General features: G+C 65.3%; 107 protein-coding genes and 2 pseudogenes (2 of these 109 only partly in view). 63 read left to right on the top strand and 46 right to left on the bottom strand.

All coding sequences use genetic code 11. The annotated features are described in order from the left end of the window. The 3 genes in view from AC10V3_RS29320 to AC10V3_RS29310 are tightly spaced (at most 33 nt apart) and all read right to left on the bottom strand, a layout consistent with a single transcriptional unit that may run on beyond the window. Positions 1-380: the 5' portion of an RraA family protein gene (locus AC10V3_RS29320; protein WP_022538875.1), read on the bottom strand. It extends 322 nt beyond the left edge of the window; only the first 380 of its 702 coding nucleotides appear in the window; the start codon lies at positions 378-380; the stop codon falls past the left edge of the window. Positions 381-390: 10 nt separating this feature from the next. Next, positions 391-1,383 carry a Bug family tripartite tricarboxylate transporter substrate binding protein gene (locus tag AC10V3_RS29315; RefSeq protein ID WP_022538874.1) on the bottom strand — a complete coding sequence of 331 codons (993 nt, stop codon included), beginning with the start codon at positions 1,381-1,383 and terminating at the stop codon, positions 391-393. 33 nt (positions 1,384-1,416) lie between these two features. Beyond that, positions 1,417-2,622 (bottom strand): pyridoxal phosphate-dependent aminotransferase, encoded by a 1,206-nt coding sequence (locus AC10V3_RS29310; RefSeq protein ID WP_490923837.1) that lies wholly within the window; start codon positions 2,620-2,622, stop codon positions 1,417-1,419. A gap of 155 nt (positions 2,623-2,777) precedes the next feature. On the opposite strand from AC10V3_RS29310, the gene AC10V3_RS29305 reads away from it, so the two are divergent. From AC10V3_RS29305 to AC10V3_RS29295, 3 genes are all read left to right on the top strand, one after another. Then, positions 2,778-3,698, top strand: a complete 921-nt coding sequence (locus AC10V3_RS29305) for a LysR family transcriptional regulator (protein ID WP_022538872.1) — start codon at positions 2,778-2,780, stop codon at positions 3,696-3,698. Between the two features lie 196 nt (positions 3,699-3,894). Continuing rightward, positions 3,895-4,899 (top strand): tripartite tricarboxylate transporter substrate-binding protein, encoded by a 1,005-nt coding sequence (locus tag AC10V3_RS29300; protein ID WP_022538871.1) that lies wholly within the window; start codon positions 3,895-3,897, stop codon positions 4,897-4,899. A 201-nt stretch (positions 4,900-5,100) separates the two neighbouring features. Next, complete coding sequence (locus AC10V3_RS29295; protein ID WP_349608193.1) at positions 5,101-6,141, top strand: Bug family tripartite tricarboxylate transporter substrate binding protein; 1,041 nt, start codon at positions 5,101-5,103, stop codon at positions 6,139-6,141. A gap of 21 nt (positions 6,142-6,162) precedes the next feature. Here the strand turns inward: AC10V3_RS29295 and AC10V3_RS29290 are convergent, their stop codons facing one another. Beyond that, positions 6,163-7,092 (bottom strand): LysR family transcriptional regulator, encoded by a 930-nt coding sequence (locus AC10V3_RS29290; protein WP_022538869.1) that lies wholly within the window; start codon positions 7,090-7,092, stop codon positions 6,163-6,165. Between the two features lie 135 nt (positions 7,093-7,227). On the opposite strand from AC10V3_RS29290, the gene AC10V3_RS29285 reads away from it, so the two are divergent. From AC10V3_RS29285 to AC10V3_RS29245, 9 genes are all read left to right on the top strand, one after another. Further along, the gene (locus tag AC10V3_RS29285; RefSeq protein WP_022538868.1) at positions 7,228-7,761 is read left to right on the top strand and encodes a thiamine pyrophosphate-binding protein; all 534 of its coding nucleotides are present in this window, start codon (positions 7,228-7,230) and stop codon (positions 7,759-7,761) included. A 4-nt stretch (positions 7,762-7,765) separates the two neighbouring features. After that, the gene (locus AC10V3_RS29280; RefSeq protein ID WP_022538867.1) at positions 7,766-8,371 is read left to right on the top strand and encodes a thiamine pyrophosphate-dependent enzyme; all 606 of its coding nucleotides are present in this window, start codon (positions 7,766-7,768) and stop codon (positions 8,369-8,371) included. 32 nt (positions 8,372-8,403) lie between these two features. Then, positions 8,404-9,873, top strand: a complete 1,470-nt coding sequence (locus AC10V3_RS29275) for an aldehyde dehydrogenase (RefSeq protein WP_022538866.1) — start codon at positions 8,404-8,406, stop codon at positions 9,871-9,873. Positions 9,874-9,923: 50 nt separating this feature from the next. Continuing rightward, the gene (locus AC10V3_RS29270; RefSeq protein ID WP_490923836.1) at positions 9,924-10,814 is read left to right on the top strand and encodes an amino acid ABC transporter substrate-binding protein; all 891 of its coding nucleotides are present in this window, start codon (positions 9,924-9,926) and stop codon (positions 10,812-10,814) included. An 87-nt stretch (positions 10,815-10,901) separates the two neighbouring features. Further along, positions 10,902-11,612 (top strand): amino acid ABC transporter permease, encoded by a 711-nt coding sequence (locus AC10V3_RS29265; RefSeq protein WP_022538864.1) that lies wholly within the window; start codon positions 10,902-10,904, stop codon positions 11,610-11,612. Then, positions 11,609-12,277 (top strand): amino acid ABC transporter permease, encoded by a 669-nt coding sequence (locus AC10V3_RS29260; RefSeq protein WP_022538863.1) that lies wholly within the window; start codon positions 11,609-11,611, stop codon positions 12,275-12,277. Before AC10V3_RS29265 ends, AC10V3_RS29260 begins: the two co-directional genes overlap by 4 nt. An 11-nt stretch (positions 12,278-12,288) precedes the next feature. Further along, positions 12,289-13,023: an amino acid ABC transporter ATP-binding protein gene (locus tag AC10V3_RS29255; RefSeq protein WP_022538862.1), complete on the top strand. Its 735-nt coding sequence runs from the start codon at positions 12,289-12,291 to the stop codon at positions 13,021-13,023. 110 nt (positions 13,024-13,133) lie between these two features. Beyond that, positions 13,134-14,114 carry a threonine ammonia-lyase gene (locus AC10V3_RS29250; protein WP_022538861.1) on the top strand — a complete coding sequence of 327 codons (981 nt, stop codon included), beginning with the start codon at positions 13,134-13,136 and terminating at the stop codon, positions 14,112-14,114. An 87-nt stretch (positions 14,115-14,201) separates the two neighbouring features. Continuing rightward, a complete protein-coding gene (locus tag AC10V3_RS29245) occupies positions 14,202-14,663 on the top strand; it encodes a RidA family protein (protein WP_022538860.1) in 462 nt (153 codons plus the stop codon). Here the strand turns inward: AC10V3_RS29245 and AC10V3_RS29240 are convergent. Further along, entirely contained in the window at positions 14,653-15,576 is a 924-nt protein-coding gene (locus tag AC10V3_RS29240; protein ID WP_022538859.1) for a LysR family transcriptional regulator, read from the bottom strand. The two genes, AC10V3_RS29245 and AC10V3_RS29240, sit on opposite strands and share 11 nt — an antisense overlap. 236 nt (positions 15,577-15,812) lie before the next feature. On the opposite strand from AC10V3_RS29240, the gene AC10V3_RS29235 reads away from it, so the two are divergent. The 3 genes and pseudogenes from AC10V3_RS29235 (at position 15,813) to AC10V3_RS29225 (ending at position 21,396) form a co-directional block, all read left to right on the top strand. Next, the gene (locus tag AC10V3_RS29235; protein WP_022538858.1) at positions 15,813-16,991 is read left to right on the top strand and encodes a CaiB/BaiF CoA transferase family protein; all 1,179 of its coding nucleotides are present in this window, start codon (positions 15,813-15,815) and stop codon (positions 16,989-16,991) included. Between the two features lie 95 nt (positions 16,992-17,086). Then, positions 17,087-17,905, top strand: a complete 819-nt coding sequence (locus AC10V3_RS29230) for an HpcH/HpaI aldolase/citrate lyase family protein (RefSeq protein WP_022538857.1) — start codon at positions 17,087-17,089, stop codon at positions 17,903-17,905. 44 nt (positions 17,906-17,949) lie between these two features. Continuing rightward, positions 17,950-21,396 (top strand): annotated as a pseudogene (locus AC10V3_RS29225) (pyruvate carboxylase). A 13-nt stretch (positions 21,397-21,409) separates the two neighbouring features. On the opposite strand, the gene AC10V3_RS29220 reads toward AC10V3_RS29225, so the two are convergent. Next, positions 21,410-22,015: a helix-turn-helix transcriptional regulator gene (locus tag AC10V3_RS29220; protein ID WP_022538855.1), complete on the bottom strand. Its 606-nt coding sequence runs from the start codon at positions 22,013-22,015 to the stop codon at positions 21,410-21,412. A gap of 207 nt (positions 22,016-22,222) precedes the next feature. On the opposite strand from AC10V3_RS29220, the gene AC10V3_RS29215 reads away from it, so the two are divergent. Together AC10V3_RS29215 and AC10V3_RS29210 are read left to right on the top strand one after the other, a co-directional pair. Next, positions 22,223-23,071: an HTD2 family dehydratase gene (locus tag AC10V3_RS29215; RefSeq protein ID WP_022538854.1), complete on the top strand. Its 849-nt coding sequence runs from the start codon at positions 22,223-22,225 to the stop codon at positions 23,069-23,071. Between the two features lie 28 nt (positions 23,072-23,099). Continuing rightward, positions 23,100-24,260 carry an acyl-CoA dehydrogenase family protein gene (locus AC10V3_RS29210; protein ID WP_022538853.1) on the top strand — a complete coding sequence of 387 codons (1,161 nt, stop codon included), beginning with the start codon at positions 23,100-23,102 and terminating at the stop codon, positions 24,258-24,260. A gap of 69 nt (positions 24,261-24,329) precedes the next feature. On the opposite strand, the gene AC10V3_RS29205 is transcribed toward AC10V3_RS29210, so the two are convergent. Next, on the bottom strand, positions 24,330-24,923 hold the full coding sequence (locus AC10V3_RS29205; RefSeq protein WP_349608200.1) for a TetR/AcrR family transcriptional regulator: 594 nt from the start codon (positions 24,921-24,923) through the stop codon (positions 24,330-24,332). 174 nt (positions 24,924-25,097) lie between these two features. Here AC10V3_RS29205 and AC10V3_RS29200 point away from each other — a divergent pair, with 174 nt between their 5' ends. From AC10V3_RS29200 to AC10V3_RS29120, 17 genes are all read left to right on the top strand, one after another. Further along, complete coding sequence (locus AC10V3_RS29200; protein WP_022538851.1) at positions 25,098-25,919, top strand: alpha/beta fold hydrolase; 822 nt, start codon at positions 25,098-25,100, stop codon at positions 25,917-25,919. Positions 25,920-25,923: 4 nt separating this feature from the next. After that, entirely contained in the window at positions 25,924-26,220 is a 297-nt protein-coding gene (locus AC10V3_RS29195; protein ID WP_022538850.1) for a hypothetical protein, read from the top strand. A gap of 10 nt (positions 26,221-26,230) precedes the next feature. Further along, a complete protein-coding gene (locus tag AC10V3_RS29190) occupies positions 26,231-27,070 on the top strand; it encodes a DODA-type extradiol aromatic ring-opening family dioxygenase (protein WP_022538849.1) in 840 nt (279 codons plus the stop codon). Positions 27,071-27,092: 22 nt separating this feature from the next. Continuing rightward, positions 27,093-27,437 carry a non-heme iron oxygenase ferredoxin subunit gene (locus AC10V3_RS29185; protein ID WP_022538848.1) on the top strand — a complete coding sequence of 115 codons (345 nt, stop codon included), beginning with the start codon at positions 27,093-27,095 and terminating at the stop codon, positions 27,435-27,437. Positions 27,438-27,449: 12 nt separating this feature from the next. Next, positions 27,450-28,853, top strand: coding sequence for an aromatic ring-hydroxylating dioxygenase subunit alpha (locus tag AC10V3_RS29180; protein ID WP_022538847.1), 1,404 nt, complete (start codon positions 27,450-27,452; stop codon positions 28,851-28,853). After that, positions 28,850-29,401 carry a 3-phenylpropionate/cinnamic acid dioxygenase subunit beta gene (locus tag AC10V3_RS29175; protein WP_490923835.1) on the top strand — a complete coding sequence of 184 codons (552 nt, stop codon included), beginning with the start codon at positions 28,850-28,852 and terminating at the stop codon, positions 29,399-29,401. Before AC10V3_RS29180 ends, AC10V3_RS29175 begins: the two co-directional genes overlap by 4 nt. A 2-nt stretch (positions 29,402-29,403) precedes the next feature. Further along, on the top strand, positions 29,404-30,219 hold the full coding sequence (gene hcaB / locus AC10V3_RS29170) for a 3-(cis-5,6-dihydroxycyclohexa-1,3-dien-1-yl)propanoate dehydrogenase (protein ID WP_041681802.1): 816 nt from the start codon (positions 29,404-29,406) through the stop codon (positions 30,217-30,219). A gap of 14 nt (positions 30,220-30,233) precedes the next feature. After that, positions 30,234-31,250, top strand: a complete 1,017-nt coding sequence (locus AC10V3_RS29165) for an NAD(P)H-dependent flavin oxidoreductase (protein WP_022538844.1) — start codon at positions 30,234-30,236, stop codon at positions 31,248-31,250. Positions 31,251-31,332: 82 nt separating this feature from the next. Continuing rightward, positions 31,333-32,112: a 2-keto-4-pentenoate hydratase gene (locus AC10V3_RS29160; protein WP_022538843.1), complete on the top strand. Its 780-nt coding sequence runs from the start codon at positions 31,333-31,335 to the stop codon at positions 32,110-32,112. A 54-nt stretch (positions 32,113-32,166) separates the two neighbouring features. Next, entirely contained in the window at positions 32,167-33,330 is a 1,164-nt protein-coding gene (locus tag AC10V3_RS29155) for an ABC transporter substrate-binding protein (protein WP_022538842.1), read from the top strand. Beyond that, complete coding sequence (locus AC10V3_RS29150) at positions 33,327-35,180, top strand: feruloyl-CoA synthase (protein ID WP_022538841.1); 1,854 nt, start codon at positions 33,327-33,329, stop codon at positions 35,178-35,180. The genes AC10V3_RS29155 and AC10V3_RS29150 overlap by 4 nt, the downstream gene beginning before the upstream one ends. 33 nt (positions 35,181-35,213) lie before the next feature. Continuing rightward, positions 35,214-36,167 (top strand): acetaldehyde dehydrogenase (acetylating), encoded by a 954-nt coding sequence (locus AC10V3_RS29145; RefSeq protein ID WP_022538840.1) that lies wholly within the window; start codon positions 35,214-35,216, stop codon positions 36,165-36,167. A 21-nt stretch (positions 36,168-36,188) separates the two neighbouring features. Further along, positions 36,189-37,211, top strand: a complete 1,023-nt coding sequence (gene dmpG / locus AC10V3_RS29140) for a 4-hydroxy-2-oxovalerate aldolase (RefSeq protein WP_022538839.1) — start codon at positions 36,189-36,191, stop codon at positions 37,209-37,211. A 4-nt stretch (positions 37,212-37,215) separates the two neighbouring features. Next, the gene (locus AC10V3_RS29135; protein WP_022538838.1) at positions 37,216-38,286 is read left to right on the top strand and encodes an FAD-binding oxidoreductase; all 1,071 of its coding nucleotides are present in this window, start codon (positions 37,216-37,218) and stop codon (positions 38,284-38,286) included. A 123-nt stretch (positions 38,287-38,409) separates the two neighbouring features. Next, positions 38,410-39,459 carry a branched-chain amino acid ABC transporter permease gene (locus AC10V3_RS29130; protein WP_490923834.1) on the top strand — a complete coding sequence of 350 codons (1,050 nt, stop codon included), beginning with the start codon at positions 38,410-38,412 and terminating at the stop codon, positions 39,457-39,459. Between the two features lie 105 nt (positions 39,460-39,564). Beyond that, complete coding sequence (locus AC10V3_RS29125; RefSeq protein WP_374063729.1) at positions 39,565-41,304, top strand: branched-chain amino acid ABC transporter ATP-binding protein/permease; 1,740 nt, start codon at positions 39,565-39,567, stop codon at positions 41,302-41,304. Between the two features lie 9 nt (positions 41,305-41,313). Further along, complete coding sequence (locus AC10V3_RS29120; protein ID WP_022538835.1) at positions 41,314-42,057, top strand: ABC transporter ATP-binding protein; 744 nt, start codon at positions 41,314-41,316, stop codon at positions 42,055-42,057. An 81-nt stretch (positions 42,058-42,138) separates the two neighbouring features. On the opposite strand, the gene AC10V3_RS29115 is transcribed toward AC10V3_RS29120, so the two are convergent. Beyond that, a complete protein-coding gene (locus AC10V3_RS29115) occupies positions 42,139-43,044 on the bottom strand; it encodes a PDR/VanB family oxidoreductase (RefSeq protein ID WP_490923833.1) in 906 nt (301 codons plus the stop codon). Positions 43,045-43,090: 46 nt separating this feature from the next. Next, positions 43,091-44,146 (bottom strand): aromatic ring-hydroxylating dioxygenase subunit alpha, encoded by a 1,056-nt coding sequence (locus AC10V3_RS29110; protein WP_454753207.1) that lies wholly within the window; start codon positions 44,144-44,146, stop codon positions 43,091-43,093. Positions 44,147-44,246: 100 nt separating this feature from the next. Between AC10V3_RS29110 and AC10V3_RS29105 the strand changes: the two genes are divergently transcribed. After that, entirely contained in the window at positions 44,247-45,251 is a 1,005-nt protein-coding gene (locus AC10V3_RS29105) for a LysR family transcriptional regulator (protein ID WP_022538832.1), read from the top strand. A gap of 12 nt (positions 45,252-45,263) precedes the next feature. Here AC10V3_RS29105 and AC10V3_RS29100 read toward each other — a convergent pair whose 3' ends face one another. From AC10V3_RS29100 to AC10V3_RS29085, 4 genes are all read right to left on the bottom strand, one after another. Further along, a complete protein-coding gene (locus AC10V3_RS29100) occupies positions 45,264-46,268 on the bottom strand; it encodes a Bug family tripartite tricarboxylate transporter substrate binding protein (protein WP_022538831.1) in 1,005 nt (334 codons plus the stop codon). A 69-nt stretch (positions 46,269-46,337) separates the two neighbouring features. Next, on the bottom strand, positions 46,338-47,408 hold the full coding sequence (locus AC10V3_RS29095; RefSeq protein WP_022538830.1) for a hydroxyacid dehydrogenase: 1,071 nt from the start codon (positions 47,406-47,408) through the stop codon (positions 46,338-46,340). Continuing rightward, positions 47,405-48,082, bottom strand: a complete 678-nt coding sequence (locus tag AC10V3_RS29090) for an RraA family protein (protein ID WP_022538829.1) — start codon at positions 48,080-48,082, stop codon at positions 47,405-47,407. Before AC10V3_RS29090 ends, AC10V3_RS29095 begins: the two co-directional genes overlap by 4 nt. After that, entirely contained in the window at positions 48,079-49,251 is a 1,173-nt protein-coding gene (locus AC10V3_RS29085) for an alpha-hydroxy acid oxidase (protein WP_022538828.1), read from the bottom strand. The genes AC10V3_RS29090 and AC10V3_RS29085 overlap by 4 nt, the downstream gene beginning before the upstream one ends. Positions 49,252-49,498: 247 nt before the next feature. Here AC10V3_RS29085 and AC10V3_RS29080 point away from each other — a divergent pair, with 247 nt between their 5' ends. After that, positions 49,499-50,401 (top strand): LysR family transcriptional regulator, encoded by a 903-nt coding sequence (locus AC10V3_RS29080; protein ID WP_022538827.1) that lies wholly within the window; start codon positions 49,499-49,501, stop codon positions 50,399-50,401. A gap of 248 nt (positions 50,402-50,649) precedes the next feature. Next, positions 50,650-52,041 carry an IS4 family transposase gene (locus AC10V3_RS29075; protein WP_022535542.1) on the top strand — a complete coding sequence of 464 codons (1,392 nt, stop codon included), beginning with the start codon at positions 50,650-50,652 and terminating at the stop codon, positions 52,039-52,041. Positions 52,042-52,137: 96 nt separating this feature from the next. Here the strand turns inward: AC10V3_RS29075 and AC10V3_RS29070 are convergent, their stop codons facing one another. The 11 genes from AC10V3_RS29070 to AC10V3_RS29020 form a co-directional block, all read right to left on the bottom strand. Then, positions 52,138-52,557, bottom strand: a complete 420-nt coding sequence (locus AC10V3_RS29070) for a hypothetical protein (RefSeq protein WP_022538826.1) — start codon at positions 52,555-52,557, stop codon at positions 52,138-52,140. 1 nt (position 52,558) lies between these two features. Next, positions 52,559-53,917: an acetyl-CoA carboxylase biotin carboxylase subunit gene (gene accC, locus AC10V3_RS29065; RefSeq protein ID WP_022538825.1), complete on the bottom strand. Its 1,359-nt coding sequence runs from the start codon at positions 53,915-53,917 to the stop codon at positions 52,559-52,561. Between the two features lie 93 nt (positions 53,918-54,010). Then, complete coding sequence (locus tag AC10V3_RS29060) at positions 54,011-55,045, bottom strand: IS630 family transposase (RefSeq protein ID WP_022535114.1); 1,035 nt, start codon at positions 55,043-55,045, stop codon at positions 54,011-54,013. A gap of 3 nt (positions 55,046-55,048) precedes the next feature. Beyond that, positions 55,049-55,480 (bottom strand): acetyl-CoA carboxylase biotin carboxyl carrier protein, encoded by a 432-nt coding sequence (locus AC10V3_RS29055; protein ID WP_490923832.1) that lies wholly within the window; start codon positions 55,478-55,480, stop codon positions 55,049-55,051. A gap of 7 nt (positions 55,481-55,487) precedes the next feature. Then, positions 55,488-56,267 carry a LamB/YcsF family protein gene (locus tag AC10V3_RS29050; protein ID WP_041681799.1) on the bottom strand — a complete coding sequence of 260 codons (780 nt, stop codon included), beginning with the start codon at positions 56,265-56,267 and terminating at the stop codon, positions 55,488-55,490. A 44-nt stretch (positions 56,268-56,311) separates the two neighbouring features. Continuing rightward, a complete protein-coding gene (locus AC10V3_RS29045; RefSeq protein WP_022538822.1) occupies positions 56,312-57,289 on the bottom strand; it encodes a 5-oxoprolinase subunit C family protein in 978 nt (325 codons plus the stop codon). Beyond that, the gene (gene pxpB, locus AC10V3_RS29040) at positions 57,286-58,008 is read right to left on the bottom strand and encodes a 5-oxoprolinase subunit PxpB (RefSeq protein ID WP_454753201.1); all 723 of its coding nucleotides are present in this window, start codon (positions 58,006-58,008) and stop codon (positions 57,286-57,288) included. Before pxpB ends, AC10V3_RS29045 begins: the two co-directional genes overlap by 4 nt. Before the next feature lie 29 nt (positions 58,009-58,037). Next, positions 58,038-59,009, bottom strand: coding sequence for a Bug family tripartite tricarboxylate transporter substrate binding protein (locus AC10V3_RS29035; RefSeq protein ID WP_454753200.1), 972 nt, complete (start codon positions 59,007-59,009; stop codon positions 58,038-58,040). Positions 59,010-59,196: 187 nt separating this feature from the next. Further along, positions 59,197-60,021, bottom strand: a complete 825-nt coding sequence (locus AC10V3_RS29030) for an alpha/beta fold hydrolase (RefSeq protein ID WP_490923831.1) — start codon at positions 60,019-60,021, stop codon at positions 59,197-59,199. Between the two features lie 50 nt (positions 60,022-60,071). After that, positions 60,072-61,319, bottom strand: a complete 1,248-nt coding sequence (locus AC10V3_RS29025) for a pyridoxal phosphate-dependent aminotransferase (RefSeq protein WP_022538818.1) — start codon at positions 61,317-61,319, stop codon at positions 60,072-60,074. After that, a complete protein-coding gene (locus AC10V3_RS29020; protein WP_022538817.1) occupies positions 61,316-61,984 on the bottom strand; it encodes an RraA family protein in 669 nt (222 codons plus the stop codon). The genes AC10V3_RS29025 and AC10V3_RS29020 overlap by 4 nt, the downstream gene beginning before the upstream one ends. 103 nt (positions 61,985-62,087) lie before the next feature. Here AC10V3_RS29020 and AC10V3_RS29015 point away from each other — a divergent pair, with 103 nt between their 5' ends. Beyond that, positions 62,088-63,029: a LysR family transcriptional regulator gene (locus AC10V3_RS29015; RefSeq protein WP_022538816.1), complete on the top strand. Its 942-nt coding sequence runs from the start codon at positions 62,088-62,090 to the stop codon at positions 63,027-63,029. A 34-nt stretch (positions 63,030-63,063) separates the two neighbouring features. Here AC10V3_RS29015 and AC10V3_RS29010 read toward each other — a convergent pair whose 3' ends face one another. From AC10V3_RS29010 to AC10V3_RS28990, 5 genes are all read right to left on the bottom strand, one after another. Beyond that, a complete protein-coding gene (locus AC10V3_RS29010; protein ID WP_349606701.1) occupies positions 63,064-64,500 on the bottom strand; it encodes a sensor domain-containing diguanylate cyclase in 1,437 nt (478 codons plus the stop codon). Between the two features lie 226 nt (positions 64,501-64,726). Continuing rightward, positions 64,727-65,704, bottom strand: a complete 978-nt coding sequence (locus AC10V3_RS29005; protein WP_022538814.1) for a Bug family tripartite tricarboxylate transporter substrate binding protein — start codon at positions 65,702-65,704, stop codon at positions 64,727-64,729. Between the two features lie 95 nt (positions 65,705-65,799). Beyond that, positions 65,800-66,186, bottom strand: a complete 387-nt coding sequence (locus AC10V3_RS29000; RefSeq protein ID WP_022538813.1) for a VOC family protein — start codon at positions 66,184-66,186, stop codon at positions 65,800-65,802. Positions 66,187-66,208: 22 nt separating this feature from the next. Further along, complete coding sequence (locus AC10V3_RS28995; RefSeq protein ID WP_022538812.1) at positions 66,209-67,171, bottom strand: hydroxymethylglutaryl-CoA lyase; 963 nt, start codon at positions 67,169-67,171, stop codon at positions 66,209-66,211. A 13-nt stretch (positions 67,172-67,184) separates the two neighbouring features. Then, positions 67,185-68,387, bottom strand: a complete 1,203-nt coding sequence (locus tag AC10V3_RS28990; protein WP_041682104.1) for a CaiB/BaiF CoA transferase family protein — start codon at positions 68,385-68,387, stop codon at positions 67,185-67,187. Between the two features lie 224 nt (positions 68,388-68,611). Between AC10V3_RS28990 and AC10V3_RS28985 the strand changes: the two genes are divergently transcribed. After that, positions 68,612-69,514, top strand: a complete 903-nt coding sequence (locus AC10V3_RS28985) for a LysR family transcriptional regulator (protein WP_022538810.1) — start codon at positions 68,612-68,614, stop codon at positions 69,512-69,514. A gap of 18 nt (positions 69,515-69,532) precedes the next feature. Here AC10V3_RS28985 and AC10V3_RS28980 read toward each other — a convergent pair whose 3' ends face one another. Next, positions 69,533-70,426 carry a LysR family transcriptional regulator gene (locus tag AC10V3_RS28980; protein WP_022538809.1) on the bottom strand — a complete coding sequence of 298 codons (894 nt, stop codon included), beginning with the start codon at positions 70,424-70,426 and terminating at the stop codon, positions 69,533-69,535. 87 nt (positions 70,427-70,513) lie between these two features. Here AC10V3_RS28980 and AC10V3_RS28975 point away from each other — a divergent pair, with 87 nt between their 5' ends. The 4 genes from AC10V3_RS28975 (at position 70,514) to AC10V3_RS28960 (ending at position 74,288) form a co-directional block, all read left to right on the top strand. Then, entirely contained in the window at positions 70,514-71,182 is a 669-nt protein-coding gene (locus AC10V3_RS28975; RefSeq protein WP_022538808.1) for an RraA family protein, read from the top strand. Positions 71,183-71,246: 64 nt separating this feature from the next. Continuing rightward, positions 71,247-72,263 carry a Bug family tripartite tricarboxylate transporter substrate binding protein gene (locus AC10V3_RS28970; RefSeq protein ID WP_490923830.1) on the top strand — a complete coding sequence of 339 codons (1,017 nt, stop codon included), beginning with the start codon at positions 71,247-71,249 and terminating at the stop codon, positions 72,261-72,263. A gap of 53 nt (positions 72,264-72,316) precedes the next feature. Then, a complete protein-coding gene (locus tag AC10V3_RS28965; RefSeq protein ID WP_022538806.1) occupies positions 72,317-72,964 on the top strand; it encodes a 4-carboxy-4-hydroxy-2-oxoadipate aldolase/oxaloacetate decarboxylase in 648 nt (215 codons plus the stop codon). A gap of 352 nt (positions 72,965-73,316) precedes the next feature. Continuing rightward, positions 73,317-74,288, top strand: coding sequence for a Bug family tripartite tricarboxylate transporter substrate binding protein (locus AC10V3_RS28960; protein WP_022538805.1), 972 nt, complete (start codon positions 73,317-73,319; stop codon positions 74,286-74,288). On the opposite strand, the pseudogene AC10V3_RS28955 reads toward AC10V3_RS28960, so the two are convergent. Continuing rightward, positions 74,180-74,502: pseudogene (locus AC10V3_RS28955) on the bottom strand (hypothetical protein); the annotation flags it as partial. The gene AC10V3_RS28960 and the pseudogene AC10V3_RS28955 overlap by 109 nt on opposite strands. Before the next feature lie 364 nt (positions 74,503-74,866). Here AC10V3_RS28955 and AC10V3_RS28950 point away from each other — a divergent pair. After that, complete coding sequence (locus AC10V3_RS28950) at positions 74,867-75,583, top strand: PA4824 family protein (protein ID WP_041681797.1); 717 nt, start codon at positions 74,867-74,869, stop codon at positions 75,581-75,583. A 33-nt stretch (positions 75,584-75,616) separates the two neighbouring features. Here AC10V3_RS28950 and AC10V3_RS28945 read toward each other — a convergent pair whose 3' ends face one another. From AC10V3_RS28945 to AC10V3_RS28910, 8 genes are all read right to left on the bottom strand, one after another. Continuing rightward, positions 75,617-75,991 (bottom strand): HVO_A0114 family putative DNA-binding protein, encoded by a 375-nt coding sequence (locus tag AC10V3_RS28945; protein WP_374063720.1) that lies wholly within the window; start codon positions 75,989-75,991, stop codon positions 75,617-75,619. Positions 75,992-76,130: 139 nt separating this feature from the next. Then, positions 76,131-77,048 carry a carbohydrate kinase family protein gene (locus AC10V3_RS28940; protein ID WP_022538802.1) on the bottom strand — a complete coding sequence of 306 codons (918 nt, stop codon included), beginning with the start codon at positions 77,046-77,048 and terminating at the stop codon, positions 76,131-76,133. A gap of 38 nt (positions 77,049-77,086) precedes the next feature. After that, positions 77,087-78,727 (bottom strand): glucose-6-phosphate isomerase, encoded by a 1,641-nt coding sequence (gene pgi, locus AC10V3_RS28935; protein ID WP_022538801.1) that lies wholly within the window; start codon positions 78,725-78,727, stop codon positions 77,087-77,089. 24 nt (positions 78,728-78,751) lie between these two features. After that, positions 78,752-80,248 carry a glucose-6-phosphate dehydrogenase gene (zwf, locus tag AC10V3_RS28930; protein WP_022538800.1) on the bottom strand — a complete coding sequence of 499 codons (1,497 nt, stop codon included), beginning with the start codon at positions 80,246-80,248 and terminating at the stop codon, positions 78,752-78,754. Positions 80,249-80,287: 39 nt separating this feature from the next. Continuing rightward, positions 80,288-81,220 carry an ABC transporter substrate-binding protein gene (locus tag AC10V3_RS28925; protein ID WP_041682100.1) on the bottom strand — a complete coding sequence of 311 codons (933 nt, stop codon included), beginning with the start codon at positions 81,218-81,220 and terminating at the stop codon, positions 80,288-80,290. A 70-nt stretch (positions 81,221-81,290) separates the two neighbouring features. Then, positions 81,291-82,322, bottom strand: a complete 1,032-nt coding sequence (locus tag AC10V3_RS28920; protein WP_022538798.1) for an ABC transporter permease subunit — start codon at positions 82,320-82,322, stop codon at positions 81,291-81,293. A gap of 159 nt (positions 82,323-82,481) precedes the next feature. Beyond that, positions 82,482-84,044, bottom strand: a complete 1,563-nt coding sequence (locus tag AC10V3_RS28915) for a sugar ABC transporter ATP-binding protein (RefSeq protein ID WP_041681796.1) — start codon at positions 84,042-84,044, stop codon at positions 82,482-82,484. Between the two features lie 13 nt (positions 84,045-84,057). Continuing rightward, positions 84,058-85,326, bottom strand: a complete 1,269-nt coding sequence (locus AC10V3_RS28910) for an ROK family protein (protein ID WP_022538796.1) — start codon at positions 85,324-85,326, stop codon at positions 84,058-84,060. A 220-nt stretch (positions 85,327-85,546) separates the two neighbouring features. On the opposite strand from AC10V3_RS28910, the gene AC10V3_RS28905 reads away from it, so the two are divergent. Continuing rightward, positions 85,547-85,891, top strand: coding sequence for a hypothetical protein (locus AC10V3_RS28905; RefSeq protein ID WP_022538795.1), 345 nt, complete (start codon positions 85,547-85,549; stop codon positions 85,889-85,891). 40 nt (positions 85,892-85,931) lie between these two features. Here the strand turns inward: AC10V3_RS28905 and AC10V3_RS28900 are convergent, their stop codons facing one another. The 3 genes from AC10V3_RS28900 to blaOXA all read right to left on the bottom strand — a co-directional run bounded on the left by AC10V3_RS28900 (position 85,932) and on the right by blaOXA (position 87,905). Then, positions 85,932-86,261, bottom strand: coding sequence for a hypothetical protein (locus tag AC10V3_RS28900; RefSeq protein WP_022538794.1), 330 nt, complete (start codon positions 86,259-86,261; stop codon positions 85,932-85,934). Between the two features lie 46 nt (positions 86,262-86,307). Further along, complete coding sequence (locus AC10V3_RS28895) at positions 86,308-86,859, bottom strand: DUF3455 domain-containing protein (RefSeq protein WP_022538793.1); 552 nt, start codon at positions 86,857-86,859, stop codon at positions 86,308-86,310. Between the two features lie 206 nt (positions 86,860-87,065). After that, positions 87,066-87,905 (bottom strand): OXA-1206 family carbapenem-hydrolyzing class D beta-lactamase, encoded by an 840-nt coding sequence (gene blaOXA / locus AC10V3_RS28890; RefSeq protein WP_490923829.1) that lies wholly within the window; start codon positions 87,903-87,905, stop codon positions 87,066-87,068. A 143-nt stretch (positions 87,906-88,048) separates the two neighbouring features. Between blaOXA and AC10V3_RS28885 the strand changes: the two genes are divergently transcribed. Then, positions 88,049-89,713 (top strand): hypothetical protein, encoded by a 1,665-nt coding sequence (locus tag AC10V3_RS28885; RefSeq protein ID WP_022538791.1) that lies wholly within the window; start codon positions 88,049-88,051, stop codon positions 89,711-89,713. Positions 89,714-89,895: 182 nt separating this feature from the next. Here the strand turns inward: AC10V3_RS28885 and AC10V3_RS28880 are convergent, their stop codons facing one another. Next, positions 89,896-90,201, bottom strand: coding sequence for a TFIIB-type zinc ribbon-containing protein (locus AC10V3_RS28880; protein WP_022538790.1), 306 nt, complete (start codon positions 90,199-90,201; stop codon positions 89,896-89,898). Positions 90,202-90,369: 168 nt separating this feature from the next. Here AC10V3_RS28880 and AC10V3_RS28875 point away from each other — a divergent pair, with 168 nt between their 5' ends. The 3 genes from AC10V3_RS28875 to AC10V3_RS28865 all read left to right on the top strand — a co-directional run bounded on the left by AC10V3_RS28875 (position 90,370) and on the right by AC10V3_RS28865 (position 92,021). After that, entirely contained in the window at positions 90,370-90,951 is a 582-nt protein-coding gene (locus AC10V3_RS28875; protein WP_022538789.1) for a M23 family metallopeptidase, read from the top strand. 91 nt (positions 90,952-91,042) lie between these two features. Next, the gene (locus tag AC10V3_RS28870) at positions 91,043-91,564 is read left to right on the top strand and encodes a hypothetical protein (protein ID WP_349606710.1); all 522 of its coding nucleotides are present in this window, start codon (positions 91,043-91,045) and stop codon (positions 91,562-91,564) included. Positions 91,565-91,604: 40 nt separating this feature from the next. Continuing rightward, a complete protein-coding gene (locus tag AC10V3_RS28865; protein WP_490923828.1) occupies positions 91,605-92,021 on the top strand; it encodes a fimbrial protein in 417 nt (138 codons plus the stop codon). Between the two features lie 151 nt (positions 92,022-92,172). On the opposite strand, the gene AC10V3_RS28860 is transcribed toward AC10V3_RS28865, so the two are convergent. Together AC10V3_RS28860 and AC10V3_RS28855 are read right to left on the bottom strand one after the other, a co-directional pair. Further along, positions 92,173-93,198, bottom strand: a complete 1,026-nt coding sequence (locus tag AC10V3_RS28860) for an alpha/beta fold hydrolase (protein ID WP_022538788.1) — start codon at positions 93,196-93,198, stop codon at positions 92,173-92,175. Positions 93,199-93,253: 55 nt separating this feature from the next. After that, positions 93,254-93,793, bottom strand: a complete 540-nt coding sequence (locus AC10V3_RS28855; protein ID WP_022538787.1) for a thioredoxin family protein — start codon at positions 93,791-93,793, stop codon at positions 93,254-93,256. A 245-nt stretch (positions 93,794-94,038) separates the two neighbouring features. Here AC10V3_RS28855 and AC10V3_RS28850 point away from each other — a divergent pair, with 245 nt between their 5' ends. The 5 genes from AC10V3_RS28850 (at position 94,039) to AC10V3_RS28830 (ending at position 98,850) form a co-directional block, all read left to right on the top strand. Continuing rightward, the gene (locus AC10V3_RS28850) at positions 94,039-94,779 is read left to right on the top strand and encodes a response regulator (protein WP_022538786.1); all 741 of its coding nucleotides are present in this window, start codon (positions 94,039-94,041) and stop codon (positions 94,777-94,779) included. 53 nt (positions 94,780-94,832) lie between these two features. Continuing rightward, positions 94,833-96,092: a sensor histidine kinase gene (locus AC10V3_RS28845; protein WP_051370022.1), complete on the top strand. Its 1,260-nt coding sequence runs from the start codon at positions 94,833-94,835 to the stop codon at positions 96,090-96,092. Positions 96,093-96,441: 349 nt separating this feature from the next. Continuing rightward, positions 96,442-96,804 carry a hypothetical protein gene (locus AC10V3_RS28840; protein WP_022538784.1) on the top strand — a complete coding sequence of 121 codons (363 nt, stop codon included), beginning with the start codon at positions 96,442-96,444 and terminating at the stop codon, positions 96,802-96,804. 71 nt (positions 96,805-96,875) lie between these two features. Then, positions 96,876-97,292: an organic hydroperoxide resistance protein gene (locus AC10V3_RS28835; RefSeq protein ID WP_022538783.1), complete on the top strand. Its 417-nt coding sequence runs from the start codon at positions 96,876-96,878 to the stop codon at positions 97,290-97,292. Between the two features lie 433 nt (positions 97,293-97,725). Further along, entirely contained in the window at positions 97,726-98,850 is a 1,125-nt protein-coding gene (locus AC10V3_RS28830; RefSeq protein ID WP_022538782.1) for a GNAT family N-acetyltransferase, read from the top strand. A gap of 117 nt (positions 98,851-98,967) precedes the next feature. Here AC10V3_RS28830 and AC10V3_RS28825 read toward each other — a convergent pair whose 3' ends face one another. Beyond that, positions 98,968-101,202: a polysaccharide biosynthesis tyrosine autokinase gene (locus AC10V3_RS28825; protein WP_022538781.1), complete on the bottom strand. Its 2,235-nt coding sequence runs from the start codon at positions 101,200-101,202 to the stop codon at positions 98,968-98,970. 528 nt (positions 101,203-101,730) lie between these two features. Between AC10V3_RS28825 and wbpA the strand changes: the two genes are divergently transcribed. From wbpA to AC10V3_RS28780, 9 genes are all read left to right on the top strand, one after another. Then, entirely contained in the window at positions 101,731-103,047 is a 1,317-nt protein-coding gene (wbpA, locus tag AC10V3_RS28820; protein ID WP_022538780.1) for a UDP-N-acetyl-D-glucosamine 6-dehydrogenase, read from the top strand. 18 nt (positions 103,048-103,065) lie between these two features. Then, positions 103,066-104,016, top strand: coding sequence for a UDP-N-acetyl-2-amino-2-deoxy-D-glucuronate oxidase (gene wbpB, locus AC10V3_RS28815; protein ID WP_022538779.1), 951 nt, complete (start codon positions 103,066-103,068; stop codon positions 104,014-104,016). A gap of 7 nt (positions 104,017-104,023) precedes the next feature. Then, positions 104,024-104,605 carry a UDP-2-acetamido-3-amino-2,3-dideoxy-D-glucuronate N-acetyltransferase gene (wbpD, locus tag AC10V3_RS28810; protein ID WP_022538778.1) on the top strand — a complete coding sequence of 194 codons (582 nt, stop codon included), beginning with the start codon at positions 104,024-104,026 and terminating at the stop codon, positions 104,603-104,605. A gap of 45 nt (positions 104,606-104,650) precedes the next feature. Continuing rightward, complete coding sequence (locus AC10V3_RS28805) at positions 104,651-105,766, top strand: DegT/DnrJ/EryC1/StrS family aminotransferase (protein ID WP_022538777.1); 1,116 nt, start codon at positions 104,651-104,653, stop codon at positions 105,764-105,766. Beyond that, positions 105,763-107,223 (top strand): lipopolysaccharide biosynthesis protein, encoded by a 1,461-nt coding sequence (locus AC10V3_RS28800; RefSeq protein WP_022538776.1) that lies wholly within the window; start codon positions 105,763-105,765, stop codon positions 107,221-107,223. Before AC10V3_RS28805 ends, AC10V3_RS28800 begins: the two co-directional genes overlap by 4 nt. Before the next feature lie 30 nt (positions 107,224-107,253). After that, positions 107,254-108,360, top strand: coding sequence for a glycosyltransferase family 4 protein (locus tag AC10V3_RS28795; protein ID WP_022538775.1), 1,107 nt, complete (start codon positions 107,254-107,256; stop codon positions 108,358-108,360). Positions 108,361-108,580: 220 nt separating this feature from the next. Beyond that, positions 108,581-109,840 (top strand): O-antigen ligase family protein, encoded by a 1,260-nt coding sequence (locus AC10V3_RS28790; protein WP_490923827.1) that lies wholly within the window; start codon positions 108,581-108,583, stop codon positions 109,838-109,840. 164 nt (positions 109,841-110,004) lie between these two features. Then, the gene (locus AC10V3_RS28785; protein WP_022538773.1) at positions 110,005-110,961 is read left to right on the top strand and encodes a GNAT family protein; all 957 of its coding nucleotides are present in this window, start codon (positions 110,005-110,007) and stop codon (positions 110,959-110,961) included. A gap of 52 nt (positions 110,962-111,013) precedes the next feature. Further along, positions 111,014-112,038, top strand: the 5' portion of a protein-coding gene (locus tag AC10V3_RS28780) for a hypothetical protein (protein ID WP_490923826.1). The gene runs 529 nt beyond the window's last position; only the first 1,025 of its 1,554 coding nucleotides appear in the window; its start codon is at positions 111,014-111,016; the stop codon falls past the right edge of the window.

Here is a 112,038-nt window from a genome sequence, read left to right as displayed (position 1 = left end):
ATCTCTTCGGCATCGCGGGCCGCGGCATCCAGGACGACGGCAGCCACGCCGATCGCCTTGCATTGGTTTGCCATGATGGCACCCATCAATGCGCAGGACTGGTCGCCCTTGCCGTCCACCACGATGACATCGCCCGGCCGGGAGATAGCCATTGCGGCATGAATCATCAGATTGTCACCGGGCCGCACTTCGACCGTGAGCGCCGGGCCGCAGAACCGGCTGCCGCTGTCCAGCGGCGCGATGCGGCCATGCATGCCACCTCTGCGGCCGGCAACATCGGCGAGGATCGATGACGCGAACCGGGAAGCCTGCGCGACCAGCTCAGGCGAGACCCGCTCAAAGTCACGCTGGATATCGTTAGCTTTGTCTTTCGTTTCCATGCCTGACCTCTCAGTTCAGCGTAACGTTGGCTTCCTTGATGACCCCCGACCACTTGCGCTTGTCGGTGATCAGGAACTCCCGGAACTTCTCTGAAGAACTGGCTACCACCTCCATGCCGTCCTGGCTCAGCCGCTGTGCAATATCCGGCTGGTGCAGGACTTGCTGGATCTCGCGTTGCAGGCGGGCGATCACGTTGGAGGGCGTGCCTTTCGCAGCGCACAGGCCTGTCCATGCCACCGGGTCGAAGCCGGGGACACCCGCCTCAGCGAACGTGGGGACATCAGGCAGCGATTTCAGCCGCTGCGTCGCGGCCACTCCAAGGACCCGCAGCTTGCCGGATTTTGCATAGGGCAGGGAACTGATCGGCTGGTCGAAAATCAGCGAAACCTGGCCGCCGAGCAGGTCTGTCATGGCTTGCCCGGTGCCCTTGTATGGGACGTGGACGATGTTGATGCCCGCGCGCAGCTTCAGCATTTCCCCCGCGAGATGGCCTGCGGTGCCATTGCCCGACGAAGCGAAGTTCACTTTCCCGGGGTTTGCCTTGGCATACGCGACCAGCTCCTTGACGTTGTGCACGGGAAGGGACGCATTGACCAGGGCGATGTAAGGCGTATTGGCGATCAGGGAGACGGGGATGATGTCCGTCTGCGGGTCATAGGCCATCTTCTGCAGGAAGGGCTGGATCGACAGCATCCCCGTCGTGCAGATCATCAGGGTATGGCCATCCGCCGGCGCTTTCAGCATGGTGTCGGCGGCAATGTTGCCGCCTGCGCCTGGCCGGTTGTCGATCAGGACTTGCTTGCCCAGCGCCTCGGCCAGCCTGGGGGCGATCAACCGGGCCACGATATCGTTCGACCCGCCCGGAGAAAAGCCCACAAGGATTCGAACCGGTTTGGACGGATATGGCTCTTCGGAATGCGCGGCAGTGGCAAGCAGCGACAGGCTTGCCGCTACGATTCGCAGGGCGCTCGGGGAGCGCAGACGCTTCAGCAGTGAGTTCATGGCGGGGGCGGAAAGTGGGATTTGTGGAAGGACTTATCGGATCAGTGCTGCAGCGGCCGCGTCGATTCGACGCGCGCCTTCGGCCAGCTGGTCCATGCTGGTGGCGAACGACAGTCGGAAGTGGGAATCGACGCCATAGGCGGAGCCCTGCAGGACTGCGAGGTTCTGCGATTCCAGCACCCAGGAAACCCAGTCGTCGCTGTTGCGGATCACTCGCCCGTCCGGCGTGCGCGAGCCGAAAAGCCCTTCGCACGAGGCAAAGACATAGAACGCGCCTGCAGGCGCTTCACAGGCGATGCCGTCGATCTTGCCCAAGGCCTCGATCACCGCATCCCGGCGCGCCCGGAAGATGTCCCGGTTGGCGGAGATAAAGTCCTGGGGCCCTTCGAGGGCTGCGACGGCGGCGGCCTGGGCAACGGCGTTCGCGCCGGATGTGCTCTGGGATTGCAGCTTGACCATTGCCTTGACCAGTGCGGCGGGGCCACCGGCGTACCCGATCCGCCAGCCCGTCATTGCATAGGCTTTGGACACGCCGTTGATGGTGAGCGTGCGATCCTTCAGCACGGGCGCGGCCTGCGCCATCGTGACAAAGCCGGAATCGTCATACATCAGGTGCTCGTAGATGTCGTCCGTCATGACCCAGACATGGGGATGGCGCTCCAGCACGGCGGCGAGCGCGACCAACTCTTCGCGGGAATATGCGGCACCGCTCGGATTGTTCGGTGAATTCAGGATCAGCCAGCGGGTCCGCGGTGAGATGGCGCGTTCGAGCTCCTCCGGCGTCAGCTTGAAGCCGTTCTCCGCCTTGCAGGGCGCGAACACCGGGACGCCGCCTGCGAACAGCGTGATATCCGGATACGAAACCCAGTACGGTGCGGGAACAATGACCTCGTCGCCTTGCTGCACGGTGCAGAGGATCGCGTTGAAAATCACTTGCTTGGCGCCGGTGCTGATGATGATCTCATTGGCGCTGTAGCTCAGCCCGTTCTCACGCCTGAACTTGCGCGCGACAGCCTCGCGCAGATCGGCAGTGCCGCCGACGTCGGTATAGCGTGTCTTGCCTGCGACCATTGCTTCCCACGCGGCTTCCCGGATATGAAGCGGTGTTTCGAAATCGGGTTCCCCCGCCGTCAGGCCAATGACGTCGCGGCCGGCGGCACGAAGCTCGCGCACGCGTTGCCCTGCCATGGAGCTCGGGGAAGGCTTGATTCTGTTGAGGCGGTCGGTGAGATGAAGCATGGATACTCGCGTTGGGCTGAACTTGCGAAAAAGTATCTGCTATCGGTTTCTGTCCAACAAACGAGGAATTGGATGGCTGAGGTATTCCTTTTTTTCGTGGGTTGCGCCATCCAGGTGCGAGAATAGGGAAGGTTGATTCAGCCCCATCCACCATCATGAATGTGACGTTCAAGCAGCTCGAGGCGTTCTACTTCAGCGTAACGCTCGCCTCGTTCAGCGCTGCAGCCACCAAGCTCCATACCACGCAGTCCGCGATGTCAAAGCGGATCAACGAACTCGAACAGGCGCTGGGCGTGCAGCTTGTCCACCGCATGCCAAAAGGCCTGGTACCAACCCACGCGGGTTCGCGACTGTTGATCCTTGCGCAGGACGCGATGCGCCTCAGGGAGCGGATCGCGGCCGAAGTGGGGCAGGCGGACGAGGTCGCGGGGACGTACCGCATCGGCGTCACCGAGCTGATTGCCCTGACCTGGCTGACGGAACTGATACGGGAACTCAAGCGCAGGTATCCGGCGCTGCAGGTAGAGCCGGTCGTGGACGCCGGCATGAACCTGTTCGATGACCTGGAGGCCAACAAGATCGATCTGGCCATCCTGCCCGGGACGTTCTGGGGCGATGCCTACAAGACCGTCGAGGTGGGGCGCGTGGAGGACTTGTGGATGGCAAGCCCGCGGCTGGCATTGCCGGACAGGCCACTGAAGCCGGAGGAGTTTGCCGACTATCCCGTCCTGGAACAGTCGGTCGGCTCCGCCAAAAATACCTACTACGGCCCATGGCGCCGCGAACATGGATTCCGGTTCAGGAAGGTCTTTTCGACCAACAGCCTGACCGTGCTCAGGGAACTGACCATCGAAGGCCTTGGCATCAGCCAGCTGGCTCTCGACTACTTCGCCCCGGATATTGAAAGGGGCCTGCTGCGCGTCGTGCGCAGCGAGCCGATGCCCCCGCCGCTGGTGTACTCCGCGGTGTTCCGCAACGACGCCTTTACCCGCGCACTCGATGTGATCGCAGAGGTCAGCCAGCGTGTCTGCGATTTCCGGCGTGGTCCACACGATCTCGCGGCTGCCGCAAGCTAAGCCGTGCCGGCGGCTCCGCGGGCTGGACTCGCGCGAACCTGGGCCTCGCGGCGCAGCCCTGCGTTCGGCCGGGCCGTATGACCCATTCGATAAATCCGGATTCCCTCCGGTGCAGTTATGCCGCACTCTAGTCTCCGTTTGATAAACCGACCGGTGCGACACAGCAAGCACGCGCCGGCGACATGGAGACGGATATATGCGCGTTCAAGCGGGTAAGGCCATGCTGGCCGGTATGAAGTGGATCACGGGCGGGGCGCTCGGATTGGCGTTTTCCGCGGGGGCGCTGGCAGCGGATGCTTATCCGTCGAAGCCGATTACGCTGGTGGTGCCGTTCTCGGCCGGCGGCCCGACCGACGTGGTGTCCAGGGCACTGGGGCAGGCCATGTCGAAGGAGCTGGGGCAGAGCGTTGTAGTGGAAAACAAACTCGGCGCCGGCGGCACGGTGGCGGCCGCATTTGTGGCGCGGGCGCAGCCTGACGGCTACACGATCCTGATCCACCACAACGGGATGGCGACGGCGCCGGCGCTGTACAAGAAGCTGTCCTACAGCCCGCTGAAGGATTTCGAGTACATCGGGCAGGTGGCGGATGTGCCGATGACGCTGCTGGGCCGCAAGGACCTGCCGCCGGCAAACGCGGCGGAGCTGATCAAGTACGTGTCGCAGAACAAGGAGAAGGTCTCGCTGGCCAATGCCGGCCTCGGCGCGGTTTCGCAGCTATGCGGCCTGCTGTTCGAGGAGGCAGTCAAAGTCAAGATGACCTCCGTTCCCTACCAGGGCACCGGCCCCGCGCTGACGGCCTTGCTGGGCGGGCAGGTGGACCTGTTGTGCGACCAGACCACCTCGACGCTGTCGCATATCAACGCCAACCGCGTCAAGCTGTATGGCGTGACGACACCGAGCCGCATCAAGGCGCTGCCCAATGCGCCGACGCTGCAGGAAGGGGGCCTGAAGGGCTTCTCGATGAAGGTCTGGCACGGGATCTATGCGCCCAAGGGCACGCCGCCCGCGGTCACCGCCAGACTGACCAAGGCGCTGCAGCAGGCATTGAAGGATCCTGCCGTCGCCAAGCGGCTTGACGACCTGGGTGCCGAGGTCGTGCCGGTAGACAAGCAGACGCCGGAAGGACTGCGGACCTGGCTCAAGGCGGAAAGCGACAAGTGGCAGCCGTTGCTGAAGACCATGAAGGTGGAAGCCGACTGACGTCCTGCTGCCGGTAGCGCGGCAGCGCTTCCCTTCCGTTGGACCTTGAATGTACGCCGCGCGGCGATGGCTGCGCGGCGTACTTGCGTTTACGCGGCGATTTCGTCGGCGCGGCGCTTCGGGTTAACACCGCAGTAGTAGCCCCAGGCATGCCACCCCTTGATAGCAGCAGCGGAATTTTCTATTTCACCGTCGCCACGGTTGCTCGCTACCATCGTTTTAAAGGGTGCCGACGCGCAATGCGCCACCCAACCAAAATATCTACCTGGAAGAGACATGAAACGCTTGCTGGCTCAAGTGGGGATCGGTGCGCTCATTTCGTTCAGCGCGCACGCCCAGGCTGCTTATCCTGACCATCCCGTCCGAATGGTCGTCGGCTTCGCCGCCGGCGGCAGCACCGACGTGGTGGCGCGCATCGTGGCGAACAAGCTCGGCGCCTTGCTCGGGCAGTCGGTCGTGGTGGAAAACAAGGCAGGGGCCGGCGGCACCATTGCGACCGATGTGGTCGCCAAGAGCCCGGCGGATGGCTACACGCTGTTGTTCGGCACCAGTTCCCACGCCATCAACGCCACGCTTTACAAGAAGCTGCCGTATGACCCCGTCAATGCGCTGGTGCCGGTATCCGTGGTGGCGGGGGTGCCGATGGTGCTGGCGGTCAATCCTTCGGTGAAGGCGAATACGGCCAAGGAACTGGTCGAGGACATCAAGAAAAATCCTGGCAAGTACAGTTACGGTTCCGCAGGGAAGGGTAGCGCCGTCCATATGGCGGTCGAGTTGCTGCAGTTCCAGGAGCACCTGAAGCTCACCCATGTTCCGTTCCGTGGCGCCAGCCAGGCGATCCAGTCGGTGATTTCCGGCGACGTCCAGTTCATTACCGATGCAGTGTCGACAGCTGCGCCCATGATTCAGTCCGGTCGCCTGAAGGCGCTCGCGGTCACGACTGCCACGCGTTCCAGCGTGCTGCCAGACGTGCCGACGATGAAGGAAGCGGGCTACGCGAACTATGAAACGTCGCTGTGGAATATGGTGATGGTGCCAAAGGGCACACCGGCCCCGGTCATTGAAAAGCTGAGCGCTGCCTTGCAGACGGCTGTCAAGGACCCTGAGGTGCGTCAGCGCATGGAAAAGATCGGCGTGCAGCCCATCGTCGATTCCACCCCGGACAAGGCGGCCAAATTTGTCCAGGCCGAGACGCGCCGGTGGGCCGAGGTCATCAAGGCCGCCAACATCGAGCTTGACTGACTCACCGACGCCGTCGCCGCGTCAGGCGCTGACCCACGTTGCCCCCGGCCATGCCCCGTCGACCACCAGCCGCTTCATCAGCGCGACCAGCTCCGCGGAAACGAAGCCGGCCGCCGGTGTAAGCCGCCGCGTGGCGGCGTGCGCCAGCACGATGCGGCGCGAGAGGTTGGGCGAGACGATCGGCGCGCCGGCAAGGATGCCGTCCTCCATCTCCTCGGACACCGCGGAACTCGGCAGCACGGTGTGGCCGAAGCCCTTTGCCACCAGGTTCTTCTGCACGGCCAGGGAGTTGGTCTCGACGGCGATCGTGGGGCTGAAGCCGGCGACCGCGCAGGCATGCTCGACCACGCTGCGCAGCCCGTGCGGGGCGTTGGGCAGGATCAGCGGCAGGTCGCGGAAGCGCTCGACGGTTTGTTCCTCGCCTGGCGCAAGGGTGCCGGCCGGCCCCACCAGGTAGAGCTGTTCATCGAGCAGTGCTTCGACCTGCAGGCCGGGAGAGCTCTTGGTGTCGTAGAGCAGGGCGACCTGGACATCGCCGGCCTCGAGCCATTGCAGCAGGTTTCCTGCGTAGCCCACGTTGATGCGCACCACCAGTTGCGGATGCCTGGCTTTCACCGTGGCAACCAGCTCCGCCGCCAATAACTCACAAGTGCTGGGGAGAAGCCCAATGACGGCCGTGCCAGTAATCGCGCCCCTTGCCGGAGTGATCTCCGCCTTGGCGCGGTCGAGCTCCTGCATCGCCCTGCGGCCGTATTCGACCAGGGTGCGGCCGGCCTCGGTCAGGACCATGCCATGGCGCTCGCGCTCGAACAGTTCCACGCCGAGCTCCTCCTCGAGCAGGCGCACGTGCCTGGAAACCGCCGGCTGCACGATGCGCAGGAGCTCGGCCGCCTTGGTGGCGCTCCCGGTCTCGGCGATCGCTAACAGGGCGCGAAGCTGCTTGATGTCCATATTTGTAGAGGCCCCTGGCCGGCATTCAACTTCGTGATTGCAGGCATCAATTAATTGTATTTCAGCCTGCTAGCTAGTCAACTCTATGATAGCAAACGTTGTCCCCTTCGTTGTCCCCCTTCCTAACTTGCGACTATGACGACAAACAACTCTGAGCCCCTTGCCTGGCAAGAGGACATCTTCCAGGTCTTCAAACAGAACGGCGTGCGCCAGGTGGCCTACGTGCCCGACGCCGGACACTCCCATGTCATCCGACGCGCCAAGGCGGATCCCGAAATCCGCGACGTGGTGCTGACCACCGAAGAAGAAGGCGTGGGCGTCGTCAGCGGCGCCTGGCTCGGCGGGGACCGCGCCGTGCTGCTGATGCAGAGCAGCGGCGTCGGCAACTGCGTGAACATGTTCTCGCTGCTGGAGAGCTGCCAGTTCCCGTTCTTCACCCTGGTGACCATGCGCGGCGAGTACGCCGAGTTCAATCCCTGGCAGAACCCGATGGGCCAGGCCACCCAGCGCGCGCTGGAGCTGATGGGCATCACGGTCTATCGCGTGAACTCCCCGGACGAAGCCGCCGAGCTGGTCGACGCCGGCCTGGTTTCCGCCTTCGACGCTGGCAACCGCGTTGCCGTTCTCCTGTCCCAGAGCCTTATCGGCCGCAAAAAGTGGATGCGCTGATCCTATGACTACCTCTACCTCCAAGGCCGCCAAGCCCGGCATCGACCGCCGCAAGTTCGTTGCCGAACTGCTGACGCAATTTCCTGACGCGCTCGTGGTATCGGGCCTCGGTTCTCCTTCGTACGACGTGTTTGCTGCCGGCGACCGACCCGGCAACTTCTACCTGTGGGGCGCGATGGGCGGCTCGACTTCGCTGGCGCTCGGCCTTGCCATCGCCCGGCCCGAGAAGACCGTGATTGCCATCACCGGCGACGGCGAGCAGCTGATGGGCATCGGCAGCCTGGCGACGGCCGCGGCGCAACAGCAGAAGAACCTGAACATCGTGATTCTCGATAACGGCCACTTCGGTGAGACCGGCATGCAGCAGAGCCACACCAGCCTGGGTACCAACCTGGCTCAGGTGGCGAAGGCTGTCGGCGTGCCGACGACGCTCGAAATTTCCGATATCGATGAGCTGGGCAAGCTCGCACAAGCCATCAGGAAGGCCGACAGCATGACCGTTGCGCAGGTCTACATCTCGACCGACGAGCCGCAGCGGGCGCTGCCGCCGCGCGATGGCACCTTCGTCAAGAACCGTTTCCGCGAGCATCTCGGCTTCGCGCCGTTCTAGTCTGCCAACCCGAACCCGGAAAGCCCTGCGCCATGAAGCAGTATCAAATGTTCATCGACGGCACCTTCGTCAATGCGAGCGACGGTCGCTGGTTTGAAACCCAGAACCCCTACACCGGCAAGACCTGGGCCGAAGTGGCCCGCGGCACCGAAGCGGATGTCGACCGCGCAGTGCAGGCGGCCGACGCGGCGTTCCGCTCCGGCCCGTGGTCGGAGATGACGGCAACGCAGCGTGGCGCGCTGCTGCGCAAACTCGGCGACCTGATTGCCAGGGACGCCGAGCGGCTGGCCGAGTTCGAGGTGCAGGACAACGGCAAGCTGCTGGCGGAAATGGGCGCACAGCTCAAGTACCTGCCGCAGTGGTTCTATTACTTCGGGGGGCTGGCCGACAAGATTGAAGGCACGGTCATTCCCCTGGACAAGAAGGGCTACTTCAACTACACCCGGCGCGAGCCGCTGGGCGTGGTGGCGGCCATCACGCCGTGGAACTCGCCGCTGATGCTGCTGGCGTGGAAGATCGCGCCGGCTCTCGCGGCGGGATGTTCCGTGGTGGTGAAGCCGTCGGAGTTCACCTCCGTGTCGGCGCTTGAGCTTGCGCTGCTGTTCGAGGAAGCAGGCTTTCCCGCGGGCGTATTCAACGTCGTGACCGGGTTTGGCGCAGAGGTCGGCTCGCCGCTGGTAACCCATCCGCTGGTCAAGAAGGTGACCTTTACCGGATCGGACGCAACCGGACGCGTCATCAACCAGCAATGCGCGGCGCAGTTCAAGCACGTGAGCCTGGAGCTCGGCGGCAAGTCGCCGAACATCGTCTTCAACGATTCCAACCTGGATGACGCCGTCAACGGCGCCGTCTCCGGCATCTTTGCCGCGAGCGGCCAGACCTGTATCGCCGGTTCACGGCTGCTGCTGCAGGAAGACATCCACGATGTCTTTGTCGAGAAGCTGCTGGCGCTCGCCGGCACGGCAAAGCTCGGCAACCCGATGAATGCCTCCACGCAGGTGGGGCCCATCACGACGCCGGCGCAGTATGAAAAGGTGCTGTCGTATATCAAGATCGCACAGGACGAAGGCGCGGAACTGCTGCTCGGCGGCAAGCCGGCGTCCTGCGGCGAGGGATGGTTTGTCGAGCCGACCATCTTCGCCAGGGTCTCGCCGAAGATGCGTATCGCGCAGGAGGAGGTGTTCGGGCCGGTGCTGTCCATCCTGAAGTTCAGGGACGAAGCCGAAGCCATCGCGATTGCCAACGACAGTTGCTATGGGCTTGGCGCCGGGGTCTGGACCTCCGATATCGGTCGGGCCTTCCGTATGTCGGAGAAGATCCAGGCGGGCACGGTCTGGGTGAACACCTATCGTGCCGTCAGCTTCATGTCGCCGTTCGGTGGGTACAAGGACTCGGGCCTCGGCCGGGAAAACGGCATCGCCGCGATCGAGTCGTACCTGCAGACCAAGAGTGTGTGGATCAACACCGGGGCCGCCACCGGCAATCCGTTCACCATCCGGTGAGCTGGTGCGGTTCGACGTGGAAAATATGTATAGAAATAAGGAGACACTAAATGAAACTGCCTATCTCTTTGATCGCGCTTTGCTCGTTGCTTTGCGCTAGCCCCATCCAGGCCCAATCCAAAGACACCTTGCAGAAGATCAAGGAGTCCGGCGTCATTGGGTTGGGTGCCAGAGACGCGTCCTTCCCGTTTTCATACAAGACGAGCGCGGACGCGAATCCGGTCGGGTTTTCGGCGGATCTGTGTCTAAAGGTGGTCGATGCAGTCAAGAAGAAACTGCAGATGCCGAACCTTAAGGTGCAGTACACGATAGTCACGCCAACCAACAGGATCCCATTGCTGCAGAACGGCACGATCGATCTCGAGTGCAGTACCACCACAAATACCACTGCACGTGCCCAACAGGTGGAGTTCGCGCCTACACATTTCGTCAGCAGCATTGCAGTTGCCGTCAAGAAGCAATCCGGAATCAGCTCGATGACGCAGCTCGAAGGCAAGACGGTTGCCACGGTTACCGGATCCACCACGATTCAGCTACTTCGTAGCTATCGGCGGACCGAGAAGAAGGACTTTCAGGAGTTGTACGGCAAGGACATTGCCGATGCGTTCCTGTTGCTTTCGTCTGGCCGTGCGAACGCAATGATCCTGGAAGATGTGCAGCTAGCCGGTTTGATCGCGACCTCGGCAAGTCCGAATGAATACAAGATACTCGACGAGAGACTCCGGGATGAGCCCTATGGCTTGATGTTCCGCAAGGACGATCCGGCCTTCAAGGAATTGGTCAATGACACCATCGGCGCCTTCATGAAGAGCGGAGAGATCAACGAGCTGTATGCAAAGTGGTTCTCGCGCCCGGTCCCTCCGTCGGGAGTCAACCTGAATTTCCCAATGTCGAAAGCGCTGAAGGACACCTATAGCAGTCCCAACAACCGCGGCATCTGAGAGCGAAACGATTGGCGTCCGGCGGCGAAGCATACCGCCGGACGCCATCTGCAGGTGAGTTCGCAACTGTAGCGGAAGGAGACATCGTTGAGTAATTATTGGGATTGGCAGGTGTTTCTTCAGGACACCGGCGGAGGCGAGACGTATCTGGAGTGGATGCTGTCGGCCTGGGGATGGACGCTTTCCGTTGCGCTGTGCTCGCTGTTTCTGGCGTTGCTGGTTGGTGCCATCGTGGGCGTGTTGCGTACCACTGGCAATCGTGCGGTAGTGGCGCTCGGCAATGTCTGGACCGAGGTATTCCGCAATATTCCGCTGCTGCTTCAGATCTTCCTCTGGTACCACGTCATTCCCGGGCTTATCCCGAGCCTGCGCGCGGTGCCTGGCTTTTTCCTGGTGGTCATGGCGCTGGGACTTTATACCTCCTCTCGTGTTGCGGAGCAGGTAAAGGCGGGGATCCTGGCATTGCCGCGAGGCCAGCGCCATGCGGGCCTGGCAATGGGATTCACCCCGGTCCAGACATATCGCTACGTCATCTTGCCGGTGGCGCTGAGAATTATCATTCCGCCGCTTACCAGTGAGTCGATGAGCATCATCAAGAACTCTTCGGTGGCATTCGCGGTGAGCATCGCCGAACTGACAATGTTCGCGATGCAGGCGCAGGAAGAAACCGCCCGGGGTATCGAGATCTACCTGGCGGTGACCGGCTTGTATTTCATCTCCGCCTTTGCCGTCAACCGCATTGCGCACATTATCGAGCGCAAAGTCCGTGTACCTGGCATGCCGGGGGCAGTCAAATGAATACTCTGGATTTCAGTTTCTTCAACTGGAGCGTCGTTTCGGGATTCGTGCTGAAAGGGCTCTATTTTTCAGTGCAACTCACGCTGGTCGCAATGCTCGGGGGGATCGTACTCGGAACCATTCTCGCGTTGATGCGATTGTCCGGCAAGCGATGGCTGGAGGTGCCGGCCGCCGCTTACGTCAACACGCTCAGATCCGTGCCGCTGGTGATGGTGATCCTGTGGTTCTTCCTGCTGATACCCCTGCTTTTGAAGCGACCGCTTGGTGCAGAGCTCTCTGCGATTATCACCTTCACCGCATTCGAAGCGGCTTACTACTCGGAGATCATGCGGGCGGGCATTCAAAGTGTGCCACGGGGACAGGTGTTTGCCGGATATGCGATGGGCATGACCTATGCACAGACCATGCACCAGGTGGTTCTGCCGCAGGCCTTCCGCAACATGCTGCCTGTGCTGCTGACACAGACGATCGTGCTGTTTCAGGACACGAGTCTGGTTTATGCGATCGGTGCGCATGATCTGCTCAAAGGGTTCGAGGTGGTCGGAAAGAACCTCAACCGGCCGGTAGAAACCTACCTGATAGCGACGGTTGTTTATTTCGCTATCTGCCTTTCCCTGTCCATGCTCGTGAGAAGGCTGCAGAGAAAGGTGCAAATCATTCGCTGAGGAGACGCGTCATGATCAGTATCAACAACATTAGCAAATGGTACGGAAGCACGCGAGTGCTGACGGACTGCACGACGGGGATCAGCAAAGGAGAGGTGGTCGTCGTATGCGGGCCGTCCGGCTCCGGAAAAAGTACGTTGATCAAGACGGTCAACGGCCTTGAACCGGTACAGAGCGGCGATATCGTCGTCAATGGCTTCTCCATTACCGATCCCAAAACCAACCTCCCCAGGGTTCGCTCCGGTGTAGGCATGGTCTTTCAGCACTTTGAGCTCTTCCCGCATCTCTCCGTGACCGAGAATCTGACGCTCGCCCAGGTGAAAGTCCTGGGCCGTGATCGCGCTGACGCGAAGTGCCGGGGCCTGAAGATGCTGGAACGTGTAGGGCTGCTTGCACACAAGGACAAGTATCCGGGACAACTGTCGGGAGGGCAGCAGCAGCGCGTCGCGATTGCCCGGGCGCTGTCGATGGATCCGACTGTCATGCTGTTTGACGAGCCAACTTCGGCGCTGGACCCGGAGATGGTAGGCGAAGTGCTGGACGTCATGGTGCAACTGGCGAATGAAGGCATGACCATGATGTGCGTGACCCACGAAATGGGCTTCGCCAGGAAGGTGAGCGACCGCGTGATCTTCATGGATGGTGGAAGAATAATCGAGGATTGCGCCACGGACGAATTCTTTGGCAACGCCGAGACTCGGTCGCCGCGCGCGAAGGATTTTCTTTCCAAGATCCTGCAGCACTAGGCGGAGCTCCCGTTTCCGGTGTCACTGGCGGGAACGATATTCGCATTGGCGGCAACATCAGCCGCGCCTGGTTGCGCATGTCAGTGCGCTTCACATCGAACTGAAATGAAATGAAAAACTTCGACCTGGACGACATTCGCCGCGCTGCGGACCGCATCAACCTTCATATTGTCCGGACGCCGCTGCTGAGCACGCCAATGCTTGACGAGGCGGCGGGTTGCAATTTGTTTGTCAAGGCGGAACCGATTCAGCTGACCGGCTCGTTCAAGATCCGAGGGGCGCTGAACAAGGTACTTTCGCTTGATGCCGGACGCCTCGAACGTGGGGTGGTTACGTACTCGGCCGGCAACCACGGTCAGGGTGTTGCCGCGGCCGCCAGGTTGGTGGGCTGTCCCGCGGTAATCGTGCTGCCGGAAACAGCGCCTGCAATCAAAATCGATAGCTGTCGCTGGTGGGGCGCGGAGATCGTACTGTACGACCCCCAGACCCAGCAACGCGAGGCCGTCGCGGACAAAATCATCGAGCAAAGGGGCATGACATTCGTTTCTCCCTTTGACGACTTTGATGTCATGGCCGGGCAAGGCACCGTTGGCCTGGAGATTTGTGAGCAACTCGAGGAGCGCGGCGTGTCGCTCGACGCGTTGCTCGTGAATTGCAGTGGTGGAGGGCTATCGTCAGGGGTCATCACCGCGGTAACAGCCAAGTACCCGCAGGCTAAGTGTTACATCGTGGAGCCCCAAGGCTTTGAGAAGATGGCGCATTCGCTGGTCAGCGGAAGTCCTGAGAGAAATACCTCGGTTCCAAAGACGGTCATGGATGCAATTTCCGGCCCGGTTGTGGGTACCAAACCACTGAGTGTGCTTCTTCGACACCGTCTCGCCGGCATCAGCGTCAATGACGAAGAGGCCCTGCGCGCAGTATCTGCTGCCTTTCGCCTGCTGAAACTTGTGGTCGAGCCCGGCGCGGCCGCGAGCCTGGCTGCAGTAATCGAGAAGAAGGTCGACCTGGCCGGTAAAAATGTGGCGATCGTTTGCTCAGGGGGGAACGTCGACCCGGCCATCTTCGCACGCGCGCTGACCGGGCGCCAGTAGGCTAGGGAGCGCTGCTGGCGGTGCAAGGCTATGCTGCCACAGGCAGGCGACGCGTTACTTTCAGATAGTCCAACGGAGATTTTTTGTATGAAACCTGAAGAAAGACTTGCGGAACTAGGATTCGAGATTCCAGTAGCCTTGCCGCCTAACGGTACCTATATTCCGTATCGATTGCTTGGAAACACCCTCTACCTGTCGGGGCACGGCCCTCGGTTACCGGACAATTCGTACCGATTGGGGCGTCTCGACTCAGACGAGCAGGTGCCTGCCGGGTATGCCGACGCTCAACTTGCAGCGCTGAACATGCTTGCAACGATAAAGCTTGCCGTTGGCGAACTAAGTCGCGTCGAAGCGGTGGTCAAGCTATTGGGCATGGTTCATGCGGGCACAACGTTCCGCGGCCACACGAAGGTCATTGACGGCTGCTCGGACATCCTCGTCAAGGCATTTGGGGAAAAGGGAATGCATGCTCGCTCAGCCGTGGGCGTGAACTCTTTACCCCATGGTATGACGGTGGAGATTGAAGCCATTCTGCACATCAGAGATTGAGTCCGGCCGGGCTCCCGCCCGCCGCCTGCGCCACTTCGATCAGTTCATCGATCAATGCCTTCGCGCAGCCAGGCAACCCTTCCAGTTCCCGCACGATCACCGCACGCTCCCGGATCGCCCACGGTTCGTGCAGTTCGATGATTTCGATCTTCATCGTCTGCTTGTGACGCAACGCCGCCGACAGCGGCACCACGCCAATGCCGACGCCGGCCTCGATCATCCGGCACATGGCTTCAAAGCTCCGGATCTGGATGCGGATCTGGAGCTTGCGCCGTTGGTCGCGTACCAGTTCGGTCAGAAAGGCGTGCAGGGTGCTGCCTTCATGCAGGCTGACGTGCTCGTAGTCGAGCGTGTCGTCGAAGGAGAGTTCTGGCTTCTTGGTCAGGGGATGGCCGACCGGTGTCGCCAGCACGAGCTTGTCCGTACTGAAATGGATGACCTCCAGCCCTTCCGAATTCAGCGGCCCGGAGATGATGCCGAGATCCGCGCTGCCATCCAGGACACCGCGGATGATGTCCCGCGTCAGGCGTTCCTGCAGGTCGACGGTGACGGCAGGGCGCTCTGCCATGAAGCGCGCCAGGACCTCGGGCATGAACTCGGTGACGGCGGTGGTGTTTGCAAAGATGCGGATATGACCGACCGTGTCCTTGGAATACTCCTCGAATTCGCTTTTGACATGCTCGAACTGGCGCTCGATCACGCGGGTATGCCGCAGCAGGCGCTCGCCGGCGGGGGTCAGGGCGAGGCCCTTGCTCTCCCGATAGAACAGGCGGGTCCCTAGCTGGTCCTCCAGGGCCTTGAGTCGTGCGCTGGCCGCGGCAGGCGACAAAAATGCCTTCTTCGCCCCGCGCGACAGGTTTTCTTCCTCGGCAATGCGTGCAAACAGCCTGAGGTCGGCAAAGTCAAAATGCATATGTGCTCCTTGCCTCAACTGTATCAAGGCGTCACATATGTCGCAAACCGGGTCATGCCGGTCCCGGACGCCCGTGCTTTCGCCGCAGACGAACGGCCGCTTCGAGAAAACGAGATTTACCGACTCTCCAAGCGCTGGGAGACTTGCTGGCAGGCGAACTCGCGTCGCGCACCCAATCCCGGTCGTTTGTTCCTGCAAAGGCAGTTCGAACGCTACCTCTCTCGAAAAAGGCTGTTATGCGTCCCCTCGATGGCATTACCGTGGTTTCCCTGGAGCATGCAATCGCTGCGCCGTTCTGTACCCGCCAGCTCGCCGACCTGGGCGCGCGCGTGATCAAGATCGAACGGCCCAAGGTCGGCGACTTTGCCCGCGGCTATGACGAGAGAGTGGACGGCATGTCGTCGCACTTCGCCTGGACCAATCGCTCCAAGGAGAGCCTTGCGCTGGACCTGAAACACCAGGAAGCGCCGGCCATCCTGCAGAAGATCCTGGACAAGGCGGACGTGCTGGTCCAGAACCTGGCACCGGGCGCCGCCGATCGCCTCGGCCTGTCCTATGAAGCTCTGTCGCAGCGCTATCCCGGCATCGTCGTCTGCGATATCTCCGGCTATGGCAACGACGGTCCCTACCGGGACAAGAAGGCCTATGACCTGCTGATCCAGGCCGAGTCCGGCTTCGTCTCCATCACCGGCACGCCGGAGAGCCCGTCCAAGGCAGGCTGCTCGATCGCGGACATCGCCGCCGGCATGTATGCGTACACCAATATCCTGGCGGCCCTGCTGCAGCGCGGCAAGACGGGCAAGGGCGCCCATATCGACGTATCGATGCTGGAAAGCATGGTCGAGTGGATGAGCTATCCCCTCTACTACGCCTTCGACGGCGCCACGCCGCCGCCGCGCGCCGGCGCCTCGCATGCGACCATCTTCCCCTATGGCCCGTTCACGGCCGGCGATGGCAAGACCATCATCCTCGGCCTGCAGAACGAGCGCGAGTGGGAGGCGTTCTGCCGGGTCGTGCTGGAACGGCCGGAGCTCGCCACCGACGCGCGCTTCGTCACCAACTCCCTGCGCGCCAAGAGCCGCGAGGAGCTGACGCAGATCATCACCGATGTCTTCTCCGCGCTGACCATCGACCAGGTGGTCGAGCGCCTGGAGCGCGCCCAGATCGCCAACGCCCGCATGAACGACATGCGCGATGTCTGGAACCACCCGCAGCTCAAGGCACGCGAGCGGTGGACGTCGGTTTCGTCGCCGGTGGGCGTGATTCCGGCACTGTTGCCGCCCGGCATGCCAAATGCCTTCGACCCGCGCATGGACGCCATCCCGGCCCTGGGCGAACACAGCGAAGACATCCTGCGCGAACTCGGCTACACCACCGACGACGTGTCGCGCCTGCGCACCGAAGGCGCCATCTGATCCCCCGGCCGGACCGCGGCCGTTCCCTACTCCGCCTCTTCGCGGCCATCTGAAGGCCGGGGGAGGCGCTCGCCTATCTGCCAGACAGTGCTCCCATGACCACCACCGCTATCGCCCGCTCCTACCTCTTCGTTCCCGCCAACCGGCCGGAGCGCTTTGCCAAGGCCCATGCATCGGGCGCCGATCGCGTCATCCTGGACCTGGAGGATGCCGTCTCTGAGAGCGACAAGGACCGCGCCAGGCAACTGCTGGCGGACTACCTTGCCGCAGGCGGCACCGGCCTGGTCCGCATCAACGCCACGCAGACGAAATGGTTCGAGGATGACGTGCGCGCCTGCCTGAAGCCAGGCGTGCAGGGCGTCGTGCTGCCCAAGGCGGAGAGCGCGGCGCAAATCGGCGAGGTCGCGAAACACCTGCCGCCGGAAATCAAAGTTCTGCCGCTGATCGAGACTGCCGCCGGCATGACCAACGTGGCGGAAATCGCCGCCGCGCCGGGCGTCGAGCGCCTGATCTTCGGCACCGTGGATTTCCGCACGGAACTGGGTATCGAAGGGGACGACCAGGAACTGCTCTTCTTCCGCTCCATGCTGGTCCTGGCCTCCCGGGCCGCGGGCATTGCCGCGCCGGTGGACGGGGTAACGGTCTCCATCTCCGATGTGGATGAACTGCGCGCTGCCAGCACCCGTGGCCGCCGGCTGGGATTCGGCGCAAAGCTTTGCATCCATCCGGCGCAGGTAGCGGAGGTCAACGCGGCATACCGGCCTACCGAAGCACAACTGGCGTGGGCGCAGCGGGTCATCGATGGCGCAAAGTCGAGCCCCGGTGCGTTCCAGCTGGATGGCGAAATGGTAGACGCGCCCGTGATCGCACGTGCTGCGGACCTGCTGAGGCAAGCCGGTCGAGGCACCTCCTGACAGGCGCGAGTAAATTCCAAGATTCCTGGGTTCCTACAAGCAAGATGAAGAAAATCCGCAGTCTCCTGATCGCCAACCGAGGCGAGATCGCCATTCGCGTGATGCGCGCAGCCAGTGAGCTTGGCATCCGCACCGTCGCCATCTATTCCTACCAGGACCGCTTCGCGCAGCATCGCTTCAAGGCTGACGAAAGCTACCTGGTCGGCCAGGGCAAGAAGCCCGTCGACGCGTATCTCGATATCGAAGATATCCTGCGCGTGGCCAAGGGGGCGGGCGTGGATGCCATCCATCCGGGCTACGGCTTCCTCTCCGAGAATCCGGACTTCGCCGAGCGCTGTGCGCAGGAAGGCATCGCGTTTATCGGCCCGAAGCCCGAGGTGATGCGGGAGCTGGGCAACAAGGTTGCCGCACGCGAACTGGCGCAGCGGGTGGGAGTGCCGGTGGTGCCCGCCACCGGTGCGCTCCCCAATGACCTGGCGCAGGCCGGCAAGCTGGCAGCGGAGATCGGCTATCCGCTGATGCTCAAGGCGAGTTGGGGCGGTGGCGGTCGCGGCATGCGCGCCATCCACAAGGAAGCCGACCTGGCGGACGCCATTGCCGCGGCGCGGCGCGAAGCCAGGGCCGCCTTCGGCAACGACGAGGTCTATCTCGAGAAGTTCATTGCGCGGGCCAAGCATGTCGAGGTGCAGATCCTGGGCGACACCCACGGCAATATCGTCCACCTGTTTGAGCGCGATTGCTCGGTGCAGCGGCGCAACCAGAAGGTGGTCGAGCGGGCGCCGGCCCCTTACTTGGACGATGTCAGGCGCCAGGCGCTGTGCGGGGAAGCGCTCAAGCTCGCCAGGGCCGTCTCGTACACACATGCGGGTACGGTCGAGTTCCTGATGGACGCCGACACGGAGGATTTCTACTTCATCGAAGTCAATCCCCGCGTCCAGGTCGAGCACACGGTGACCGAGGAAGTCACCGGGGTCGATATCGTGAAGGCGCAGATCCGCATCACGGAAGGCGCGCAGATCGGGGATGCCGCTTCGTCCGTGCCACGCCAGGAGGAGATCAGGTTGCGCGGGCACGCCGTCCAGTGCCGCGTAACCACTGAAGATCCGGAGAACGGCTTCGCGCCGGACCACGGCAAGGTGACCGCCTATCGCAGCGCCGCCGGTTTCGGCATCCGGTTGGACGCCGGCACCGCCTATACCGGGGCCGTGGTGACGCCTTACTACGACTCGTTGCTGGTCAAGGTGACGTGCAAGGGGCGCGATGCCGGCGAGGCCAACGAGCGTATGAGCCGCGCGTTGCGCGAGTTCCGCGTTCGCGGCGTGGCCACCAACCTGGCCTTCCTCGAGAACGTGATCGAGCACGAGGAATTCCGCTCGGGGCGCTGTACCACGCGCTTTATCGACAACACGCCCGAGCTGTTCAACTTCCGCCAGCGCCGGGACCGGGCGACCAAGCTGCTGAACTTTATCGCCGACGCCAATGTCAACGGCAACCCGGACGTCAAGGGGCGCGCCGCGCCCTCCCGGATCGTGCTGTCGCATCCGCTGCCGGCTACCGACCCTGCCGCCGTGGTTCCGGAAGGCACGCGTACGCGGCTGTCGAACATCTGACCGCGGGCGTTTGCCGAATGGATGAAGGCGAGCAAGGCCGTCCTGCTGACCGACACCACCATGCGCGACGCCCACCAGTCGCTGCTGGCGACTCGGATGCGGACCGGCGACATGACCGCCATCGCTCCGTACTACGCGCGGCAGTTGCCGGGCCTGTTCTCGATGGAGTGCTGGGGCGGGGCCACTTTCGACGTGGCGATGCGGTTCCTGAAGGAAGATCCGTGGCAAAGGCTGGAAGCGCTGCGCGAGGCCGTCCCCAATATCCTGTTCCAGATGCTGCTGCGCGGCTCCAACGCGGTCGGCTATACGAACTACGCGGACAACGTGGTCCAGTACTTCGTCAAGCGGGCTGCCGCCAGCGGGGTTGACCTGTTCCGCGTGTTCGACTCCTTCAACTGGGTCGAGAACATGCGCGTGGCGATCGATGCGGTGCTCGACACCGGGGCGCTGTGCGAGGGCACCATCTGCTATACGGGCGATCTGTTTGACCGCTCGCGCGCCAAGTACGACATCCGCTACTACGTCGAACTGGCCAAGGCGCTCGAGAAGGCAGGCGTGCACGTCCTGGGCCTCAAGGACATGGCCGGCGTGTGCCGCCCGCAGGCAGTCCACGCGCTGGTGAAGGCGTTGAAGGAGGAGGTCGGCCTGCCGGTCCACTTCCATACGCACGATACCAGCGGTGCCTCGGTGGCCTCCGTGCTGGCGGCGGTCGATGCCGGCGTCGACGCCGTGGATGGTGCCATGGACTCGATGAGCGGGCTCACTTCGCAGCCCAGCCTCGGCGCCATCTGCGCGGCGCTCGAGCACAGCGCACGCAAGCCCGCGGTCGGCTACCGTGACCTGCAGCCGTTCTGCACCTACTGGGAGTCCGTGCGCAGGAACTACGAGCCCTTCGAGGCGGACATGTGCGCCGGCACGTCGGACGTCTACCGGCATGAAATGCCGGGCGGCCAGTACACCAACCTGCGCGAGCAAGCGCGCTCGCTGGGGCTGGCGTCGCAATGGCCAGAGGTCGCGCAGGCCTATGCCGACGTCAATGTGATGTTCGGCGACATCGTCAAGGTGACGCCATCGTCCAAGGTCGTGGGCGACATGGCGCTGCACCTGGTCGCCAACAAGCTGTCGACGGCCGATATCCTCGACCCGGCCAAGGCGGTCTCGGTACCGGACTCCGTCATCTCGATGTGCCGGGGCGAGATGGGCTATCCGGCGGATGGCTTTCCTGAAGCGCTGCAGAAGAAGCTGCTGCGCGGCGCCGCGCCGATCGAGGGCAGGGCCGGCGCGCATATCCCGGCGGTCGACCTGGAAGGGGCCCGCAAGCAGGCGGAAGGTGAGGTTGGCCGGTCCCTGTCCGACAACGACCTCGCCTCCTGGCTGATGTATCCGAAAGTCTTCAAGGATTTCTGCGCGCACCAGGAGCAGTACGACGATGTCTCCATCCTGCCGACGCCCGTGTTTTTCTATGGCCTGGAAGCCGGCCAGGAGATTGCGGTCGAGCTCGAGAAGGGCAAGACGCTGTACGTAGGCCTGAACGCCCAGGCCGAGGCGGATGCGCAAGGCGGCGTGCGCATGTACTTCGATGTCAACGGCCAGCCGCGCCCGATCCGCGCATTGAAGCGCCAGGAAGGCAAGGCTGCCCAGGCTGAGCGCATGGCGAATGCGAATGACCCGATGCAGGTGGCCTCGCCGATGCAGGGCAGCGTGATTTCGGTGGGGGTCAGTCCGGGCCAGACTGTCGCCAAGGGCGACACGCTGGCAGCCATCGAGGCGATGAAGATGGAGACCAGCGTCGTCGCCGAGGCCGGTGGCGTCGTGAAGAGCATCCTGGTCCAGCGCGGTACGCTGGTTCGGGCCGGCCAGTTGCTGATCGAGCTGCAATAGTCCGTTAGCGGCCCTAAAGGCTGTCTTCCCGCAGGCGCGAAACCGTCTGCAGGGAGACGCCGAACCAGTCGTAGAAGGACGCTTCCAGGTCCTGGCTGTCCGCCCAGCCCACGCGCGCTTTCAGGTCGGCCACGGACAGGTTGCACCGGATCGACTCGAACAGCGCCCGCATCAGACGCTGCGTCCGGCAGATCTGGGTAAAGGCGGCTCCCTGCCGGAACAGCGCGGTGCGGATCCTGTCCGGTGTGGTCTGGAGTGCGCTGGCCATCACCCGCGCATTCCACTCCTGCTGCGGGTGGTGGAACACGGTCCCGGAGATCAGTTCCCGCAGGTACTCGACCTTGGGAGCCGTTGTCCCGACCTTCATGACGGTGCGCAGGTCCACCGCGGCGTCGTCCAGCACGAGGTCGCACGCGCTGGGGCTGAACAGGCTGCCCGCCAGGTGCAGGTCGATGGACGCGAAGGCGGGAATGCTGACGGTCTGGCCTTCGCGCAGGGTGCGTGAGAAGCCGCGCGCGGCGAGTATGTGCTGTCCGCGGGACGCGGTAATCCGCAAAGGGAAGGCCGGGATGAGCCGATGCAGGGACACACGGCTGCGGCAACGAATCTGGACTTGCATGGAAAGCAGTTCAACGCTCTGTCGTGCCCAGATGCTCGCTGCACTTTGATGCGCAGTAAATCCGTTTATTCCGAACACTGCATTCGGATATGCGGCAGTCCCAGTGCTTTCTGTCGAAGCGAATGGCTCGTTCCGAACTTTCGAATTGGAAGCGGCGGCGGCACCGTGCATAGTGGAGCCCAGGCAATCAGACCACAGAGAGACGCGATGGACGTTGTGAAGTTGAAAGAATGGGTCGGGAAGACGACCGAAAGCCAGGACGAGGTCACGGCGTTTCCCGTCAAGGCGCTCGCGGCGACGCTTGACTACGATGACCCGGCGCCCGTTCGCGGTGACGCCATCGCGCCGCTCTGGCACTGGCTCTATTTCCTGCCGCTGCACCGGCAGTCCGAAATCGGTGCGGACGGTCATGCAAGCCGCGGCGGCTTCCTGCCGCCGGTGCCGCTGCCGCGCCGCATGTGGGCCGGCGGCCGTCTCTGGTTCCACCAGCCGCTGCGCATCGGCGATGCCGCGTCCAAGGTGTCGCGCATCCTCGATGTCAGCGCCAAGAGCGGACGCAGCGGCTCGCTGGCCTTTGTGACGGTGGAGCACAAGTACTACGGCGGCAACGGACTGGCGGTCACCGAAGAACACGACATCGTCTACCGCGAGAACGCAACGCCGAACGCGCCCGCCCCGGAGCCGGTGCCGGCGCCGACTGGCGAAGAATGGGTGCACGAGGTGGCGACCGACCCGGTGCTGCTGTTCCGTTTCTCAGCGCTGACTTTCAACGGCCATCGCATCCATTACGACAAGCAATACGTAACCGCGGTCGAGCACTACCCGGACCTGATCGTCCACGGCCCGCTGCAGGCGATGCTGCTGCTCGAACTGGTGCGCAAGAACCTGCCGGACGCAGTGGTCAAGAGCTTCTCGTTCCGGGGCGTGCGACCGACCTTCGTGCCGCAGCGCATTTTCGTCTGCGGCAAGCGCAGCGAGGACGGCAAGACCGTCGAGCTGTGGATCCGCCATGAAGATGGCGCCCTCGCGATGAGCGCGACCGCTGAACTGAACTAACCCCGCAAAGATTTTTGGAGACAAGGCTGTGCAGAACAGAATCGATGAATACCAGGAAATCCGTGAAGCCGTGCGCGATCTGTGCGGCCAGTTCTCGTCGGAGTACTTCCGCAAGATTGACGAGGTCCGGGGCTACCCTGAAGAGTTCGTGAATGCGCTGACCGCCGCCGGCTGGCTGGCTGCGCTGATCCCGGAGGAGTATGGCGGCTCGGGCCTGGGCCTGACCCAGGCGTCCGTCATCATGGAAGAAATCAACCGTGCCGGCGGTAACTCGGGCGCCTGCCACGGCCAGATGTACAACATGGGCACGCTGCTGCGCCATGGCTCGGCCGAACAGAAGAAGCTGTACCTGCCCAAGATCGCCAGCGGCGAACTGCGCCTGCAATCGATGGCCGTGACCGAGCCGACCACCGGCACCGACACGACCAAGATCAAGACCACCGCCGTGCGCAAGGGCGACAAGTATGTCGTCAACGGCCAGAAGGTGTGGATCTCGCGCGTCCAGCATTCGGACCTCATGATCCTGCTGGCCCGCACCACGCCGCTGGCCGAGTGCAAGAAGAAGTCGGAAGGCATGTCGATCTTCCTGGTCGACCTGCGCGAGGCCATCGGCAAGGGCCTGACGGTCCAGCCCATCATCAACATGGTCAACCACGAGACCAATGAGCTGTTCTTCGACAACCTGGAAATCCCGGCGGAGAACCTGATCGGCGAGGAAGGCAAGGGCTTCAAGTACATCCTCGACGGGCTCAACGCCGAGCGCACGCTGATTGCCGCCGAGTGCATCGGCGACGGCTACTGGTTTATCGACAAGGTGACCAAGTACGTGAACGAGCGCATCGTCTTCGGCCGGCCGATCGGCCAGAACCAGGGCGTGCAGTTCCCCATCGCCAAGGCCTTCGTCAACGTGGAAGCGGCCAACCTGATGCGATTCAAGGCGGCGAAGCTGTTCGATGCGCACCAGCCGTGCGGCGCCGAAGCCAACATGGCCAAGTTGCTGGCGGCTGATGCGTCGTGGGAAGCGGCCAATGCCTGCCTGCAGTATCACGGCGGCTTTGGCTTCGCGGCGGAGTACGACGTCGAGCGCAAGTTCCGTGAAACCCGCCTCTACCAAGTGGCGCCGATCTCGACGAACCTGATTCTTTCCTACGTCGGCGAGCACATCCTGGGGATGCCGCGCTCGTTCTGAGGTTTCGCTTCAGTGGTCTCCTGGACCTTGCGACCCGCCTTCGAGCGGGTCGTTTTTTTCCGCGTGCGGTTAATTCGGCGTCAGCAGCAGCTTCTCCATGAACGCCCGGCGCTCCGCCTTCTGCTCGTCGGTACCCTGGTGCGAAAGCAGGGACTCCGACAGTTCATAACTGTATAGTGCAAACGCCCGTGCCCTCGCCTCGGCAATGCCGAACCCCAACGCGCTGAAGCACTGGGAAATATAAGAGAGCCGCTTGGCATCGACCTCGTCCAGCACCTGGCGCACGCGCTCGTCGCGGCGCGCCCAGGCGCGGATGGCCAGTTCCGTCGACGCCGCCTCCTGCGCCGGCACGCCCCGGAACGGCAGCGACAGCAGGTCGCGGATCAGGTCGCGCGGGGTCAGGTTGCGACGTTCAAAGCGATAGATGATCTGCTCCGTGGCCTCGTCGCGCCAGGATTCGAGCATCCGGCGCAGCAGGTCGTCGCGATCCTTGAAATGCCAGTAGAAGCTGCCGCGCGTGACGGCAAGTTCCTTTGACAGGACCTCCACCCGGACCGCGTCCACGCTCCGGCTCACCAGCAGGTTGCGGGCGGCCTTGATCCAGTCCTCAGGCGTCAGTTGGTTGCGCGCAGGGGCTGCCGCACCTGGCGTGGCTTTCGTCATCAGGTTCTCCATATGCAATGTGCACGATTCTACTACTGCGTGGAAATGCACTTGTGTATGGTCGGCAAGCCGGTGCATTGCGCGTAAACCCTCATGCTTTTTGCCTGTATTCGTTCTTGACCTGGATCAACTCACTCCATACCATACACATACGTATGTGTATGGAGAAACGCGATGGGCAAGTTTGGAGGTGTGGGTTCGACCCTGGTTGCCGCTGGCCACCAGACCAATTACTTCGACCAGGGATCGGGCAAGCCTTTGTTCTTGCTGCACGGTTCGGGTCCGGGGGTGTCCGGCTGGGGCAACTGGAAGGGCGTGATGAACGAGCTGGCGCAGTCGTTCCGCGTGATCGTGCCGGACATCGCCGGCTTCGGCTTTACCGAGTTCAAGGACGGCACCAGATACGACATCAAGCTGTGGGTCAGCCACCTGGTCGGGATCATGGACGCGCTGGATATCGAGCGCGCCTCGTTCGTGGGCAACTCGTTCGGCGGCGCGTTGTCGCTGGGCCTGGCGGTGTTCGACCCGAAGCGGGTCGAGAAGCTGGTGCTGCTGGGCACGCCGGCCGGCGAGTTCGAGCAGACCCCAGGGCTGCGCTCGGCCTGGGAATACGAGCCGTCGCTGGAAAACATGGAAAAGACCATGCGCCTGTTCCCGTATGACCAGTCGATCATCACGCCGGAAATGGTGCAGTCGCGTTATGAGGCCAGCGCGCGTCCCGGCGCCCAGGAGGCGCTGCGCAAGCTGATCCCGCAGCCGAATGCGGAGGGCCCGACCCTCGTCAAGGGCTTCCCCGAGCATGTGGTGTCCAGGATCGAGGCACCCACGCTGGTGCTGCACGGCCGCGAAGACCGCGTGGTGCCGCCAGCCTGCGGCCAGCTGCTGGCGCGCGCCATCCCGAATGCCGACCTGCACCTGTTCGGCCGTTGCGGGCACTGGGTCCAGACCGAGCGCCGCGCCGACTTCCTCAAGCTGGTCTCCGACTTCATCGCCTGACGCCATGAGCCGCAACGTACTCGAGCGGGTGCTGCACCAGCTGACCGTGGACCGGTCCGCCAAGCAGCGTTTCCGCGAAGACCCGCAGGCCTTCCTGCAGCGCTTTGCGCTGACCGAGGCCGAGCGCGCGATGCTGACTGGCTTTGACGTGCTCGGGCTGCAGCAGGCCGGCGTGAACCCCATGCTGACCATGGGGTTCTGGCAGGAACTCTCGCCCGAGCGCGACATGCGCGCCTACATGAAGAAGCTGCGCCCGGTGGGCGCGTCCGAGGCGCTCCACAGCGCTGCCCTGAAGCAATAGGTGAACAGAGATGGGACAAATCGTAGGCGGCTTCCTGGTGCCGCATGACCCGGTCATGTTCGTAGCGCCGCAGGCGCCGGCACCGGCCGTACAGGACCGTATGTGGGGGGCGTTCGCCACCTGTGCCCGGCGCCTGGCTGAACTGGAGCCGACCAGCGTCATCGTGGTGGGCGCCGACCACTACATGCTGTTCGGCACGACCTGCCTGCCGAGTTACCTGATCGCCACGGGCGATGTCGACGGACCGCTGGACGCCATGCCGGGCCTGAAGCGCGGGGTCATCCCGAACAGTGAAGGCCTGGCGTCGCATATCGCGGGGGACGGTCGAGCGCGCGGCATTGACTGGGCGGTCGCCCGCGCCCTGACGGTCGACCACGCCATCGCCATCCCGAACCAGCTGATGGTCGAGCCGATGCGCGAAGCCGGCCGCAAGGTCGGCACGGTCCCGGTCTACCTGGCTGCCGGCGTGGATCCGTACATCCGGATCGCGCGGGCCATCGAAGTGGGGCGGCAGATCCGCGAAGCGGTGGAGTCGTTCGACGCCAGCGAGCGCGTGGCGGTGATCGGCAGCGGCGGCATCAGCCACTGGGTGGGCACCGCGGAAATGGGCCGTGTCAACCCGGATTTCGACCGCCAGATCCTGGACTACGCCGAGCGCGGCGACCTGGATGCGCTGGCCGCGCTGAGCGACGAATACATCCTCGCCAACGGTGGCAATGGCGGCATGGAAATCCGCAACTGGGCCTGCGCCATGGGCGCCCTCGAGGGCGCGCGCGGCGAGGTGATCGCCTACGAGGCCGTGCCGGAATGGGTGACCGGCCTTGGTTTCGTGCAACTGCACCGGCAGTAATGCACGCAGACGGAAAGCAGAGATGAGCAAGAAAGTATTCCTCCTGAAGCGCGATGCGCTCGAGCCCGGCCAGGTGTGCAAGGTCGAAACCAACGGCTGCCCGCTGGCGGTCTACAACGTCGACGGCATCTTCTATGCCACCAGCGATGTCTGCACGCATGCGACCGCCTCGCTGTCCGACGGCGAGATCGTCGACGGCGACCTGATTGCCTGCCCGCTGCATGACGGGCAGTTCCATATCCCCACCGGCCAGGCCATGGCATTTCCCTGCACGGTGGACCTGCGCACCTACAAGGTGATCGAGGACGGCGACGAGATCTACGCCGACCTCGAGCAGGAGTCCGAAGCCGCAACGTCGGCCATCTGAGGAAAGCGAGCCATGACACACGACTGCACAGGCAACTGCGAACGCCTGCGGAAAGACCCCGTCAGCGAACCGCTGAGCGGCCTGGATCGCCTGATCGACCTTGACGTCGGCCGCCTGTCGCGCCGCGTTTACTGGGACCACCGCATCTACGAGCAGGAGCTGGAAAAGATCTTCGCGCGCAGCTGGCTGTTCCTGGCGCATGAATCCCAGATCCCGAGGGCCGGCGATTACGTCACCACCTACATGGCGGAAGACAACGTCATCGTCGTGCGCCAGAAGGACGGATCGGTCAAGGCGTTCCTCAACACCTGCCCGCATCGCGGCAACAAGCTGAACTTCACCGACGCCGGCAATGCCCGGACCTTCGTCTGCAACTATCACGGCTGGGCCTTTGGCATCGACGGCGCGCTGCGCGGCATGGCCGGGCAGGAACTGTTCGAGGACAGCGGCATGAATCGCGCCGAGCATGGCCTGCACCCGGTGGCACAGGTGGCGACCTACAAGGGCCTGGTGTTCGGCAACATGGACCCGGATGCGCCTTCGCTCGAGTCTTACCTGGGCGACTTCCGCTACTACCTCGACGTGATGCTCGACATGGACGGAAAGGGCACGGAGTTTGTCGGCGGCTGCGTGAAGTCGGTGATCAACTGCAACTGGAAGGTTCCGGTCGAGAACTTCATCGGCGATATCTACCATGCGCTGTGGACGCACGACTCGGCCGCGCGCGCAATGCTGGGCGGACCGGTTGCCGAGGTCTACAAGGATCCAGATTCCTACCACGTCAACTTCAACGGCCACGGCTGGGAGTTCAACCTCGACGTGGTCGGCAACGCCGCGACGCTGGGCGACAAGGAAATCCGCAAGTACCTGTACACCATCCAGCCGAAGGTGGCCGAACGCCTGGGCGAGTTCCGTTCCAAGATGATCGGTTCGATCTCCTCGGTCAGCGTGTTCCCGAACCTGTCTTTCCTGCCGGGGCAGAACACCTTCCGGGTATGGCATCCGCGCGGCCCGGGCAAGATCGAACTGCACACCTGGACCATCGTCAACAAGAGCGCGCCGCAGGACATCAAGGACCGCTGGCTGAAGGGAACCATGATGACCTTCTCGCCGTCGGGCGTGTTCGAGATGGATGATGGCGAGAACTTCGAGTTCTCGACACGCACCAATGCGGGCTTCGTCACGCGCCAGCAGGACCTGTACATGGGCCTGGGCCGCGGCACGCGTCTCGACGACAGCGGGCTGCCGGGCAACGTCTACCGCAACCAGGTGAACGAGGCCAACCACCGCGCGTTCTACCAGCGCTGGCTGGACCTGATGCGCGCGTGCAGCTGGGATGAAGTGCCGGCGCGGGACCAGGCCAGCCTGGACGACATCGCTTTCGCCTACCAGAACAGCGCCAAGGAGGTCGCATGAGCGCGGTGCCGCAATCCTTGCCAGCAGTGAAGGGCGAACAACCGGTGGATCGCGAGACCGCCCACCGCATCGAGCAGTTCCTGTTCCGGGAAGCGCGCCTGCTGGACAGCGAAGCCTGGGAGCAATGGCTGGCGCTGCTGACGGACGACATCCATTACTGGATGCCGGCGATCGAGAACCGCCGCCGCGCGGACAAGCTGGGCGCCTATGCGCCGGGCCGGGGCGCCTTCTTCGATGACAATCACCTCGACCTGGAACGACGGGTGGCGCGTTTCAAGCAGCCCTCGGCGTGGGCCGAGGATCCGCCGACCCGGCACGTGCATGTGATCAGCAACGTCGAAGCACTGCATGGCGCGGCGCAGGACGAGTTCATCGTGCATTCGGTCTTTGTCAACTACCGCAGCCGCGGCGAAGCCGACAACGATCTCCTGCTGGGCCGTCGTGAAGATGTGCTGCGCGTAGTGGATGGCGACTTCCGGATCGCGCGTCGCAAGATCGTGATTACACAGTCGCTGTTCATGTCCAAGAACCTCAACACCTTCCTGTGACCATGGGCTGGCTAAATGACGATGTGGCGCTGGTCACCGGAGCAAACTCCGGGATCGGACGGGCGGTGGTGCGGCGCTTCCTGGATGAAGGCGCGAAGGGGATCGGCGCGCTGGTGCGCAATGCAAGCGGCGCCGACAGCCTGCGCAAAGAGTTTGGCGACCGCGTGGCCGTCACGGTTGGCGACGTGCGCTCGCCGGAGGCCAACGCCGAGGCGGTGACCCATACGCGCAAGGCATTCGGCAAGCTCGATACGCTGGTCGGCAATGCAGGGGTGTGGGACTACTTCGCGCCGCTGCGCAAGTTTGCCGACGGGCAGCAAGTGGCCGATACCTACCGCGAAGTCTTCGACATCAATGTCCTTGGCTACCTGCTGGCCGCCTATGCGGCAGCGCCCGCGCTGCGCGAAAGCCGCGGCAGCATGATCTTCACGCTGTCCAACGCGGCCTTCTATGCAGGCGGCGGAGGGCCGGCGTACGTGGCCTCGAAGCACGCCTGCGTCGGGCTGATCAAACAGCTCGCGTACGAACTGGCGCCGGATGTGCGCGTCAACGGCGTGGCCCCGGGCGGCACCGTGACCCCTTTGAAGGGACCGGAGTCGCTGGGCAAGCAAGGGTCAAAGCTCTCCGAGATCCCCGGCTTCGGCGATGCCGTGGCGGACGCGGTGCCGCTCGGCTTCATCGCGCAGCCGGAGGACCACGCCGGCCACTACGTACTGCTGGCTTCCCGTACCAACTCGCCGGCCACCACGGCTGCCATCCTGCAGAGCGATGGCGGCTGGGAGGTACGCGGCCGCCCGGCGCGGCGCCCGCGCGACTGATCACTGACACAACGATGAACGCCCCCATCTCCCATTCCGCTTCCGCGCACGCCTCGCTGCGCGCCACCTTCGCCGGCGCCCGCCTGCCGGTGATGGCAGCACCGATGTTCCTGGTCTCCGGCCCGGAGCTGGTCTGCGCCAGCCTGAGCGCCGGCATCGTCGGCACCTTTGCTGCCCCCAATGCGCGCAATACCGAGGCGCTCGACCAGGCGCTGGCACGGATTGCCGACCATGCACAGGATTGCCCGACGGTTCCGTGGGCGCTCAACATGATCGTGCACAGCAGCTACGACCGCTTCGAGGCCGAGATGGTGCTGGTCGAGCGCTATCGCCCCGGCATCGTCACCACCGCGCTCGGCAGTCCGCGCCGGGTGCTGGACCGCGTGCATGCCTACGGTGGCCTGGTAATGGCCGACGTCATCTCGCCGGCGCTGGCGCGCAAGGCCATCGATGCCGGCGTGGATGGCCTGGTGCTGGTGACCAGCGGTGCCGGCGGCCATACCGGCCAATACCACCCGTTCTCGTTCCTCGCCGAGGTGCGCGAGTTCTGGGACGGCCCGATCGGGCTGGCCGGTGCCATCTCCAGCGGCGCGCATATCCGTGCCGCACAGTTGCTCGGCGCCGACTTCGTGGTGGTCGGGACGCGGCTGATCGCCACGCCGGAAAGCATGGTGCCGCAGCCATACCGCGACCTGCTCGTGGCAAGCCGCATGGAGGACCTTGCGCTGTCCAGCGCGGTCTCGGGCGTGCCGGCCAACTGGCTGAAGCCGACGCTCGCGGCAGCTGGCTTTACGCCGGATCAGATCAAGGCGGAAGGCAAGATCGATTTCTCCGGCGATATCGTGGCCGCGCCCAAGGCCTGGAAGGACGTCTGGTCCGCCGGGCATGGCGTCGGTGCGGTGCGCTCGGTGGCTACCGTGGCCGAGGTGGTGGCGGAGCTCGAGACGGACTACGTCGCCTGCCTGCGCGCCGAGCAGGCGGCCACGGCGGCGCTGATGCACCGCTATCCGCTGAGCCGGGCGCCGGCCTGACTTTTCCTGAAGTGCAGCAACGGGACGGACAGACGCGAGCACGCGCGGCGTCCCTGGAATCAAACGACAAGGTAGACACAGGATGACAGCCCCTCATACCCAGCAGGCAGCCGACGCGCTGCACCAGGCCCGGCAAGACCGCGCACCGATCCCACGCATTTCCGAGTCGTATGGCATCACCGGTCTTGACGATGCCTATGCCGTTGCCGACATCAACACGCAGCGTGCCCTGGCGGCGGGCCGCGTCATCAGCGGCAAGAAGATCGGCCTGACCTCGGTGGCCGTGCAGAAGCAGCTCGGCGTCGACCAGCCCGATTTCGGCGTGCTCTTCGCCGACATGGAGTACGTCAGCGGCATGGCCGTGCCCGTCTCCACGCTGATCCAGCCCAAGGCGGAAGGGGAGGTGGCCTTCGTCATGGGCAAGGATCTGGAAGGCGACCTGACCTGGGGCCGCTTCCTGAGCGCGATCGAATATGCCCTGCCTGCCATCGAGATCGTCGACAGCGCGATCCAGGACTGGCGCATCACGCTGGTCGATACCGTCGCGGACAACGCCTCTTGCGGCCTCTACGTGCTGGGCGCGGATCCGAAGCGCCTGAGCGACGTGACCCTGCCGGAATGCAGCATGCGCTTCCTGCGCAATGGCGAGCTGAGCTCGGAGGGCAGCGGCGCTGCCTGCCTGGGCCACCCGCTGAATGCGGCCTGGTGGCTGGCCAGGACGATGCTGAAGGTGGGTGCGCCGCTGCGCGCTGGCGACGTAGTGCTTTCCGGGGCGCTGGGGCCAATGTTCCCGATCCGGGCAGGGGAGGGTTTGCAGCTGGAAGTGGAGGGGCTCGGACGGGTGGACTGCCAGACCGAGTAAACAGACCATCGCGATCACCGTTCCCGCCTTGCAGAGCGGGACGTAGGAGACAACATGAAACAGGCAATCTTCAAGGCGGCAGCCATCGTGCTTGCCACCTCGGCAGCGCTCACCCATTTTTCCGGCGCGGCACAGGCGCAGACAGCCGAGATCACCATCGGCGTGACGCTGTCCGCGACCGGCCCCGCCGCGTCGCTGGGCATCCCCGAGAAGCAGGCGCTCGGCATGCTGCCGAAGACGCTGGGCGGCAAGCCCGTGCGCTATGTAATGCTCGATGACGGCACCGATCCGGCGGCAGCATCGAAGAATGCGCGGCGGCTGATCGAGGAAGACAAGGTCGACGCGATCATCGGCTCCTCCACGGTGCCGACCTCCATCGCGGTGGCCACCGTGGCCGCCGAGGGCAAGACCCCCGCGATCGCGCTGAGCCCGTTCGTACCCAAGCCGGGCTGGATCGCATGGTCATTCTCGCTGCCGCAACCGGTGGGCGTCATGTCCGCCGCGCTGCTAGACGACATGGCCAAGCGGAAGGTGGGTTCGCTTGCCTTCATCGGCTACAACGACTCCTACGGCGAGGCCTGGCTGAAGGACATCCAGCCGCGCATCGAGGCCGCCGGCATCAAGCTGGTGGCGACCGAGCGCTTTGCCCGCACCGACCAGTCCGTGGCCGGGCAGTCGGTCAAGGTGGCGGCGTCGCGGCCCGACGCGGTGCTGGTCGTCGGCAGCGGCACGCCGGCAGCGCTGCCGATGACGGCGCTGCGCGAGCGCGGCTTCAAGGGCGCCATCTACCAGACGCACGGCGTGGCCAATAACGACTTCCTGCGCGTGGGCGGCAAGGCAGCCAATGGCGTGGTGCTGCCCGCCGGTGCCCTGCTGGTTGCCGAGCAGTTGCCGGCGTCGCACCCGAGCAAGGCCGTGGCCGCCGACTTCGTCACCCGCTATGAGGCGAAGTACGGCGCCGGCTCGCGCGACCTGTTCGCCGGCTATGCCTATGACGCCTACTTGCTGCTGGACAAGGCCGCCGCCACGGCTGGCAAGACCGCGCAGCCCGGTACGCCGGCGTTCCGCCAGGCACTGCGCGACGCCATCGAAGGCACGACCAACCTGCCGGCCACGCATGGCGTCATCAGCGTCAGCAAGACCGAGCACACCGTCTATGACAACGCCAGCCGCGTGCTGGTCCGGGTCCAGGATGGCGGCTGGAGGATCGTCCAATGAATGCCGTAGCTTCCCGCCTGCTGGGCGACTGCCCGGCTGAAGCCACTCCGGTTGCGCTGGCCGCCCCCGATATCGCGATCGACCGGCGCAAGGACGGCAGCTTCGTAATGCGCTCCACCCAGCCGCTGCAGCCCTACGTGCGCTGCATCGGCGACTGGCTGCAGTACTGGGCGCAGGAGGACGGCAGCCGCACCTTCCTGGCGGAGCGGCAGGGCGAAGGCTGGCGCCGCGTCAGCTACAGCGATGCCCTGGCCGCGGTGCGCCGTATCGGCCAGGCCATCCTGGACCTCGGTGTCGCCGCGGATGCGCCGGTGGTGGCGCTGTCGGACAACAGCGTCAACCTGGCATTGCTGTCGCTGGGTGCCATGCACGTCGGCCGTCGCATCGCGGTGGTGTCGTCGGCCTATACCGTGGTGGCCAAGGATCACGGAAAGCTGCACGCCATCCTGGACCGGCTGCAGCCGGGCCTGCTCTATGCGGAGAATGGGACCCAGTACTGCGCGGCAATCTCGGCGTGGCAGCCGGGGTGTCCGGTGGTCTTCACCCACGGCGCGGAAGGCGATGCACTGCCGTTCGCCAGGCTGCTCGACGCCACGCCGGGCGCGGCCGTCGAAGCAGCCTTCGCGGCGGTCAGCGGGGATACCGTCGCCCGCATCCTGCTGACATCCGGTTCGACCGGCGTGCCCAAGCTGGTGCCGAACACCCATCGCATGCTGTGCGCCAACCAGCAAATGATCGCGCAGTGCTGGCCCTTTATCGACAAGGCGCAGCCGGTGGTGCTCGACTGGCTGCCCTGGAGCCATACCTTCGGCGCCAACCACAACTTCAACCTGGTGCTGCGCAACGGCGGCACGCTGTATCTCGATAACGGACGTCCGGCACCGGGAGCGATCGAGTCTACCCTCAAGGGGATCCGTGAAGTCCGGCCCACGCTGTTCTTCAATGTCCCGCGCGGCTACGACGTGCTGCTGCCGTACCTGGAGGCCGACGAATCGCTGGCCCGGGCGCTGTTCGAACGCCTGGACATGCTGTTCTTCGCTGCCGCCGCACTGCCGCAGCAATGCGCGGAGCGCCTGCGCGCGGTCGCGGCGAGGGTCCGTGAAGTGCCGCTGTTCTTCACCACCGAGTGGGGCTCGACCGAGACCTCGCCGGTTGTCACCAGCGCGCACTTCCGGACCACGGAGACTCGCAATATCGGCGTGCCAGTGCCTGGCGTGGAACTGAAGTTCGCTCCGTGTCAGGACAAGTACGAACTGCGCGTCCGGGGCCCCTCGATCTTTCCCGGCTATGTCGGCGACGAAGCTAAGACACGCGAGGCCTTCGACGAAGAGGGGTTCTATTGCATGGGAGATGCCGGCAAGCTTGCCGATCCGGCGGACCCGAACGCCGGCGTCATCTTCGACGGGCGCGTATCCGAGGACTTCAAGCTCACCACTGGCACGTGGGTGTCGGTCGGTACGCTGCGTATCGCGGCGGTGTCGGCGATGGCGCCCTATGCCCAGGATGCGGTGGTATCCGGCCATGACCGGGGAGAGGTCGGCCTGCTGCTCTTCCCCACGCCGGCACTGCGTGCGCTGGCCGGTGACGGCGAGGGCCGCCTGTGCGGCAAGTCCCTGGGACAGCATCCGGCCGTGCGGCAGGTGCTCAGCGAGATTCTGGCCGGTCTGTGCAAGGGCGCCGGCAGTTCGCAACGGCCGGCCCGCGCGGTGCTGCTTTCCACGCCACCCTCGATCGAGCAGGGCGAGATCACCGACAAGGGCTACATCAACCAGCGCGCCGTGCTGACGCTGCGCGCCGATGACGTCGAGCGGCTGTACTCCGGCTGCACGTCGGTCATCTATCCAATCTGAACCGTCCGGACAGGAACACACAAGGAAGCAGTCATGACTCGAAAACTGAAGGCCGCCATCATCGGCTCGGGCAACATCGGCACTGACCTGATGATCAAGATTCTCCGCCATGGGCGGCATATCGAGATGGGAGTCATGGTCGGCATCGATCCCGCCTCGGATGGCCTGGCGCGCGCCGCGCGCATGGGCGTGGCCACGTGCGCCACCGGCGCCGCGGGGCTGAAGGCGATGCCGGAGTTCGCCGATATCGACATCGTGTTCGACGCCACCTCGGCCGGCGCGCATGTGCAGAACGAAAAGCTGCTGCGCGAGGCCAAGCCTGGCGTCCGCATGATCGACCTGACGCCGGCCGCGATCGGCCCGTACTGCGTGCCGGTAGTCAACCTGGAGGCTCATCTGGACGCGACCAACGTCAATATGGTCACCTGCGGCGGCCAGGCAACCATCCCCATGGTGGCGGCGATCGCCGCCGTGACCAAGGTGCACTACGCCGAGATCGTGGCCTCGATCTCGAGTAAGTCGGCCGGCCCGGGCACTCGTGCCAATATCGACGAATTCACGGAAACGACCTCGCGCGCGCTGGAGGTGGTCGGTGGCGCGACCAAGGGCAAGGCCATCATCGTGCTGAATCCCGCCGAGCCGCCGCTGCTGATGCGCGATACCGTCTACACCCTCTCCGAGCCCGCCGATACCGACAACGTGGAGCGTGCCGTCGAGGCGATGGTGGCCGCGGTCAACCGCTACGTGCCCGGCTACCGCCTGAAACAGCGCGTGCAGTTCGAGCACTACGGCGCCGATCGTCCGCTGAACATCCCCGGTGTCGGCAAGCTGCCGGGCCTCAAGACGACGGTGTTCCTGGAGGTGGAGGGCGCCGCGCACTACCTGCCGGCCTATGCGGGGAACCTCGACATCATGACTTCCGCCGCGCTCGCCACCGCCGAAAAACTGGCCGAGCGCCAGATCGCTGCCGCCGCCGCCGCGGCTTGACCGTCCAGACAGGAAACCAAGATGGCAACCAAGCTCTATATCTCCGACGTGACGCTGCGCGACGGCTCGCACGCAATCCGTCACCAGTACAGCATTCCGCAGGTCCGCGCGATCGCGAAGGCCCTGGACGAAGCCCGCGTCGATTCGATCGAGGTGGCGCACGGCGATGGCCTGCAAGGTTCATCGTTCAACTACGGCTTCGGCGCGCATACCGACCTGGAATGGATCGCCGCCGTGGCGGAAACCGTCACCCACGCCAAGGTGGCCACGCTGCTGCTGCCGGGCATCGGCACCATCCACGACCTGCGCGCCGCCTATGACGCCGGCGCCCGCATCGTGCGCGTGGCGACGCATTGCACCGAAGCCGACATCTCGCGCCAGCATATCGAGTACGCCCGCGAGCTCGGCATGGACACGGTCGGCTTCCTGATGATGAGCCACATGACCACGCCGCAGGTGCTGGCGCAGCAGGCCAGGCTGATGGAAAGCTACGGCGCAACCTGCATCTACGTCGTTGACTCCGGCGGCGCCCTCACCATGGACGGCGTGCGCGACCGCTTCCGGGCGTTCAAGGACGTGCTCGATCCCGTCACGCACACCGGCATGCACGCCCACCACAACCTGAGCCTGGGTGTGGCCAACTCCCTGGTTGCCGTGGAAGAGGGCTGCAACCGCATCGATGCCAGCCTGGCCGGCATGGGTGCCGGGGCCGGCAATGCGCCGCTGGAAGTCTTTATCGCCGCGGCCGAACGCATGGGCTGGAACCACGGCACCGACCTGTACAAGCTGATGGACGCCGCCGACGACCTGGTGCGCCCGCTGCAGGACCGCCCGGTGCGCGTGGACCGCGAGACGCTGGCGCTCGGTTACGCCGGGGTGTACTCGAGCTTCCTGCGTCATTCGGAAGTGGCCGCGGAGCGCTATGGTCTGAAGACCGTCGACATCCTGGTCGAGCTCGGCCGGCGCCGTATGGTCGGCGGCCAGGAAGACATGATCGTGGACGTGGCCCTCGACCTGAAGTCGCAACAGAACGCAGCCGGATAATCCTATGTCGCAGGAACAGACCCTGGAGCGTCCCGGCATGCCGGACGAAGTCAAGGCCCAGGCCGAACACCGTATCACCTTTGCGCCGGCCGGGGTCACGCTCGACTGCGCGCCAGGCCAGTCCGTGCTGGAAACGGCGCTGGGGGCGGGCTTCTTCCCGAAGCACAGTTGCCGGCGCGGAGAATGCCATGCCTGCTGCGCGCCGGTCCGGAGCGGGTCCGTCTCCTATCCCGAGGGCTTCGAGCCTGAAGGCGTGCCGGAAGGGCACTGCCTGACGTGCATGGCCAGGCCCGAGGGCGACGTGGTGATCGAGGCGCCGGAGGTGTCGGCGGTGCCCGGACGTCGCGTGGTGCAGGCCGGCGCCCGCGTGCTGTCGGCGGACCGGGTCAGCCATGACGTGACCGTGGTGCGGCTGCAGGTGCCGCCTAATGCGGGTTTCGATTTCAAGGCGGGGCAGTACTGCGACGTGCTGCTGCGCGACGGCACACGCCGCAGCTACTCCATGGCCAACGCGCCGGACGGCGGCGGGACGATGGAATGGCATGTCAGGGCGCTGCCCAAGGGGCGGTTTTCGACGCATGTGTACCAGGCGCTGAAGCCCCGCGACATGCTGCGGGTGGAGGGCCCCTTCGGTGCCTTCGTGCTTTCCGAAACCGACAAGCCCGTCATCCTGCTGGCGTCCGGCACCGGCTACGCGCCGATCGCTTCCCTGATGAAGACCCACGGCCAGGCGCTGCAGGCACGCGGCGCCGTGTTGTACTGGGGCGGCCGCAGACGCGAGGACTTGTATGCGATCGACGAGGCGCAGGAGTGGGAGGCGCTCGCGGCGCGGCTCCGCTTTGTTCCGGTGCTGTCCGAGCCGGATGCCGACTGGCAAGGGCGCAGCGGCTTCGTGCATGAAGCGGTCGCGCATGACTTCCCGGACATGAGCGGCATGGAGGTCTATGCCTGCGGCAACCCGCTGATGGTGGACGCCGCCAGGGCAACCTTCACGCGCGAGCACGCCTTGCCGGACGGGGCCTTCCTCAGCGATGCCTTTATTACGGCGGTGACCGACCCCAGGCCTGCCCCATAGCCCGCCACGCGGGCAGCAAGAAGTACCACCAGAAGTCCAGGGCGCCCGCACGGCGCCGAAGGACTCAGCTTTCGATTGCAGCGCGCCCGTGCGGGGCGCCTGACCGAGGTACGAGGAGACAACATGGATATCACAACCGCCGCCCTGCTGGCGCAGGACGGCATCACTTCAGGCGCGGTGTACGGCCTACTCGCGCTGGCCCTGGTGCTGGTGTTTTCCGTCACGCGGGTCATCTTCCTGCCGCAGGGCGAGTTCGTCGCCTATGGCGGGCTCACGCTGGCCGCGATGCAGGCGGGGCATGCACCGCAGACCAGCCTGCTGCTGGTCGGCATGGGCGTGCTGACCTTTATCTTCGATGCCGTGGCCGTGATGCGCAGCCGCGATTTGCGCCGGGCTGCGCCGCGCCGCATCGCCGTGTTGGCGGTGAAGTACCTGCTGTTTCCTGCTGCGGTGCATCTGGCCGCGCAGGCCTGGGGCGGCCAGCGGGCGCCGATGGCGGTGCAGGTCGCGCTGACGCTGCTGATCGTTATCCCGCTCGGGCCGATGCTGTACCGAATCGCCTACCAGCCGCTGGCCGAGGCCAGCACGCTGGTGCTGCTGATCGTCTCGGTCGGCGTCCACTTTGCGCTGGTGGGGCTGGGCCTGGTGATGTTCGGCGCGGAGGGCTCGCGCACCGTTTCATTCTCCGAAGCGTTTTTCGAACTGGGCTCCATCAACGTCTCCGGCCAGAGCCTGTGGGTGGTGGGCGTGGCGGGCCTGCTGATCGCGGCACTTTACTTCTATTTCGAACGGACCCTTCCCGGCAAGGCACTGCGTGCCACGGCGGTCAACCGGCTGGGTGCCCGGCTGGTTGGGATCGGCACCACGCAGGCGGGGCGGCTGTCGTTCACGCTGGCCGCCGCGATCGGCGCGCTGTGCGGGGTCCTGATTTCACCGCTGACGACCGTGTACTACGAGTCCGGCTTCCTGATCGGCCTGAAAGGCTTTGTCGGCGCCATTGTCGGCGGGCTGGTCAGCTATCCGCTGGCGGCGGCCGGCGCGCTGCTGGTTGGGCTGCTCGAATCCTATTCCTCGTTCTGGGCCAGCGCCTACAAGGAGGTCATTGTCTTCACGCTGATCATCCCGGTGCTGCTGTGGCGGTCCGTGGTCAGCAAGCCGGCTGAGGAGGAATAATCCATGGAAATCGCGACGAACAAAGACCAGCGTGTCGCTGGCGTACCCGGCACGCGTGCAAACGCGATCGCCGCGCGGCGCCTCGCCTGCTGGTTGCTGCTGGCGATGCTCCTGCTGCTGCCGGTACTGCCCACGCCGGAATTCTGGATCACGCTGGGCAACTACATCGGGCTGTACAGCATCGTGGCGATCGGGCTGGTGCTGCTGACCGGCGTGGGCGGCATGACCTCGTTTGGACAGGCCGCATTCGTGGGGCTGGGAGCGTACAGCACCGCGTACCTGACTACGCAGTTCGGGCTGTCGCCGTGGTTCGGGCTGCTGGTGGGGCTGGTGATCACGGTGGCCTCGGCCTATGTCATCGGGCTGATCACGATGCGCATGTCCGGGCATTACCTGCCGCTGGCGACGATCGCGTGGGGCCTGTCGTTGTTCTTCCTGTTCGGCAACCTGGAATTCCTCGGCAAGTATGACGGGCTGAACGGCATCCCGGTGCTGTCGTTCCTTGGCATCGAGCTGCAGTCGGGCCGCTCGATGTTCTACCTGATCTGGGCCGTGGTGCTGGTGTCCGTGCTGGCGATGCAGAACCTGCTGAACTCGCGCCCGGGACGTGCCATCCGCGCGCTCAAGGGCGGCGGCGTGATGGCCGAGGCCATGGGTGTGAACACGGCGTGGATGAAGGTGGTGATCTTCGTCGTGGCGGCGATCCTCGCGTGCGTGTCGGGCTTCCTGTACGCGCACCTGCAGCGCGCGGTGAACCCGACGCCGTTCGGGCTGAACTACGGCATCGAGTACCTGTTCATGGCGGTGGTTGGCGGCGTGGGCCACGTGTGGGGCGCGGTGCTGGGTGCAGGCATCCTGACCATCCTGAAGGACGTGCTGCAGGGCGTGTTGCCCAAGCTGCTCGGTGCCAACGGCAACTTCGAGATCATCGTCTTCGGCGTGCTGCTGGTGTTGTTGCTGCAGTACGCGCGCGATGGCATCTGGCCGTTCCTGCGTCGTCTCTTTCCTTCGGGCCCGGCGGTGTTGGCACCGGCGCAAGCCGAGGCGTTGGCCGTGCGGCAGAAGCCTGAGGCCGGCGAGCTGATCCTGGACGTGCGTGCCGCGCGCAAGGAGTTCGGCGGACTGGTCGCGGTGAACGATGTCAGCTTCCAGGTACGGGCCGGCGAGATCATCGGCCTGATCGGTCCCAACGGCGCCGGCAAGTCCACCACCTTCAACCTGGTGACGGGCGTGCTGCCAGTCACGCGCGGCGAAGTGCGCTATCGCGGCGAGGTGATCTCGGGCCTGCCGTCGCGCGAGATCGTCAAGCGCGGCATCGGCCGCACCTTCCAGCATGTGCACCTGCTGCCGACCATGACGGTGCTGGAGAACGTCGCCATCGGCGCGCACCTGCGCGGCGACTTCCGCGCGCAGGGCGGCGTCTCCGCTGCGATCCTGCGCATGAACAAGGCCGAGGAAGAGAAGCTGCTGTTCGAGGCGAAGCGCCAGCTCGAACGCGTAGGCCTGGCCGACTGCATGTACATGGAAGCCGGCAGCCTGGCGCTGGGCCAGCAACGCATCCTGGAGATCGCGCGCGCGCTGTGCTGCGACCCGGCGCTGTTGCTGCTCGACGAACCGGCCGCCGGCCTGCGCTACAAGGAGAAGCAGGCGCTGGCCGAGCTGCTGCGCAAGCTCAAGGGCGAGGGCATGAGCGTGCTGCTGGTCGAGCACGACATGGACTTCGTGATGAACCTGACCGACCGGCTGGTGGTGATGGAATTTGGCACGCGCATTGCCGAGGGCGTGCCCGAGGAAGTGCAGAAGAACCCCGCGGTACTGGAAGCCTATCTCGGTGGCGTGGAGTAAGGACCCGACATGAGCCTGATTCTCGAAGTGAAGGACCTCCACGTCCGCTACGGCAAGGTGGAGGCGGTGCACGGCGCCAACCTGAAGGTGGAAGCCGGCAAGATCGTCACCGTGATCGGCCCCAATGGGGCCGGCAAGTCGACCATGCTCAATGCGATCATGGGCGCGCTGCCGGTGAACGGCTCGTCAAGCGGATCGGTCAGCTACCTCGGCCACGACATGGCCGGCATCCCGGTGGAGGGGCGCGTCGCGCGCGGCATGTGCCTGGTGCCGGAGAAGCGCGAGCTGTTCGCGTCGATGACGGTGGAGGACAACCTGCAGCTTGGCGCCTTCCGCCGCAAGCGCGCGGGCGAGAAGAACTATCTCGACCAGATGGATGTGGTCTACGACTTGTTCCCGCGCCTGCGCGAGCGCGCGCGACAGGAGGCGGGCACGCTGTCCGGCGGCGAGCGCCAGATGCTCGCGGTGGGCCGCGCGCTGATGGCCAAGCCGCAACTGCTGATGCTGGATGAACCCAGCCTGGGGCTGGCGCCGCTGATCGTCAAGGAGATCTTCCACATCATCAGCAACCTGCGCACGACGGGCGTGGCGACGCTGCTGATCGAGCAGAACGCGCGTGCCGCGCTGCAGGTGGCGGACTATGGCTATGTGATCGAGACCGGGGATATGTCGATGGAAGGGCCGGCCGATGAGCTGGCGAGCGATCCAAAGGTGATCGAGACCTATCTGGGGCTGGCGAAGAAGGCGGCGTGATCCGGCGCGACAACGACGGAAGCGTCTTTTGACACATCCAGACGTGGACCGCAGCAGGCACCGCGGTCCATGCCTGTGCGCTCAGAGGTCAAGCACCAGCTCCCCGCCTTGCGCCCTCGAAACACAGATCAGGATGGATCGGTTCGCGGCCCGCTCGTCCTCGCCCAGCACGTAGTCGCGATGGTCCGCGGCGCCGGCAACCAGCGGAACTTCGCAACTCCGGCACAGGCCTTCGCGACACGCTGACGGCAGGCACAGGCCATTCGCTTCCAGCACGGACAGGATGCTGTCACCGGCAGGGATGGTGAAACGCCCGCCATGCCGCAGCAAGCTGACTTCGAACGCGCCGTCAGGCTTGTCACTCCGGTCGGTATCGGCGCCAAAGTGCTCGAAGTGTACGGCGCCGGACCCGATTCCGGCCTCCCGGGCACAATCCGACACGGCGTCCATCATCGGCCCGGGGCCGCAACAATACACATGCCAGCCGGCAGGCATCTCGCGCAGTGCAGCGCCCAGGTCGACCCGTTCGCCGCCATGCTCGTCATCGGCATGGACGACAAAGCGATCAGCATGGGAGGCGAGCCGGTCGAGGTAAGCGGCGGCGCCGCGCGAGCGCACACAATACAACAGACGCCACTCGCGTCCATGCTCAACGCACCAGCGGATCATGCTGAGGATCGGTGTGATGCCGATGCCGCCCGCAATAAACAGATGTGCTGGCGCGGACGTTTCCAGCCGAAACAACGATCGCGGCGTGCCGACCTGCAGGCGATCGCCCACTCGCAGTTGCTCATGTGCATAGCGCGATCCGCCGCGGGATGCTGGCGCCAGGCCAATGCCAAGGCAATAGCGTCCGATATCGGCAGCCGAGCTGGCAATCGAGTATTGCCTCGTCAGGCCGTTGGGAAGCGCCACGTCGACGTGTGCGCCGGGATCAAAGCCTGGCAACGCTGCACGCGACGGGCAGCGCAACTCGACGCCCAGCACGCCCTCTGCTTCCGCGCGCAATCCGGTGACAACCAGTTCCATCACGTCAGGCCTCCTTCAGTTGCCGCACCTGCCCGCGCTGGGCGGCTTCTTCTTCCAGTCGACGTGCGACCACCCAGCGGAACTGGGACAGGGCCGCGTCAATGGAGAACGGAACCATCTTGAAATCAGGCGCGAGTGCCAGCGAGCGCTGCTGAGCGGTGATGATGTCGCGGTCCTCGTCGAACGCTGCCACTACGCTCTGGTGGATGGACCGGGTGACCTCGGGCTGGTCGATCGCGAAGTTGTGCGGATGGGCAAAGAAGTAGTGTGTGGAGTTCTCGGTTTCCGGCGTCAGTGCCTGGCAGCCACGGAATTCCGCGGCGTCGACGCGCCTGCCTTCCGGTGCCCCGGTCCCGGTCGGTGCCATGCCGGAGTCCATCAGCAGGATTGCCGGCAGCGTGAAGTTGTAGATGTTCCAGCGGTCGACCTTGCCCGGCCAGTCCTTGACCTGCTTCGCAAACGGCGGGGCCTCGGTGTCGATGGTCCAGCGGGTAATGCGCACGCCATCGTCGAGACGCTCGACCTTCGGCTGCACGCCCGCGTAGTCCTCGCTGCCCCCGAGCGTGGTGGGATGAACGAAGGGCAGGTGCGAGAAGTCGAGCAGGTTGTCGGCGATCAGCAGGTAGTTGACGTCGTAGTGGATGTAGCCATCGAGGCTGCGCCACGCCGAGTCGTCCAGCCAGTGGGTGTCAGGGATCAGCGCCGGATCAGCCGCTTCCGCGTCACCCATCCAGATCCAGATCCAGCGATTGCGCTCGACCACGGGGAAGGTCCGCACGCGCGCTTGCGGCGGGATCCGCTGCTGCGCCGGCGCCTCGATGCATTGGCCGGTGGGATCGAACTTGAGCCCGTGATACATGCAGCGCACGCAGTCGCCTTCGCGCCGGCCCACCGACAGCGGAGCGCCGCGATGGCAACAGCGGTCTTCCATCGCCACCAGCGTTCCGTCTTCCGCGCGGTACATCAGCACGGGGATGCCGATGATGGTCCGGCTGAACAAGTCGCTGGGCCCGACTTCCTTGTCCCAGCCCGCCACATACCAGGTGTTCCTGACAAACATCTTCTGTCTCCTGTATCGATTTGCGGCCTCTCTGGGCCGCCTTGACAGGAGATTAGGCAGGGGCTCACTATGCGTCAATCGCATGCAGAACATAGTAAGGATGTACGCCGTGCATAACGCTCCATTCGACTACAACCTGCTTGCCGTATTCGACGCCATGCTCCGCGAGCGCAATGTGACGCGTGCGGCCAAGCAGCTCGGCCTGACGCAAAGCGCGATGAGCCATGCGCTGAACCGGCTGCGCAGCTATTTCGATGACCCGCTGTTCGTCAAGACCGCGCACGGGATGACGCCGACGACCAAGGCCGAGGGCCTGGCCGGGCCGATCCTCGACGTCATGACGACCATGCAGACGCGCGTGCTGCCACAGTCCAGCTTCGACCCGGCGACCATGCAGCGCACGTTCACGCTATGCATGACGGACATGGGCGAGCTGGTATTCCTGCCGCCGCTGATGCAACGCCTGCGCGCCATCGCGCCGCGCTGCTCGCTGCGCACCTTGCAGGTACCGATGCCGCAGATCGAGGCGCTGCTCGCCTCGGGCGAGGCGGATCTGGTGCTGGGCTCAGTGCGCATGGCGCCCGAGGCGCTGTTCCAGCAGCAACTGTTCATGCATGGATTCGTGACCATCGTCAGCAGTCGCAACAAGATGGTTGGCGACACGCTGACTGTCGAGCAGTTCGAGACCATGCCGCACATTGCGGTCAGTTTGGCGGGGCGCGCGAGCCCCGCCTACGACGCCGCATATGAAAGCCACGGGCTGAAGCGCCGCGTCTATATTCACACCCCGCACTTCCTGACCGTGCCGCTGCTGATGGACCGGGAGCCGGACCTGATCGCCACGGTGCCCGAAGAGCTTGCCAACGTCTTCAGTCGCTATGGCGTGGTGCGCGTGGTGAAACCGCCGGTGGCCTTGCCACCGTTCGCGTTGAGCCAGTACTGGCACCCGCGCTTTCACCACGATCCCGCGATCGTCTGGTTGCGGCAGCTCGTCAAGCAGACCTTCGATCAGTATCCGGCGATCCCCGCATTGCCAGCAGATGACGCCTCGCCGAAGCGACGCAAGGATGCGGGGCGCAAGCCTGCAAAGAGTACTAAGCGATAGCCGCCAGCACGCTCAGTTCTCCTGCCACGGCATCTCCTTCCACAGCTGGCGGAAGCCCGCCTCGCCGCGCTCCAGCTCCGCGCTGTAGGCCGCCGGCGCGAGATAGCGCAGCGGCGCATACATCGCCTCGGCCTGCTGGCGGAACTGCGGATCGGCGACCACGCGCGCCATGGCATCCACCAGTTTCTTCTTGACCGGCTCAGGCAGTCCCTTGGGCGCCGCCAGGCCGCGCAGCGAATTCAGCTCGATGTCGAAGCCCTGCTCGCGGAAGGTGGGCACATTAGGGGCGAGGGCTGCTCGTGTCGCACCCATCTGGCCGATGAACTTGATCGGCGAGCCGCCTTTCTGGTACTGCAGCGCCTCGCCCACGTTGATCGCGCCGATGGTGAGCTGCTGCCCCACCAGCGCCGCACGCACGTCGCCGGCGCCCTTGTAGCCGACATGGGTCAGCTTGACGCCCGCGGCCTTTTGGAACAGCAGCATGGCGAGGTGGTCGTCCGAGCCTACGCCGGTGGTGCCGACCGACACCTCTCCCGGATGCGCCCTGGCATGGCGCACCAGCGCCGCCAGCGAGTCGATGCGGTCGCTGTTGTGCACGGTGAAGGCGCCCGGATCGTCGACCAGGTTGCCGATCAGGTCGAAGCTGCGCCAGGTGAAGGTGGTCTTGCGCTCGATCGGAATGGTCAGCAGGTTCGGCGTGTTGATAAAGCCGATGGTGTAGCCGTCCGGTGCGGCCCGCGCCAGTTCGGCAAAGCCGATGGCGCCGCCCGCGCCGGGCTTGTTCTGTACCACAACCGTGGCGCCGCCGAGCTGCTTCTCCAGGTGGCGGGCCAGCAGGCGGGCCACCAGGTCGGTACCGCCGCCGGGACCGTAGGCCACGATCATCTGGATTGGGCGGTTGGGATAGGGCGCCTCTGCCTGTGCGCCGGTTGCGGTGGCGAGGCAGCAGGTCAGCGCGAGTGCGCCGGCCACACGAAGGGTGATGCGCCGGCGCCTTTGATTGGAAGTGGGGTGCATGGTAGGTGTCTCCTCGCCGGTCTCTTGCGCCGGCCTGTTATGAGTGAAGAATAGTTCGCGGCCTGTTGGCTACGGTGTGACCGATGCCTCCATCGCAGCCGCGATGCGCATGCGCGCACGCGGCCAGACTTCGGGGTTGACCAGCCGCTCGGGCCGCTCGCCACTGGCCAGCAGTGCGACGATTTGAGTGGCGGCCAGTTCGGCGTTCCTGCGCCGCGCTTCGTGCGTGACGCCAGCGGTGTGGAAAGTGGCGACAACGTTGTCCAGCACGAGCAGCGGGTTCTCGCGCGGCGGCGGCTCCTGCTCCCACACATCCAGGCCGGCCCCGGCAAGATGGCCACTGGCCAGCGCCCCATGCAGCGCGCCCTCGTCATGGATGCCGCCACGCGCGGTGCTGACAAAGATGCTGCCCGGCCGCATCGCGGCGAAGGCCGCGGCGTCCATCATGCGCAGCGTGGTGGCGTCGCGCGGGCAATGCAGCGAGACCACGTCGGCACTGCGAAGCAATTCTTCGAAGGACACCGCCTGTGCGCCACGTGCGGCCAGTTCCGCCGCATCCAGCGCCGGATCGCAGCCGATCACGTGCATGCCGAAGGCGCGGCCGAGCGCGGCGACGCGGCGGCCCGCGTGGCCCACGCCGACCAGGCCGAGCGTGCGGCCGCGCAGTTCGTGGCCCATCAGGTCCTCACGGCTCTCGCAGTTGTGCGCGCGCAGAAGGCGGTCGGATTCGGCGATGCGGCGCAGCACAGCCAGCATCAGGCCCAGCGTCATCTCTGCCACCGAGTCGGCGTTGCCGCCGGCCTGGTTGAGCACCGCGACGCCCGCTTCGGTGCAGGCATCGATGTCGATGGTGTCGCAGCCGGAGCCACTGGACGACACCGCCAGCAGGTCGGGGCAGCGCGCCAGCAGCGCGGCGTCGGCGAACCAGCGGCGGGGGATCTCGTCCTTGGCGGCCGAGATCTGGTAGACATGGGCGGTGGACAGCCGGGCCCACGCTGCCGCGCCGGCGCCTTCGCGGGCACAGGTGTGCAGCGTCAGGCCAGGCGTGGCCGTGATGATGCGGTCGAAGGCCGGGTCCAGCCAGTGGTCGAAACGGACCACCGTGCCGGTGGCGGGCATCGGCAGGCGGGGCGCGTTCATACCACCCCCTTCTCGCGCAGCGTGCGCTCGACCCAGCTGCGATCGGCGCGGCCTTGCGCGATCGATTCGAGCACCGCTGCTTCGGTGCGCTGTACGTCCTCCACGCGCGCGGCGATTTCCTCGGCGTCTTCGGCCGCAACGACCAGCAGGCCGTCGCCATCGCCCAGGACCAGGTCACCGGGGCGCACCACCATGCCGTCAATGCAGACAGATACGTGCAGTTCGCCGGGGCCATCCTTGTACGGGCCGCGATGCGAGACCCCGCGCGCATACACCGGCAGCGTTTCCTTGCCGATGGTGTCGCTGTCGCGGATCAGGCCGTCGATCACGAAGCCCGCTGCGCCGCGCGCGATCGCCAGCGCCAGCATGATCTCGCCGATGATGGCATTCGGACCGGCGCCACCGGCATCGACGACGATCACATCGCCGGGGCCGCAGAGGTCGAGGGCCTTGTGAACCATCAGGTTGTCGCCAGGCCGGGTGCGCACCGTGAGGGCGCGGCCGGCCATGACGCCATCGCGCCGGTGATAGGGCCGCAGTTGCGTGGTGCCGACGGTGCGGCTCATTGCGTCGCTGACATTGGCCACCGGGAAGCTGCGGTAGCGCTCCAGCAGCGCGTTGCTGACGGTTGGCGCCGGCTTGGGGTGGATGCGGAAGCCGTGTAGCGTGCTCATCGATAAGTCTCCGGGTGAGGGGGCATGTGCGGGGAGGTGGCAGGTCGGATGCAGGCAGAGCCGATGTCTGCCAGCCGGGTAAGGCCGAGCATCGCCATATCGCGCGAGATCTCGGCCTGCAACAATTCGATGGCGTGTGCCACGCCGGGGGTGGACCCTACTGTCGCCGCGTAGGCGAATGGTCGGCCGACAAAGACGCAACGCGCGCCGAGCGCGAGGGCCTTGATCACGTCCGTGCCGCGGCGTACGCCGCTGTCGAGCATCACTGGCAGATCGGGTACGGCGTCAACGATCTCAGGCAGGACACGCAGCGGTGCGATGGCGCCGTCCAGTTGCCGGCCGCCGTGGTTCGAGACGATGATCCCGTCCACGCCGTGCCGGCGCGCCAGCAAGGCGTCTTCCGCGGTCAGGATGCCCTTGACCACCAGCGTGCCTTTCCAGCGCCGGCGGATGGCTTCAAGGTGTGTCCAGGTGAAATGCGCGCGGTCGGAGAAGTCGCGCAGCACGCGCGACGACAGGATGGGTGCGCCGCGGTGCGCATAGGCATTCTCGAAATGCGGCATGCCATACCGCAGCAGCGTGCGCGCGAAGGTGCCGAGCAGCCAGCGCGGATGCGCGATGCCTTGCCATGCGAGGCTCAGGCTCGGCCGCAGCGGTGTCGAGAAACCGGCGCGCACATTGTTCTCGCGATTGCCCGCAACGGGCGTATCGACGGTGATCACCAGCGTCTCGACGCCTGCCGCCTCGATGCGCGACAACAGCCCGTCGATCTGCGCCAGGTCGCCGGGCAGGTAGGCCTGGAACCATGTCCCGGGCGCGGCCGCCATCACTTCTTCCAGCCGGATCAGCGACGAACCGCTCATGATCGCCGGCACCGCGGCCTGTTGCGCGGCCTGCGCCAGTACGATATCGCCGCGGTAGGCGAACAATGCCGCGATGCCCATGGGCGCAACGCCGAAGGGTGCTGCATAGCGCCGGCCGAACAGCTCGAAGCCCAGTTCACGCGTGGCCACGCCGGCAAGCACGCGCGGCCGCAGCGCGATCTCGGCGAAGGCACGGCGGTTCTCCGCCAGCGAGACGCTGTCCTCCACCGCGCCGCTGACGTAGGCGTACAGCGGCCGGGGCAGGCGGCGGCGGGCGAGCGGTTCAAGGTCGTTCAGCGAAAGCACTTGCCTGCGCAGCGCGGCTGCGCCTCGGGCTGGCGCGGTCGGCGCAGCGGCGGCAATTGAGGCACTTTCCGCACTGGCGGAAGGCGCTGCTGCAGGGGCTTGGATGGCTGGCATGGTCGATGTGAGATGGCTAGGCGACGACTAGGCACCAATCTAGCAACCGCGAAGAGACGATAAAAGCGAAAAATAACGAAGCTATAATTTCGCTTTTAGGAAACAGACAATCGCCACTCGCGGCCCTGACCCCATGACCCTCAAGCAACTGGAAGCCTTCTACTGGGCCGCGACCTGCCTCAACTTTTCAGTCGCCGCAGAGCGCTGCCACCTGTCCGTGTCCTCGCTGTCCAAGCGGGTGGCCGAGCTTGAAACCTCCCTCGGCGTGCAGCTGTTCGACCGAAGCGGCCGCCGTGCCGAACTGACGGCGCAGGGCGAGCAGATGCTGCCGCGTATCCGCGAGCTGCTGCGGGTTGCGGCTGAGCTGCAGCAGTCGGCGGGGCAGAGCCGTGGCCTGCAAGGCCGTTGCCGCGTGGGGTTGGGCGAACTGAGCGGCCTGACCTGGCTGCCCCGGCTGGTACGGCAGGCGGCCATCCGGCATCCGGAGCTTCAGCTTGAGCCCTACGTCGATATCGGTCAGGTGCTGGAGCAGCGCCTCGAGGATGGCGAACTCGACCTCGCGGTGATCGCCGGGCCGTCATCGCGCAGCAGCCTCGCGTCGGAACGGATCGCACAGGTCGACTTTGTCTGGGTTGCGACCGAGCCCTTCATCGAAAAGACCGGCACCGACGATCCGCGGCGGCTGATGGCGGAGCAATTGCTGCTATCCCTGCCGGTCGGCGCGGGCGGCACGCGGGTGCTCGACCAGTGGCTGGCGAGCCGCGGCATGGCGGTCAACCGTCGTCTGGTGTGCAACAGCTGGGGCGCCGTGGTCGGCATGGTGGCGGAGGGACTGGGTTTCGCCTTCATGCCGAAGCAATGGGCAGAGGCGCTGGAAGCGCGCGGGGTGTTGCAGATCCTGAAGAAGGGGGGCGCGCTGGAACCGCTGCACTATGTCGTGCAATGGCGTCGCGACGATGCGCGCCTGCTGATCACGGAGATGCGCGACGTCATCAAGGACGTGATCGAATTCCAGGCGCCGCGTTGCCTGGTGTAGACCGCGTCAATCGCAGGGTAGATTTGGCGCAAGGTGCGCAGATTTCGCACGCGGCCGTACTACGGGCGCCCCTGTGAGTGGTGGCGGACGCACGAGTGGCAAGCCTGGAACGGCATTTGGGTGGATGTCATGCTTTGAACCACCATTTGGTTGCTCCCTCTCCCGCAAGCTTGCCTTTACCCACATCTCGATAGGAAAGGTTGTAAACCGGATTGGACGGTGTTAACTTCGGGTGAAGTTGACAATCAGTGGTGGCAATTTTGCCTGATACGGAAGATCTGGAAGATTGGGCCAGCGACGAATTCGGTGGCGCTCAGTTGGGCGATGCACGTCGCACGCAGCGCCTTGTGGCATTGGCGCGCGGACTGGCGCAAAAGGCCCATGTTTCGTTCCCGCAGGCCTTGAGTGGTGCCCAACTCAAGGCGGCATATCGCTTCTTTGATAATGAGGCGGTTGACCCGGACGGAATACTGGCGAGCCACGTCGCTCAAACCGTGGGTCGCATGCAGCAGGTGCCTGTCGTCCTGACGGTGCAGGACACCACGGAATTCAATCTGGCAAATTTGCCCGCGACTGAGGGACTTGGTCACGGCACGGGCGGCAATTTGCACGGATTCATGTTGCACAGCGTGCTGGCGGTGACGCCTGAGGGCCTGCCACTGGGCGTGTTGAGCATGAAGACGTGGGTGCGTGCGCCGCAAGCATCGGGCAAGGCCAGGCAGCGCCGGGCGCTGTCCATTCGCGAGAAGGAAAGCGTGAAGTGGCTGGAGGGGCTGGAATGCCTTGAGCCGCTCAAGATGCAGTGTCCGGACACGCACCTTGTTGCCGTCAGCGATCGCGAGGGCGATGTGTATGACGTGTTTCTGGCGCCGCGCCCAGCGGGGGTGGACTGGTTGGTGCGGGCCGCCTGGAATCGGGGCGTGGACCACCCAGAGAAGTATCTGTGGGAGACGGTTGCCGCGGCTCCTGTACTTGGGGAGACCGTACTGCACGTGCCCAGGTCCGGCGCCAGGCAGGCACGTAGTGCCCGACTGGCTTTGCGCTGTGTGCCGGTCCAACTGCGAGCGCCGCGCAGCCGCGGTGCAGAGGGGCTACCGAGTCTCGAAGTGTTTGCCATTCACGCGCTGGAAATCGAGCCGCCCGAAGGCGTTGAGCCGCTCGAATGGATGTTGCTCAGTTCGATGCCCACCCAAACGCTGGAAGATGTGCTCGAACGGCTGAGCTGGTACGCCCGGCGCTGGACCATTGAATCCTGGCATCGTGTCCTGAAAAGTGGCTGCCAGATCGAGGCCCGGCAGTTCGGGACGCTGGAGCGGTTCCTGCGGGCCACGGCGCTGTTCGCCGTGATCGGCTGGCGCATTATGTACGCGACCATGCTGGGCCGGCTCGAAGCCGATATCCCTTGCTCGGTGCTACTGCAATCGCTCGAATGGCGGGCTTTGTACTGCCGCACGCACGGCACCACCAAGCCACCGGAGCAGGCGCCCAAACTCAGCGAAGCTGTCCTTTGGATCGCCAAGCTCGGTGGCTACCTGGGTCGCAAAAACGACGATCCCCCGGGAGCCACCGTCCTGTGGCGCGGCTTCCTCGCCCTGCACGAAATCACCGAAATGTATCGGATCTTCCAGAAAAACGAGTAAGCCGCCGGAAGTTGTGGGTAAAGGCAAGCCCGCAAGCGGGAGAGGGAGCAACCCGGCCGCATGTGAAGAAGCTATCGGGCAGAGAGCTGTTGGCGCCTATGACGCCTTCTCGAACGCGAAAAGCGCCTGCCCAAAGCCAACCAACGTACCGCTTTCGGCAAGCTGCTCCCCTGGCACGCCGCGCTCTCCGGCGTTCACCGCACTGAGCACTGAACCGACACGCAGGTAGCCCACTGCCTCGCCGGCCTCGACGGTGCGGTCGGCCAGCGCGAAGGTCTCTTCCGCCAGCGGGTGACTGGCGTAGAACACGCCTGCCGCGGGCGCTCGTATGCAATCGAGCGCCGCGCCCGGGGTTTCTGCCTGAGGCATACCTTGACTGGCGCCATCAGACCCCACCCCGTCGCCGTCCGCCGGACGTTGCAACACCAGGTGCTTCCCTTCCAGTTCGAGTTCCAGCCTGGCAATCGGCTTGCCATCAAGGCGCTGAACCAGCCGCTCGATATCTTCCAGATTCATGTCAGTTCGCCTCCCCAAGGCCCTGTGCCAGGCATCGTTCCAGATGATGGATGTCATATCCGCCTTGGGTGAAGCCAGGCTCGTCCATCAGTACCCGGTGCAGCGCCACGTTCGAGTCGATGCCGCCCAGCACGATTTCATCCAGCGCCACACGCATGCGCGCGATCGCTTCCTCGCGTGTGGCGCCATGTGCCAGCAGCTTTGCAACCAGCGAGTCATAGTTCGGTGGCACCGCGTACCCGGCATAGAGATGGGATTCCACGCGTATCCCGGGACCGCCAGGGGGAATCCACGCCGTGATGCGCCCGGGAGCCGGCGTGAACCGCCATGGATGTTCCGCGTTGATGCGGCATTCCACGGCATGCCCGCGAAACACCACATCCTCCTGCCGGAAGGAAAGCGGTTCCCCGCGTGCGATGCGCAATTGCTCGGCGACGATGTCGATCCCCGTGACCAGTTCGGTGACCGGATGCTCGACCTGCACCCGGGTGTTCATCTCGATGAAGAAGAAGGCGCCATCCTCATAGAGAAACTCAAAGGTGCCAGCGCCACGGTAGCCGATATGCCGGCACGCCCGGGCACATTGCTCGCCGATCCTGGCGATTTCCTCGCGTGAAACGCCGGGTGCCGGGGATTCCTCGATGACCTTCTGGTGGCGCCTCTGCATCGAGCAGTCGCGCTCGCCCAGCCAGACGGCATTGCCGTGGGCGTCCGCAAGCACCTGGATTTCGATGTGCCGGGGATGCTCGAGGAACTTCTCGATATAGACCTCCGGGTTGTTGAAGGCCCGCCCGGCTTCCTCCCGGGTCATCGCGACCGCCTGTGCCAGCTCATTGGCGGCGCGCACGATGCGCATGCCGCGCCCACCACCGCCACCTGCCGCCTTGACGATCAGGGGATAGCCGACCGTTTCGGCCAGTGTAGCGGTTGCCGGCAAGTCATCCGTCAGTGCTCCCTCGGAGCCGGGAACGCAGGGGACACCGGCTTCGATCATGGCCCGTTTGGCGCTGACCTTATCACCCATGCGCCGGATCGAGGCCGCGGTGGGCCCGATGAATACCAGCCCGGCGTTCTCCACGGCTTCAGCAAAATCCGCGTTCTCCGACAGGAACCCATACCCGGGATGGATGGCCTCGGCCCCCGACAGCCTGGCGGCCAGCAGCAGTTCGTTCTGGTCCAGGTAACTGCGGCCGGCTGGCGCTGGTCCGATGCACAACGCCTGGTCGGCGAGGGCGACGTGCCGCAGGTTCGCATCGACTTCCGAGTGGACGGCAACCGTCCGGATGCCCAGCTTGCGGCAGGCCCTCAGCACCCGCAGCGCGATCTCGCCGCGATTGGCGATCAGCACCGATTCAAACATCGCCGTCTCCGGCAGGCTCGATCGCAAAGAGCGGGGCGCCTGCTTCTACCGCTGCACCATCCGCGGCAGCAACGCGGACCACCCGCCCCTTACTCAGCAGTCCCAAATATATGCGACAGATGGGGCATCAAAGAATGATCGAATGAGGGTGCGCTTTTTCTGCAGCCCACGCAGTTGTTGCTCGACGCGAATCTCCAGCTTCTCGCCGGTGCGCAGCGGATTGCGCGCCACGCCGGTGCGCTTGAGGTGACTCCATACCAGCTCGTCCGGATTGAGGTCCGGCGCGTAACCCGGCAGGAAGTGCAACGTTAATCTGCCGCCAGTGGATTCGACGTACTCGCGCACACTTGCCTTCTTATGGGCTGGCAAGCCGTCAATGACAAGATGCACCGGCTTGCGCCTGCCCCTCATCATCTTCCTGAGCAATTCGATGAACAGCTCCGCGGTGAGCGCGCCCTTGTACGTCGCGAACCAGAAGCCGCCCCGGGCGTTGACCGCCGAGGCTGCCGAGATCGATTGGCGCTGGCCGGGGCGCTCGATCACCGGACTCTGCCCTTTGAGCGCCCAAGTCTTGCCGTGCACCGTGTCGGCTCGAAACCCGGATTCATCCCAGAAGTAGATTTCCGCCCCACTACGTCGGGCCCTTGCTGCAAGGTCAGGATAGGTCTCACGCTGCCAGCGCTCAATCGCCTGCGGATCTCGCTGATAGGCGCGCTGCAGTGGTTTTTGTGGCGTCAGGCCCAAACGGGCCAGCAACCTCCCCACTGCGGTCAGACCCATGCGCACACCAAACTTTTGCTTAATCAAGGTGGCCACGATTTGCCGCGTCCACAGCCCGAAGTCCAATCCGAATTGCCGCGGGTCCCTGCCGTTAATCCAGCGTAGAACCTGGGCCTGCTGGTGCGCTGTGAGCTTGGGCGGTCGACCGGTGGCAGGCCGCGCTGCCAGTGCCCGCTCCCCATTGCCGCGCCCGCTGGCAGCCTTGAGCCATCGGTAGATCGAGGTGCGATTCATTCCCAGGGACTTCACTACCTCCGACGGCTTCTCGCCTTCCTTCACCCGGCGCAACGCCAGCAGCCGAAATTCTTCCTGCGTCGCGCGATCCAGTTGGCGGCCATCTCGTTTCATGGCTCATGAGACTACCGTCGATCCCATTCGTTCAATTTTTGTCGCCTTATTTTGGGACTGGTCAGTAAGATCGGCTTCCACGGCATTCAGCATCTTCATGGCCTCGATGATGGCAAGCTGTTGTCCCTCTTCAACCAGGTCACCGACCGCCACGAACGGAGGCTGGCCTGGCGCAGGGGCGCAATAGAACAAGCCCGCAAGCGGCGCCGATACGGTTCGTGCCTTCGGCTCGACCTGGATGGGGGAAGCGGTAAGGGCCTGGGCGGGCGCTTCCTGCACTGGCGTCGCCAACGCGGGCGACGTTCCGGCTGTCCCCTGGTTGCTTGAGCGCACCAGCCGGATGCGCCCGCCATCCTCGGCGTACTCGAGTTCCGACAGCGTCGAACGCTCCAGGATGCCGATAAGCTGCTCCACGAAATCGATGTCCATCGTCATGGCCACCTCAGCTAAAGGACCGTACGGTGACGCCAGCCTCTTCCAGCGTGCGCCGCACCTCCGCGGCCATGGCAATCGCCCCCGGCGTATCGCTGTGCACGCAGATCGACTCGATCGGCGCGGGTACCAGCTTGCCGGAGATGGTTTCGATGGCGCCGGCGCGAACCATCCGCAGCATTCGTGCCGCGGCCTCGTGCGCGTCGTGCAGCACCGCGCCGGGAATCTTGCGATGCACGAGGTGGCCCTCGTCGGTGTAGGCGCGGTCTGCAAACACTTCAGCGCACACGCGCAGGCCCATCTCCTTGCCGATGCGTTCAAGATGGCCATTCGCGAATGTCAGGCAAACCAGCTTCGGATCCACCGCCTTGATCGCCCGGGCGATGGCGGTAGAGACCTCGGCGTCGGTCTGGGTCAGGTTGCCCAAGGCGCCGTGAGCCTTGACGTAGGTGATGGGATGGCCCGCGTACGCGGAAAGCGCTTGGGCAGCGCCAATTTGATAGGCGACCAGCCGCTCGATCTCGCCGGTGCTGAACGGAATGATGCGCCGGCCGAAGCCCCACAGGTCCGGGAAGCCGGGGTGGGCGCCCACCGCAACCCCGCGCTCCCTGGCCAGCGCGAAGGTCTTCGCCATGATCTCAGGATCGCCCGCGTGCAAGCCGCAGGCGATATTGGCGGAGCTGACGATATTCAGGATGGCTTCGTCGTCGCCCATGTGATAGGCGCCGAAGCCCTCGCCCATGTCGGAGTTGAGGTCGACGCGCAAGGATGCTGCATTCTGCCTGGTCATGGTTGAGCTGTATGTGGATGTGATTGGAAGGCGGGAAGGGTGGCTTAGCTGCGTCGCGTCATCAGCGCGATGTTGCTGCGCAGGGACGCACGTTCTTCGGCTTGCGCTTTCGAGGCGGCGATGGCCTGGTCCTGGTCGACGGTCGTGAATCGCACGCTGCAACCCACAGGCGCTTGTGCAAGCCGCCAGAGGTCTGCCTCGATCACGGTGGCGATCTTCGGATAGCCGCCGCAGGTATTCGCTTCCGCGAGCTGGATGATGGGTTGTCCGGAGGGCGGGACCTGGATCGTTCCTGGCACGATGCCGTGCGAGAGCAGTTCCAGCGGGCGGGTCAGCGTCAACGCTGTGCCGACCAGGCGATAACCCTGCCGGTTGGCGTCGGGCGTGACCTTGTAGTCGGTGGTGGTGAACGCCGTTCTTGCCTCGTCGCTGAACATCTCGTATTCGGCGGCTGGCACTGCCCGCACCGTGATGCATCCTCGGGATAGCTCTTGCCAGAAGGGCGGAATATCGTTGGGGATCAGGCCCAGACCGGACGCCTGCAGCACCGGATTCCCTGCTTTCCCGAGCGGCAGCACGTCCCCGCGCCGCAGTCCACGCCCCTCCCAGCCTCCGAATCCGCCCTTGAGGTCAGTGGAGCGAGAGCCCAGCACGGGGGCAACGTCAATGCCGCCCGAGAAGGCCAGGTATGCGCGTGCGCCCCGGCGGGGACGTTCGACGACCAGGACCTGGCCGGCCCTGGCGCGTCGGCCCCACCAGGGCGCCAACACGTGGTCGTCCAGCAGCAGGCGGCTGTCCGAGCCGGTACAGGCGAAGACAGTGTCGGACTGAAAGCGCATGCGGAACGGAAACAGGCCGATCTCGATCCCGGCTTCGCCGTCGTCGTTGCCAACCAGTGCGTTGGCGAGGGACAGCGCCATGACATCCATGGCGCCACTACGGCCAACCCCGATGCCGAGATGGCCCGGCCTGCCCAGGTCCTCGACGATATTCGGCGCGCCCGTGGAGAGGACTTCAATCATGATTCGATTCCCTTCACCCGAAAATGCACCCGGTCCCCGGGGGAGAGCAGGCAAGGCACGCTGCGGCTCGGGTCGAACATGCTCAACTCCGTCATGCCGATCAGATGCCAGCCGGACGGCGCGGTACAGGGCATGACCCCGGCCTGGCTGCCTCCGATTGCCACCGAACCTTTCGCCACCTGCATCCGCGGCACCTGCCGGCGGGGTGTGGCGAGCCGCGCAGGCAGGCCGGTCAGGAAGGCAAAGCCAGGGTATGCGCCAATGCAGGCGACCGAGTAGACAGCGGCGCTGTGCTGGCCGACAAAGGTTTCGATGTCGAGGCCGGCGCCTGCGGCCAGGGCCGGCAAGTCTTCGCCGGTTTCCCCGCCATAGACCACGGGGATCTCGATCTCCCGGCCCTGGCGCACACTGACTTCCAGCGTCTCCCAGAGTGCAGGCAGGCATTCACGAGCCTTGGCCGGATGCAGCAGCATGGGGTCAAAGACGACAAGGAGGTTGTTGACGCCGGGAACGGTTTCCCGAATGCCATCAAGCACCTTGCCCGCCGAAAGCAGCGCAGAAAGCGCCCAGACACGTTCCTGTGTCGCCGGGTCGAACGCACCGGCGCAGGCATCGAGAAGCAGTGCGCAGGTACCTGCCGCGTGCACCCTCAGCGTTCGCCGGGCGCCGCCTGCCATCGGCGGCGCTTGTTCCTCGGCTGCCATCGTTGTGATATCCACTCGTACACTCCGTTACGCTGCTGCTGGTATCAATCGAGCTTGATGCCGGCGTCGTCGACGACCTTCTTCCACTTGACGGTCTCGCTCTTCATCAGGGAACCCAGTTGCTCCGGAGTCCCGCCGGCGGGTTCCAGGCCCATCTCGACCAGCTTGGCCCGGGTTTCCTTGTCGCGGAGGATTTCATCGATGGCCTGGTTAAGCTTGGCCACCACGTCCTTGGGCGTACCTGCCGGCGCGACAAAGGCCTGCCAGAAGATCATTTCGAAGCCTTGCATGCCGGATTCGGATACGGTGGGCAAGTCGGGGTACTCGGCGGACCGCTTCGTGGTGGTGATGGCCAGGGCCTTCAGCTTGCCGGCCTTGACCAGCGGCATCGCCTCGGGCACGAGCGCCATCATGACCTGCACCTGGCCGGCCATCAGGTCCTGGAGCGCGGGCGCGCCGCCTTTGTAGGGCACATGAACCACATTGGCGCCGGTGACCCGCTTGTAGAGCTCCATGCCCAGGTGGCTTGGCGTACCGTTGCCAGCCGAGGCATAGCCCTCGCTGCCGGGTTTGCCCTTCAGGAACTTGAGCAGGTCCGCCATGGACTTCGCCGGTACGTTCGGGTTGACCACGACAACGCTGGGGATGGTCGTGGTCTGGATGATGGGCGCGAAGTCTTTGCTCGGGTCATACGAGAGCTTGCTGTACAGACTCGGGTTGACCGAGAGCCCCGTCATCGTGGCCAACAGGATGTTGTAGCCGTCCGGTGCCGATTTCGCCACGAAGCTCGCGGCAATGGCTTCGCTGGCGCCGGGCCTGTTCTCCACGACGACGGGCTGGCCGAACTTCGCCGTCAGCTTATGCGCGACCATGCGCGCAACGGCGTCCGTGGAGCCCCCGGCAGGATATGGAACGACGAGCCGGATTGGCTTGGTCGGGTAGTCGGCGGCGCTTGCGGTGGGGGTGTTCGAGGCAAGTGTCAGGCAGGCGACCAGGCAGGTAATAGCGAACTTCATGACAGTCTTCCTTTTGTGGGGGCAAGAACAGATCGTGGGGGCACAGCACGCAACAACGCTCACACGCCGGAGTGGTGTAGATACAAGTCTTGGCGTTGGTTATGGATATGTAAATTCCAAAGTTCGTAGCGCTTTCATACGCGGAGGCTCTCGAACCCGTCTGGAGCCAGTCGATGACGGCTGGGCATCACACACACACACGGGCCAGGAACCTGGCAATCCGCTCCCACATCGCGGGTGCGTTCGAGTACATCGGAAAATGCCCGCACAGCGGAATCTCCGCCAGTTCCACGCCATGGCTTTGTAGTTGTTCCAGGTAAGAAAGCGAGGCGTTCTGCTCTCCGTACATGAACATCCTGGGGCAGGGCAATTCCAGGAACTTCGTCATCAGGTCGGCGTTGTCGGACAGGTCGACCATCGATTCGAATATCCCCCGTACTGCGCCGGCGCGCACCTTGTGGCGCAGGCTTGCCGCATACAGCGGACTGGAGAAATACGGGGACCAGGTACGGTCGATGAACTCGTCAAGGAAGTGATCCGCGTCCTCGCTGTGATGCGAGACGATCTGCCGGCTGAGGAAGCAATCCTCCGGGGCCACGTTGCCCTCGATGTCGACGAAGCTCAGCACGCGCTCCGGCACGCGGTGGGCCAGCATCAGTGCAGTCAGGCCGCCCATGGAATGCCCGACCAGGTGAAACCGGTCCATGCCGAAATGGTCGAGTGCCGCGAGCGCGGTTTCTACCAGGAAGGGAATCGAGATCCGGGACAGGTCCCGGCATTCCGTTTCGCCGCAACCGGGTGCGTCGTAGGCGAGGACTGCGCGATCTGCGAGTGCGGGATGTAGGACCACGTCCGCATAGTCCTCCTTGGTCGAGCCAAAGCCATGCAGGAAGACCAGGGGAGGGTGTTTGCCGGGGCGATGGAGGGCGGACAGTTCGATGTCGGTTCCGTTGACTGACAGGTGGACGCGTTCCTTGGTGAGTGTGCTTGGTGACACGCTGGCGAACTCCATGGTGGGGGCGAATATGACGGTCGACCTAGTTGGTCCGCCATTGCGGCAGTTCAATCTCGCAGGGACTGACAGAACTTCCGGATTGCCTCGCACGCCTGCCGCAGCGACTCGGTGTCGAGTGCGTAGGCGATCCGGATGTATGGGCCCAGCCCGAATGCACTGCCATGCACGACCGCCACATTGGCCTCATCCAGCAGCGCCCCCGCGACATCCTCATCGGTACCGAGCAGCGTCCCGGCAGCCGTACGCCGCCCCAACAACCCCTCGCACGACGCAAACGCATAGAACGCGCCTCCAGGCACCAGGCATGACAACCCCGGCGTCTCATTGAGCATGCGGACCATCATGTCCCGCCGCTCCTCGAAGACGGCACGCGACTCACGGATAAAGTCTTGCGGTCCGTTCAGCGCGGCCAGCGCGGCATGCTGGGAGATGGAGCAGGTGCCGGAGGTCTGTTGTCCCTGGACCTTCTCCATGGCTTCCAGCAGCCAGCGAGGGCCGGTGCCGAAGCCGATGCGCCAGCCGGTCATGGCGTAAGCCTTGGAAACGCCGTTCATGGTCAGGGTTCGCGGCGCGAGGCGCGGCTCCACCGCGGCGACCGTGTGGAAGCGCGCGCCGTCGAAGGTCAGGTGCTCATAGATATCGTCTGACAGCACCAGCACATGCGGGTGTGCCAGCAGCACCTCGGCGAGCGCAGCCAGTTCCTCCCGCGTATAGACGGCACCGGTGGGATTGGACGGCGAGTTCAGGATGAGCCAGCGCGTCCTGGGGCTGATGGCGCGCGCGAGTGCGGCCGGGGTCAGCTTGAAGCCGACATCTGCCCCGCACGACACAATCACCGGTGTCGCGCCGGATAGCTGGACCATCTCCGGGTAGCTGACCCAGTAAGGCGCGGGCACGATGACCTCGTCGCCAGTGTTCAAGGTGGCCGACAAGGCGTTATAGATCACCTGCTTGCCGCCGGTGCAGACGATGGTGTCCTGCCAGCCGACGTCGAGGCCGTTGTCGCGCTGGAACTTGGCGGCAACGGCTTCACGCAGCGCGCGCATGCCGGCCACTTGCGTGTAGCGGGTATGGCCAGCGCGAATCGCTGCGATGGCGGCATCGCACACATGCGCCGGGGTGTCGAAGTCCGGCTCGCCGGCGCTCAGCGAAATGACTTTGGCACCGGAAGCCCGCTTTGCAGCCACCCGGTCCATCATCCGGTAGGTCGCCGAGGCCTGGGCACTGGCCAGGTTGACGTTCAGGCGTTGGACGTCGAGCGCCGATTCGAAGAACCCTTTGTCTGCCGCGCTCATTTTGCTTCCTTGCTGTGGATGGCTTCGAATTCCTTGTCGTGCATCACTTCCTCAACGGAGCGGCCGGCGCGTACGGCCTGGACCATGCCGTCCTGGCGGCGGGCGATGCGCTCGCCCAGGTCCAGCACTTCTTCAATGCGCGCTGCCGGGACGAAGACCGTGCCACAGCGGTCGGCGATGACATAGTCGTCCTGGCTCACGACCACGCCGGCGAAGACCACGGGCTCCCCGGCGCCGAGCTGCACCACCCGATTGCGCGCGCTGATCATGGTCACGCCGCGACCAAAGACCGGATAGCCGATGGATTCGCTGCCTTCGATATCGCGGCTCAGGCCGTCGATGACGGTGCCGCGCACCTGCCTGGCGTTCGCGGCATTGGCGAGGATGTCGCCCCAGCAGGAGATGCCTTCGAGCCCGCCGGCGATCACCAGGATGCGGTCGTCGCTGCGGATCTCTGCGATGACGGGGGTGATCAGATGTGCCGTCGGCGCGGCATCGGTCTTGGCGCCAAGCTGGACGGTGCTCGCCCTGCCGACGATCCTGGGGCAGTCCCAGAGGGGGCGGATGCTGTACGTTGCGCCGGGCAGGTTCAGGAAATCCAGCGCGTCCGATACCGTGTTGGTATCGAGGGCGGCAAGGCGGTCGAGCAGGGTTTGCGGGTGCATTCCGGCGTCCTCAGTGGTTGCTTGGCTTGCACTATCGGCGCTAGAGTTCGATATGTAAATTCCGAAGAACGTAAGCTTTTCATACGCCAAAGCTATCAAAGCCATGATCAACTTCAGACTGGTTCGGCATCTATGGCTGTTCCTGGCCGTTGCTGAGGAGGAGCACTTCGGCCGCGCCGCCAAGCGGCTGGGAATGTCCCAGCCGCCGCTGACCGAGCAGATCCAGGTGCTTGAGCACGCGCTGAAGGTAAAGCTCTTCGATCGGTCCAGGAGAGGCGCGAAGCTCACGCCCGCGGGCGCGGCGATACTGCCGGCGGTACGCAAGTTCGCGGAGCAGCTGGAGCGGCTCGAGCTGGCGGTGCGCGAGGCCGTCCAGGGGCAGAGCGGCCTGCTGACCATCGGCGCGATCTCGTCGGCGATGGTCGACACGCTGCCCCCGCTGATCGACCACCTGAAGGCGCAACACCCGCAGCTGACCGTGTCGGTCAAGGAGATAGACAGCGTGGATGCGGTGCCGGCGCTGGAGCGGGGGGACGTAGACCTGGCGTTCGCCCGACTTGAAGGCGACCTGGGGCCGTCCATCAAGTCCATCGCGCTGAAGCAGGACCGGCTGGCTGTCGCGCTGCCCAGGTCTCACCCTCTGGCAGAGATGCCGCGTGTCCGCCTGGCGTCGCTTGCGGATGAGGAGTTCGTGATGTTCTCCCGGCAGGTGAGCCCGGTCTACTACGACAGCCTGATCACGACCTGCAGGGCGGCTGGCTTCTCACCCCGCGTGCTTCACGAAGTACGGACCGTGTCGTCCCAGATTGCCTTTGTCGGCTGCGGACAAGGGATTGCACTGGTGCCGGCGTCGTTGAAGAAGGCCGCCTCCGACAACGTGGTGGTCAGGCCGCTGAAGGAAGCGGTCAATGTGGTCACGACGGCGATGGCATGGTCGACCAGCCGCGAAAACCCGATGATCGAGGCGGCGATCGCAGCGCTGGCAGCGGGAAAGATCGTGGAGCGCAGGCCGCGGCGTCGGGGTGCGGCAGCATCCGCTGGCTGAATCGCCGAGGAACGTGGTCCTCAGGCAGGATAGTTCAAGACGCCAGCGCCGCGGCCGTGGCGCTAAAGGTCGCCACGCAATTGCGCCCCGAGCGCTTGGCCAGGTAGAGCGCTTCATCGCCGGCGCGCAGGAAGGCGCGCAGCTCGCCGAAGGTTTCATCACTGCCCGCGCGGTTGTCGTAGGTCACCACGCCGACGCTGACCGTCAGCTGCCCGTCAAGCCCCGCGGCGTTCGGGATCCGCAGGGCCTGGACCGCCGCGCGCACGGCTTCTGCGATGACGGCCGCGCCGGACGCGTCGGTGTGGGGCAACAGGATGGCGAACTCTTCGCCGCCATAGCGGCCCGCATAGTCGCCGGGGCGCCGCACGTGCCGCTGGATGCAGGCGCCGACCGCGGCCAGGGCGTCGTCGCCGGCCTGGTGCCCATACCGGTCGTTGAACTGCTTGAAGTGGTCGACGTCCAGCATCAACAGCGACAGCGGCTCGCAGTGCCGCCGCGCGCGCCGCCATTCCACGTCGGCGGCGTCGTCGAGCGCGCGCCGGCTGCCCAGCCCGGTCAGGCCATCGGTGTTGACCATCCAGCGCAGGTGTTCTTCCATGTCGACGCGGCGGCGCCACTGGCGCGACAGCAGCACCGACAGCGCAATGATGGCCGCGTCCATGGCGCCAATCAGGGATGCAAAGAGCCACGCGCGGCGATACCAGGGAGCCAGCACGTCGTCGGTGGCACGCCCCACCACGACGATCAGCGGGTAGCCCGGGATACGCCTGAAGCTGTAGAGGCGCTGCACGCCGTCCACCGCGGCGACGCCGATATACGAACCTTGCGTGCCATGCAGCAGCGGGGCGAACGAAGGGCTGCCGGAGATGTCGCGTCCGATCGAGGCCGCGTCATAGGGACGCCGCATGATGATGGGCCCGTCGGTGCGCACCAGCGTCAGCGTGCCGCCCGGGCCAAGGCTCACGCCGTCGAACAGCTTGCGGAAGTAGTTCAGTCGCAAGGTGCCGACGACGATGCCGGCAAAGCTGCCATCCGGCGCGGAGAACCGGCGGCTGATGCCGATGGACTTGTTCTCCGGCGTCAGGCGCGGCTGGAACGGCCGGCTCAGGAACAGGCCGGCGTCAATGCCGTTGCGATGCGCCTGGAAGTAATCGCGGTCGGCCACGTTGACCGGACGCGGCGGCCACTGGTGCGAATCGAACATGAGGTTGCCATTGGCATCGGTGACCAGCAACGAGCCCACGTCTTCGGCGTTGATGGACCGGTCGAACAGCAGGCGCTGGCGCAGCCCCGGGGCCAGCGCCATGATCGACGGATCGTGCAGGGCCTCGACCACCCCGCCAATCGCCAGTGCGTGGATCTGCAGGTTGCGCGTGATGCTGCGCTCCAGCGTCAGCGCCAGGTTGGCGGACGCTTCGCTGGCATTGTCCAGTGCATCCCGGCGCATCTGCACCAGGGCGAGCCCGCCCATGGCGGCGATCATGCATACGAGGACAAGGCTGGCGGCGACAATGAGGGACGCCGGGCGGTAAAAGGGTCTGCGAGCGGGAAAGTGGATCATGTGGCGCACGAAGGAAGGCCCTTCTTCTTATATGCGCACATTGTAGTACCTGGCCACCGATTCGAACGGCAGCCCGCCGGTCCGGCGAACCGTATCCGGCACTTTGGTTCGCCGTTCTCCCAAGAAAAGCCAGGGTTCAGTCCGCGCGAATATTGGAGTCCTTGACCACCTTTGCCCAGGTCGCCAGTTCCTGGTCGACAAACCTGCCCAGCTCCTGCGGCCCCATGTAGGCAGCGAAGGCGCCTTGCTCCTCGACCTTCTTCTTGTAGGCATCGCTGGCCACGATCTTCTTCACCTCCTGCGACAGCCGCTCGACGATGGCCGGGGGCGTGTTGGCCGGGGCGAACAGCGCGAACCAGGACTCGACCTCATACCCCGGCAGGCCGGCCTCCGCGGTGGTCGGCACGTTGGGTAGCGAGGGATGGCGCTTCGGCCCGGCGTAGGCAAGCGCCTTGATCTTGCCGGCCTGCACATGGCTGATGACGCTCGGCGGCGTGGTGATGAACATATCGACCTGCCCGCTGATCAGGTCGGTGACGACCGGCCCGGCGCCCTTGTACGGCACGTGCGTCATCGGGACCTTGGTCTGGCGGCCAAACATCTCGCCGGCGATATGCTGGATCGAGCCATTGCCGGACGACGCGTAGAACAGCCCCTTGCCATTCGACTTGCCATAGTCCACCAACTCCTTCAGCGACTTCGCCGGGAGCTTCGAACTGACCGCAATGACGTGCGGTGCGCGCATGACCAGCGCTACCGGCGCAAAGCCGGACGGTTTCCAGCGGATCTGCGGGAACAGCGCCGGATTGCCGACGTGGTAGCCGGAATACTGGAGCAGCAGCGTGTACCCGTCGGGGGCGGCCCGTGCGACCGCCTCGGTGCCGATATTGCCGCTGGCGCCGGGCCGGTTGTCGACGACCACCGGCTGCCCCAGCGCGGCCTGGAGCTGTTCGCCGATCAGGCGCGCCACGATATCGGTCGAGCCGGCCGGCGCGCTGGGCACGATCAGCGTGACCGGCTTGCTCGGGTATGCGCTGCCGCTATACGCCGGCGCTGTGGCGACCATGGTTGCCATGGCCAGTAGGGTTGCTGCAGCGATATGGATTCGCTTCATGGTTGTGTCTCCTCGACCGACTTCTGCGGTAGGTGTTGCCATTTCTGGTCTGTAGCCTCCGGCGCAAGGCCGGGTGCCGCTTGCGCTGGCCCGTCTCAGTCGACCAGTTCCGAAATCTCGATCAGGTTCAGGTCCGGGTCGCGCACATAGACCGAGCGGATCTTCTGCGTGGCGCCGGTGCGCGCCACCGGGCCTTCAACGATCGGCCACTGGCAGCGCAGCAGATGCGCGATCACCTCGTCGAGCGGAACCGACGCGATAAAGCACAGGTCGAGCGCGCCGGGCACGGGAAGGTGGGCCTTGGGCTCGAATTCGGCACCACGCTGGTGGAGATTGATCTTCTGGTTGCCGAAGCGGAAAGCCAGGCGGCCGTTGCCGAAGGTTTCGAGCTTCATCTGCATGACTTCCGTGTAGAAGTGCCGCGTGGCTTCCACGTCGACGCAGGTCAGGACAAGGTGATCGAGATGGTCGATAAGGGACATGATCGTTTCCTCGTGGGATGTTCTAGGCCGCAGGCGCGCGGAAGGCCTGCTGCTCAGGCACGGCATCCGCCGCCGGCATCGGATGCAGGTCAAGGCGACGGCCTGCCTTGAGCAACTGGCTCGGGACGTCGTGGCCGATCAGGCCGGGCAGCCGGGCGGATGCGCCCAGGATCCTCGGCAGGTCGACGCCGGTGTCATAGCCATCCAGCTCCAGCATGTGGACCAGTTCCTCGGTGCAGACATTGCCGGTCGCGCCCGGCGCATAGGGGCAACCGCCGAGGCCGCCAAGCGAAGCGTCGAAACGGTCGATGCCCTGGTCCAGCGCGGCGAGCGTGTTGGCAAGCGCGAGTCCGCGGGTGTTGTGGAAGTGCAGCGTCAGTTCGAGCCCCGGGAATTGCCGGCGCGCGGCCGCGCACAGCGTGCCGACCTGCGACGGAAAGGCCATGCCGGTGGTGTCGCACAGCGTCACGCCGTGTACCCCCAGGTCCGCGAAGCGCTGCATCCAGCCGAGCACCTGCTCCAGCGGCACGTCGCCCTCCATGGGGCAGCCCATCGCCGTTGACAAGGACACATTGATCGCGGTCGGCGTTGCGCGCACGACGCGGATCACGTCCGCGAGCTGCGCGAACGATTGCTCGCGCGACATGCGCAGGTTGGTGCGGTTGTGGCTTTCGCTGACCGACATCACCAGGTTGACCTCGTCGACCTGGCAGGACAGCGCGCGTTCGGCGCCGCGCACATTGGGGACGAGCACGGTATAGACCACGCCCTCGCGCCTGGTAATGCGATGCATCACGGCTTCGGCGTCGCGCAGCGCAGGGATCGCCTTGGGCGAGGTGAAGGAGGTGACCTCGATCTTGGCGTAGCCGCACGCGCTCAGGTCGTCGATCAGCGCGACCTTGTCGTCGGTTTCGACAAACCGGGCCTCGTTCTGGAAGCCGTCGCGCGTGGCGACTTCCTGGATATGTACTCGCTTGGCATGCATGCCGGTCTCCTTGTCAGATGATGCCCGCGGCGCGCCAGGCGGCGCGTTGCGCGGTGCCGATGCCCAGGCCCGCGAGCACCTCATCGGTGTGCTGGCCGAGCGTGGGCGCGGGGTTGGGCAGTTCGCCGGGGGTATCGCTCAGCTTCGGGACGATGCCCGGCAACTGGACGGGCGTGCCGTCGGGCAGTTGCGCGTCGAGGATCATGTCGCGCGCACGGTAGTGCGGATCGCCGGCGATATCGGCGATGTCGTAGATCCTGCCGGCGGGGATGCGCGCGGCATTGAGCGCGTCCAGTGCCTCGTCCAGGCCGCGTTGTGCCGCCCATTCGCCGATGGCGGCATCGAGCCTGCCGACCTGGGCGACCCGGCCGTCGTTGTGCGCCAGCGCGGGATCGTCGCGCAGGTCGGGCCGGCCGATCATCTCCATCAGCCGCCGGAAGATGCCATCGCCATTGCCGGCAACCAGCACGTACTTGCCGTCGGCGCAGCGATAGGCGTTGGTGGGCGCAATGCCCGGCAGGCTGCTGCCCGCCGGCTCGCGCACGGCGCCGAACACCGAGTATTCCGGCAGCAGGCTTTCCATCATGTTGAAGACCGACTCGTACAGGGCGACGTCGACGACCTGGCCCTTGCCGTCGTTCTGCTCGCGGTGGCGCAGCGCCAGCAGCACGCCGATCACGCCATGCAAGGCGGACAGCGAGTCGCCGATGGAAACCCCCACGCGCACCGGCGTGCGGCCGGGCTCGCCGCTCAGGTGGCGCAGCCCGCCCATTGCCTCGCCGATGACCCCGAAACCGGGACGGTCCCGGTAAGGGCCGCTCTGGCCATAGCCGGAAACCCGCAGCATCACCAGGCCCGGATTGAGCGCCTGCAGCCGGTCCCAGCCCAGACCCCAGCCTTCCAGCGTGCCGGGGCGGAAGTTCTCGATCAGCACGTCGCATTGCGCCGCGAGGTGGCGCGCGACGTCCTGGCCTTCCGGTGTGCGCAGGTCCAGGGTGACGGACTGCTTGTCGCGCGACTGCGCTTCCCACCAGACCGAAGTCCCCTGGTGCAACATCCGCCATTTGCGCAGCGGATCGCCGGTGCCCGGCGGTTCGACCTTGATGACTTCAGCGCCGAATGCGGCCAGCATGCGTGCGGCAAACGGCCCTGCAATCAGCTGCCCCAGTTCCAGCACGCGTATGCCTGCAAGGGGCTTTGACTTCGTTCGTTCCATGACCATGGCTCCCACTGTGTGCAGGCGATAGTGGGTCAAAAACCGGCGCTTGATAATCAATGGTTTTTCAACCAACCTTTCCTGTGGGGAAAGGGAAGTACGGCCATTCTGGCGCTGGCCCCCAATTGACAAGCCAAAAGCGCTTCACTAGCCTTTCCGGAATTTCAATGCTGCTGGCCGCGTCAGCCAGGACAACGGGCTCCTGCATGGAGCGAAGGCCGTCCATGATCAATCCCGCCCATTTCGATCTCCAGTCGCTTCGCATCTTCCTGCTGGTGGCCCAGACCGGCGGCCTGACCCAGGCCGCGAACAAGTCCCACATGACGCTGTCGGCGCTGAGCAAGCGGATCGCCGACCTGGAGCGCACGGTGGACTGCGCCCTGTTCCTGCGGGTCCGGCGCGGGCTCGAACTCACGCCCGCGGGGCATGAGCTGGTCCACCATGCGCGCAGCGTGCTGGACCAGGTCAACCGGATGGCGGGCGACATGAGCGACTTCGCCATCGGCGTGCGCGGGCACGTCAAGGTCTGGGCCAATACCTCAGCGGTGATCCAGTTCCTGCCCGGCGATATCGCGGCCTTCCTCGCCGCGCAGCCCATGATCCGCATCAGCCTGGAAGAGCGCCTGAGCCAGGACGTGGTGGCGGCACTGGTTTCCGGCGAGACCGATCTCGGCGTCTTTGCCGACAACGTGCCCGCATATGACATCGAGAAATTTGCCTACCGGCATGACCGCCTGGTCGTGCTGGTGCCTCGCGGCCACCCGCTGGCGACACGGTCCGAGGTGAGCTTCGAGGAGACCCTCGAGCATGACTATGTCGGGCTGAACCAGGGCAGCTCCCTGCTGCAGCGCCTGACCGATGCCGCTTCCGCACTGGACAAGGTCGTGAAGCTGAGGATCCAGGTCAGCAGCTTTGATGCCATCTGCCGGATGATCGAGGCCGGGCTGGGGATCGGAGTGCTGCCGGATGGCGCGGTGCGGCCGGAGCTGTTGGGTACCGGCCTGCAAGCGATCTACCTGTCCGACGCCTGGGCGTCGCGCACGTTGTGGCTGGGGGTGAAGACGGAAGCAGGAATGCTGCCCGAGGCGAAGAAGCTGCTTGATCACCTGCGTGCAGCGGGGGCGTAGCGCACCACGCCCAGTCCTTCAGTCACGCGCATCGGCCTGCAGCGCGGCAAGGAATGAAGATACCAGCGCGCTGTCGTCGCCCTTGCGCGTGACCGCGACAATGGTCGCCGTGCCCTTGAGCCCCGTGATCGGGACAAAGGCGATATCGGAGCGGTTGCCATCGGCCACCGAACGCCCGACCAGCGTAAAACCCAGGCCCGCGGCCACGAGGCCAAGCGCGGTGTGGATCTCGATCGCCTCGTGTCCCGCCACGCATTCCACGCCGGCATCGCGCAGCAGCGCCATCATGTGCGCCGCGAAGCCGCTCTGCGGGTCCTTCGGATACCGGATCAGCGACATCCCGTTCAGTTCGGCCGCGCGTATCGTCTTGCGCCTGCCCAGGCTGCTGCTCGCGGGCACGGCGGCGACGAACGGATCATGGAACAGCGGCGTGTACGACAGGTCCGGCGCTTGTTCGAAGACGCCGACATAGCGCGAGATGCCGATATCGATACGCCCGCGCCTCAACTGCTCCGGCTGGTGTTCCGACAGCAGCTCCAGCAGGTCTACCTTGACATTGGACCGCGCCGCGCGAAAGCGCCGTACCGCAGCGGGCAGGATGCTGAAGATCGCCGAGCGGGTAAAGCCGATGCCGAGCCAGCCGCCGCTGCCCGTTGCAACGGCGCGCGTTTCCTCCTCCAGCCTGCCCAGCATGGTCAGCACATCTTTAGCCCGCGGATAAAGAAAACGGCCCACTGCCGTCAGCGTCATGGGCCGGTGCGTGCGGTCGAACAGTGGCGCGCCCACGCTTTCCTCCAGTTGCGCAAGCTGCATGCTGATCGCCGTCGGCGCGACGAAGAGCCGCTTTGCCGCCTCGGCCGCGCTGCCGGCGTCGACCACCTCGCAAAAGTAGCGGAGCTGCCTTTGGTTCATTTTTTATGAAGTTATATCCAAAAAACGATGTTTGATCTCGTCGTTACTTTACTCGAAACTCCATTGCATCAACACAGGGAGTGAGCGATGACGCAGGAGACACAAGCCGACTGGATCGAAGCAGCGAAGGCACTGACCACCGCTGAGGTTGCCGACGCGCTGGACTTTTTCCGGCTGCCCGGCAGTGCGCACGGCATCGGGCGCATTGCGGGGGCAGGCAAGCTGTTCGGCCAGGCCTATACCGTGCGCTACGCGCCGGTGGATACGGCAGCACCCGGCAGCGTCGGCGACTACCTCGATGAAGTGCCCGCCGGCGCCGTCGTGGTGCTCGACAACGGCGGCCGCACCGACTGCACCGTCTGGGGCGGCATCCTCAGCGCGCTGTCCGCGCATCGTGGCATCGCAGGTACGGTCATCAACGGCGTTTGCCGCGACACGGAGGAGGCCGAGCAGGCCAACTACCGTCTTTATGCCCGCGGCCGCTTCATGCGCACTGGCAAGGACCGGGTGCAGGTGGAAGCGTTGCGCGTACCGGTGAGTCTTGGCGAGGTACGGGTTTGCGCCGGCGATTTTGTCGTCGGCGATGCCGACGGCATCGTCGTGGTGCCGCAGGGCAGGGCGGAGGAAGTGTTCCGCAAGGCGCTGGCCACGCGCGCCGCCGAAGAAAAGATCCTGGCGGCAGCACTGGCTGGCGCAACGCTGTCGGAAGCCCGCCGCCAGCACGGCTACCACACGCTGCAACGCGCCGCCGGCTAAGGCGGCCTTCGGGCCAAAGCCGGCAGTCCGACCGGCGTATCGGCCCGAATCACGGAGACAATCAATGCCCGACACCTTCAACACCCGCGCGATGCGCGGGGACCGCCACGCATTCAATGTATTGTGCGGCGCCATGCTGTGCCTCACCTTTGCCGGCGTCGCGTCGCATGCTCAGGCGGAAGCGGCTTACCCGTGCCCGACCGTCCGGCTGGTCTCTCCCTATCCGCCGGGCGGCACCACCGACATCCTGGCGCGCATCATGGCACCCGGATTGTCCAAGGGTCTTGGCACCACGGTCATCGTTGACAACAAAGGCGGGGCCAGCAGCAATATCGGCACCGAGTTCGTCGCCCGCGCCAAAGCGGACGGTTGCACGGTACTGCTGGGCAATAACACCGGCATCGTGATCAACCGCAATCTCTACAAGCTGAAGATCGACCCGGTGAAGGACCTGGCGCCCGTGGGCATGGTCGCGTCGGTCCCGCTGGTGCTGTATGTCAACCAGTCCGTCCCTGCGAAGACCGCGCCGCAACTGGTGGAGCTGGTCAAGTCGTCGCCGGGCAAATACAGCTATGCATCCGGCGGCAGCGGCAGCCCGCAGCATCTGGCTGGCGAACTGATGAAGCTCGACAAGCATCTCGACATGCTGCACGTGCCGTACCGTGGTCAGGGCCCTGCGCTCAGCGATGTGCTGGCGGGCCAGGTGCCGATTGCGTTCGAAACCACCACGGCACTCGCGCCGCAGCTCAAGTCTGGCCGCATCCGCCCGCTGGCGACCACCGGCGCCCAGCGTGCCAGCACGCTGCCTGACGTGCCGACCATGCAGGAGATCGGCTTCCCCAACTTCGTGATCGAGAACTGGTACGGGCTGTTTGTCCCTGCCGAGACGCCGAAGACATTGGTCGATCGCCTCAACGCCGAACTCAACCGCGTGCTGCACGACACAAGCGTGGCAGCGAAGCTCGCCGAGCTGGGCTCCCGTGATGTCAGTGGCACGGTGGCGCAGTTCCGGTCCTTCATTAGCAAGGAGCTGCCGCTGTGGGAGTCGGTCGTCAAGCGCTCAGGCGCGACCGTCGACTAAGCGCGCGTGGTATCGCCCTGCAATCGCTCCGTTATTCCACTATCTGCATCGCCATGATCCATTCCTCGACGCCACAACAACTCGAACGCCTGAAGGCCTTCGGCACCGCAACCCTGCACGAAGCGCAAGGCCAGAAGGGCGCGCTGGACGGCGGCCTGAAGCCGCTGGACCCGACGCTCAGGATGGCCGGGCCCGCCCTCACCGTGGACCTGCGTCCCGGCGACAACCTGATGGTCCACTACGCGCTGACCAAGGCGCGCCCCGGCGACGTGCTGGTGCTCGACGCCAAGGGCTTTACTGAAGCGGGACCGTGGGGCGACGTGCTGACCCTTGCTGCCCAACAAGTGGGTTTGGCGGGCCTGGTGATCAACGGCGCCGTACGCGACGGCAGTGCAATTATCGAAATGGGCTTCCCGGTGTTCTGCCGCGGGCTGTCGATCAAGGGCACCAACAAGAACCAGCCTGGCAAGGTCAATGTGCCGGTGTGCGTGGGCGGGGTATCGATTGCTCCCGGCGATTTCGTTGTCGGGGACCGTGACGGACTGGTGGTGGTCGCTGCCGGGGAGGTGGAGTCTGTGCTCGCAAAAAGCGCCGAGCGGGAAGAGAAGGAAGACTGGATGCGCCAACAGTTGGTGGAAGGCAAGACCATGGTTGAGTTGCTGGGGCTTGGCGGGACGCTGGAGCGCTTCGGACTTAGCTGAGCAGTAAGCCGGTCGAAATCATCACTGGCACCGCTGTCCGCACATACCCTCGGTTGACGTGGAAATTTATGTGCGTAAAATCAAATTCATAAATATGAATATCGGACGGTGCGAACCCCGGGTCTGCACCGCCGCCGAATGGAGACAGCCATGCCTGGACGCCCCGGTCAGCCTGCGTACCGCCACGCCGTTCCCGACCGCTTTCCGAACCGCATCGGGCGCCCCGCGGCCGTGCCGTCCTTGTCTCCCCCGTTGTCCGCGCCCGGCCGCTGCTGAGCTGCCGGCATTGCTGCACCGCCGCGCGCCGTGCCGGCGCGGGCTATCGACAACCGCCATCCTGGAGACAGCCCCGATGAAACCGAACCTGCGTCGCCGCCTGATGCTGTGCGCCGCCGTGCTGGGCGCCATGCCCGCACAGGCCTGGAGCGATACCTACCCCAGCAAGCCGATCCGCATGGTGGTGCCGTTCGCCCCCGGCGGCGCCACCGATGTGGTCGCGCGGCTGATCTCGCAGAAGCTGGGCGAGGCGCTGAAGCAGTCGGTGGTGGTGGAGAACCGCCCCGGCGCCAACGGCATCATCGGCACCGACATCGTGGCGCGCGCGGCGCCCGACGGCTATACGCTGCTGCTGAACAGCGCCGGCGCGCAGACGCTCAGCCCGCTGCTGTACAAGGCCGGCTACGAGCCGCTGAAGAGCTTTGCGCCGATTTCGCTGATCAGCAATATCGGCTTCGTGATGGTGGTCCATCCTTCGGTCCCGGCGAAGACGGTGCAGGAGTTCGTGGCGCTGGCCAAATCGAAGAGCAAGCCGCTGAGCCTGTCGGCCGGCAGCAGCATGATCGAGCTGATCGGCGCCACCTTCAAATCAACCGCGGGCACGCCCGATATCGTCAGCGTGTCTTACCGCGGCACCGGGCCGCAGATGCAGGCGGTGGTGGCGGGCGAGGTGGACATGACCATCGATCCGTTCAATTCGATGGCGATGATCAAGGCCGGCAAGCTGCGGCCGCTGGCGGTGTTCGCGTCCAGGCGCTCGCCGGCGCTGCCGGACGTGCCGACCATGCAGGAAGCTGGCTTCGACGGCATGGCGTTCAATTCCTGGGCGGGTTTGCTGGCACCTGCCGGCACGCCGAAGGAGATCGTCACGCGGCTGAACCAGGAGGTGAATCGCATCGTGGCGCTGCCGGAGATCCGGCAGCGGCTGGCGGCGATCGACTACGAAGCCGTGGGCAGCACGCCGGAGCAGTTCGCCAGCACGATTGCCGAAGACGCGGCCCGATGGGCCAGGATCGTCAAGGAGACGCAGTACAAGGCGGGTTCGTGAAGCGCTACGCCGCCGCTGATGGCGGCGGCGATCATCACGTAAATCGTGGTGGCCATGCTGCTGCCGGTGTGGCCAGGTGATGATGAACGAGGCAAAGTCGCCGAAGATCGTCACCACGAAATTGGAGCTACCGGCGGGCCGATCGACTGCACGACGTGCCGGGAACAATTCGGAGAACGCCGCCAGGGATCGGGCCGGTGTAGGTGGCGATCAGCGTACTGGCGCACGATCTCGATGGGCGCTCCACCGCAGCCGACTGTACATTGGCTCGGCGCTGGGTCGGGTTGACCAGGCTGCAAGCCACGCATTACACTGCGCTCGGTTTTCACAAGCGGAGCTATCCGTGGACAGTTGTCCCAGTCATTCTCGCGGAAGGGGAGTTCCCCGAGCCGCCATGGCAAGCTGAACAACTGTAGTCTTTTGCTGCAGTATCGCCATGGCGGGCTGTATTGATTGCGGCCGGGCGCCAGCGCGCAGCCGCGCCGTCTTCCTCCTCCTTCCTGTCCTTTGTTTGTCGTGTCACGGCCGGCGTGTATCCTCGCCTGCCACGCCGCTGCTTGTTGTTCAGGAGGGTTGCCATGGTGTGGCACCGGTTTTTCGTTCGTCTTGCTGCAATGGCGGTCCTGGTGGCCGCCGCATCCGGTCCGGCCTTCGCGGCCCGGCCGCTGATCACCGACGATGCGCGTATCGTCGATCCCAAGTCCTGCCAGCTAGAGTCCTGGATGCAGTTCCAGTCGGGCGGCAACGAGTACTGGGCGCTGCCGGGCTGCAACTTCACCGGCAACCTGGAGCTGACGCTGGGCGGTTCGTTGCAGCGGGTCGATGGCGCGTTCGATGCCACCAACGTGCAGTTCCAGGCCAAGACCCTGCTGAAGCCGCTGGAGACCAACGGTTACGGCATTGCTTTGTCAGCGGGCGCCATCCACCATCCCAATGCTGAGCAAAGCAAGCTGTTCGGCAACTTGTATTTGAACGTGCCGGTGTCGTTCTCGTTTGCCGACGACCGCTTTGTCGCGCACCTGAATGTGGGCGCCAACCGCGACACCGAGAACGACCAGAGCCGCATGACATGGGGCATCGGCACGGAAACCCAGCTGCACCCGCGCGTCTATCTGATAGCCGAGACCTTTGGCGAGAATCGCGGCAAGCCGTCGTTTCAGGCGGGGTTCCGCTTCTGGGTGGTGCAGGACCGGGTGCAGGTCGATACCACCTACGGCAATGTGTTCGGCGGCGGTACCGGCGAGCGCTTCTTTACGATCGGGCTGCGTCTGCTGTCGCCGGCGTTCCTCCGGTAGCGGCGAGCACGCCGGCCATCCAGCCGCCCCATGTCAGCGTGCGCTAGTGAAGGCAAGCTCAAGTTCAACACCGCTGTAGTCAACGCGCGGTGCAAGCCTGCGGCGTGGGCCTTGCTCGAAGTGAATCAGGCCGTAGCCCTCCATCGTGCGGAGCGTCCGCGACAGGTTCGACACGGCGCGTCCTGTTTTCACCGACAGATCTTCGAGCGATTCTGGATTCGTTTCGGCGATCAGCGCGAGCAATTGGCGATTGGCTGGGGACAGGACCTTGGCCAGCACGTCCAGCGATTGAAACCAGACCTTGGGCTCATTCTTTCCGGGCTTGAGTTCGCCGCGGGCGATAGCCATGGTGCGGGCCTTGAAGTCTTCCAGTGAGGCGATGCCGATCTTGAGGTTGCCGCTCATCATTCACTCCTTTTGCTGCAGGATCTAACGAAGGGCTTACTTTCTCGAAATCTGGCGCGTATTTAGAGCTTTCCCAAAGGGCATTCCCTACTGGCTCCGGCTTTCCCATAGCTGATCGGCTTGCGGCGCCTGGCGCCGGCCTTCATGCCATAGCAGCCAACAATGCTTCCACTTCCTCGCGCCGCGGCGGATACGCGCCGGCCCAGGTCGCAGCGATGGCCGCCGCGGCGGCAGCCAGCCGCGCCTGCGCCGCAAGGTCGGCCGCGGCGCCGGACAGCACGCCGGCCATCCAGCCTCCCATCGCCGCATCGCCACAGCCGACGGTGTCTGCCACCTCGACGGTCAGCGCGGGCTGCTCGACGGCAACGCTGCCCTTGAGCAAGGTCATGCCATGCGCGCCGCGCGTCAGCATGACAGTGGCATTGGGCGCCATGCCGCGTACGTGCGCCAGTGCTGCGTTGGTATCGAGCGCGGGAAAGAGTCCGGCCAGGTCTTCGTCGGAGATCTTGACGTAGCTGGCCAGCCGCAGCATGTGAGCGAGGACGTCGCCGTAGCCGGACGCGCGCATCAGGTCGCGGAAGTTGGGATCGAAGGCAATCCGCTTGCCCGCCTGCGCGGCCAGCGTGGCTTCTTCGCAAAGCCGTGCCGCCAGCGGCTGGCGCACCAGGCTGATCGAGCCGAAATGCACCACCTCTGCCGCCTGCCGCCAGCCTGCGGGCAGGCGGGCCGGGTCAAAATGCAGGTCCGCGCTGTCATCGCCGACAAAGAAATATTGCGGCGGATGGCGCGACGCAACAAAGGCGAGGAAAGGCGAGCGCGCTACGCGCTGCAGGAAGCGGTCGTCCAGCCCGGCTTCGGCGCTGGCCAGCGCCAGGTCGTCGCCGAACAGGTCCTGGCTCACCGCGCCGGCGAACGCGGTGGCGATCCCCAGCCGGGCGCCGACGCGGGCCACGTTCCAGCAGGAGCCGCCGGGCAGGCCCAGCCAGCTGCCGTCGGGCTGGCGGACCATGTCGGTCAGCGCCTCGCCAAATACAACGTAGCGAGGAAGGGGCATGGACATTGCTGTCTCCTGTGATGTCTTGGTTTTGCGCTGCCCACTCAGCCGGCCACCGCGGTGCGCACCGCCTGTGCCCGGCGGATCAGCGCGGCGGTCGAGGCATCGTGCGCGGCGGCGCTACCTGCCGGTGCGCCTTCCAGCTCGCGCTGGATCGGCCCGGCCAGCTTCTTGCCGAGTTCCACGCCCCACTGGTCGAAGGAATTGATCTGCCACAACGCGCCCTGCACGAAGGTGCGGTGCTCCGACAACGCCAGCAGCGCGCCCAGGTGGAACGGGTTCAGCCGCTGCATCAGCAGCGTATTGCTGGGCCGGTTGCCTTCGAAGACCAGGTGCGGCACCAGCGTTTCATCGGACACGCCTTCGGCGCGTACTTCGTCGGCGGTGCGTCCGCGCAGCAGCGCTTCGCCCTGCGCAAAGCAGTTGGCGAGCAGCTTGGTATGGTGGCCGGGCAGGTCGCAGACCGGTTCCAGCGTGGCAATGAAGTCTACCGGAACCAGTTGCGAGCCCTGGTGCATCATCTGGAAGTAGGCGTGCTGGCCGTTGGTGCCGGTCGTGCCCCATACCACCGCCGCCGAGCCGGCGTCGAGGGTGCGGCCATCCAGCCGCACGGACTTGCCGTTGCTTTCCATCTCCAGCTGCTGCAGGAAGGCCGGCAGCAGTTCCAGCGGTTCGCAGTACGGCGCGACGCAGCGGCTGCCGGCGCCGAGGAAGCTGCGATACCAGACATCGAGCAGGCCGAGGATCATCGGCAGGTTTTGCGCCGGTGGCGCGCCCGCGAAATGCAGGTCCATCGCACGCGCTCCGTCGAGCAGCTGCCGGAAACGGTCGAAGCCGATGCCCACGGCAATCGACAACCCCACCGCCGACCACAGCGAGAAGCGCCCGCCGACCCAGTCCCAGAACGGGAACATATTGGCCGGGTCGATGCCGAATGCGGCCACGGCCTCGCGATTGGTCGACACCGCCACGAAATGCCGCGCCAGCGCCGCCTGGGTTGCGCCCTGATGCAGGAACCAGTCGCGCGCGGTACGCGCATTGGCCATGGTCTCCAGCGTGGTGAAGGTCTTGGAGCAGACGATCACCAGCGTGGTGGCGGCATCGAGCGTGGCCAGCGTGCGGGCGAGGTCGCTGCCGTCGACATTGGCGACGAAGTGCAGGCGCGGGCCGGCGGCTTGCGGGTCGGCCAGCGCGCGGCATACCATGCGCGGGCCCAGGTCCGAACCGCCGATGCCGATATTGACAACATCCGTGATGGCACGCCCGTCGAAGCCCGTCCACGCGCCGCTGCGCACCGCGCCGGCAAAGCGCGCCATCTGCGCCAGCACCCCGGCGACATCGTCACCGACCGCCACGCCGAGCGCGCGATAGCCGTCCTCGGGATAGGCGCGCAGCGCGATATGCAGCGCGGCGCGGTGTTCGGTGGTGTTGACCGCTTCGCCGGCGAACATGGCGTCGCGCCGCTCGCCCACCCGTGCCTGTGCGGCCAGTGCGAACAGCAGCGCCAGGGTCTCGTCAGTGATGCGGTTCTTGGCGTAATCGAGCGTCAGGCCGCAGGCTTCCGCGACATAGCGTTCGGCGCGCGCCTGGCCGTGCGGGCCAGCGAACCAGTCGCGCATATGGGCGCCGCGCAGGGTATCGGCGTGCGTGCGCAGGGCATGCCAGGCGGGTAGGGAAGTGGTCATCTCGGTTCCTCTGCAATACTCGGACTACATCTCTTCATGCCAGGCCAGGCCATCGCGCGACAGCAGGGCGCTGGAGGCCGCCGGCCCCCAGGTGCCGGCGGTGTACAGCTTGGGCGGCGCGGTGGTGTTCTCCCACGCCTTCAGGATCGGTGCGACCCAGCGCCACGCCTGCACCTGTTCGTCGCGCCGCACGAACAGGCCCAGCCGGCCGCGGATCACGTCGAGCAGCAGCCGTTCATACGCGCCGACGCGGCGCACGCGCGGCGCGGCGCTGGTCAGCTGCAGGTCGAGCGAGGCGGGCAGCAGTGCCTGCGTATCGCCCGGCTGCTTGGTCAGGAAATACAGCCGGATGCTTTCCTCCGGCTGCAGCGTGATCACCAGCCGGTTGCCCGGCGTGGTGCCCAGCGGATGCGGGAACAGCGGGTAGGGCACGTCGTGGAAGTGGATCACGATCTCCGCCACGCGCGATTGCATGCGCTTGCCGGTGCGCAGGTAGAACGGCACGCCGGCCCAGCGCCAGTTGGCGATCTCGGCGCGGATGGCGACGAAGGTCTCGGTGCGGCTGTCGGGGGCGATGCCCGCTTCGCTCGAGTAGCCGGGCACGGGATCGCCGCCGGCCGCGCCGCGGCAGTACTGGCCGCGTACCACTTTCTCGGCGACGTCCTCGGGGCGGATCGGACGCAGTGCCTTCAGGATCTTCAGCTTCTCGTCGCGGATGGCGTCTTCAGACAGGCTGGTGGGCGGTTCCATCGCCACCATGCACAGCAGCTGCAGCAGGTGGTTCTGCACCATGTCGCGCAGCGCGCCGATGCCGTCGTAGAAGTTGCCGCGGCGCTCCACGCCGAGTTCTTCGGCAATCGTGATCTGCACCTGCCGCACCCATTCACGCCGCCACAGCGGTTCGAACAGCACGTTTCCGAAGCGCACCGCCATCAGGTTCTGCACCGACTCCTTGCCCAGGTAGTGGTCGATCCGGTAGATGCGGTCCTCGGCAAAGTGGCGCGCCACTTCGGCGTTGATCGCTTCGGACGAGGCCAGGTCGTGGCCGAGCGGTTTCTCCAGCACCACGCGGCTGCGCTCGCCGGCCAGGCCCACGCGCGCCAGCTGCTCGCAGATCCTGACGAACAGGTGCGGTGCGGTGGCGAGGTAGCACACCACCACCGCTGCGGCGCGTGCATTGACCAGTTCGGCCAGCGCATCGAAGCCGCCGTCGGCGTTGGCATCGACCTGCAGGTAGACGATGCGGTCGAGAAAACCCTGCCAGGCCGAAGCCGCCGCGTTGCCGGCCAGTCCCGGCAGCACTTCATCGTTGAGCATCGACAGATACGCGTCATGCGCCAGCGGCTGGCTGCCCAGCGCCAGGATGCGTCCGCGTGGATGTAGCGAGCCGGCGGCGTGCGCGTCGAACAGCGCCGGCAGCAGCTTGCGCCGCGCCAGGTCGCCGGTGGCGCCGAACAGTACGAAATCGAATTCCGGGGAAGCTTGGGGAACCGAAGCGCCGGCAGGGTGGCTGTGCATCATGTCAAAGGAAGTAGAGGGGTGGAGGGGCCGGTCATGCCTTCAGCGCGGCGTGGCCCAGCCTTTGTATTGGCCGACATTGGCGCGCGTCACCAGCGTGGACGGCAGCAGCACGGTCGGGTTGGCGGGGCGCTGGCCGTTCATCATGTCCACGCCGAGCTGCACCGCCGTGCGCGCGATGGCCCACGGGTCCTGGCTGGCCGAGGCCTGCACCAGCGTGTCGGCCTTCAGCGCGGCCTCGATATCCGGCGCGCCGTCGACCGAGGCGATCAGGATGCCGCGGCGGTTGAGCTGGCGCGCGGCCAGGTCCGCGCCCACGGCCTGTGGATCGTTGATGGTGAAGACCGCATCCACCTTCGGGAAGCGCGTCAGGTACAGCTGCATCACGTTCAGCCCGCCTTCGCGCGAACCCTTGGCATCCTGGTCGTCGGACAGGATGCGGATCTGCGGATGCCGCGCAAGCACCGTCTTGCAGCCCTTGACGCGGTCGAGCACCGCCGACACCGGCGGGCCGTTCTGGATGATCACGTTGCCGCGTCCCTTGAGCTGCTCGGCGATATAGCCGCAGGCCAGCTCGCCGGCCTGGGTGTTGTCGGTCTGCACGGTGGCGTCGGCGCCGGCGGCGGCAACGTCGACCGCCACCACCACGATGCCTGCCTTGCGCGCCTTGCGTACCGCCGGCTCGATCGCGCGCGCATCGGCGGCGTTGATCAGGATCAGGTCGACCTTGGCGACGATAAAGCTGTCGATATGGGTGAACTGCTTGTTCAGGTCATAGTCTGCCGACAGCACCGTCACCTTGGCCTGCGGATTGACCTGCCGGGCCGCGGCCTCGGCGCCACGCGCCAGGGCGACGAAATACGGGTTGCCGAGGGAACCCAGTGTCACGCCGACTTTTTTCAGCTGGCGTTGCTGGGCTGGCGCGGACGCAGGCTGCGCCGGCGTCTGTGCCACGGCGGGGAGCGCACACACCATGGCGAGGGTGCCTGCCGCCAGGGCGTTGAGGATGGGTTGGATCACGATCTGTCTCCTGTCGGGCCGACTGTCAGGTACGGGCAGAGCCCTTCTGGCGATAGCGGTCGAGCGCCACGGCGCCGATGATCACCAGGCCCTTGATGATGTATTGCCAGATATCCGACACACCCAGCAGGATCAGCCCGTTGGACAGCACCGCGATGATCAGCGCGCCCACCAGCGTGCCGGCAATGGAGCCGACGCCGCCAACGAAGCTGGTGCCGCCCAGGATCACCGCGGCGATCGCATCGAGTTCATACGACTGGCCCAGCTGCAGCCCGTTGGCCGCATACAGCCGCGACGCCGACATCACGCCGCCCAGCCCGGACAGCAGCCCCGACACCGCGTAGACGAACAGCAGCACCACCCACACCTTGATGCCCGACAGGCGCGCCGCCTCGGCATTGCCGCCGACCGCGTAGATCTGCAGGCCCAGCACCGTGCGGCGCAGCACCACCCACGACACCGCCACCACGGCGGCGGCGATCACCACCAGCCACGGCACGCCCAGCAGGTCGCCGTTGCCAATGAAGGCAAAGCCGATATCCGGGTTGTAGACCGTGCTGTCATTGCCTACCAGGCGCGCCAGCCCGCGCACCGCGGTCAGGCTGCCGAGCGTCACGATAAAGGGCGGCAGCTTCATGAAGGCGATCAGCGCGCCGTTGACCAGGCCGAACAGCAGGCCGCACAGCAGCGCCGCCGGCACGCTCAGCGCGGCGAGTTGCGGCATCAGCGATACCAGCATTGCCACCACCGCGGACACCGACAGGATCGACCCGACCGACAGGTCGATGCCGCCGGTCAGGATCACGAAGGTCATGCCCGCGGCCAGCACCAGGTTGATCGACGCCTGCTGCGCGATGATGGAGAGGTTCTGCAGGCTGGCGAAGTTCTCGGTCAGCAGCGAGAAGCCGAGGCACAGCAGCACCAGCACCGGCAGCATGCCGAGAGCGCGCAGGCGTTCCTGCGTGGTGGCGCGGCCAGTGGCGCCGGCCAGGGCAGGGCGGTTGGCAGGGGCGGCAGCCGCGGCCGCGTGGGCCGTGGGATGGAGGGGATTGCGCATGGTGTCTCCTGATCGCTGAATGTCGGGCCTGTGTCGGCCGGTTTGTCTTGGGGCGGTCGTGTTCGTGTCCGAGGTGGCTTTTGCTATGGCGTTTCCGAAATCGCTTGTTTGCTCCGCTCTCCCACTTCATGGGAGCGGGGAGCAAACAGCCCGCTTCGATTAGTGCAGGGTGGGCTGGCCGGCCCCCGTGGCAAGCGCGATGATCTGCTCCTGCATGGCCGCGGCATCGGCACTGCCCGGCACCTCGCCAACCAGCTCTCCCTCGCGCATCACCAGCACGCGGTCGCACAACCCGACCACCTCTGGCAGTTCGCTGGAAATCAGCAGCACCGCCACGCCGGAACGCGCCAGCTCATTGATCAGCCGGTAGATCTCCGCCTTGGCGCCGATATCCACGCCGCGCGTGGGCTCGTCCAGGATCAGCACGCGCGGCCGCGTTTCCAGCAAGCGCGACAGCATCACCTTCTGCTGGTTGCCCCCGGACAGCGACCCCACATTGATCTGCGGATGCGCCACGCGGATGCCGAGCGACCGGATCGCCGAGGCAGTGCGTTGCCGCGCGCTGGCGCGGTTGAGGCGCCCGCCGCGCAGCGCATCGCGCGCCGCTACGATCAGGTTGATGTTCTCGTGCACGCTCTGGTCCAGGAACAGGCCTTGCAGCTTGCGGTCCTCGGTCAGGTAGGCGATGCCGGCATCGATCGCCTGGCGCGGGCTGGTGACGGCCAGCGGCGTGCCGGCGACGAAGACCGCACCCTCGGTGCGCGCATCGGCACCAAAGACCAGCCGTGCCAGTTCGGTCCGGCCGGCGCCGACCAGCCCGGCCAGGCCCAGTACCTCGCCGGCGCGCAGGTCGAAGCTGCACGCGCGCACGCGGCGGCCGTCGGTCATATTGCGTACGGACAGCATGATCTCGCCCGGCTCGACCTCGCCATGGGTGCGGGTGTAGAAGCCGGACAGGTCGCGCCCGACCATCATCTTGACCAACGCGGCCCGCGTCAGCTGCTCGCGCTCCAGGGTGCCGACGAAGCAGCCGTCGCGCAGCACGGTGACGCGGTCGGCCAGCTCATCGATCTCTGCCATGCGATGGCTGATGTAGATGATCGCCATGCCTTCGGCGCGCAACTGGCGGATCAGCGCGAACAGCCGATCCGTCTCGCGCGTGGACAGCGGCGTGGTGGGTTCGTCCATCACCAGGATGCGGGTCTCGAAATGCACCGCGCGGGCGATCTCCACCAGCTGGCGCTGCGCGATCGACAGCGTATGCACCGGCGTCTCCGGCGTGAAATCCGCCCCCAGCCGCGCCAGCGTGGCCTCGCAGCCGCGCGCCATGCCGGCGCGGTCGACCATGCCGCGGCGGTGCAGGTGGCGGCCCAGGTAGATGTTCTCGGCCACGCTCAGGTTGGGCGCCAGGCTCAGCTCCTGGTAGATCACGGCCACGCCATGCGCGCGCGCCGTGGCCGGGCCGTCGATCTCCACCGGCGCGCCGCCGATGCGGCATTCGCCGCCGCCATCGGCGATATAGGCGCCGGACAGGATCTTCATCAGCGTGGACTTGCCCGCGCCGTTCTCGCCCATCAGCGCATGGACCTCGCCGGCATGGACGGTGAGTTGCACGTTGCTGAGCGCCTTCACGCCCGGGAAGGTCTTGGAGATATTGCGCAGTTCGAGCAGGGGAGCGGGGCCGCTTGCCTGCGCGGCGTGCAGGTGCGGCGGCAGGGGCATCGCCCCCATGGCTTCAGACAATGGCATGGCTTGCCTCCGGAACGATGGCGGACGCACCCCGAAGCAGTTCGGCGCGCGGCGAGAAGTTCATGAACATCGGCAGCGATGCGGCACCGACCGCGCCGGCGTTGGCGCCAAAGCAGCCGCGTACCACCGTGGCGGGGGCGCGCGCTTCGGGCGCGCTCTCGTCCAGCGCCTGCTGCAGGCGCGCGATCAGCGTGGGCACCAGCCCGCCGTCGATATCCGCGTCGAAGATCACCAGCGGCACGTCGAGTACCGCCAGCGCGGATTGCAGCGCGGGGGCCAGCGCATCGACGCAGTCGTCGATCCATTCCTCGACCGCCGGGTGGGCCAGTTCGACCTGGCGCTGCAGGTCGGCGTGCCCGTTGACCGTCACGCCGTGGTGGCGCAGGTGGCGCGTCAGCGCGTTGAGGGAAGCGCGCGATAGCAGGATGTCGCGTCGCCTGCCGTTGCCGGCCACGGCGGGCGCCGATGACAGCGTGCTCGGGGGCACCGGCATCATCGCGATATCGCCGGCATTGCCGGACACGCCGCGCACGCAGTCGCCGTTGAGCACCACGCCGCCGCCGATGGCCGGCCCGAGGAACACGTAGAGGAAGTGCTGGGCGTGATGCCGGCCGTAGAACAGTTCGGCCACCGCGGCGGCGGTGCCGTCGTTTTCGCTGAAGACGGGCAATCCGGTGGCGGCGTTGAGCATCGCCGGGAAGTCAGCCTGGTCCCAGGCGCGAAAGCTGGCCTGGAAGGCCTCACCCTGCACATCGAGTTCGCGCAGCCAGGCGCCCAGGTTGTACGGCTGCGCCACGCCGATGCCGAGCAACCGCTTCTGTTCGGCGGCGCTGAGCAGGGCGCGCATCTCCGCGATGTCGTGCCGCACGGTCTCGAGCGCCTGGTCGGGGTGGGGCAGCACCAGCTGATGGGCGCGGCTGGCCAGGATATGGCCGGCAAAGTCCACCATCACCACTTCTATGCTGCCCCGGTCCAGCCGCACGCCGATGCCGAAGGCCCCCTTGGGCTGCAGCCGGATCAGGCTGGCAGGCTGGCCGCGCTGGCCTTCGGTGCGGCGCCCGGCCTGCTCGATCAGGCCTTCTTCGGCCAGGGTCTGCACGATGCTGCCGACCGCCGTGTTGGTCAGCTGCGCCATGCGCGCCAGGTCGGCCTTGGAGGCCTCGCCGGCGCGGCGCAGTGCCAGCAGCAGCGCGCGTTCGTTATACAGGCGCAGGCTGGCGGAATTCACGCCACGGCCCGCTTTGGATGCGGTCATCTTGTCTCCGTCCTGTCGGCTCGCTTCAGGGGCGAGCGGTATTAATTAATTCATGCTGAATTAAATGATACCGGGGCCCAGAACTCAACCACGGGAAAACCCGGAGGGCGTATTCGCCTCATGAGCCGTTCCGGGCGGCGGGGCGCGCCCGCCGCCGCCTTGCGTGCAGTCACGGCGGCGGCTAGCGTGGAAAGGCAACGACTGGCAACGGGGAGCCCCAATGAAAGCCCGTGCAGAACCCGGCAACTGGAGCCACTTCTATATCCTCGACAAAAGGAACCGGCCGGTTCAGGTAGCCGGCCGCGAAGAATGGCAACGCTGGATGGAGGAGAACGACCCGGTATTCCGCCGCACCGTGTTGGAGGACAGCGGCGGCACCACGGTCACCACGCGCTTCCGGGGCGTCGCCGAGGCGATGGGGAATCCGGTGCTCTTTGTCACGCGCGTGACGGGCATGGGGGAACAGGACAACGAGAGCTTTGGGTCGCCCACGCTGGAGGCCGCGCTGACGCTGCATGAGGAGATCGTGCAGAAGCGGTTGAGGCAGCTGACAGGTAAGGCCTAGCGGTGGCCCGTTCGCAGCGCCGGGGCCGCCGCCGTGTGGCTTACTGCTTCGACATCTGCGTGACGAAGTACCCGCCGGTGCCGGTGCGGCCGGACATCACCAGCGTGTGCTTGTAGCGCGTGTCCTTGGTGACCAGGATGCTGCTATCGGCCGGCATGAACCGGATCGCGGCATAGCCCGTGTGTGGCAGGCAGGCCGACAACCCGCAGGAAGTTGTCCCGGGCTTTGGCGGCGTACCCGCCACGACATCCACGACATAATGATTTTTGGCCGAGCCAGGCTCCGCCAGCGTCACGGCGCCTTGCAGCGTGCAGACCCGGGTGCCGCTGGTATTGGTGCCGGTGAGGCTGCCGGCTTCGTCGATTTGCATCTCGAACGCGTCCTGCTTCCAGCTGCCGGCGATCGCCCGGCCTGCCTCAGGCCGCCGCCTTCCAGAACAGGTAATCGGCCTGGTACCGGACCGTCTGCGTAGCGCCGCTGTTGGCCGCGCCGCAGGCCGCTGCCGGTGCAACCCCGCCGCGGGTGGCCACGCGCTGGATATACGTCACGCCGGTCATCATGCCGCTGCCTTGCGCCGGATTGGCCTTGACCAATTGATGGGGGATATTGCCATCTCCGCCCGGCGCGATCGCAACCTGGGTGGCGGTCACCTTCGATCCGTCGTTCGACTCCCAGGTGGCCGGCGGGCCGTAGTACTTGCCGACGGGCTTGCCGCCGCGGTCGCTAAGTACGGCGTCGGGGCCCACGAAGGCCCATTCGAACTGGTCGCCGGCATTGGCTTTGGGCCGGCACATATAGCGCAGCTCGCCGGTGCCGACCGTCTGCATGGCGAGCTGGTGCCCGGCAGGTACCCGGATGGTGTCGGCAACCGCGGGGGCGGCCATCATGCCCCCGTGGCGCATGTCGCTGGCACAGGCGGCGAGCGCGACGCAGGCGGAAAGCGGAACAAGCAGGGTGGGGCGGATCATGGTCTGGCTCCTGGTTTGGCTAGGGTGCACGCAGCCGGCAGGCTGCATTGGCTTGTACTCACCAGCCGGCCGTTTGGATGCGGCCGGCGGCAAATATTTCTGCAACCAGCGGGCTGAGACCGGTCAGGCGGTCTGTATATGTCTCTTGGCCTGAATTTCATCGCCGTCCTACCGTTCCAGGCAGCCCGTGCCAGGAAGCGCCCGCCTCAGTCTGACAGCGCACCCGCTTGCCGCAGCGCGGCGCGTGCAATCTCCATCCGTGCCTTGGCATGCTCCGGCCGCACCAGGTCCAGGTTGAGCGCAAAGAGGTAGTTGTCGCCACCGCGTTCGACCCAGCCGACCAGCCAGCCCACCGCAGGCTGCGCCGAATCCGCCCAGCCGGTCTTGGCATGCAGCGTGTAGCCGGCGCCGCGTTCCATCACCGTGATGTCGTCCACGGCCGCGAACGTGGCCGGGGAGAACGGCAGCGTGCGCTGCACCAACCCCTTCAGGAAGTCGATCTGCTGGTAGGCCGAGATCCGCAGCGTGCCGTTGAGCCAGAAGCGGTCGACCGGCCCGGAGCTGTCGGCATTGCCATAGTGCGATGCGCTCAGGTAGCGTCGGTACGCCGCGCTGCCCACCCGCCGTGCCAGCGCCTGGTAGGCGGGAACGCAGGAGTTGGGAAAGGCCACGCGCAGCGGCACCTCGGCGTTGCATGCCTCGGGCAGGATGGCCTTGCCGCCGACCAGCCAGACCTTGCCGTCCCATGGCAGCTTGTCATGGTCGACATCGGCGACGGCGCCGCTTTCCAGGCCGATCAGCGAGTTGAGGATCTTGAAAGTCGACGCCGGCGAGTACTGCGTGGCAGCGCGTTGCGGGTTGTACGTCAGCATCCGGTCGCGCCGCAGGTCGTAGATGACCATGGTGCCGGCGGTGCCGGTCTCGCGAAAAAGTGGCGCGGCTTCCAGGGGGACTTCCTTCGGGGCTGCGACAGCGGCGAGGGTGGAAATCAGCAGGCCGAGGCCGACGGCCACCGGTGTCAACAAACGGGCGAGGCGATGGTTCATGGCAGTGGAGAGTTGGAGTTGAGTGGCAATCCGGGCCCGGACCGTGGTGCGCAGCATAGGAGAGCGCCCAGGCAACGCCAACCGGCGCCGCTGTAACTTGCGTAACATGCCGGGGTCGCGCCACCAACACGCCTGATTGCCCGATGCCAGCCACTCCCGCCCTCATCCATATCGACCTGTCCGCCCCGTACCGGGTTGATGGCCAGCCAGCGCGCTACCAGTCGGTGTGGCTGCTGGCGCGGATCTGGCACGCGCAGCGAGCCGGGGAGGGCAGCGTGCCGGCGTCGGCGGTGCGCTGCGCGTTCCCGGCGGCGGCCAACCTACGCATGCTGGTGTCGCGCGCGTTTGCCGACTTTGCGCGCTGGCAGGTGGCGGTCGGGTGGGGTGCGGATGCGCGGCGCGATCCCGACACGGCCAACCCGGCGCACCGCAGCCGCGGGCCGTTCTGGATCACGGCCGCGAGCGCGCGGCGCCTGCGCTTCATTGTGCACGGGCGCACCGTGGGACCGGCTGCAGTGGCCCGGCACCTGGGCTTCAGCGCGGCGGCGCTTGCGCCCGCGCCAGGCAGCATCGACGGCGTCGGCTATGTGATGCGCGACATGGCCTTCTGGAGCCAGCTGACCCAGGCCATGCGCAGCGCGCAGGACGGCTATGCCGGCGCGCACGGCTCGGCCGTGGCGGAATTCTTCCGCACGGCGCAGCGCAGCGCCGCCGACGCCTTCCAACAGGCGCTGGCGCTGCTCAAGGAGAGCCTGGCGTGGCGCCGCTGCGGCCGGCTGGAGCAAAGCCGGGCCGCGCTGCGGCGCTTCGACCGGCTGGCGCAGGGTGGCGATATCAGCGCGGCGATGCCGACCTTCGCCGCCATGGGGCACGTGGTGAGCGCGTGGGAGCGCTACACCCGCGGGGACAACGATGGCGCCGGCGCGGGACTGGCCGCGCTGCGCGCCGATGCCGAGCTGGGGCTGGTGGTGCGCTACAACCCGCGACTGCGCTTTGAGGTGCTGAACCTGGAAGCGCTGCTGCATAAGGCCGAGGCCATGCGAGCGCCAGGCGCCGGCGCGGTGCCGCCGGCACAGGCCGCGCAGCGGGCGCTGGATGCCTTTGCCGGCGCGCTGCAGGCGGCCTATGAAGCGGATTCGGTCGATGCCGTGCAGCATGCCGCCGCCAATATTGGACTGTGCCTGTGGCTGTTCTGGCGGCACGGGCGGATCGATGCGGCACGCGAGTTGTCGGCGGGCGCGGTGCAGCGGCAGGCGATGCGCTGGCTGGGGTTGTCGGAATGGATCTGCGACCGTTTCGGCGTGGGCGGCGGCACCGCCTGGAATGCAATCTTCCTGCTGCGCATTGCGCGCGGCAGCAGCGGACCGGACGCACCGCAGGCAGGGAAGGGCGAGGGCAGCGGCGTGCCGACGGCGGCGGCCAGCATGGCCGCGTTCCGCCGCCAGCGGCCGCTCTCGGTGGCCGAGGCCATCGATGCGCTGCGTCCCTTCCACGCGCCGTTCGCGCCGGCCAAGGGCTTTGTGCGCTGGTCCGCGGTGGCGGCCTTCGCGCTGGAGGACCATGACGCCGGCCACGTCAGGCTGGGGCCGCTGCAGCTGGCCAACCTGCTGCTGGAATCGGCGTGGTACCTCACCCATGAGCAGGGCGCGACGGCGAAGGCCTGTGCCGCGGCGGAGCGGTTGGTTGCACAGTTGCCCTCGCTGCGTGCAGCGGAGCGTGCGTTCTTTGCGGCCGAGATCCGGGCGTTGCCGCCGGAGTTGCGCGATGCCGCGGCGGAGGCAGGCAGGGGGCGGCGCAAGGGTGGGTAGGGAGGAACGAAAAAGGGGCGACTGCATGTCGCCCCTTGGGTGAGTTTGGCGGGTGTTGGATGACCCAGGACACCATGCTTGTTGAACCGCCTGCCCTGTCCCCCGGCCCCGCTCGCGCAGGCGGAAGAGGAGCACACCGGCGGCCTGCCGTGCGTGTCAGCCCGGGTCAGGACAAGCGAGGGTCAATCAAACAACTCTTGCCAGATGCTCTTCTTGCGATAGTGCTTCTGCTCGCGCTCGTAATGGCGGTCGCGGTCGCCGTGGCTGCGGTCCTGCTCATAGCCGCGCTCGTAGCCTTGCTGCTGCGGCGGCGGGCTTTGCATCGCGGCGGGTTGCACTGCCGCGGCGGGGGCCGCGGAGCGCTCCAGGATCTTGTCGAGTTCGCCGCGATCCAGCCATACGCCGCGGCATTTGGGGCAATAGTCGATCTCGATACCCTGGCGCTCGGACATCACGAGTTGCGTCTGCGGGCATACCGGACAATCCATGGTTTCTCCTCTTTGCTGTGAAACGGTCGTGGTAAGACCGGTGCGGCGGGGGTTGGTTCGCCGCAATGCGCGGGAAAAAGTGCTGTGAAGGACGCAATCAGGGCGGCGACCAGCCCACGGGCAAGGGGCAGCACGGAATTTGTCGCCCGCACCACCGTCGAAGCGGGTATGCCTTTGTCTCCTCCCGAAACCCGTTCCCCATCCAACGCGCGGACCTTCTCGCGCCTGGCATGGCTCGCCGCGCTGACCGCCATGGTCTGGGCCGCCTGGCCCTGGCTGCAGCCCCAGCTCGAACGCGCGATCTACGCCGCCCGCCTGTCCGCGCGCGCGGCGCCGGTGGCGCTGCCGGTGCCGGTCGAAGGTGTCGCGCAACGCGCGCTGCGCGATACCTGGCACGGCATGCGCTCGGGCGGCCGCAAGCACGAAGGCATCGACATCTTTGCGCCGCGCGGCCGCCCGGTGTTGTCGGCGACCGAAGGTATCGTCACGCGCGTTGGCACCAACCGGCTGGGCGGCAAGGTGGTGTGGGTGATGGGTCCGGGCCGGCAGTTGCACTACTACGCGCACCTCGACGACTACGCCTCGATCCGCGCTGGAGATATCGTCGCGGCGGGGAGCGTGCTGGGCTATGTCGGCACCACCGGCAATGCGCGCGGCACGCCGCCGCATCTGCACTACGGCATCTACACCGCGGGCGGCGCGATCAACCCGTTCCCGCTGCTGAAGGGACCAGCGGCGGCAGGACCATGAGGGCCCATGCCGGGCTTACGTCAGCCCGTTGCGCACCGCGTAGCATATCCGCCCACCGATCACCATAAGTCTAATATGTTGGGAAATGGATATGTTTAAGCATAAATTGTCAAACGTTTTGTTTCTGATATTGATCGCTTTAATTTCAAATAATTCTCAGGCAACTTGCACTGGGTTGGCACCGATTACTCAGATTGTTCTGAATTTTCCTTCGACTATTGTGGTTGGGCGAGATGTGGCTGTTGGACAAACAGTTGCACGCGCTCAAACCATTGATGGCTCTCACAGAAGTATTCTGAGTTGCGACTCGTCAGGCGGGACTCAATTCCATAGCGGGACCCGTTCCATGGTTCCTGGTTATACCAATGTCTACGATATTGGAGTTCCGGGCTATGGTTTGCGACTTTCGCAACAAAATAGCTCGGGTACTCCATTCTGGTATGTACCTTCTGTAGAGAAGTATTCGTACGCTCTCGGCGTATATTGGATTGCTGTTGTGTATTTTACCGGTGAAATTATCAAGACGAGCAACGCTGGTGGCAGCGGCCCAATAAATCCTTGGCAATATGCAATCCTTGCCGGCGATGGCAATACGGTGTTCGTGAACTGGTAAGTTGCGGCAGGCAGTGCAATTAAAACCCACCACCTGTACTGTGACGAATCCGGTAATTAATGTGGTGATGCCGGCAATAAAGAGCAACGCGTTGGGCGGGATCAACGGGACATCAGCTGTGCAGCCATTTGCAATCAATCTTGACTGCCCTTTGGCGGGACCGAAGGTGTATGTGACGCTGACGGATGCCACCACACCGGGAAACACTGGCAGCACGCTATCGCTGGCGAACGGATCCACCGCGACTGGCGTTGGACTCCAGGTGCTCAGCGGAAGCACGGTGGTGAGTTATGGTCCGGATTCGGCTGTGGCGGGCAATCTTAATCAATGGCAGGCTGGCACTTCGGCCGGCACTGCGATGAGTATTCCGCTCGGCGTTCGCTATATCCAGACCGCCTCGTCGATGGGTGCGGGGCTGGTCAAGGGGGCGGCAACCTTCACGATATCGTATCGGTAGTCACCAGGTGAGCTAAGAGGAATCCTGTGCGTCCTGATGCAGTGCCGGGATACAACGTGGCCGGGGGCGACAGTAGTGGCCGCCGGGCGTGACAAGCGCCCATCCGGCCGCGGCGAAACCTGCTACCGCAGCCGGCGGATGGCGCGACCGCTCAAAGCTTCGCCACATCCAGCACCGCTTGCGCAAACGCCTCCGGTGCTTCCTGCGGCAGGTTATGCCCCGCGCCCCGGATGATCCGGTGCAGCCGCTTGCCCGAGAACTTGCCCGCATAGGCCTTGCCGTCAGTGGCCGGCACCACCCCGTCGGCATCACCGTCCAGCGTGATGGTCGGCACGCCGATCACCGGCCCCGCGGCCAGGTGCTGTTCCAGCGCGTCGTAGGCGGGCTCGCCCTCGGCCAGGCTCAGCCGCCAGCGGTAGTTGTGGATGACTATGGCGACGTAGTCGGGGTTGTCGAACGATGCCGCGCTGCGCGCGAAGGTGGCGTCGCTGAAGTCCCAGCGAGGCGAATTCGCCTTCCAGATCAGCCGGTTGAAGTCGCGCCGGTTGGCTTCGTAGCCAGCGCGGCCGCGCTCGGTCGCGAAGTAGTACTGGTACCACCAGCCATGCTCGAGCGCCGGCGGCAGCGGCGCCTTGTTGCGCTCGCGGTTGTTGATCAGGTAGCCGTTGACCGACACCATTGCGCGGCAGCGCTCGGGCCAGAGTGCGGCGATGATATTGGCGGTGCGCGCGCCCCAGTCATAGCCTGCCAGGATCGCCTGCGCGATGCCGAGCGCATCCATCAGTGCGATGATGTCCAGCGCCACCACGGCCTGCTGCGCGTTGCGCGGGGTTTGCCCGGAGCGGAAGCGGGTGGTGCCATGGCCGCGCAGGTGGGGCACGATCACCCGGTAGCCCGCCGCCGCCAGCTGCGGCGCCACCTCGGCAAAGCTGTGGATGTCGTAGGGCCAGCCGTGCAGCAGGATCACCACCGGGCCGCCGGCGGGACCGGCTTCGGCGTAGCCGATATTGAGCACGCCGGCGTCGACCTGCTTGAGCGGTCCGAACGCGGGCGGCGCGCCGGCGCCGCCGGGCCCGGCGGATTGCGCGTGCGCGCTGCCGATCAGGTCCAGCCCGGCGATGGCGATGGCGGCGGTGCCGAACAGCAGCCGGCGGCGGTGGTTGATGGATTCAGGCATGACGATGTCCCTTTGTTGTTGTGCATGGAAGGATTGTGCGTGAAAGGCCGCGCGCTTACTTGCGCGCAGCCAGTGCCTGCTGGATCGCCGCTTCGGTTTCCTTGTAATTGCCTTCGCCAAAATGCTTGTAAATCACCTGGCCGTTGGCATCGATCAGGTAGAGCGCCGGCCAGTACTGGTTGCGCCAGGCGTTCCAGGTGGCATATGCGTTGTCCTGCGCCACCGGGTAGCGGATATCGAAGCGCTTGATCGCGGCCTGCACGTTGGCCGTCGATTTCTCGAAGGCGAACTCGGGCGTATGCACGCCGACCACCACCAGCCCCTTGTCGCGGTATTTGTCGTACCACTGCCGTACATGGGGCAGCGTGCGGATGCAGTTGATGCACTCGTAGGTCCAGAAATCGACCAGCACGACCTTGCCGCGCAGCCCGGCCACGGTCAGCGGCTCGGAGTTCAGCCACTTCTCGATGCCGGTGAACTCCGGGGCCTTGCCGTAATCGCCGGGTCCGGCGGACGGTGCGGCAAAAGGTGCCGCGGCATAGACGGCCGCGACGACGGCCGTGGTGGCGAGCAGGGTGCGAAAGATGGGGTACATGGTTCAGGCTCCGGACAGGGTGGCGGGCACGGCGAGGTGCGTTAGCCGCATTCCACCGCCCGTGCGTATCCCGGTTGTTTCCGGAACCGGGTCAGATTGCAATGTTTCATGTCTGCCCCCGTTCCAGATACAGAGCGATACAAAGCGCTCCACCCGCCGCCGCATAATGGCGGCACCCGGGCCCAGGCCGCGCATGGCCGCCCGATCATCCACCCGACCATTCCGCCCCGTTTTGCAGGCGCCCCATGACCCAGCAGGACCATATCCTTATTGTCGACGATGACCGCGAGATCCGCGAGCTGGTGGCCGCGTATCTCGAGCGCAGCGGCATGCGCGTCACCCTGGCCGCCAACGGCCGCGAGATGCGCGCAGGACTGGACAATGGCGCGGTCGACCTGGTGGTGCTCGACCTGATGCTGCCCGGCGAAGACGGCCTGGCGCTGTGCCGCGACCTGCGCGCCAGCGAGCGCCGCCACCTGCCGGTGCTGATGCTGACCGCCCGCAACGAAGAGGCCGACCGCATCCTGGGGCTGGAGATGGGCGCCGACGACTACCTGGTCAAGCCCTTCGCCGCGCGCGAGCTGCTGGCGCGCATCCGCTCGGTGCTGCGGCGCACGCGCATGCTGCCGCCCAACCTCCAGGTCACCGAGGCGGCCAGCATGCTGGCGTTCGGGCCCTGGCGGCTGGACACTACCGCGCGGCACCTGCTCGACGAGCAGGACGTGATCGTCGCGCTCAGCGGTGCGGAGTACCGGCTGCTGCGCGTGTTCGTCGACCATCCGCAGCGCGTGCTCACGCGCGACCAACTGCTCAACCTGACGCAGGGGCGTGATGCCGAGCTGTTCGAGCGCTCCATCGACCTGCTGGTCAGCCGCCTGCGCCAGCGCCTGGACGACGATGCGCGCGAGCCGCGCTACATCAAGACCGTGCGCAACGGCGGCTACGTCTTCACCGCCCCCGTCGAGATCCGCGAGGCACGGCCGTGAACGGCGGCGCGCGCAGGGTGCTGGCGTGGCCGCGCACGCTGTTCGCGCGCCTGATGGTGATCCTGCTGGTCGGCCTGGTGCTGGCGCAGGGGCTGTCCTTCGGACTGGTGATGATGGAGCGCCGGGAGGTGGCGGACCGGCTGATGCTGGGCAACCTGGAGATGGACGTGGCCAGTTCGGTGGCGATGCTCGACATGCTGCCGGCGGAGAAGCGCGGCGCCTGGCTGGAGCGGATGCGGCGGCAGAACTACAGCTACCGGCTCGATGCCGGCACGCCCGGCGAACCGCCGCGTTCGGAGCGGGCGCGGCGGGCCGTGGACACCATCGCGCAGGCATTGCAGGGCCGCTACGAGGTCACTGCCAGCAAGGCGCCCGGCAGCCGCGACCGCTTCCAGGTCCACCTGCGGCTGCGCGACGGCAATCCGCTGACCATCGACGTGCATCCGGCCGGCACGCTGTTGTCGTCCTGGCTGCCGGTGCTGCTGGCGGTGCAGCTGGCGCTGCTGGCCGGCTGCGCCTGGATGGCGGTGCGGCTGGTGACGCGGCCGCTGCACCAGCTGGCGGCCGCGGCGGAGAACCTGGGCCCGGACCTTAAGGCCGACCGGCTCCCTGAAAGCGGCCCGGCCGAGGTCGCCCACGCCGCAGCCGCCTTCAACGCCATGCAGGCGCGCATTGCCGGCTACCTGGCCGAGCGCGTGCAGATCCTGGCCGCGATCTCGCACGACCTGCAGACGCCGATCACGCGCATGCGGCTGCGCGTGGACCTGATGGAGCCATCCGAGGCGCAGGACAAGATCTACCACGACCTGCGCGCGATGGAGCACCTGGTGCGCGAAGGCGTGGCCTATGCCCGCACGCTGCACGGCGCCAGCGAGGCCCAGGCGCGCATCGACCCCGATGCGCTGCTCGACAGCCTGGCGGGCGACTATCTCGACGCCGGGCACAACATTGCCGTCCATGGCAGGGCCGGCACGCCGATCCTGACACGCCCGCAGGCGCTGCGGCGCATCCTCGCCAACCTGATCGACAACGCGGTCAAGTTCGGCGGCGACGTAACACTGGCCGTCTCGCGGCAGGCCGATGGCGCGCTGGCCATCGCCGTGAGGGACCGGGGGCCAGGCATTCCGGAGGCCGAGCTGGAGCGGGTGATGCAGCCGTTCTACCGCCTCGAGACCTCGCGCAATCGTGGCACCGGCGGCACCGGCCTGGGACTGGCGATCGCGCAGCAGCTGACGCAGGCGCTGGGCGGCACGCTGGCGCTGGCCAATCGCGATGGGGGTGGGCTGCAGGCCACCTTGACCTTGCCGGCCTAGCGCGCGATGTGCCGGGGCCGTCATCGGCGGCGGGCCCGGCGGCAGTTGTCTTTCCTTCCTTCGCTCCCCTTCTTCCTGCCGCGCTTAGGTGGCTTGCGGCCGTCCCGCCGCTGGCGCTCGCCCGTCGCTTTGTATGGCTTTGTATCTGGCGTCAGCGGAGATACGTGCGCTGACCATTCCGGCGCCGTCCTGCTATTTGCCAGATACACCGGTCGGCTTCAATGCATCTCGTGGCGCGGCGCAACGGCAGATCACCGATCTCCCAGCCGGCGCCGCGATACCGGCCACGCCGTTCGTTGCGGCAACGGCCCATCGACCGAGCCCTGCAACTGACACACGGAGCGTCCAAATGCCTTCTACCAATTTCTCCCGCCTGGCCCGCCAGATCCTGACCACCGTGGCCATCGCCGCCGCCCTGGGCGCCACCGCGCAGGCCGCCTCCGCCGCCGTACGTCCGGGCGACCATGACGTCGGCGGCATCGCCGCGGCCCGCACGGCCGACCGCGACGCCTTCACGGACGGCGCCCGCGCCGGTGAGCGCAGTCCCTTTGTCGACGGCGCACGCATCGGCACGCACGATGTCTTCACGGACGGCGCGCGCGGTGCCGGCGACGCCGCCACCATCGCCCGCATCAGCAACCGCGACGGCTATACCGAGAGCGAGCATGCGCCGGCCAATGGCGATCGCGCCGCCTTGCACGCCGCTGCCTGATTTCCCCTCCTGCCTGGCTGAGCGGTGCACGCTGGCCAGGCTTTTTTTTCATCCTCAATAAGGACCATGCCATGACCGAATCCGTAAAGATCATCTACACCGGCAAGACCCGTACTTCCGGAGGCCGCGAAGGCGCCGCGCGCAGCGACGATGGCCGGCTCGATATCAAGCTGTCGGGGCCGGGCAGCGCCGGCGCCGGCACCAATCCGGAGCAGCTGTTTGCGGCCGGCTGGTCGGCCTGCTTTATCGGCGCGATGAACAAAACCGCGGCGAAGCAGAATATCGTGCTGCCCGCGGACGTCGCGGTCGACACGGAAGTGGACCTTGCGATGAATGACGACGGATATTTCCTGCAGGCGCGGCTGAACGTGAGCCTGCCGGGCGTGCCGCGGGAAGCTGCCGAGGCGGTGGTGGCGGGCGCGCACCAGATCTGTCCGTACTCCAAGATGTCGCGGGGGAATATTGACGTAGCGATCCGTATCGTTTGAGGGATGTAGTGGCGATGCTCCGCTGGGCTTTGAGATAGCCTGGCAGCGTGTACACGCCGACGGTTTGCTCCTCTCTCCCGCAAGCGGAAGAGGGGAGCACACGAGCGGTACGCGAGGGTAGGTCTTCTGTGCGGCTCCCGCAGGCATCGATGCAAACCGATGCTTGGTACGGGAAGGCACACAGCCGCACCCTTTACTCGCCCAGATCAGACGCAAAGGCCCTAGAATCTGGGCCATGTCGCGCGTCACTGCAATGCTCCGCGCATTCATACTTCCGCTGCGGACTGCCATCGGAGGCGAGGGGCATGTCGAGCGTGAACGCTGTTGAAATGCCCCCGCCATGCTGGCGACTGTTTGCCAAAGCCGCCCAGCCGTCTTGCCCCAGCCAAAGTGCTCCAATCTCAACAGCCGGCTAACGGCATGGAAAGAAGGGATGAACATGTCGAATGTGATTGCCCGTGTCGCGACGGAGCCTGCCCAGCCGACTGCCCACCCCGTCCGTCAAGAGGACACTGACCACCGTGCCGGTCCCCATGCTCCGGCGGCAATCGGGCCCGCTGATGCCATCGGGCAGATCCCTGAAATCGACGTTGCGGGTGACGCGGCGCAAGGCCGGTACCGCCAGCATTGCAATACCACTCCATATATTCCGCTATTCAGCCAGGCGTGGTGGCTGGATGCCACCGCCGGCCCCGGGAACTGGAGTGCTGCACTGGTTGAACGCGGTGGCCAGGTGGTCGCAAGCCTGCCCTACGCCCCCCGGCGCATGTTCGGGTTCTCAGTCATTGCCCAGCCAGCGCTGGCCAAGATGGCCGGACCGTGGCTGGCACCGATGGACGGAAAACCACCGAGGGTGCTGGGTCAACAGAAGGAGTTGATGGACGAACTGATTGCGCAGCTGCCGCCGTTCGACCATTTCCAACAGCACTGGGATGCCAGCCAGACCAATTGGCTACCCTTCGCCTGGAAGGGATTCCGCCAGACCACGAAGTACACCTACGTGCTCGATGACCTGTCGGACACGGATGCAATCTGGAATGGCATGCAGCCCAACATCAGGGCCGAAATCCGTAAGGCGGGCTCTCGCCATGGCCTTCAGGTGCGCGACGACCTTGGTATCGAGGCGTTCATCAAGCTGAACAGGCAGGTCTTCACCCGGCAAGGCATGCGGCTACCCTACACGGACGACTACGTACGCCGCCTTGACGCTGCGTGTGCGGCGCGAGGGGCACGCAAGATCTTCATTGCCGAGGATAAATTGGGCCGCCGTCATGCAGGCGTCTATTTGGTCTGGGACGGGCGCGTCGCCTATTACCTGATGGGAGGCTCGGACCCGGTGCTCCGGACCAGCGGCGCGTCCAGCTTGTGCATGTGGGAAGCGATCCGCCATGCCTCGGGCGTGGCGCGCACGTTTGACTTCGAAGGGTCGATGCTGGAGCCGGTCGAGCGCTTTTTCAGGGCATTCGGAGCCAGACAGCAGCCTTACTTCTTTATTCAGAAGACACCATCACGCATACTGCTGACGTACCTGTTCCTGCGTTCGCTCCGCAATCCATAAGGAATCGCTGATTACGATAAGGGGCTCTCGCGTCGACGCGAGGGCCCCGCTTGCGTCCGATTTCCGTGATGCGGAAGGCGAAGGCAGTCTGAGCGCGATTTCCCGGCGCGCTTGCGTTCAGGCGTGCTTCTCCGTGCGGCCGTACTCGCTGAGATAGCGATACTTGCCATAGTAATAGTGCGAGCGATACCAGCGGCCTTCGACGTTGAGGCCGTTGAATAGCACGCCCTTGACCTCGGCACCCGCCTGGCGGATCGCCCGTTGGGAGGCCTGCAGTTCGCCCGCGGTGGTCGTTTCCGCGCGCGCCACCAGGAACACCGCACCGGCCTTGCCGGCGAGAATGCCCGCGTCGGCGGCGGCCAGCACAGGTGGCGTGTCGATCAGGACCAGGTCATAACGCGACCTGAGCTCATCGAGCAGGGCGTCCATGCCCGGGCTCTGCAGAATGTCGGCCGGGTGCGGTGCTTCCCTGCCGGCCGCGATGAAATCCAGCCCCTTCACTACCTGATGCCGCAGTGCCTGCTCCAGCGGCATGCCCATCAGCACGTCGGTCAGCCCGGGGCTGCGCTGCAGGCCGAAGCCATGGTGCAGGCCACCGCGGCGCAGGTCGGCGTCGATCAGCACCACGCGGCGTCCGCTGGCGGCGATCGCGGCAAAGTTCGCACAGATGAAGGACTTGCCGACGCCCGGCGCCGGGCCGCTGATCACCACGACGCGGTTGTGGCTGCCAGCCAGCGCGAACTGCAGCGCGGTGCGGAAGGTGCGCAGGCTCTCCACGGCGGGGTCATTCGGCAGCATGCGCGCCAGCAGTCCGGCATCGTCCTTGTCCGCCGACTGCAATCGCGCCTGCTGTGCGCTGAACGGGATGGTCGAATAGACGGTCATGCCTGTCTGTCGCTCCACCTCGTCGGCGTCGACGACGCCGCCCTCCAGCAAGCGCCGCGCGATCGTCACCAGCAGACCCGCGAGCAGGCCCAGTACCACGGACAGGCTGGCGATCAACCGGCGGTTGGGACTCTCCGGATTGACCGGCACTTCAGCGGGATCGATCAGGCGCGCGGTACCGACCTTGCTGGCCTTGATCAGCCTGAGCTGCTGGACGTCGTTGAGCAGGGACTGCAGCATTTCAGTGCTGACCTTGACGTCGCGCATGAGGCGCAGCACGTTCCGCTCGACATCGGGCAGGTTCTGGATCCGCCCGGAGACGCCATTGAGCTGTGCGTTCAGACCGGCGATCTGGCCATCGACGATGGCAAGTGCGGGGTGGTTGTCGGTGAAGCGCGCGGCCAGTTCCTGGCGCTTCTGCTGCAGCTCCTGCAGCCTGGTCTGTATCTGCACCGACTGCGCCAGGGCCAGCTTGGATTCCTCGCCCAGGTCGATCGTGCCGCGCTGGCCCCGCATCGCGTTGTAGCGGGTTTCGGCTGCTTCGACCTGCTGTCGGACCTGGGGCAACTGCTGCTCCAGGAGGGTGAGTGACTTCTCCGCTTCGGCGCCCCTGCGGCGAACGTTCTGGTCGACGTACGCCGAGGCGATCTCGTTGAGGATGGCTGCGATCATTGTCGGTGAGCCGCCTTCCAGGGCTACGCCGATCACGCCGCTCTGCCTGCCGCGTTCAGATATCCTCAACTGTTCTTGCAGCCTGGAGATGGCGGTGGCGCGAGGCAGGCGGCGCAGCACAAATTTGCTGCCGGCGCGGCCATCGAGCTGGCTGACCAGGAGCTTCACCGTGCCGCGCCCGGTAGCAATCGTCAGCGGCAGGCCTACGGTGCCGGTCGCCCTGGTATCGTCACTGTCAAAACTGACACGGTACTGGTTCCCGCCCAGCGCGGTGAGATGGATCCTGCTCCCCTCCATCTGCGGCGGTACTTCGAGCTGGCCCACGCCGACCGACTCCTTGCCCCACGCGAAGCCGCCCCAGCCGAACAGGCCGGGCGTGGACAGATCGGGATGAATGCCAGCGATGACCCGGCCGATCAAGGGGAAATAGCGTGGCGCGGCCTCGATATCGAGGTGCAGGTTGTCGACCGCCTTGCCTACCACAATCCGAGACCGCAGCAGTTCGATCTCCGCAGTTGCCGCCGTCTTCGCGTCGAATACCGGCGCGATGGCGGTTGCCAGCCTGCCAGCACCGGCGTCGCCATTGGTGTCTTCCACTTGCACCATGATGTCGGTGCGATAGACGGGCTTGGCGAGGAATGCATAGACCAGTCCGACACAGATGACCATGCCGGCCACAGCAAGAAAGGTCCAGCGGTAGCGCACCAGCACATCGACATAGGCGGTCAGATCGACCGGTTTGCCGCCCTCGTCCCTGGCATCCGGAACGTCGTTATGCATGCTCACGACTTTCATGTTCGCCTCCTGTGCGACGGCTGGCGCGATACCTCTACTCACAGGTCAGAAGCAAGAGGCCTGAAGAACGAGCGCATGAGCATCGGATTGCATCCAGTTCGTGCAAGCTGCTCGAGAATTCGCGACGACACCGATCCCCCGATAGGGGCATCCTAGGAAGCCATGCCTCCAGCATCGGTGCGCTGTCGCACATTGCTTGCGCGTGCAGCGTCGCGTGCAGGACGGTGTGGTCCTGCCTCCGTCGATTGGACGATAACCGTTAGGACGATTCCGCTTCCGTTGGCCAGTCCATTAGTCTGGCAGCGCCGTCCCGGCACGCCGGCACTGGCGCCGGGATCGTGGTACCCGCGCTCCCAACCAATAGCCAGTGCAGGTTCCGGCATATGTGTGGGTGACAACAGTTCCACATTTTTGGCGGTCGAGGCACTTCTACAATCGGAGCAGAGCCCATTCGCCCAGCGCTGTCCCCTCGTAGCCAGGCCGGCCTGATCGACCTCTTCGATTCACCACAACAAAGCAGATTCCACCATGTCGAGCCAAATCGCCAAAGACCTCATCGACCGGATCAAGAACAGGGAGTCCATTATCGGCATCGTCGGCCTGGGCTATGTCGGGCTTCCCTTGATGTTGCGCTACTGCGCGATCGGGTTCCGCGTGTTGGGTATCGACATCGACGAGAACAAGGTCGACAAACTCAATGCCGGCCAGAGCTATATCGAGCATATTCCCGCACGCAGCATTGCCCGGGCACGCGAGACCGGGTTCGAGGCCACCACGGATTTCGAGCGCGCAGCGGAGTGCGATGCCATCATCCTGTGCGTGCCGACGCCCCTCAACAAGCATCGCGAACCTGACATGAGCTTCGTCATCAATACGACGGACTCCATCAAGAAGTACCTGCGCGAAGGACAGGTGGTGTCGCTGGAAAGCACCACCTACCCCGGCACGACCGAGGAAGAACTGCTGCCGCGTGTGCAGGAGGGCGGGCTGGAGGTGGGCAGCAACATCTTCTTGGTCTACTCGCCGGAACGCGAAGACCCGGGCAATGGCAAGTTCGAAACCCGCAGCATTCCCAAGATCGTCGGAGGGCAGACGCCGGCCTGCCGCGAGGTCGGCATGGCGCTGTATGAAGCGGCGATCGACCGCGTGGTGCCGGTCAGCTCGACCAAGGCGGCCGAGATGACCAAGCTGCTCGAGAACATCCATCGCGCCGTGAACATCGGCCTGGTCAACGAAATGAAGATCGTGGCCACGCGGATGGGGATCGATATCTTCGAAGTGGTCGATGCCGCTTCCACCAAGCCATTCGGCTTCACCCCGTACTACCCGGGGCCGGGCCTGGGCGGGCACTGCATCCCCATCGATCCCTTCTACCTGACCTGGAAGGCCCGCGAGTACGGTTTGCATACCCGCTTCATTGAATTGTCGGGTGAAGTCAACAAGGCCATGCCGGAGTATGTGGTCGGCCGGCTGATGGAGGGGCTGAACCAGCAGGGCAAGGCACTGAAGGGCTGCCGGGTGCTGGTGCTGGGCATTGCCTACAAGAAGAATGTCGATGACATGCGCGAGTCACCCTCCGTCGAGATCATGGAACTGGTCCGGGCGCGGGGCGCGACGGTCGCCTACAGCGATCCGCACGTCCCTGTGTTCCCGAAGATGCGCGAGCACCATTTCGAACTGTCGAGTGTGCCGGTCGACGGCGAAACGCTCAGCGGCTTCGACGCCGTGGTGCTGGCCACCGATCACGACGGCTTCGACTACCTGCTGATCCGCCAGCATTCGAAGCTCCTCGTCGACAGCCGCGGCAAGTATCGCGCGGCGCAAGCGAATATTGTCAAGGCCTGAACACACGGGGACGCCAGCGTGAAACGATTCGCACTGATCGGCGCTGCCGGCTACATCGCGCCACGCCACATGACGGCCATCAAGGATACCGGCAATGAGCTGGTGTCGGCCTACGATATCAATGATTCGGTGGGCATCATCGACAGCATCTCGCCGCAGAGCGAGTTCTTCACCGAATTCGAACGCTTCTATGACCATGCCTGGCGCCTGCGGCGCGAACCCGCCGCGGCGCTGGACTACGTCTCCATCTGCTCGCCGAACTACCTGCACCAGCCGCATATCGCAGCCGGCCTGCGCCTGGGCTGCGATGTGATCTGCGAGAAGCCGCTTGTTCCCACGCCCGAGTTGCTCGATGAGCTTGCCCTGGTCGAGCGAGAGACCGGCCGGCGCGTGTTCAACATTCTGCAGCTGCGCCACCACCAGGCCATCCTCGACCTGAAGGACAAGGTCGCGAGCGAGCACAACGGGCACAAGCACGAGGTCGAGCTGACCTACATCACCTCGCGCGGCAAGTGGTATATGGAGAGCTGGAAGGGCGACACGCGCAAATCCTTCGGCGTGGCCACGAATATCGGCGTGCACTTCTACGACATGCTGCACTTCATCTTCGGCAAGCTGCAGCGCAATGTCGTGCACCACAGCTCGGACAACAAGGCGGCGGGCTACCTCGAGTACGAGAATGCGCGCGTGCGCTGGTTCCTCTCGATCGATGCCGGCGACCTGCCCGCGGCGGTGAAGGGAAGGAAACCGACCTATCGCTCGATCACCGTGGACGGCGCCGAGATCGAGTTCTCAGAAGGCTTCACCGACCTGCACACCGTCAGCTACCGGGAGATACTCGCGGGCCGGGGCTACGGCCTGGACGACGCGCGCCACTGCGTGGAAACGGTCAACACGATCCGCTCGGCACGCGCTGCAGCGCCCCGCGACGACGAAGGCCATCCTTTCCTGCAGCAACTTCTTGCCTGAGGTTCTGATGACATACCAGATACATCCCTCTGCCATCGTTGACGAAGGAGCACAGATCGGCGAAGGATCGCGCGTCTGGCATTTCGTGCACGTCTGCGCCGGCGCGCGCATCGGCAGCCACTGCTCGCTCGGCCAGAACGTGTTCGTCGGCAACCGTGTCGTCATCGGCGACCACGTCAAGGTGCAGAACAACGTCTCCGTCTATGACAACGTCACGCTCGAAGATGGCGTCTTCTGCGGCCCCAGCATGGTGTTCACCAACGTATATAACCCTCGCTCGCTGATCGAGCGCAAGGACGAGTACCGCGACACGCTGGTGAAGCGGGGCGCGACGCTGGGCGCCAATTGCACCATCGTCTGCGGTGTCGTGATCGGCGAATATGCCTTCGTCGGCGCCGGCGCCGTCGTCAACAAGGACGTGCCGGCCTACGCGCTGATGGTCGGCGTGCCTGCACGCCAGATCGGCTGGATGAGCGAATTCGGCGAGCAGCTCGACCTGCCAGTGCGCGGCGAAGGCGAGGCCGTGTGCCCGAATAGCGGGCAGCGCTACGTCCTGGATGGCGCCACGCTACACAAGGCCGCGGCCTGAGGCAGTGCCCCGGCTTGCCGAATCTGTCTGCAGAGGAAATTTGCCATGATCGAGTTTATCGACCTCAAAGCCCAGCAAGCCCGCATCAAGTACAAGATTGACGCTGGCATCCAGCGGGTGCTGGCGCACGGTCAATATATCCTGGGCCCGGAGGTCGAGGAACTGGAGCAGCGGCTGGCGCACTATACCGGCGCCCGGCATTGCATCAGCTGCGCCAACGGTACGGACGCGCTGCAGATCGCCCAGATGGCGCTGGGCATCGGCGCCGGCGATGAGGTCATCATGCCCGGCTTCACCTATATTGCCACCGCCGAAACCGTGGCCCTGCTGGGAGCGAAGCCGGTCTATGTGGACGTGGATCCGCGCACCTATAACCTGGATCCGGCGGCACTCGAAGCCGCTATCACGCCCCGCACCAGGGCCATCGTCCCGGTCAGCTTGTATGGCCAGTGCGCAGATTTCGACGCCATCAACGCCATTGCCGAACGCCATGGCATCCCGGTCATCGAGGACGCCGCGCAGAGCTTCGGCGCCGCCTACAAGGGCCGCAGCAGCTGCAATCTGTCCACCATCGCCTGTACCAGCTTCTTTCCCAGCAAGCCGCTGGGTTGCTACGGCGACGGCGGGGCGATCTTCACCAACGACGACGAACTGGCCAGGGTGATGCGCCAGATCGCCCGTCACGGTCAGGACCGGCGCTACCATCATGTCCGCGTTGGCGTGAACAGCCGGCTGGATACGTTGCAGGCGGCCATCCTGCTGGCGAAGCTGTCGATCTTCGATGAGGAGGTGGCGTTGCGCCAGCAAGTGGCGGTGCGGTACGGGGAACTGTTCCGTCGCGGTGGGTTCGAGGCCACGCCGCATGTCGAACCGCACAACCTCAGCGTGTATGCGCAGTACACGATTCGTGTCCAGGATCGCGACGCCCTGCAGGACGAACTGAAGGCCGCAGGGATACCCACCGTCGTGCACTATCCGCTGCCGTTGAACCGGCAGCCCGCAGTAGCCGCTTGCCAGGCCCGCCTGCCGGTCGGCGACGCAATGGCGCAGCACGTGTTGAGCCTGCCAATGCATCCTTACCTCGACATGGCAAGCCAGCAGGCCATTTGTTCAGCAATTCTCCAACTTGTCATGCGCCAGCCAGAGCGAGTCGTGCCTTGACCAAGCAAGCGCTTGCCGCGGACCCCGACACGGCAGCGAAGCCGCGCGTAGGCAGAAGTGTAGGCGTGCTGGTCAGCGGGCAGGCCGCCGCGCAGGTACTCACGCTGGCGGCATCGCCAATTCTGACCCGCCTCTATGCTCCGCAGGATTTTGGCGCCGTGGCGGTCTTCGCGGGCCTGCTGGCGTTCTTCGGCGTTGTCGCCTGCCTGCGCTACGACGCGTCGATCGCCCTGCCCGCCAGCGACCGCGATGCCGAGAACCTGGTGGCTTTGTGCCTGCTGTGTGTTGCGTCGACTACCGCGCTATGCGGGCTCGGCGTGCTGCTGTTCGGTGATTCGCTGATCCTGGCCCTGAACTGGTCGATCGACGCCAGCGTTCTCTGGCTGCTCCCCTTCGGCGTTGCTTCGGCCGGACTCTACACCGTGATCGAGAGATGGATGGTCCGGATGCAGTACTTCGGCCAGTTGGCGCAGACCAGGCTGCTGCGGTCCCTGATTGCAAACCTGGTTCAACTGGGAGGCCACGGCTTCGGCGTATTGGCCTTGATAGGCGGAACAGTGATCGGGCATGGCACCGGCGGACTTTTCTACGCAATCAGGGAAATACGGCGCAGGCGGGGCGGCAACATAAAAGTGCTCCGGATCGTTGCCCTTGCACGCCGCTACAAGGACTTTCCGCTGTATTCCACCTGGACGGCCATATTCAATGTGGCAGGCGTGCACCTGGTGCCGCTGATCTTCTCGGCATTGTTTGGCGCTGCAGTAGTGGGCTACTTTGCTTTTGCGCTGCGCATGGTGTCGGCGCCGATCACGCTGATCGGCGCCGCGATCGGCAGCGTATTCTTCGCCCAGGCCCCGGCCGCCCTGCGGGCCGGCCGCCTGCCCGAGGTGGCCGAGGCGCTGCGCCGGAAGCTGGCCAACGCCGGCATCCCGGCGCTGGTGCTGCTTATCTGCGCCGGGCCGGACCTGTTCGCAGCCGTGTTCGGTGAACGGTGGCGCATGGCCGGCCACTATGCGCGCTGGATGGCACCCTGGATCTATTTTCAGTTCCAGTTCTCTCCGCTGTCCTGCCTTCCCGATGTGATGGAGTTGCAGAAGATGGAACTGACCGCGCAGTTCAGCACCTTCGCAATTCGTCTTGCCACGCTGGCAATGTGTTACGGATTCAGCGTTCCGGCGGACCCGAGCATTGCCGTGTTTTCGGTGGTGAGCGCCTTCGCCTATCTCGGGATGCTGGCCCTGTTCATGTCGCGAGTGGGGGTAGGGCTCAGGGCAATGATGGCGCACGATGCGAGACGGATTCTCGTCTTCTGCGCCTGGGCGCTGCCGTCGATATTGCTGTTCAGCGGCGAACCCGACTGGCGCACTCTTGCCAGCGCGATTTACTTCCTGGCGCTTTCGGCGTTCTGGATGCGGCGCACCCTGCGCGAGACGCGCCCCGGCACCGGCCAGACATGAAATGGGTTGTAGACGGAGTGACAAGCGCAGATGCTTAACGTAGCCCACCTCACCTCGGTTCATCCACGCTACGATGACCGGATCTTCCTCAAGCATTGCCGCAGCCTGGCGGCCAATGGCTATCGGGTCTCGCTGGTTGTGGCCGACGGCAATGGAGATGAAAGCCGGGAAGGGGTTTTCATCGCCGATGTCGGCACCTCGCCGGGGCGCTTGAACCGCGTCTTCAGTACCACCGCGCGCGTGCTGCGCCGCGCGATCACGCTGAATGCCGATGTCTACCACCTGCACGACCCCGAGCTGATTCCCGTTGGCTTGAGGCTGAAGAAGATGGGTAAGCGTGTCATCTATGACTCGCATGAGGATGTGCCCAAGCAGTTGCTCACCAAGCCCTACCTGGGACCGCGGCGGTTGCGAGCGCTGTCGGGCGTCTTCGCCATGTACGAGCGGCACGCCTGTCGCGCATTCGACGGCATCGTGGCGGCCACGCCATATATCCGGGACAAGTTCCTGCCGATCAATCCGCGCACGGTCGACATCAACAATTTTCCCATTCTCGGCGAACTGGACGGTCCGGTGGACTGGGAAGCCAAGCGTGCGGAAATCTGCTATGTCGGCGGCATCAGTTCAAGTCGCGGTATCCGCGAGACCGTCATGGCGCTGGAGCAGATGCAGTCCGCCGTGCGGCTGAACCTGGCTGGCCGGTTCGGCGACGAGGCGCTGGAGTCGGAGGTAAGGGCGGCCAGCGGCTGGTCCCGCGTCAACGAACTCGGGTTCCTGGACCGGGCCGGGGTGCGGAGCGTGCTGGCGCGGTCGGTGGCCGGCCTGGTGACGCTCCACCCGATGATCAATTTCCTCGATGCGTTGCCTGTGAAGATGTTCGAGTACATGGCCGCGGGGATCCCGCCCATTGCCTCCAGCTTTCCGCTCTGGCGTGAGATCGTCGAGGAAAGCGAGAGCGGCCTGTGCGTGGACCCGCTGGATCCGAAGGCGATCGCCGCTGCCGTCGACTATCTGGTGACGCACCCGGATGAGGCGCGCCGCATGGGTGAGAACGGCCGCCGCACCGTGGTCAGCAAATACAACTGGGCCAAGGAGCAGGACAAGCTGCTGCATTTCTACGAGCGGATTCTGGCGTGAAGTGTGAGCTGGGTCACGCACTGCCCTACAAAAGTAGCGGCAACTTTGATTAGATGGATAGCGCGGGAGCGGATCTCCATCGCCGACCCTTGCATCCGGAGAGGCACGATCCACGGCTTGTGCGGCCGGGACCTCCACAGGCTGATTGACGGGGACGAACGCGATGGCGATCGGGAATTCGACCGAAATAACGACTGACAGGGGAAGCAGCAGGGCGATCATGAAGCACAGCTACTTCTCATTGTTCGGCGGCGTAGTCTTCCTCACGCTCTTTCCGGGCTACTTCTTCTATCACAGCGCGGTTGCCGGCGCTTTGTTTCCGCCGGTGCTGGGCGGCTTCTTCGGCCCCATGTCGGTGGTGCTCGGCATCCCGCTGCTGATACTCGGCTTCGGTGCGCTGATAGTCGGGCGCGAGCGGACGCTGTTTATCGATCAGGCTTTCTTCCTGTATGTGTCTTTTGTCACGGCATGGTCAAGCCTGCACTATCTGTTCGGTACGGGAGTGCAGGAGTCCTTCCCCTTCTACATGTATAACCTCAGCACGATATTCCTGTGGCTGGTGGTCTACGTGGCGGTACGGAGCCTCGATCTGAACGGGAAGTGGCTGCGTTGGATACTATCTCTTTCACTGCTCTACTTCCTGGCCGTCGCCGCATGGAACTCGGATGGCCAGTTCTACGATACCGAAAGAGTCGTTGGTGACGCGGTGCGGGTCTCCGGCTATCAGGGTCTGGCCCGTTCGGCCGCCGTTGTCGCCCTGGTGTTGCTCGCGTTGAATCGGGGATTGCGTGGCGCACTGATTGTAGTGATTACCGTGCCGCTATTGTTCCTGTTAGGGGCGCGGTCCGAGTTCATGGGATTCCTGGTGGTGGCCGCAGTTCTCTTCGGAATTCGGGAAGGCGCATTGCGTACCACGCTGATCTGGGTTCCGCTGGGCATTGCGTGCGTCGCCTATCTGGCTGTCAATTTCGAAGTCTTCGATGGCAGCTCGCGCATCCTGCAGCTTCTGGAGATCAGGGAATCCACTTCCTATCAGGCAAGAAACGAGTTGCTCGGGTATGCCGTCAAGACCATCGGGGAGCATCCCCTGCTCGGCAGCTATGGTTCCCAGATGTACCTTGGCGAGATGGGGGCCTATGCGCACAACGCGCTTTCCGCCTGGGTCAGCTACGGGCTGGTGGGCTTTCTGGGCTTTGTCCTCCTGCTTGGCTATGCATTGGTGCAGTCGGCCAGGCTGGCCAGAAAGGGCTACGCGGCGGATCCGCAGGTCGCGCTAGCGCTGGCGTTCAGCGTCTATGCGGTGACATTGGCGGCCACCGCCAAATCCGTCAACGACCCGATTTTCGCCTTGGCATGGGGCGCGACGGCGTGCGCGCTGGACAAGCGCAGGCGGGCGGGCAAGCCACCACAGACCGTCAGGCGCGCACGGTCTCATGAAGCAGATAGGGATGCACGATCACCACGTCCGGCAGGCCGGTGAGGGGTGGGCACCAGGCATTGCCACCATGCCGGGCCTCCGCGATACCTTCCGTCCGACGGCTGATCGCCATCTGCATGATGTTGCGCGTGCCATGGATCCACTAGTCTTGTGATCGGGCAAAGACCCGTACAGCGACAATAGTCACTCATCGATGACTGAGGCATATGGACATCAATCAGCAGAAGTACAGAGAGCTCTGCGAGATCGAACGCTCAATCCCGTTTTCCAGCCAGGCCTGGTGGCTGGACGCTACGGTCGGGCCTGACCGGTGGAGCGCGACCCTGGTGGAGCGGGCAGGGAAGGTGATCGCGGCAATGCCCTACGTCAAGAGGACGAAATACGGCTTTGTCATTCTTACCCAGCCTCCCGCTGGCCATGGCTTGGGTCCCTGGCTGGCGTGCAAGGACGCAAAACCGACAAAATTGCTCAGCCAACAGAAGGAGCTGATGACCGAGTTGATTGAACAATTGCCGAGGTTCGATCATTTCGCGCAGGCGTGGCATTACAGCGATACCAACTGGCTGCCTTTCTTCTGGAAAGGCTACCGGCAAACCACGAAATATACCTACATTCTTCCGGACCTCAGTGACGAGACGTCGCTTTGGAGCGCCATGCAACCCACCGTGAAACAGGACATCCGGAAGGCGACTGGCCGCTTCAATCTTCGCGTACGCCACAGCGATAGTATTGACGAATTCCTTCCCCTGAACCGCAATGTTGGCACCGACCCGAGATGGCGACGAGGCTATTCCGATGACGTCGCGAGGCGGATCGATGCTGCGTGCAAGGAGCGTGGGAAGCGCAAGATATTCATCGTCGAGGACGAGGAGGGACGGGCTCACTATAGCGCCTATCTCGTGTGGGATGAGCGGAGCGCCTATGGTCTGATGGGTGGCGCAAACCGGGACATGCCGCCCAATACCGGAGCCGGCAGCTACTGCATATGGGAAACGATCAGGTTCGCCGCGACGGTAACCAGGATCTATGACTTTTCAGGTTCCATGCTGGAAACGGTGGAACGCTTCTTCCGGGGATTCGGTGCTGTTCAGAGACCCTATTTCCTGATTTCGAAGACACCATCCAGGGCGCTTTCCCTGTATCAGCTCATGCGGTCCCGATAGCGGGGGCCAGCGGGGAGGCAAGGCGCCTGCGCTTCTACAAGGAGATGCTGGCATGAGGCAGAACAACGGACGCGCCCGCCGCCGCCGTGCGCCGGCGCTGCTGCGGGCCTGTGGCCTGGTTGCACTGCTGGTCTGCACCGTGCCGGCGGCACAGGCGCAATCCGGCGGCTTGATGCCCGCCGCGCTGGACTGCGGTGGTCCGCTCGAAGGCGCGGTCTGGCGCCGCTGGGACGAACGCGGCTTCGCCTACGTGCAACAGCAGCTGATCGCGGAACGGCTGGTGAAGGAGGGTGACACCTACGCGCTATACCATTTTGAGATCTACTTTCACAACCTGCTGGCCATGGCACAACGTTGCCAGCGGATCGCCCGGCAGGGCCAGCTGGCCAGCCTGGTCTCCAGCACCTACGCGCAGCTGGAACCGGCGCCCGGCAAGCGGCCGGGCCGGGCATGGGTATGCCGCGGTGGGCCCGAGTGCAGCCACACCGTCTGGCTGCGCAACTCCGAGGTGATGCTCAACAGCACCCAGTTCCTGGCATTCGCGAGCAGCCTTGCCAACGGCATGAGCCGCGCGGTCCGGACCGGGGCTCCCGGCGATTTCGTCGAGCAGACCGCGCGCATCGCGCGCGAACACCTGGAGCGCTGGAGCGCGCCCGCGGCGCAGGACGCGTTGCGCAAGCGGATCGCCGCCAGGCCGGAGGATGTGAAGAACAGCTCGTCCGAGTTGTTCCTGACCGACAAGGAACTCTGGCAGATCGCCATCTACGCGGACCTGGCCGGCATCCTGGCGACGCGGCCTCGCCTTGCTCCGGCGGCGGGCGTGGATGACCCCGGCTTCGCCGCGATGAAGACGCATCTGGACTTGCTCCTGCGCCTGGTTGCGGCTCGTATCACTGTACAGGAGCTTCCTGGCGCGGATGGCAAAGCGGGCAAGGGCGTCAGGGTGGCCGACCTCGACGCGGGATTCTGGCGGCTCTTTGACGACAACCGGTATGCCGCCTACACCGGACGCGACAAGCCGGTTGTCTGCAAGCGCGATCCGGCCAGGCCAGACGTGTTCAAGGTGCAGACGAACAT

It is taken from the genome of Cupriavidus sp. PB-02 (assembly GCF_058252315.1).
This window is presented reverse-complemented; position numbering and strand designations above follow the sequence as displayed.

Bases quoted from the DNA above. Each gene is read 5' to 3' on its own strand.
- AC10V3_RS28915 (WP_041681796.1), bottom strand. From the start codon at position 84,044: ATGCCCCTGCCGCCGCACCTGCACGCCGCGCAGGCAAGCGGCCCCGCT.
- AC10V3_RS28925 (WP_041682100.1), bottom strand. From the start codon at position 81,220: ATGGTGTGTGCGCTCCCCGCCGTGGCACAGACGCCGGCGCAGCCTGCG.
- wbpD (WP_022538778.1), top strand. From the start codon at position 104,024: ATGACATACCAGATACATCCCTCTGCCATCGTTGACGAAGGAGCACAG.
- AC10V3_RS28965 (WP_022538806.1), top strand. From the start codon at position 72,317: ATGATCCATTCCTCGACGCCACAACAACTCGAACGCCTGAAGGCCTTC.
- AC10V3_RS28945 (WP_374063720.1), bottom strand. From the start codon at position 75,991: ATGATGAGCGGCAACCTCAAGATCGGCATCGCCTCACTGGAAGACTTC.
- AC10V3_RS29280 (WP_022538867.1), top strand. From the start codon at position 7,766: ATGACTACCTCTACCTCCAAGGCCGCCAAGCCCGGCATCGACCGCCGC.
- AC10V3_RS29180 (WP_022538847.1), top strand. From the start codon at position 27,450: ATGACACACGACTGCACAGGCAACTGCGAACGCCTGCGGAAAGACCCC.
- AC10V3_RS29110 (WP_454753207.1), bottom strand. From the start codon at position 44,146: ATGTTTGTCAGGAACACCTGGTATGTGGCGGGCTGGGACAAGGAAGTC.
- dmpG (WP_022538839.1), top strand. From the start codon at position 36,189: ATGGCAACCAAGCTCTATATCTCCGACGTGACGCTGCGCGACGGCTCG.
- AC10V3_RS28895 (WP_022538793.1), bottom strand. From the start codon at position 86,859: ATGATCCGCCCCACCCTGCTTGTTCCGCTTTCCGCCTGCGTCGCGCTC.
- AC10V3_RS29260 (WP_022538863.1), top strand. From the start codon at position 11,609: ATGAATACTCTGGATTTCAGTTTCTTCAACTGGAGCGTCGTTTCGGGA.
- AC10V3_RS29220 (WP_022538855.1), bottom strand. From the start codon at position 22,015: ATGCAAGTCCAGATTCGTTGCCGCAGCCGTGTGTCCCTGCATCGGCTC.
- AC10V3_RS28940 (WP_022538802.1), bottom strand. From the start codon at position 77,048: ATGTCCATGCCCCTTCCTCGCTACGTTGTATTTGGCGAGGCGCTGACC.
- AC10V3_RS28970 (WP_490923830.1), top strand. From the start codon at position 71,247: ATGCCCGACACCTTCAACACCCGCGCGATGCGCGGGGACCGCCACGCA.
- AC10V3_RS28845 (WP_051370022.1), top strand. From the start codon at position 94,833: ATGGTGATCCTGCTGGTCGGCCTGGTGCTGGCGCAGGGGCTGTCCTTC.
- AC10V3_RS29215 (WP_022538854.1), top strand. From the start codon at position 22,223: ATGGACGTTGTGAAGTTGAAAGAATGGGTCGGGAAGACGACCGAAAGC.
- AC10V3_RS28875 (WP_022538789.1), top strand. From the start codon at position 90,370: ATGCCTTTGTCTCCTCCCGAAACCCGTTCCCCATCCAACGCGCGGACC.
- AC10V3_RS29070 (WP_022538826.1), bottom strand. From the start codon at position 52,557: ATGAATCTGGAAGATATCGAGCGGCTGGTTCAGCGCCTTGATGGCAAG.
- AC10V3_RS29000 (WP_022538813.1), bottom strand. From the start codon at position 66,186: ATGTCCCTTATCGACCATCTCGATCACCTTGTCCTGACCTGCGTCGAC.
- AC10V3_RS28835 (WP_022538783.1), top strand. From the start codon at position 96,876: ATGACCGAATCCGTAAAGATCATCTACACCGGCAAGACCCGTACTTCC.
- zwf (WP_022538800.1), bottom strand. From the start codon at position 80,248: ATGATGCACAGCCACCCTGCCGGCGCTTCGGTTCCCCAAGCTTCCCCG.
- AC10V3_RS29165 (WP_022538844.1), top strand. From the start codon at position 30,234: ATGAACGCCCCCATCTCCCATTCCGCTTCCGCGCACGCCTCGCTGCGC.
- AC10V3_RS29145 (WP_022538840.1), top strand. From the start codon at position 35,214: ATGACTCGAAAACTGAAGGCCGCCATCATCGGCTCGGGCAACATCGGC.
- AC10V3_RS29030 (WP_490923831.1), bottom strand. From the start codon at position 60,021: ATGGAGTTCGCCAGCGTGTCACCAAGCACACTCACCAAGGAACGCGTC.
- AC10V3_RS29270 (WP_490923836.1), top strand. From the start codon at position 9,924: ATGAAACTGCCTATCTCTTTGATCGCGCTTTGCTCGTTGCTTTGCGCT.
- AC10V3_RS29130 (WP_490923834.1), top strand. From the start codon at position 38,410: ATGGATATCACAACCGCCGCCCTGCTGGCGCAGGACGGCATCACTTCA.
- AC10V3_RS29310 (WP_490923837.1), bottom strand. From the start codon at position 2,622: ATGCTTCATCTCACCGACCGCCTCAACAGAATCAAGCCTTCCCCGAGC.
- AC10V3_RS29185 (WP_022538848.1), top strand. From the start codon at position 27,093: ATGAGCAAGAAAGTATTCCTCCTGAAGCGCGATGCGCTCGAGCCCGGC.
- AC10V3_RS29300 (WP_022538871.1), top strand. From the start codon at position 3,895: ATGCGCGTTCAAGCGGGTAAGGCCATGCTGGCCGGTATGAAGTGGATC.
- AC10V3_RS28795 (WP_022538775.1), top strand. From the start codon at position 107,254: ATGCTTAACGTAGCCCACCTCACCTCGGTTCATCCACGCTACGATGAC.
- AC10V3_RS28990 (WP_041682104.1), bottom strand. From the start codon at position 68,387: ATGGAACGAACGAAGTCAAAGCCCCTTGCAGGCATACGCGTGCTGGAA.
- AC10V3_RS28950 (WP_041681797.1), top strand. From the start codon at position 74,867: ATGGTGTGGCACCGGTTTTTCGTTCGTCTTGCTGCAATGGCGGTCCTG.
- AC10V3_RS28850 (WP_022538786.1), top strand. From the start codon at position 94,039: ATGACCCAGCAGGACCATATCCTTATTGTCGACGATGACCGCGAGATC.
- AC10V3_RS29285 (WP_022538868.1), top strand. From the start codon at position 7,228: ATGACGACAAACAACTCTGAGCCCCTTGCCTGGCAAGAGGACATCTTC.
- AC10V3_RS29160 (WP_022538843.1), top strand. From the start codon at position 31,333: ATGACAGCCCCTCATACCCAGCAGGCAGCCGACGCGCTGCACCAGGCC.
- AC10V3_RS28880 (WP_022538790.1), bottom strand. From the start codon at position 90,201: ATGGATTGTCCGGTATGCCCGCAGACGCAACTCGTGATGTCCGAGCGC.
- AC10V3_RS29095 (WP_022538830.1), bottom strand. From the start codon at position 47,408: ATGAACGCGCCCCGCCTGCCGATGCCCGCCACCGGCACGGTGGTCCGT.
- AC10V3_RS29155 (WP_022538842.1), top strand. From the start codon at position 32,167: ATGAAACAGGCAATCTTCAAGGCGGCAGCCATCGTGCTTGCCACCTCG.
- AC10V3_RS29135 (WP_022538838.1), top strand. From the start codon at position 37,216: ATGTCGCAGGAACAGACCCTGGAGCGTCCCGGCATGCCGGACGAAGTC.
- AC10V3_RS29020 (WP_022538817.1), bottom strand. From the start codon at position 61,984: ATGCACCCGCAAACCCTGCTCGACCGCCTTGCCGCCCTCGATACCAAC.
- AC10V3_RS29275 (WP_022538866.1), top strand. From the start codon at position 8,404: ATGAAGCAGTATCAAATGTTCATCGACGGCACCTTCGTCAATGCGAGC.
- AC10V3_RS29005 (WP_022538814.1), bottom strand. From the start codon at position 65,704: ATGAAGCGAATCCATATCGCTGCAGCAACCCTACTGGCCATGGCAACC.
- AC10V3_RS29090 (WP_022538829.1), bottom strand. From the start codon at position 48,082: ATGAGCACGCTACACGGCTTCCGCATCCACCCCAAGCCGGCGCCAACC.
- wbpA (WP_022538780.1), top strand. From the start codon at position 101,731: ATGTCGAGCCAAATCGCCAAAGACCTCATCGACCGGATCAAGAACAGG.
- AC10V3_RS29120 (WP_022538835.1), top strand. From the start codon at position 41,314: ATGAGCCTGATTCTCGAAGTGAAGGACCTCCACGTCCGCTACGGCAAG.
- AC10V3_RS28910 (WP_022538796.1), bottom strand. From the start codon at position 85,326: ATGACCGCATCCAAAGCGGGCCGTGGCGTGAATTCCGCCAGCCTGCGC.
- AC10V3_RS29175 (WP_490923835.1), top strand. From the start codon at position 28,850: ATGAGCGCGGTGCCGCAATCCTTGCCAGCAGTGAAGGGCGAACAACCG.
- AC10V3_RS29190 (WP_022538849.1), top strand. From the start codon at position 26,231: ATGGGACAAATCGTAGGCGGCTTCCTGGTGCCGCATGACCCGGTCATG.
- AC10V3_RS28840 (WP_022538784.1), top strand. From the start codon at position 96,442: ATGCCTTCTACCAATTTCTCCCGCCTGGCCCGCCAGATCCTGACCACC.
- AC10V3_RS29045 (WP_022538822.1), bottom strand. From the start codon at position 57,289: ATGATTGAAGTCCTCTCCACGGGCGCGCCGAATATCGTCGAGGACCTG.
- AC10V3_RS28825 (WP_022538781.1), bottom strand. From the start codon at position 101,202: ATGAAAGTCGTGAGCATGCATAACGACGTTCCGGATGCCAGGGACGAG.
- AC10V3_RS29195 (WP_022538850.1), top strand. From the start codon at position 25,924: ATGAGCCGCAACGTACTCGAGCGGGTGCTGCACCAGCTGACCGTGGAC.
- AC10V3_RS28805 (WP_022538777.1), top strand. From the start codon at position 104,651: ATGATCGAGTTTATCGACCTCAAAGCCCAGCAAGCCCGCATCAAGTAC.
- AC10V3_RS28900 (WP_022538794.1), bottom strand. From the start codon at position 86,261: ATGCAAATCGACGAAGCCGGCAGCCTCACCGGCACCAATACCAGCGGC.
- AC10V3_RS28790 (WP_490923827.1), top strand. From the start codon at position 108,581: ATGAAGCACAGCTACTTCTCATTGTTCGGCGGCGTAGTCTTCCTCACG.
- AC10V3_RS28985 (WP_022538810.1), top strand. From the start codon at position 68,612: ATGATCAATCCCGCCCATTTCGATCTCCAGTCGCTTCGCATCTTCCTG.
- AC10V3_RS29125 (WP_374063729.1), top strand. From the start codon at position 39,565: ATGCTCCTGCTGCTGCCGGTACTGCCCACGCCGGAATTCTGGATCACG.
- AC10V3_RS28995 (WP_022538812.1), bottom strand. From the start codon at position 67,171: ATGCATGCCAAGCGAGTACATATCCAGGAAGTCGCCACGCGCGACGGC.
- AC10V3_RS28870 (WP_349606710.1), top strand. From the start codon at position 91,043: ATGTTTAAGCATAAATTGTCAAACGTTTTGTTTCTGATATTGATCGCT.
- AC10V3_RS28980 (WP_022538809.1), bottom strand. From the start codon at position 70,426: ATGAACCAAAGGCAGCTCCGCTACTTTTGCGAGGTGGTCGACGCCGGC.
- AC10V3_RS29050 (WP_041681799.1), bottom strand. From the start codon at position 56,267: ATGACCAGGCAGAATGCAGCATCCTTGCGCGTCGACCTCAACTCCGAC.
- AC10V3_RS29015 (WP_022538816.1), top strand. From the start codon at position 62,088: ATGATCAACTTCAGACTGGTTCGGCATCTATGGCTGTTCCTGGCCGTT.
- AC10V3_RS29315 (WP_022538874.1), bottom strand. From the start codon at position 1,383: ATGAACTCACTGCTGAAGCGTCTGCGCTCCCCGAGCGCCCTGCGAATC.
- AC10V3_RS29245 (WP_022538860.1), top strand. From the start codon at position 14,202: ATGAAACCTGAAGAAAGACTTGCGGAACTAGGATTCGAGATTCCAGTA.
- AC10V3_RS29305 (WP_022538872.1), top strand. From the start codon at position 2,778: ATGAATGTGACGTTCAAGCAGCTCGAGGCGTTCTACTTCAGCGTAACG.
- AC10V3_RS28830 (WP_022538782.1), top strand. From the start codon at position 97,726: ATGAACATGTCGAATGTGATTGCCCGTGTCGCGACGGAGCCTGCCCAG.
- AC10V3_RS28785 (WP_022538773.1), top strand. From the start codon at position 110,005: ATGGACATCAATCAGCAGAAGTACAGAGAGCTCTGCGAGATCGAACGC.
- AC10V3_RS28920 (WP_022538798.1), bottom strand. From the start codon at position 82,322: ATGCGCAATCCCCTCCATCCCACGGCCCACGCGGCCGCGGCTGCCGCC.
- AC10V3_RS29290 (WP_022538869.1), bottom strand. From the start codon at position 7,092: ATGGACATCAAGCAGCTTCGCGCCCTGTTAGCGATCGCCGAGACCGGG.
- AC10V3_RS28905 (WP_022538795.1), top strand. From the start codon at position 85,547: ATGAAAGCCCGTGCAGAACCCGGCAACTGGAGCCACTTCTATATCCTC.
- AC10V3_RS29060 (WP_022535114.1), bottom strand. From the start codon at position 55,045: ATGAAACGAGATGGCCGCCAACTGGATCGCGCGACGCAGGAAGAATTT.
- AC10V3_RS29255 (WP_022538862.1), top strand. From the start codon at position 12,289: ATGATCAGTATCAACAACATTAGCAAATGGTACGGAAGCACGCGAGTG.
- AC10V3_RS28975 (WP_022538808.1), top strand. From the start codon at position 70,514: ATGACGCAGGAGACACAAGCCGACTGGATCGAAGCAGCGAAGGCACTG.
- AC10V3_RS29235 (WP_022538858.1), top strand. From the start codon at position 15,813: ATGCGTCCCCTCGATGGCATTACCGTGGTTTCCCTGGAGCATGCAATC.
- AC10V3_RS28855 (WP_022538787.1), bottom strand. From the start codon at position 93,793: ATGTACCCCATCTTTCGCACCCTGCTCGCCACCACGGCCGTCGTCGCG.
- AC10V3_RS29105 (WP_022538832.1), top strand. From the start codon at position 44,247: ATGTACGCCGTGCATAACGCTCCATTCGACTACAACCTGCTTGCCGTA.
- AC10V3_RS29010 (WP_349606701.1), bottom strand. From the start codon at position 64,500: ATGGGCGGGCTCGCCCTGGTGCAGATGCGCCGGGATGCACTGGACAAT.
- pgi (WP_022538801.1), bottom strand. From the start codon at position 78,727: ATGACCACTTCCCTACCCGCCTGGCATGCCCTGCGCACGCACGCCGAT.
- AC10V3_RS29025 (WP_022538818.1), bottom strand. From the start codon at position 61,319: ATGAGCGCGGCAGACAAAGGGTTCTTCGAATCGGCGCTCGACGTCCAA.
- AC10V3_RS29080 (WP_022538827.1), top strand. From the start codon at position 49,499: ATGACCCTCAAGCAACTGGAAGCCTTCTACTGGGCCGCGACCTGCCTC.
- AC10V3_RS29230 (WP_022538857.1), top strand. From the start codon at position 17,087: ATGACCACCACCGCTATCGCCCGCTCCTACCTCTTCGTTCCCGCCAAC.
- hcaB (WP_041681802.1), top strand. From the start codon at position 29,404: ATGGGCTGGCTAAATGACGATGTGGCGCTGGTCACCGGAGCAAACTCC.
- AC10V3_RS29200 (WP_022538851.1), top strand. From the start codon at position 25,098: ATGGGCAAGTTTGGAGGTGTGGGTTCGACCCTGGTTGCCGCTGGCCAC.
- AC10V3_RS29250 (WP_022538861.1), top strand. From the start codon at position 13,134: ATGAAAAACTTCGACCTGGACGACATTCGCCGCGCTGCGGACCGCATC.
- blaOXA (WP_490923829.1), bottom strand. From the start codon at position 87,905: ATGAACCATCGCCTCGCCCGTTTGTTGACACCGGTGGCCGTCGGCCTC.
- accC (WP_022538825.1), bottom strand. From the start codon at position 53,917: ATGTTTGAATCGGTGCTGATCGCCAATCGCGGCGAGATCGCGCTGCGG.
- AC10V3_RS29205 (WP_349608200.1), bottom strand. From the start codon at position 24,923: ATGACGAAAGCCACGCCAGGTGCGGCAGCCCCTGCGCGCAACCAACTG.
- AC10V3_RS29100 (WP_022538831.1), bottom strand. From the start codon at position 46,268: ATGCACCCCACTTCCAATCAAAGGCGCCGGCGCATCACCCTTCGTGTG.
- AC10V3_RS28860 (WP_022538788.1), bottom strand. From the start codon at position 93,198: ATGCCTGAATCCATCAACCACCGCCGCCGGCTGCTGTTCGGCACCGCC.
- AC10V3_RS29055 (WP_490923832.1), bottom strand. From the start codon at position 55,480: ATGACGATGGACATCGATTTCGTGGAGCAGCTTATCGGCATCCTGGAG.
- AC10V3_RS28885 (WP_022538791.1), top strand. From the start codon at position 88,049: ATGCCAGCCACTCCCGCCCTCATCCATATCGACCTGTCCGCCCCGTAC.
- AC10V3_RS29150 (WP_022538841.1), top strand. From the start codon at position 33,327: ATGAATGCCGTAGCTTCCCGCCTGCTGGGCGACTGCCCGGCTGAAGCC.
- AC10V3_RS28960 (WP_022538805.1), top strand. From the start codon at position 73,317: ATGAAACCGAACCTGCGTCGCCGCCTGATGCTGTGCGCCGCCGTGCTG.
- AC10V3_RS29240 (WP_022538859.1), bottom strand. From the start codon at position 15,576: ATGCATTTTGACTTTGCCGACCTCAGGCTGTTTGCACGCATTGCCGAG.
- AC10V3_RS29035 (WP_454753200.1), bottom strand. From the start codon at position 59,009: ATGAAGTTCGCTATTACCTGCCTGGTCGCCTGCCTGACACTTGCCTCG.